Below are 107,694 nucleotides of genomic sequence, written 5' to 3'. Positions count from 1 at the left end.
AAATTCGGACAGCGCCAGACGCGGGCGAAACCCGGCGCCGCGCATCACGAGGCCGAGGCGCGCAGCCGTGTTGATCACGGCGAAATAGCTGCAACCGAAGGCATCGCCGATCTCGCGTGCGGCAACGCCGGCCTTCCACATCAGCCGGAATTCAGCTTCATGATGCGGCCTGATCACCTCGCGCCGCCCGGTGCGGCGCGCAGGCAGGCCAAGCAGGGCCGCCCGCGCCTGCAGTGCGTCCTTGGACATGCCGACACTCTCGGCGGCCTGACACAGGGTAAGTTCCGGATCCAGCCAGGCGGCGCGGACATCACTGGCGCTGGCACGGATCGATCGCATGACCATCAGCGCACACCGCCAGCCTGGGCGGCGCCGCGCGCTTCCATCTTCTTCAGCGCCTCGATGATCGGGCTGGCCTGATCGTAGGACAGCATGTCGGGATCCACGACCACGCCGTCATGCCCATGGGCAACGAAGCGCTTGCAGAAGGCGCGCAGGGCTGGCGCAGATCTATCCTCGATCACGCCCAACTGGTGGCATTTCTTCCAAAGGGCATGGATCATCCGCGACCATGGTTTGAAGGACTGTGGCAGCTGCTTGCCCGCGACCCGCACCTTGAAACCCAGCCGGGTCATTTCCTTGACGACCGCGGCGCGCTGCGCCTCGGACATGGCCCGCAGCGATTCCGTGCCCGTGACCCGCAGAAGAAGCGCGCGGTAGGTATCTTCGTCCAGCCCAAGCTCCTTCCGGGCGACGTGGATGATTTTCAGGAGGGCGGTCATTTCGCACCGCCTTTCAGCGCCTGGCCATCCGCCTGAAGCGGGGCGATGAATGTCCCCCAGACAAATCCATCGCGCCACTGGACCTCACGCACCCCAAAAACCGAAACCGACAAGGCCTCCGCTTCCTCCGGCGCGAGAAACGACGCGTTGACATTGACCTGCACGATCTCCCACGTGTTGGAGGGGGTCAGTTCATCGCCTTCCAAGGTCTGCGTTGTGGCTATGCGCCACTTTGCCCAGTAATAGCCGGGCAGAAGGGGGATACGCTCCATCACACGACCTCCAGATGCAGGATCGAATGGCCGCCCGTGCGGCCGTCCAGGGCGATGACGATGCTGCCATCCCCCACAGCCCAGGGCTTGGAGCGGATCGTGGTTTCGAAGGAATCCGACCGGCCGAGGACGGGGAAGTAACGGACACGGCGGCCAATCGGGAAATCCCGCTCTGCGGCCTTCAGGGTGCTTTCCAGGTCAGTCACGGCTGCACCTCGCGCAGGTGTGCGGGTTCGAGATCGAGGGCAGGAAGGGCCGCTGACAGTTGGCGCAGGGCTGCTGACCACCTTCGGCCAGGTGCTTTTGCAGGTGGCGCTTCTGGTTGGCCCACATGCCGCGCAATTGGCCCATGGACAGGCCGAATTCCGGCGCAACGGCTGCCAGCTTCTCCCCGGCCGAGAGCCGACGGAATGCCGCGTCCTTCTGGTCTTCCGTCAGGTTGCTCGGCGCGGGTGTCAGGAACGGCGGAGGCAGAGGCCGTTCCGAAACAACAGCGGGCAAATTCCTGACAGGGGGGGGCGGCGGCGCGGCGCAGGAGCGACAACTTCGGCCAGGGCGTCCAGATCTTCGGCCTCGGCTTCGGCCGCATCAGAGGCGGCCGTGGCAAATCCGGCTGGCTGATCCTCTGGCCAGTCGACGGCCTCATCCTGCAGGAAGGCGCAAACCCGGAGCGCGACATCCCGTTCAGGAAAGATGCCAACCAGGACTGGCCGTGAAAGTACGATTTCGACCTGCCCATCCGGACGGTCGCGCAACATGTAGGTCATGGGGCACCTCTGGGCTGCTCATCAGGGCCGGGCCACCATGGCCGGCCGACCATGCCCCGGCCGAAGCCGGGACAGGTTTCGCTTCAGGTGGTTTCCGCGGGTTCGGGGGTGAGGGCCGCCAGATCGATCAGCCCCTCGCCGGCAAGGGCAGCGAGCGTTTCGATGATCTTGCGGATCTCGCTGGACCGCACACGCGGCACGTCGGCCCGCGCGCGCACCTTTTCGACCAGCCTGGTGATTTCGTCGGTCACCTCACACCCCCTTCGCGGCCTTGAAGGTCAGGCGGCGCGTTTCCGGGATGTCGACCGGCTCTCCGGTGGCCGGGTTGCGCCCCATGCGGGCCGGGCGCGCCTTGACCTGGAAGGCCCCGAAGCCGTTCAGCCGGACGGTGTCGCCGGAATCGGCCCGTTTGCGGGTGACATCAAGGAAAGCCTCGATGGTCGCCTTGGTGGTGGCAGCGCTGGCCCCGGTCTGTTCGGCCACGGCCTTGATCAGCGCGTCTTTGGTAACAGTTCCCATGTGGTTCTCTCCTTCACGGGCGGGTTAGCCGGCCAGCACAGCGCTGGACGGATCGATCGGACTGGGCGGTGCAAGCCGCCCCGTCTTGGCAATGAGCTTGACGTTCGCGACCCAGTGATCGCGCACGGGCCGCCAGTCGCCCCAGGCGAGGTGCGGGTTCTCGCGCAGGAACTGGACGGCGCGGTCCAGCAGGTCGGCGTCGTGCGGGCTAAGGCGCCCGGGCTGTACCTGCATGAAGGTCCAGACCTCTGCCATGAAGGCGATCTGACAGGCCGAGAGCAGCGCCTCGCTCTTGGATCGCAGGGCAATGCCCCAGGCCGCCGCGATGGCCCGGTCGACCTTCGCCTCGGCATTGGCGATGGCATTCTCGACGGCCAACCGCGTGCCGGACTGGCAAATCAGTTCGACCGACGGATCCATCAAGTCGCCGAGAAAGACCTTGTGAGCATCATGCAGCAGCGCCCAGCCGCGCAGATCCGGCGGACACAGGGCCTCGACCAGCAGCGAATGCGCGGCGACAGACCATGGCTCCGGGGTGCGGCCACCGAAGCGGTTGATCTTGGCCATCGCCTCGCCCAGGGCTTCGGCTGTCAGATCCTGCGACCGAAGGCACCCGAGGTCGATGATCCCGGTGCGGGTGTGGAAAGGGATGTTCACGCCGCCATCCTCACCAGGTCAGGTGCCGGCGGGGCCCAGCTGATGATCACGCCGGAAGCGGGCGGACCGTCAAACCAGGTTGCAAGGTCAGCATCGAATTCGGCAAAGGAGGGGTAGCCCAGCGAGATTGCGAACTTCTCGAGATGGACGATCGGCATGCCGGCTTGCCGTACCGACGATAAGCTGCAGTAGTTTTCGGCAATGTCGCGGGTCCAGACCAGCTCGCACATCTCGACAGCCAAGCAGACGGGGTCGGGAATGATCGGGTCTTTGCTGCCGATCCTGGTCAGGCGGATACGATCCCCAACTCGGGCATGACCCGTTTGGGCTTGGCGAAAGGTCTGGCAAATCAACCCAGACTGGATGCGGGGAATGAGGTGGGGATCGAAGGAATAGCGGATCATGTCAGCCCCCCCCGCGACAGGTTCAGGCTGACGGAGACAAGCTCTTCGCCCGGCCCTGTGCGCATCCGGAATTCCGGCGTCGTGCGCGAGCCGGTGACACGGATCGCATCGCGCAGCGCATCCATGGCCGACAGCCATTGCGGATCCTGAATGTCGTGCCGCAGCAGCTTGAAAATCTCGGACTTGTTGATCAGCCCTTCCTTGTCGACGTTGAACGCGCCGTTCACGATGACACGCAGCGGCGCGGCGGCGTCTTCCGACCAATTGCGCAGACACTCGTCGATCAGCGCCTTGGCCTGTTGCAGCTCGGGCCCGAAATCCAGTGCGTCGCGCACCCGGATGCTGATGCGGAAGCAGTCATCGACGGTCGCATAGGTGCGGTTGCCCTTGGTCCCGCCCTTTTCGACGCCATACTTTTCGGCCAGCAGGGCGTCGAATTCACCCAGGTCGCCAAACAGGTGGCCGCGGAACCGATTGATCTGTTCGACCAGGGCGAGGAACCAACCGAACTGTTCGCGGACGAGCGCATCCTCGAGCTGGTGCTGGGCCTTGATCGTCTCGATCGGGATCAGGGCGCCACGGGCGTCGGTCATATAGGTCTTGCCATTGAAGACCACCTTGCCGTCCGGGATTTCCTTCGGTGTGAAAGCCGTTTCGTGTTGGGCCATTCGTCAAAACTCCTTCAGGCGGGCAGTTACGAGCTGCTCCGGGGGTTGCAGTTGAGTTGGGGGGATTGCGACCAGGCCGAGGATGACCAGGGCTATGGCCATGTCCTCGATGTCCCGGACGCTGAGGCTGGTGAGGGCGCGAAGGCCATGGGTATCGATCTTGCCAAGTGCGCGCCCGGCCGAGACCAGGATTTCGCGGTCGCTGCGGTCCTGGCGGATTTCACCTGCAGACATCGGTACCTCCAACAAGGCGGAGGCCGGCTGATCGTCCGGTTGGCCCTTGCATTTCTGCCCGGACGTTAAAGACCAGGTCGCCGAATTCCTCGGTCAGGCCCATCAGCGCGGCGCCATCCTTGGGCGTCTCGCCCGGGTGCTGGCGGGCCAGCAGCACGGCAGCGGCGACCAGCACGACGGCGCCGTTTTCGTCTGCGGCCGAGACACCGATAAGACTGTCGAAGAGCGCCTTTGCGGCCGGGCCGTACTCAATCGCCTCGAGCTGCTGGGAAAGGGGCGGGCGGCTCATTTCAGAACCTCATGGGCAATCGGGTTGACCGCACAGGCGCGGCAGGCGCGCCAGTGGCTGAGTTTGTCGGGATGTGACGTGGACATCGGCGCCTCGGCATGGGCGCGGCAGGCGGCCTTCGCGATCGCCGTGCGCAGATGAGGACACAGCACCCGATCCTGATAGATCTGGACCACCCGGGCAGCGTGCCGCGCGGTGCAGAGATCGAGGCTCTGGGCAGGATAGGTTCCTGACAGCAGCATCGAGACCGAGGGCCGCGCCATGCCGGTTTCACGGGCGATCTGGCTGACAGACTTGCCCTTGGCGCGTTCTGCGCGCAGCAGGCCAATCCACTCCGGCTCCGGAAGGTCGAGGTTCAACGCGGGGGGCACAGGACATCCTCCCCGAGGTTGAAGTCATGGATCCCTGTCGCGCAAAGCGCCGGCGCCACGGGCCCGGTGTCGCGCACCAGGGCAAAGAGCTTGTATCCGGGGCTGGTCGGTGCGGTGCCAGTGACGCGGCGGCGCGAAACCGAGACGTACCCGACGGCGGCGAGGCCCCGCAGATACCGCTGTAGATTGTCGCCCGGGTTCGTGTCGTCGCCGGTGGCGGCATCCACGACCAGATCTGGCACCGTAAACACGCGCCTGGTCTTCATGGATGTCCAGGCACGCTGACGCAGGCTGTTCCGATAGCGCCGTGGATTTCCGTTCGACCCTATGGGGCCGCTCGTGATCGTTTCGCCCGCGAACGCGGCTGCAAGGCCAGCGTCGGTCAGTTGGAAACACCCGATCGCCATGCGGTCGAGATAGCCGCGGCGCAGCAAGACCGCTGCCGCGTTCGAGACCTGGCGGTTTGTCAGGTCAAGATCGGCCGCCAACTGACCAATGGTCAGGCAAACGCCGCTGCCAAGGCGTTGCAGCAGGGCAGTCGGGGCCGCGCCGGGATGGTGCCGATCAACCATCACGCCGCCCCCGGAATGATGATCGGCTTTCCGCTGGTGCGGTCATTCATGATGACCTGGCCGGCCATGTCGGCGATCGTGATCCCTGCGGAGCCGGGATCGAAGCGCAGTCCAAACCGCTCGATATGGGCAATGGCCTCAAGGATTTCCCGGTTGAAGCCCTTGGAAACCCTCCAGACAAACTCGACCAGGTCAGATGCGACCGGCACCTCGCACCGGCCCGAGACGAGTGCTTTGGCGTCGTCAAGCGTCGCGGGCTGAAACGCCACCTTGTTGGGCGCGCGGCTTTCGATCTGGGGGAAGCGGCGCAGATTGTCACGCAGCGACCCCATGCCGACCAGAATCGTGGGCAGGAACCGCAGATCGGAAATACCCCGGATCGCTTCCATGATCTCGCCGCGGTTCGAAACCAGATCCGCCTCGTCGATCACCAGGCCGAAGGTCTTGTCCTCAAAGGCTGCCCGCTCTGCGCGGTTGGCCAGCTCGTCCAGGACACGGGCAAACCGCTCGCGCTTGCCGCGGATGCTTTTCGCGTCCACCGAAAGTTCCGTCAGGATTTCCTGAATGAACCAGCTGTAGTCCCAGCCCTTCTGTGCGCGCAGATAGATGCTGCCGGTCTGGGTCACCCAACGGCTCAGCGTCGTCGTCTTGCCCAAGCCGGGCTTGCCATCGACGACAACCATGCAGGCCTCGATGGCGCCGCGCTCGTTGACCCGTTTCAGTGCGCCGTAAAACTGTCGGACGTTGCTCGTCTCGACAAATGCGGGTTTCATGTTATGCTCTCCTCATTCCTGACGTTTCTGGTTTAGGCAGCGGCACGGAGGAGGATTCGAAGCGCCTCCGTGTCGATGCCGGCCATTTCGAGAACCTTTCTGGCCGTCGAATTCGCGATGCAGTCCCGCAACACGCGGATCTGGTTGGGGGTGAGTTCGCCCGGATGCTGCAGCGCCCAGGCAGCAAGCTCCTCGTCGGACCGGAAGACGCGCCGTTGCGCGGGCGCCGCCGATGGATCGGAGTTGTCGACGGCAAGCATCAACGGCTCGGCTGCACGGGGCGTGATGTCGACGAAGTCGGCGATCTCGACGGCCTGCTGTTCCAGGAGCGGGGCATCCAGTTCCGCGAGTTTGTCAGTGCGGCGGCGATCGAGGCGTTTCAGGGCCGCGCGGTTGCGGTCTTCGAGCGCCTTCTGTTCTGCGGTCAGCGGGATGTAGCGCTGTGCATTACCGCCGAACTCGGCCACGCAGATCAGCTTGCCTGGCTGACCTTCCTCGACATCAAATTCGCGCACCCAGACCCGGTCGGCCTGATGCAGGTCGTAGCCCACCGCGACCTTTTCGCCGTGATAGGCCTCGAGATCGGGGTGGTAATACTCGTTGGTGTTCCACTCGACGAGGGCACGGCGCGTCGTCCGGATTTCGTGGGGACGGAACAGATCGTCCATTTCCTCGGGATCGATCATCACCGGCTCAAACCCGTTCTGGACATGCAGCGCCCAGGCCTCATTCGGGGTCATGTGCCGCTGGCGGCCGGTTTCAGGGTCTTCGAAACGCGGCAGCCCGGTGTGCGGCCGTGCGTTGTAATCGTTGATCGTCTTCTCCACCGCGGCGATGAACTCTGCCCAACTGGGCAGGCGACGCGCCACCCTGAATTCCTTGATCTCGCGGCGGGTTTCCTGATGGATGGCCTTCTTGGCCTCCTTGTCCATGTCGCACCCCATGTAGGTGGGCATGCGCTTGGCAAGGTCGTTCCAGACGTGGTTGAACCGCTCGATGATACCCTTGGCCTGGGAATTGTAGGGCAGCGCGTGCATCTTCGTGATGCCCAGCCGCGCCATGAGGCCGCCGAAGCGATCATCATCGAAGCGCTTGTTTTTGTAGCCAGCACCCCGGTCAGTGTAGAAGATCGCGCAGATGCCGTGGGTCGAACAGGACCGGCGCAGGGCCTCGGTCACTGCAATGACGTTTTCCTTGCGGCTGACCGCATATCCCACACACCGCCTGGTGGCCACGTCCAGGACAGACGTGATCTCCGGGCGCATGGGCTTGCCAGATACCGGATCAGCGACTTCGGCATCGAACGTCTTGCCGTCGGCTGTGTAGACCGTGGTAGGCCACATGTCGTCGGTCGTCCGGGTGACGTATGACATCCGGGCCCGGAGCGTCAGGATTCCCTCGCGGCCGACGTTCTTTTCGATGTTGTTCAGTCGATCCCGCAGGATGCGCGTGACCTGACTCAGGGTCAGCGGCATCAACTGGACGCCCTGCCGCGCCTCGACATCGTCCAGCCATTTGCGATGCGCATTGGCGATCGATGGTTTGCTCGGGATGGCGTAATAGGCCATGAAGTCAAAGAAGGCCTGCGGGATCGGATCGGCCTGCTTCGGCGGGATCGGAGCCAGGGCGAGAATTCCGCGCTCATCGCGAGCCTGAAACCACCGCCACAGCGTCCGCTCTGACAATTCAGGTGATCGCGCGCGATCATTGGCGGCTTCCAGCAGATCGGGAGAGAGCTGGAAGCCATCATCCGAGGTCAGCACCAATCGCCGCGCCAGGGTGGCGATTTCACGGCCCGTCAGGGGCATCCCGGTATCACGACGACGCTCTGTCGCCTGCCGGGCAACCCAATCCGCCTGCGCCTCGAGGAATGAGGCAATTCCCCAAGCCCGAGTTTGCTGGTGCGCGATGGCATAGCCTTCGATCGACCGCAGGATTTCAGCGCGGGCCAACATGACCGCCCGTCGCGCCGCTGGAAGCGCCGCCGCGCGCAACGCATCGACCTTGCGCTGATCAAGCGCTTGCTCGGCCTGGTGCTGCCTGACGATGCTGGCCTGCATATCGGTAGCTGCCATTGCAGTCCGCAGATAGTCCGGCAGCAGTGAGATATGATACTCGCGGCTCGGGCGGCCCCCCTTGGCATCAGCATTGCGCCAGCGAGACAGATGCTCTGGCAGGCCGTTCCATCCACGCTTCTCAGCGTGGGTACGCACGCCCCGCTCGGTCGCGGGAAAGCCGTCGCCCCCGCGGCTGGCGGCAAGTTCGGCGATCTCTCGCGCTGTCAGGTATTCGCGAAACACGGATGGCGCGCCCTGAAACCTGACGGGAAGCATACCGTTCATCGGCGCGCCCTCCCTTGCGCGATCACCTCACGCTCAAGGGCCTGTTCGATGGCTTCGATCTCGCGCTTTCTCTCGCGGATCAGGTGCAGCTTGATCATCCCTGCGTATTCAGAGTCGATGACCGACATCCCGAATTCGCCCGGTATAAAGCCAAGCAGATCACGGGCGTCGGTTGCGTGGACAAGGGCGATGAACGCGTCGAGCGGGATGCGGTGATCTTCCGACCCCTCCGACGACCACTTGTTCAGCATCGCCTCAGAAATCGGCCGCCGCAGATAGCTGACCATCCGGCGCGCCACCTCTGACCGGCTCAGCCCGTCGTCGCGGGCATCCCTGAGCGCCTGGCCGATGATCCTGGCGATCCGGTTGTCCAGCGGACCACGACCCGTGACCTCGGCACCGTAGCCAACAGAAACCTTCGGGGGTTCCCAGGCAAACAGATCCTTGGTCAAGGGGTCGCGGTAGCGGGCCATCAGATGCGACCCCTGCGCTTCAGCGATGCGATAACGCGGGCCTCGTTCTCGACCAGCAGCAGGTCGAGGCTTTCGTCGGGCAGCGCCTTGATGCCATCTGACAGCGCCCTGAACTTGCGTTCCAGGGCGGTGGGCTGGATGCCGTTTTCCAGATAGGCCAGCGCCGCCGCCACGTTCTCGATGTCGGGCCTGGCGTCGCCCAGGATCAGATCAAGGATCTTCGCCTGACGCGGGGCAGGCTCCTCGGACAGCGCCTTCAGTTCGGTCTGCTTGGTCGCGAGCTTCGTACCAACAAGGCGCAGACGGGAGGCCGATGAGAGGTCGACCCAGATCTTGACGGCCATGTTAATGGCTTGCTTGGTCAGCCCCACCTTCTCTGCGACCGATCGCGCGAACCCGAAGACCTCAGGATGATTGTCAGAGGTGGAAAAAGTTTTTCCACCATCATTGATCAACACCTCGATCAGCGGCCGAGCTTTACCCGCCTCCCACGCCTGCTTCAGCTCATACAGGTGATGGCAGCGGTCCAGGGCGATCAGCTCCGACCGGCCGAGGTTCTCCATCACCTCTTCCAGCCGGGCAGCCTCGTCACTGTCGGCCTCCGACAGGCTGGCGGGGATAGTCTCGCGCTGCAGCAGTTCGAACGCCCGCAGGCGCATGAGCCCGCTGATCAGGCTGTAGCGTCCGCCGGTCCGACGCACCCGGATCGGGTGATGCAGACCCTGCGCGGCAATGATGCCGGCCAGCATCTGCGCACCGGCGTCGTCATAATCCCGCGCCCGGTCGGCGGGGACGTCGATGTCCCTGATCGATAGATCGAGGATAGGGAAAGAATTCATGGTGTGCCTGCAAGCAAAGGGTGGCCCGCGCGTTCGTCGCGCGGTGCATGTTCAGTCAGCGGGCGGGAACCGCCTGCAGAAGCTGGTCAGCGCCGGTGGGAAGGCCGATTCCGGCCGAAACCCAGAAGCCACCGATCAGCAGCAGGAAAAGGGCGATGACGCCGGCGACATCGTCGAAGCGAACGCCGCGCATCACGACACCCCGAACTGCGGACTGCCGTCACCATCAAACGGTACCGAAACCGCGCGGGCGATGACTTCGCGATAGGCCTGATCTTCCGCCTCTTGCAGCAGGAACCCCTGCAGCCCGCGCAAGGAAAGGTGCAGACGGGCAAGAGAGGCGCCCTCGGGGCGCACACCGCCGGCCAGATAGGCCAGCACCTCACCCAGGTCGCGGGCTGACCCGCGGAAACCAGCGCCGCTCTTGTCAAAGACCGGGGCAGTTCTGGACGAAATCTGCGTCATGCTGCCGCCCTCCTGTCAGGATCACGGGCCGCTTTTTGACTCGCAATCAGGTCTTCGTTTTCCTTAGAAAGGATCGAGGATCTCCTGATGGGATAGCGGTCAGGGAACAGTTCGGCGGCAGGCACACCGAGATACTCGGCGATGGCCTGTTCGGCGGACCGTACTTTCCGCGACCAGACGGCCCGGAAGTTGCGAGGATCGATCCCCTTGAGCTCGGCCAAACCCGTCAGGGTCATGCCGCGTTCCTCAAGGGCGCATTTGATCCTGGCCTTCGACCAGGTCTGTTTTGCCATTAGGCTTCCTCCGGCTTTGGCGGGCCGTTGGCGCGGCCCGCCTTTGTTTGGGACGACAAACGCAACCGCGATGCACTTCGGCGCATCGCACAAGCATGGGATAAATCACGATTGGGCCTTTGTAAAGCTCATTCGTGATTAATGGTGGAGCCTTGGCACGACCTGAGATCGAACCTCGCACCCCTCTTGCGCAAAGATTGCGCGATGTTCGATCTGCGACCGGGATCGAAGATAGGGAAGTGTTTGCAGAGCGTACCGGCGTGAGTAAAAGCACGATCGCGAACTACGAGCGCGGAGACAGAACCCCTGACGCAACAATGCTTGAGCGATATCGCGAGGCTTGGAGCATAGACTTGAACTGGCTGGTCACCGGAGAGGGCGAAATGTTCCTCACTCCCGACTACGCTCTTCCCGGACCAGTGCAGGGATTTCTTGATGCAAGGAGGAGGAAAGATCCGCGGAATAGGGCTGCCAAGTCGATATCGGTTCCTGGCTCGCCTTCCGGACATGACCAGCCGAGTTTTGTGCGGCTACCAGTGTTTTCCGAAGTGCAGGCGTCAGCGGGGCCTGGGGCCGTTCCAGCGTCGGAACAAGTAAACAACGTCATTGCATTTGACCGCAACTTCCTGCGCGACAGGGGCGGTAACCCGGATCGTTGCTCGATCATCTTCGCGCGCGGCACCAGTATGAAGCCGACGATTCCCGACGGAGCGATCCTCGTCGTCGATCACAGTCAGTGCGACGTTGCACATGGCTGCATCTACGTTTTCAATGTCAGCGATCAGTTGCTGGTGAAGCGCGCGCGGTGGCGCATGGATGGACGTCTTGAGCTGGTCTCTGACAACACAGCTGAAGGCTATCCAGTCGAAACATTCGGCCCCGACGACACGCACGAGCTGCGCGTCGTCGGTCGCGTGGTCTACCTTTGTCGAACACCTTAAGCAGAGAGGGTTACTATGAAGCCAGTTTTCACATTTTTGCTGGTGCTTTGTGCTTGTGCGACAACCGTTACAACGACTGTTCCTTTTGATCCCGCAGAAGTGTCTTTTATCAATAGGTCCGGGCCTGCCACCATTTCCGGGCAGTCATTCCTTCGCCAGGCAGGTGGCGGCGTTGTAACCTGTGCAGGCAACGAGATTGAACTTATCCCAGCCGGGACGTACGCGAAGCAGCGGATTTCGCAAGGATATGGCAACGTCAGCGGCGGAAAACTTGGCAGTCTTGTGGGTCTTTCGCGGGCCGGTATCGACCCCAGGTACTTGACTATGAAGCGTACTGCAGTCTGTGACGCTCAAGGGAACTTCGAGTTCGCAGGCGTGGCTGATGGCGAATACTATCTGCTCTCATCGGTGCGATGGGTAGTTCCTGGCCAAATGTTCCCAGAGGGCGGTACTACCGTGCGCCTGGTAAAGGTCATCGGCGGAAAGTCCCAGCGGGTTATCATTAGCTAGGTAGCACCACGGCAAAGCGCCCGGAAAGTCTGAGCTTCGCCTTGCGACCGGGCACTTTGCCGAATGTATATCTTGGGTCGATCAGCCTCTCCTCACGTCTCGATAGACCGTCAGGAACCATCTAGCGCCACCGATTCCTGACGCTGCCACTTCCGAAACCTCCCGTGCCGCCTGCAAAGGCCTCATGACAAGTTTCCCTTTGATATTTAAAGGTTTTCGCTTCCGTTCATCCATTGGCACAGGTTTCGGCACGGATTTCCGAAACCCACCCGTCAGCAAGCGCCCGGTAGCAACGGTTTGCGCAGGTTATCAACCAACAGCCGCTCCTTAACTCATTATTTCTCAAGATGTTATCTAGATGACAGGCGATGCGCGATCGATGCCTGCTCTTTGCGCGCCAGGTGCGCGATCAAAGCCCCACCACCACGCATTTTACCCCGCCAACTTGCGTACCTGCCTAACCGGCAACTTCCCGGTTTTCCCTTAATGCTCAATGCTATGCGGTGCCTTTGGGAGGTTTCGGAACTTCTGCCAATGCTACCATCCCCCTACAAAGAACTGCCGAGCCCCTTTACGAGAATGTCGAACCCGCCGCGAATCCGATGCGCCGCGTCCGCCAGCGTCTGGCGCCCTGCGCGGCGGGTCTGTCTGCTTCGACGAATCCCGTGCCGGAGAATTTGCCGGCGGTGGTCAGGACGCGGGCGCCAGGCCATGGAAGATGGCCACTGTCGCAGCGCCAGCCCCCGAAGTGCCATCGCGGATCAGGGCGCGATGATCCCGCAGGGCCAGGAAGGATGTCATACGGTGATCTCCAGTTCGGCGATCTTGTCGCCCGCAAGGATGAAGAAGTAGCGCAGGTCGATCGGGCTTCCCGGAAAGTCACCGACGGCGTGGCCGGTCACCTGGGTTTTCCCACCTTCGGTGCTGATCAGGAACGGCGTCACCGTGTAGCTGTATTGTTGTCCTTCTCCTGCGATCCAATCGCGAATGGCCTCGCGGCCCCGATGGATCTTGCCCTTGTCCTTTACCGTGCCCTTGTCGGTGAAAGCGGCTGCCACAGCCTCGGGGCTGCCGTCTCGGTCGGCGTCGAAATAGGCTTTGATGCTCTTCGGCAGGGTGATTGTCATTTTGGTCTCCATCCATGTTTTCTGCAGGTTCCGCATCGGCTGCGCCGGTGTCGGGGGCTGATGAAGGACAATCTAGAGATGGACGAACGACGCGATAATTGGGATAAATCGGCACGAGGAATTCCGATAACAGGGACAATGACCCGGCCGCTGTTCGCCGATCTGGATGCCGTTCTCAGCATCGCCCGCCAGGGGTCGTTCCGGGCCGCCGCGCTTGAACTTGGCATGTCGACAACGGCGCTGAGCAACGCCATCGCCAAGCTGGAGCAGCGGTTGGGTGTTCGCCTGTTCAACCGCACGACGCGAAGCGTCTCGCTGACCGATGCGGGACAGACCTTTGTCGCGCGGATCACGCCCGCGATGACGGACATCCATGACGCGATGCTGGCGGTGCAGGCGCTTCAGGAAACGCCGACCGGCACATTGCGCATCAACGCCTTCGCATCCGCCGCCCGCGAGGTGATGGCGCCACTCATCCTTCCGTTCCTGCGGCGCTATCCGCAGGTGAAGATTGATCTGGTCACGGAAGGGAAGCTGGTCGACATCGTGGCGGCCGGGTTTGATCTGGGGCTGAGACCCCTCGATCTTGTGCCCTCCGACATGATCGCCGTGTCGCTCGGCCTGCCGCGCGAAAATGCTGTCGTCGCGTCGCCCGAGTTCTTGCGTATGCACGGCGCACCGAATGTCCCGGCCGACCTGTACCGCTATCGCTGCATTCGCGCACGCCTTCCCAACAACGCCCTATTGCGCTGGCGGTTCGAGAAGGGCGGGGTGCCCGTCCACATTGACGTGCAGGGCGCCATCACCCTTGACGAGGCCAGCCTTGTCCGGATCGCCGCCCGCGAGGGTATGGGCCTTGGATACGTCCAGGAGGCGGATGTGCGCGATGACATTGCTGCGGGGCAGCTTGTGCGGGTTCTGAAGGACTGGACCCCCAGCTTGGCCCCGCTGGCACTTTACTACCCTGGCCGGAAGACGCCGCCAGCGGCTTTCAGCGCGTTCATTCATGCCGCAAGAGAGTTCGCTGGCGGGAAGGTGAGCTGACAATGAGGATCTGCAAGATTCCAGTTGGCAGTCAGCGCGTTCGCTTTGAAAGGCCTCTCACACCGGGCGGCGTATGCCTTGAGGTGATCCAGGTGTGAAGCATCCGCGCAAGTTTTCTGCGGCGCGGGTCGAACGTCTGCGCCACGGAGATTGACTACGGAGTACGGTGGTGAACTGACCGCCGTTTAGGGCCGTTTGCGCGGTGTCATATAGCCAAAGCAGCGAGGTGGAGGGTGGCGGGCGCCGCTTCAGATTCCCTCTGTGAGCGAAACAAAAAAGCCAGCAGAGCGATCTCTACCGGCTTCGGGTCTTTCGGGGACACAGGTTTCCCAGCTAAGTGGACAACCTGGTGTCATTAATGGAAGATCTGTCTGGCACTTGCCAGAGGAGATTTGGTGGAGCCGAGGGGAATCGAACCCCTGACCTCTTGAATGCCATTCAAGCGCTCTCCCAACTGAGCTACGGCCCCACCGGAGGTACCGCGGATATCCCGCCGCGGTGCCGGGTGTCTAGGCGAAGGCGCGGGGGGCTGCAAGGGGAAAAATGCAGCCCCGCGCGAAGTTGTCAGACGTCTTCCTCATCGGCCGCGACATCGGCCAGATCGTCGAGCGAGACGTTGTCGTCAGCGTCGTCTTCCAGCAGATCATCGTCGATCTCGGTGTCATCCGCGACGGCGGCGCCGAGCAGATCGTCATCGGCTTCCAGGTCTTCGACCAGCGTGTCGTCCTTGTCAGGCACGACCCGGCTGATCACCGCGGCGGCCATCTTGCGGCGCGCAGATTCGATATCCACCACCTCGCCCGTGTAGGGGCTGACAACGGGGGTGCGGTTCAGGTCGTAGAAGCGCTTGCCGGTCGTCGGGCAGATGCGCTTGGTGCCCCATTCTTGCTTGGGCATGGGTATCGTCCCTTCAGTTCGGGCCATTGGTTCGGGCAATCGGAAAGCCGCCCCTTGCCATAGCTGCGGGCGGCTGTCAAAGCCTTTGTCATGCCGGGCGAGATGCGCGCTGCGGCACGGTTTTGCAAGGGGAAAGAATGCCGGTTTTGCCGGGAAATCCGCCGGTCGAGGTTCATTTGCGCCGCTCCGCGCAGGCGCGGCGGTTTTCGCTGCGGGTGTCGCGGCTGGATGGCAAGGTCACGCTGACCCTGCCGCAGCGGGCGCGCGACTCCGATGCGATGGGATTCCTGACCGCACAGGAAGGCTGGCTGCGCGAGACGCTGGCCACCATGCCCGAGGCCGCCGGCGAGCGGGTGGGGCTTGGCAGTCTGGTACCTGTGGAAGGGGTGCCGCTGCGGCTGGTGCAGGCGGCCACAGGCCGGGCGGTGCGGGTTGAAGGCGGGGCGCTGCTGGTGCCGGGTGATCCGGCGCAGGCCGGGGTGCGGGCGGGGGCCTGGCTCAAGGCGCTGGCGCGTGACCGGCTGGCCGCGGCCTCAACACGCTATGCCGCGCAGGTGGGGCGCGGCTTCACCGGGCTGGCCCTGCGCGACACGCGGTCCCGCTGGGGATCATGCAGCCCGGACGGGCGGCTGATGTATTCTTGGCGGCTGATTCTCGCGCCGGCTTCGGTGCTGGACTATGTGGCCGCGCATGAGGTGGCGCATCTGGTCGAGATGAACCATTCCCCGGCCTATTGGGCGGTGGTGGGGCGCATCTTCCCCGGCTGGCAGCGCGAGCGGGCCTGGCTGCGCAGCCACGGGCAGGATCTGCACCGGCTGCGCTTCGGGGATTGACCCCCGGGCGGCGCTTTGCTTCCCTGCGTCATGCCTACGCCGCCCCGCCCCACCTTGCCCGATCTGGCCGCCCATGAGCGGCTGTATCGCACGCTGCGCCAGCAGGTGATGCACGGCGAGCTGACACCCGGCCTGTCGCTGACGCTGCGGGGGTTGGCGCGGCAGTTCGGCGTGTCGATGACGCCCGCGCGCGAAGCGGTGCGGCGGCTGGTGGCCGAAGGGGCGCTGACGCTGTCTTCGTCGGGCCGGATCTCGACGCCCGAGCTTTCGCCCGAGCGGATCGAGGAGCTGGCGGCGGTGCGGGCGCTGCTGGAGCCGGAGATGGCCTCTCGGGCGCTGCCGCGGGCGCATTTCGCCCTGATCGAGCGGTTGGCGGCAATCAACGCACAGAACACCGAGGCGGCGGTGCGGCAGGATGCGGTGGCCTATGTCCGCACCAACCTTGAGTTTCACCGCACCCTGTACCTGCGGGCGCAGACCCCGGCGATGCTGGCGCTGACCGAGACGGTTTGGCTGCAACTGGGCCCCACGATGCGCGCCGTCTATGCCCGGCTGAACCGGCGCGACCCGCCCACCCACCACCGGATGATCCTGGCCGCGTTGCGGGCGGGCGATGAGCCGGGGCTGCGTCTGGCGGTGCGGACCGATGTGATTCAGGGGCTGCGGCACCTGTCGGGCTAAGGGGAACCGGCGTTCCGGGGCAAGGCTGGCGGTGCCAGTTCTGCATTTCTGCACAGTCGGCTTGTGCGCCTGCGTATTGGCGAGACGCCGGAAACGCCCCATCTTGGCCGCAACGAAACCCCTTCCAAGGAGACCGGCCATGTCGTTCCGTCCCGTTCTGGAAACCCGCCGCGCCCAACCGCATATCGAGGGCGCGGGCGTTCATCTTCACCGTGCCTTCGGGTTCCAGGACCCGACCGAGGCCGATCCGTTCCTGTTGTTCGACGATTTCCGCGGCGATCATCCGCGCGATTACAGCGCGGGCTTCCCATGGCACCCGCACCGGGGGATCGAGACCATCACCTATGTTCTGGCCGGCACGGTGGAGCATGGTGATTCGCTGGGCAACCGGGGCATCCTGGGGCCGGGCAGCCTGCAACTGATGACGGCGGGCCGGGGGATTTTGCATCAGGAAATGCCCAAGGGCGATGCGCAGGGGCGGATGCACGGCTTTCAGCTTTGGGGCAACCTGCCCAAGGCGCTGAAGATGACCGACCCGCGCTATCAGGACATTCCCGGCGTGGAACTGCCCGAACGGCATGAGGATGACGGCAGCAGCCTTCGGGTGGTGATCGGGGATTATCGCGGCGTGAAAAGCCCGGTCGATGGCATCGCGGCCGATCCGCAGTATCTGGATGTCTTCGTGGCGCCGGGCAAGCGCAAGGAATTCCGCGTCGATACCCGCCGCCGGGCCTTTGCCTATGTCTTTGAAGGCGCGGGCCGGTTTGACGATGCGGCCGCCCCGCAAGGCGTGCGGCTGGAAAAGGAAGTGGCCGGCCGCGAGGTCAATATCCGCGATCTGTCGGGCAACCGTACGCTGGTGCGCTTTGGCGATGGCGATACGGTGACGGTGACGGCGGGGCCGGAAGGCGTGCGCTTCCTGCTGGTCAGCGGGGCGCCGATCGAAGAGCCGGTGGCCTGGGCCGGGCCGATCGTGATGAACACCGAGGCCGAACTGGGGCAGGCCTTTGCCGAATTGCGCAACGGCACCTTCATCCAGCCGGTGCACTGAATCAAAGGGCCGGGGGCGCTGCCCCCGGACCCCCGGGATATTTGAAGACAGATGAAAGCCCGCAAGGGCTTTCGCTGTTTTCAGGCGTGGATCGCGCCGTCGCCGCAGGCAAGGGCGGCTTCGCGCACCGCTTCCGAATAGGTCGGGTGGGCGTGGCAGGTCAGCGCTATGTCTTGCGCCGCGGCACCGAATTCCATGGCGACACAGATTTCATGGATCAGGTCGCCGGCACCCGGGCCGATGATATGACAGCCAAGGATGCGGTCGGTTTCCTTGTCGGCCAGCATCTTGACGAAGCCTTCGCCCTGGAACACGGCCTTCGCGCGGGCGTTGGCCATGAAGCTGAACTTGCCCACCTTGTAGGCGCGGCCCTGGTCCTTGAGCTGTTCTTCGGTCAGGCCCACGGCGGCCACTTCGGGGGTGGTGTAGACGACGCCGGGGATCACGCCGTAATTCACATGGCCGTACTTGCCGGCCATGATCTCGGCCACGGCCATGCCCTCATCCTCGGCCTTGTGGGCCAGCATCGGGCCGGCGATGGCGTCGCCGATGGCATAAAGGCCGGGAACGCTGGTGCGGAAGTGGTCGTCGGTCTTGACGGTGCCGCGCGGGCCCATCTCGACGCCAAGCGCCTCAAGCCCGAGGCCGGCGGTATAGGGCCGGCGGCCGGTTGCCACCAGAACGACATCGGCCTCGATCTCGCCGGCGCTGTCGTCCTTGCGCAGCTTCCAGGTGACCTTGGCGCCTTTCGCGGTTTTCTCGACCACCTGCACGGCGGCGCCCAGCACGAACTTCAGGCCCTGCTTCTGCAGGATGCGCTGGAAGGATTTGGCCACTTCGGCATCCATGCCGGGGGTGATGGCGTCCAGATATTCGACCACCGTCACCTCGGCGCCAAGCCGGGCATAGACGCTGCCCATTTCCAGCCCGATCACGCCGGCACCGATGACGACCATCGACTTCGGGATCTTCGGCAGGGCCAGCGCGCCGGTCGAGGTGACGATCACTTCTTCATCGACGGTGATGCCGGGCAGGACCGAGGCCTCGGAACCCGTTGCAATCACGATGTTTTTCGCGGTGTGAACCTCGTCACCAACCTTGACCTGGCCCGGCGCCGGGATCGAGCCCCAGCCTTTCAGCCAGGTTACCTTGTTCTTCTTGAACAGGAATTCGATGCCCTTGGTGTTGCCGGCGATCACATCGTCCTTGTAGCGCAGCATCCGGTCCCAATCGACCGTGGGCTTGGCGCCCATCAGGCCCATCTTTTCAAAGTTTTCATGCACTTCGTGCAACTGATGCGTCGCGTTCAGCAGCGCCTTCGACGGGATGCAGCCCACGTTCAGGCAGGTGCCGCCCAGGGTTTCGCGCGCCTCGACACAGGCGGTTTTCAGGCCCAGTTGGGCGGCGCGGATGGCGGCGACATAGCCGCCGGGGCCCGCGCCGATGATGATCACGTCAAACTCTGCCATGGGTCGGTTCCTTCGGATTCGGATGTCTTCTTTGCGTCTTCCGGGCGTCTTGCTTGCGTCTTGCGCTCAGGGCTGCCCGGTCGGGGGTTCAGGGAAAGGGCCGATCTCGGTCGAATAGCCGAAAGCGGCATAATCGGCGGCATAGATCTGGCGGATCAGTTCGGCCGCGCGGGGGGTGATCAGCTCGCGCCCGGTCTGGTCGGGGCTGGCGTTGCTGTGCGGCATGACGAAATCCTGCGGCAGGGGGGCCCCCAGCCGGTCAGCGATCTGATGCAGGAAGGGGTTGAGGTCTTCGACATGGGCGATCAGGTCGGGGCGGAACACCTGCGGCATGATGCTGTCAACCTGGCGCTGCCAGTGCGGATCAACCAGATCGGCGCGGTTGTCGGCATAGCAGGCGGCGATGAATTCAAGGAACTTCTCGAACCCCGAGGGGCGATAGCTTTCCTTGGCCCAGTTCAGGCCCGTCAGCGCCGAGATGTGCAGCCGGTCGGTGTAATAGGGAACGTGCTTCAGCACATGCGACCGGCAGATGTGCTTGAACCCCGAGATCGCCCGCAGTTCCGGGTCGCGCACCGCGGTGATGCGCAGCGCGCCCGACAGGGCGGCGGCGGGATCGTCCAGTTCCCACAGCGGGCAGATCAGCCGCGATGACAGGACGCGGGTCGCCGGGGCGTCGCCGTTGGGGTCTTCGGCATCGGTCACGTCACCGGGCAGGGGCAGGCCGAATTCCAGTTCGAACAGCAGCCGCTTGAGCGAGGACGACGCCGCCTTGGGCGTGGCGGCATAGGCCCAGCGGCCCGAGCGGGGCAGGAACACGCCCGACAGGAAGCCAAGCGCCGCGGCATCGCTGGCGAAGGCCGTGCCGGTGGCGGCGCGGAAGGCGGCGGCGCGGGCAAGGCGCTGCGCGGCATCGGACGCAGGGGCGGGAAAGAACAGGGTCGCGGGGCGGGGCATCGGACGGGCCTTTGCAGGTTACGGACAGGTCAGAACAGGGCGGCCAGCAGCAGCACAAGGGTGGCGAAGAACCCCGCCGCCCAGATGGCCGAACGCCACGGCCGCCAGCCATAGGCATAGGCGGGAACATAAAGGATGCGGGCGGCAAGGAACACCCAGGCAGCGGTTTGCGTCACCACCGAGGACTGGCCCGACAGGGTGACCACCACCACCGCAAGGGTGAACAGGATCAGCGCCTCGAAATGGTTGTTCATGGCGCGTTGCAGCCGCCCGGTGCGGGTGGACAGCCCGTGTTCGGGCGGCTTGTCGCGCGGGCTGGAGGTATAGCGCGTGCCCAGTTCAAGGTTCGCCGGAACGGCGAACAGCGCGAATTGGGCCATCTGCAGCAGGCCACACAGGGCAAGAACGGTGAGTTCGGGGGTCATTCGGGGCCTTTAGCAGAGGGGGATACCCATGTTTCTGACGTGAACTTGCCTGAGCGCCTGTCTGAGAACGATGAACGCTGCCGGTGAAGGTGTCTGGTGGGCCACCAGCATGACGATGGTGGCCCGAAACTGTCAATTCACCCCGATGGCCTGAGGGAGGACATTGCGTTTGTGGGCCCACCTGAACAGTTGCATCGTATCATGCGTGACAACCCTGCGATCAAGCCCGACGACCTGACAGCCGACCTGGGTGACGATCTGGGCGTTCGCGTCGCGGATCATGTCCCGCGTCTGATGCGAGTCTCCCATGAAGCTTTCATAAACCTGAGGCTGCGTGCGGTTGATGATCGCGGTGGCTTTCTTGAACCGGGCCGCCGCGGTGGTGCTTCCGGTGCCATTGAGGCAAGCCACCTGATATTTGTGGGTCTGGAGGGAAGGTTCGACATCAACGCTTCCTCCCCGCTTCACGCCACGGTGCAGCGCCTCGCGGGTAAACGAAAACGTCGTGGTGGATGCGCTGGCGTCAAGCGCAGGGGAGGGGGCTGTTGAGACACAGCCCATGACAAGCGCGGCAAGGGCAAGACCGAGGGTGAGCGGCTTGAGAGAGAATGACATCAGATTTCCAGTAACTGGTTAACAGAAGGTGACAGGGCGGTGGTGGCACGGTCGGGGGTCATGCGCGGATCTCGATCAGGGTGCCATCGGGGACTTGTGACCAGATAGCCTGCATTTCGGCATTGGTCACGCCGATGCAGCCATCGGTCCAGTCTGCCAGCAGGTGCAGGTTGCCAAGGAAGCCCCAGCCGTTCGGCAGGCCGTGGATCATGATGTTGCCGCCGGGGGCGACACCGGCCGCTTCGGCGCGGGCGGCATCTGCCGCGTCGGGGTAAGAGATATGCAGGCTGAGATGCGCGACCGAAGACGGATTGCGCCAGTCGATCCGGTAGCGGCCTTCGGGCGTGCGTTCATCGCCTTCTTGCGCCTTGGGGCCGGCATCGGCGGCTGCTCCCAGCGAAATGCGGTATTCGGCCAGCGGCTGGCCATTGCGCAGCAGCGTCAGGCGGCGGGCGGATTTTTCCACCAGCACCAGATCGGCCTGCCGGTCAGCCGGCGCCATGGCGGGCGGCGTGCCGGGCAAAAGGCGGGCGGCGGCCTTGGTATAGGCCACGGCCGTCAGGGGCAGGGCAACGGCGAGGGCGGCGGCGACAAGGGCTGTGCGTCCTGTCAGTCCGCGCCGCGCTGCGGAAGGGGCGGCGGTCATGGCGTGCCTCGCGCGGTGGGGCCGTCCCGCCCGGCGACCGAAGGTTCGGGTCGCGGGGCGGGACAGAGGGATTTGATCTTACAGATCCATCAGCAGGCGGCGCGGGTCTTCCAGGGCCTCTTTCACGCGGACGAGGAAGGTCACGGCGCCCTTGCCGTCAACGATGCGGTGATCGTAGCTGAGGGCAAGATACATCATCGGGCGGATGACGATCTGGCCATTCACCACCACCGGGCGATCCTGGATCTTGTGCATGCCCAGGATGCCCGATTGCGGCGGGTTCAGGATCGGCGAGGACATCAGCGAGCCATAGACCCCGCCGTTCGAGATGGTGAAGCTGCCGCCCTGCATTTCGGCCATCGACAGCTTGCCGTCGCGGGCTCGGACGCCCAGTTCGGCGATCTTCTTCTCGATGGCGGCAAAACCCATCTGGTCAGCGTCGCGCACCACCGGCACCACAAGGCCCGACGGCGTGCCGACGGCCACGCCCATGTGGACGTAGTTCTTGTAGACAACATCGGTGCCGTCGATTTCGGCGTTGACCTCGGGCACTTCCTTCAGCGCGTGGCAGCAGGCCTTCACAAAGAAGGACATGAAGCCCAGCTTGACGCCGTGCTTCTTCTCGAAGGCGTCCTTGTATTCGTTGCGCAGGCCCATGATGCCGGACATGTCCACCTCGTTATAGGTGGTCAGCATGGCGGCGGTGTTCTGCGCGTCCTTCAGGCGGCGGGCGATGGTCTGGCGCAGGCGGGTCATCTTGACCCGTTCCTCGCGCGCGGCATCGTCGGCCGGGACCGGGGCGCGCGGAATGGCGGCCGGGGCCGGGGCGGGCGCGGTGGCCGCAGCGGCAGCGCCGGCGGCGCCGGCCACGGTGCGGGCCACGTCTTCCTTCATCACGCGGCCGTCGCGGCCGGTGGCCTGCACCTGGTCCGGGGTCAGGCCGGCTTCGGCCATGGCCTTGCGGGCCGAGGGCGAGGCGGCGGTTTCCGCCACGGGGGCCACGGCAGGGGCCGGCGTCGGCGCGGCGGGCTTGGGCGCCTCGGCCTTGGCGGCGGGGGCGGGGGCTGCGGCGCCTTCGGTCACGATGGCCAGCCGGGCGTTGGCGGCCACAGTCGCGCCTTCGGGGGCCAGGATTTCGGCCAGCACGCCCGTCACGGGCGAGGGCACCTCGACGGAAACCTTGTCGGTTTCCAGTTCGCACAGCATTTCGTCCTGCTTCACGGCGTCACCCGGTTTCTTGAACCAGGTGGACACGGTGGCCTCGGACACGGATTCCCCAAGAGCGGGCACCATCACGTCAGTCATCGTTGTCTCTCTCCCGCGCCATGCGGCGCCACTTCGTTCCGGTCGGGCGCGTGGCCCGGGTGTTGGTCGGGGCTGCCCGGGGCGCGTGTCCCGGGCGGCGGTGCATCACAGGGTCAGCGCGGTGTTGACCAGCGCGGTCTGTTCGGCCTTGTGCCGGCTGGCAAGCCCGGTTGCCGGGGCGGCGGCGGCCACGCGACCCGCATAGCGGGCGCGGGTGGTGGTGCCGCGGACACGGGTCAGCAGGGTTTCCAGTTCCGGTTCGATGAAGGACCAGGCGCCCTGGTTGCGCGGCTCTTCCTGGCACCAGACGAATTCGGCCTTGGGGAAGCGCGCAAGTTCGGCCGTCAGCGAAATGGTCGGCACCGGGTAAAGCTGTTCGATGCGCAGAAGATAGATGTCGTCGATCCCGCGCGCGTCGCGTTCGGCCAGCAGGTCGTAATAGACCTTGCCCGAGCACAGCACGACGCGCTTGATCTTGTCATCCGCCTTCAGCTTGGTTTCCGAATGGCCCTTTTGCGCATCGTCCCACAGCACGCGATGGAAGGACGACGGCTTGAGGAAGTCTTCGGCATCCGAGACGCACATCGGGTGACGCAGCAGCGATTTCGGCGTCATCAGGATCAGCGGCTTGCGGAAATCGCGGTGCAACTGGCGGCGCAGGATGTGGAAGTAGTTGGCCGGCGTCGTGCAGTTGGCGACGATCCAGTTCTCTTCCGCGCTGTTCTGCAGGAAGCGTTCCAGACGGGCCGACGAATGTTCCGGCCCCTGGCCTTCCATGCCATGCGGCAGCAGCACCACAAGGCCCGACATCCGCAGCCATTTCGATTCCGACGAGTTGATGAACTGGTCGAACATGATCTGCGCGCCGTTGGCGAAGTCGCCGAACTGGGCTTCCCACAGGGTCAGGGCGTTCGGTTCGGCCAGCGAATAGCCGTATTCGAAGCCCAGAACCGCATATTCCGACAGGGCGCTGTCGATCACCTCATACCGGGCCTGACCGGCGCGGATGTGGTTCAGCGGGTAGTAGCGTTCCTCGGTGGTCTGATCGACCCAGCCCGAATGACGCTGGCTGAAGGTGCCGCGGGTACAGTCCTGCCCGGCCAGACGCACCGGGAAGCCCTCGGTCTGCAGCGACCCGAAGGCCATCGCCTCGGCCGTGGCCCAGTCGAAGCCCTTGCCCGAGCGGAACATTTCCTTCTTGGCCTCAAGCTGGCGGGCCACGGTCTTGTGCAGGTCAAAGCCTTCGGGCACGCGGGTCAGCCCGGTGGCCAGATCGTCCATCGTCTCGCGGGCGATGAAGGTTTCGCCGCGCTGATAGTTTTCCAGATCCTTCGGCTGCATGTTCTTCCAGCGCCCGTCCAGCCAGTCGGCCTTGTTGGGCTTGAAGTTCTTGCCGGCCTCGAATTCTTCATTCAGGCGGGCCTGGAAGGCCGCCTTCATGTCCTCGATCTCGCCTTCGGGGATCAGGCCGTCGGCCACCAGACGTTCGGTGTAAAGCTGCAGCGTGGTCTTCTGCTTGCGGATGCGGTTGTACATCGCCGGGTTGGTGAACATCGGCTCGTCGCCTTCGTTGTGACCGAAGCGGCGATAGCAGAACATGTCGATGACCACGTCCTTGTGGAACTGCTGGCGGAACTCGATCGCCACCTTGGCGGCGTGAACCACGGCTTCGGGATCATCGCCGTTGACGTGGAAAATCGGCGCCTCGACCATCAGCGCGATGTCGGTCGGATAGGGCGACGAGCGGCTGAACGACGGCGCGGTGGTAAAGCCGATCTGGTTGTTCACCACGATATGGATGGTGCCGCCGGTGCGGTGGCCCTTGATGCCCGAAAGCTGGAAGCATTCGGCCACGACGCCCTGGCCGGCAAAGGCCGCGTCGCCGTGCAGCAGGATGGGCAGGACGGTGATCCGCTCATCGGGGCTGTCGCCGTTCTGGTCCTGCTTGGCGCGGACCTTGCCCAGAACCACGGGGTTCACCGCCTCAAGGTGGCTGGGGTTGGCGGTCAGCGACAGGTGGACGGTGTTGCCGTCGAAGGTGCGGTCGCTTGAGGCGCCAAGGTGATACTTCACGTCACCCGAACCTTCCACATCCTCGGGCTTGTAGCTGCCGCCCTGGAATTCGTGGAAGATCGCCTTGTAGGGCTTTTGCAGCACGGTGGCGAGGATGTTCAGCCGGCCGCGGTGCGGCATCCCGAAGATGATTTCCTTCAGCCCAAGCTGGCCGCCGCGCTTGATGATCGCTTCCAGCGCGGGGATCAGCGCCTCGCCGCCATCAAGGCCAAAGCGCTTGGTGCCGGTGTATTTGACGTGGCAGAACTTCTCGAACCCTTCGGATTCGACCAGCTTGTTCAGGATGGCGCGGCGGCCTTCCCGGGTGAACTGGATCTCCTTGCCGTAGCCTTCGATCCGTTCCTTCAGCCAGCCGGCCTGTTCCGGGTCAGAGATGTGCATGTATTGCAGGGCAAAGGTGCCGCAATAGGTGCGCTTGAGGATGTCGATGATCTCGCGCATCGAGGCATGGGTCAGGCCCAGCACGTTGTCGATGAAGATCGGCCGGTCCATGTCGGCTTCGGTGAAGCCGTAGGAGGCGGGGTCCAGCTCGGGGTGGTTGCCGCGTTCGGTCATTCCCAGCGGATCAAGGTCGGCGGCCAGGTGGCCGCGAATCCGGTAGGCGCGGATGATCATCAGCGCGCGGATGCTGTCTACCACGGCGCGCTGAAGCTGTGCCTCGGTCAGGTTGACGCCCTGTTCGGCGGCCTTGGCGGCAATCTTCTGCGCGGCGGCCTTGCTGTCGGCCTTGGCCGGCGCGGAGGCCGCCCATTCGCCGGTCAGGGCGGCGGTCAGGTCATCGCTGGGTGCGGGCGGCCAGTCGGTGCGCGCCCAGGACGGGCCTTCGGCGGCCCGCTTGGCATCAAGCTCGCTGTCGCCCAGGGCGCGGAAGAACTCGGCCCATTGGGCATCGACGCTGTTCGGATCGGCGGCATAGCGCGCCTGAAGCTGGTCGACGTAATCCGCGTTCGCGCCATCCAGGAAACTGGAGGCGTGGAACTGGCTGTTGGGGATCTGTTCGGTCATCGGTCCTTGCCCTTTGCGGGAGTGGGCGTGTTGAGGAGAGGTGGCTTGGGCGCGGCCTCCCCTCCGCGCCCTTGCCTTCATTCTGTCTTGCCGCCCGCAAGGGGCGGGGCCTCGGGCGGCGGGGCCGCCCGAAGTGCGGGCCTCAGCCCTTGATCGCCTTCAGCACGGCTTCGCCCAGACCGGCGGGGCTGTCGGCCACGACGATGCCGGCGGATTTCATCGCCTCGATCTTCGAACCCGCGTCGCCCTTGCCGCCGGCCACGATGGCGCCGGCATGGCCCATGCGGCGGCCGGGGGGGGCGGTGCGGCCGGCGATGAAGCCGGCGGTGGGCTTCCAGCGGCCCTTCTTCTTTTCATCGGCCAGGAACTGCGCGGCCTCTTCCTCGGCGCTGCCGCCGATTTCGCCGATCATGATGATCGAGGTGGTCGCCGGGTCGGCCAGGAACATTTCCAGCACGTCGATATGTTCGGTGCCCTTGATCGGGTCGCCGCCGATGCCCACGGCGGTCGTCTGGCCCAGGCCCACGTCGGTGGTCTGTTTCACGGCCTCATAGGTCAGCGTGCCGGAGCGCGACACGACCCCGACCGACCCTTTCGAGAAGATGCTGCCCGGCATGATGCCGATCTTGCATTCGCCGGGGGTCAGCACGCCGGGGCAGTTCGGCCCGATCAGCCGCGAGTTGGAATTGATCAGCGCCCGCTTCACGCGCATCATGTCCAGCACCGGGATGCCTTCGGTGATGCAGATGATCAGCGGGATTTCGGCGTCGATCGCTTCCAGGATCGAATCCGCGGCAAAGGGCGGCGGCACATAGATCGCGGTGGCATCGGCGCCGGTGCGTTCGGCCGCCTCATGGACCGAGTCAAAGACCGGCAGGCCCAGGTGGGTGGTGCCGCCCTTGCCGGGCGTCACGCCGCCGACCATCTTGGTGCCATAGGCAATGGCCTGTTCGCTGTGGAAAGTGCCTTGCGAGCCGGTGAAGCCCTGGCAGATGACTTTGGTGTTCTTGTTGACGAGAACGGACATGCGCTTCAGCCTTTCACCGCTTTGACGATCTTCTTGGCCGCGTCGGACAGGTCGTCTGCCGCGATGACGTTCAGGCCGCTTTCGTTGATGATCTTCTTGCCAAGGTCCACGTTGGTGCCTTCCAGGCGCACCACCAGCGGCACCTTCAGGCCCACTTCCTTGACCGCGGCGATCACGCCTTCCGCGATGATGTCGCAGCGCATGATGCCGCCGAAGATGTTGACCAGGATGCCCTTCACGTTCGGGTCGCTGGTGATGATCTTGAACGCCTCGGTGACCTTTTCCTTGCTGGCACCGCCGCCCACGTCCAGGAAGTTGGCCGGTTCGGCGCCATAGAGCTTGATGATGTCCATGGTGGCCATCGCCAGACCGGCGCCGTTCACCATGCAGCCGATTTCGCCATCCAGCGCGATGTAGTTCAGGTCGAACTTCGAGGCGGCCAGTTCCTTCGGGTCTTCCTCGGTCTCGTCGCGCAGGGCGGCGATGTCGGGGTGACGGTAGATCGCGTTGCCGTCAAAGCCCATCTTGGCGTCCAGCAGCTTGAGATTGCCGTCCTTCAGCACGCAGAAGGGGTTGATCTCCAGCATGTCCATGTCTTTTTCGGTGAACAGCCGGTAGAGGTTCTTGACGATGCCGACGCATTGCTTGACCTGCGGCCCGGTCAGCCCCAGCGCAAAGGCCACGCGGCGGCCGTGGAAATCCTGCAACCCGGTGGCCGGATCGACGGTGATGGTCAGAATCTTTTCCGGCGTGTCATGGGCCACGTCCTCGATGCTCATCCCGCCTTCGGTCGAACAGACGATCGAGATGCGGCTGGATTTGCGGTCGATCAGCAGGGCAAGATACAGCTCGCGCTCGATGTCGGAACCGTCCTCGATGTAGATGCGGTTCACCTGCTTGCCCGCTTCGCCGGTCTGGATGGTGACAAGCGTGCGCCCCAGCATCTGGCGGGCGAATTCGGCGGCTTCGGCCACGCTTCGGGCCAGCCGGACCCCGCCCTTCTCGCCGGCTTCGGCTTCCTTGAAGTGACCCTTGCCGCGACCGCCGGCATGGATCTGCGCCTTGACCACCCAGAGCGGTCCGTCCAGCTCGCCCGCGGCGGTCTTGGCCTCTTCGGCCTTGAGCACGACGCGACCGTCCGAAACCGGAATGCCGTAGCTGCGCAGCAGCGCCTTGGCCTGATATTCGTGGATGTTCATCGCAGATGTCCCGTCCTTCGTTCGCTTTGGCGGCGTTCTGGCACGGAACCGCCCCGGCCACCAAACGCAAATATGTGTTCGGGCGGCTTTCGGGGCGGGAAAATGCCGTTTGTGATCACAGTTGGAAAACGTGTGATCACAAGGCGGAATCGCACCGCCGCAAGGGTGGCGATGGCAGCGCTAACGCGATTCGTGGATGTTCAGTTCAGGAACACGGCGAAGAGCATACTTTCGCCCATCACCAGATCTTCAAAGGCATTCCACGCCTCCATCGAGGCCTGCGGCCCCTTGCGGGCATAGGGCAGGAAGGCCTCGCCCTGGATCATGGCGATCAGATCCACCGGCGGCGGGGTTTCGAACAGCTTGGCGATGTCGATCCCGGCCTCTGCGCCATAGCGCCAGTGCGGCACCAGCACCTCGCCCTTCAGCATCCGCTCGGCCTCGGCCAGAACGGCCAGCCAGTGATCGCCGGTGCCGGGCGGGGTGTTCAGGCCCAAGGCCGAAACCTGCTTGTCATTCGGCACCCACTCGCCCTGATTGTCGGTCTCGGCCTTGACCAGCGCCCAGAAGCGGCGGTTTTCGGTGATCATGGCCAGCAGATGCGTATGCGCGGCGCGGGTCAGCGCCGGATCGGGCGTCTGCGCCAGCGCCTGCAGGATGATCGCCACGCGGTCCACCTGGCTGCCGAACATCATGTCATAGGCATTGGCGGGCGGCGTGGTGCCCCACAGATCCTTCATCGCCTTGGTCGAGGCGGCGATGCGGTCCACCACCGGGGCCACGTCATAGGCCTGCGCGACGCTGACAAAGGACGACAGGAAATGCGTATAGGCCGACAGCCAGGCGGCATCGGCGGTGTCGAAGCGGATCACCGGATCGGCCACATCCACCGCCACCGCGCGGCTGCCGCCGAAGGTCAGCCCGGCGACATCGCCCACGCCTTCGCCCTCATCGCGGGCGCCGTTCATGTTGATGTCGAACCACAGGTCCGACAGCGCGATTTCCAGCGCGAAATCGGCCTCGCCCAGCGTCTCCAGCGCGCTGCGGGCGCCGTCCATGTTGGTTGAAACCCCGTCAAGCAGCGCGGCAAGATCGGCCGAGGTGAAGGGCCGTGCCGCAGGGTTCTGCGGGATCGGCAGGCGCAGGATCGGCAGTTCCGACCAGTCGGCCTGCAACCCGGTCTGCCAGCGCAGTTGCAGCGCCTGTTCAACGCCCGACAGGAACCGCAGCCCGGCCAGCGCGAAAAGGTCGGGCGGGGTGGGATCGCTCAGCGCGGCAAGGCGCGCCTCGGTCGCGGCGATGCCGGTGCTGCCGATTTCGGCCGACAGGGGCGAACGTTCGGCGAAGGCCAATGTGGGGGCCAGCGCAAGGGCGGTGGCAAGAAGAACAGAACGCATGGGCCAAATCTCCGGTCATCACATTGGCCCGCAGGATGCGCCCGGGGGCAGGTGGGGGTCAAGGCAGGCCGGGGTGGGGAATTCCCCCGGCCTTTGCCCCTTCCTCTTGGTCCCAATACCCCGGGGGTGCGGGGGCAGCGCCCCCGCTTGCCCGGCCTCACACCGGGATGAGCGCCAGAAGCTGCTGGCCGCGCGGCAGGCGGCGGGGGCGCCATTCGGGTGCGAAGCCGGCGGCGCGGGCTTCGGCCTCGACCTCGGCCGCGTAGCGGTGCCAGGGCGGGCGGTCGGGGTGGGTGACCACGCCGTCCGGCTGGCGCAGCGGGCCGCTGTGCCCGTCCGGTGCCAGGAACAGAGTGACCAGCAGCCGGCGCAACCGGGGAAAGCGGGCGCGCAGGCTGTGCAGCGCCGGCGGCAGCGCGTCGGCGGGCAGGTGGGTGAAAACGGCGAAGGCCAGCGCCATGTCGATGCTGTCAGGCACGCCGGGAAAGGCGAAAGCCGCATCCTCGATCAGGTTCCCGATGGGCAGCCGGGCGCGGGTGGCCTCGTCCAGCTCCGCCTCATACCCCCGGCGCATCAGCGCGCCCGAGGCATCGGTGCCCCAGTAATGGCCGGGGTCCAGCCAGGCGGCGGCGCGGTGGCCCAGCCGCAGGCAGCCGCAGCCGATGTCAAGCAGCCGGTCGCCGGGCTGCAAGCCTTCGTCCCGCAGCAGCGCCATCTGCGCCGTGGCGGTCTCTGACCAGCGGCCGCCGACGATGTCGCGATGGCGGCCGGCGGCCAGCGCCTTGTCATAGAAATCCGGCGCGAGATAGGGCGAGGGCGGGCGGCCCATCAGCCTTGGGCGGCGCGGCGGGCGATGCCCTGCATCAGCTCGGTCGCGCGGGCCATGTCCTGCACCGAAATCCATTCCAGCGGGCCGTGCAGTTCCTGCATCCCGGTGAACAGGTTGGGGCAGGGCACGCCCATTTCCGTCAGGCGCGATCCGTCGGTGCCGCCCCGGATCGGCACCGAGACCGGCTCGATCCCCAGATCGCGGGCGGCGTCGCGGGCCAGATCGACCGGCGTCATGTCCTTTTCCAGCCAGTAGCGCATGTTGCGATACTGCGGGCGGATGGTGCAGGTGATTTCGGCGCGGGGTTCGCCCGCCTGCACGGCGGCGCAGGCGGCGCGCAGGATTTCACCCTTCTGCGCCAGACCATCCAGTTCAAAGTCGCGCAGGATGAACTTGATGGTCATGTCGGACGACCCGCCGGTCATCTCGGTGGCATGGATGAAGCCGTCGCGCCCGTCGGTCACTTCGGGCTGCATGGTGGCCTGCGGCAGGGCGGCGATGATCTTTGACGCCAGCGTGATGGCGTTGACCATCTTGCCCTTGGCGGTGCCGGGGTGGATCGAGACGCCCTTGACAGTGACGGTCGCCCCATCGGCCGAGAAACTTTCGTATTCGATCTCGCCCACCGCACCGCCGTCGAAGGTATAGGCGAAGTCGGCGCCCAGATCGGCGGGCAGGCGCTTGTCAACGCCGCGGCCGATTTCCTCGTCCGGGGTGAAGGCAAGGCGCAGCGTGGGGCGCGGGCTGTCCGAGGCCAGCAGCGTGCGGGCGGCGGTCAGGATCACGGCGATGCCGGCCTTGTCATCGGCGCCCAGCAGGGTGGTGCCGGAGGCGGTCACGATGTCATGGCCCACCTTTTCGGCCAGATAGGGCGAAACCTCGGGCGTCAGCACCAGCGCGGGATTGTCGGGGAAGGTGATGGCGCCGCCGTTGTAGCCCCGGATCACCCGCGGTTTCACGCCGGTGGCGTTGAACTGCGGCGCGGTGTCCATATGGGCCAGAAAGCCGATGACCGGCCCCGGCGCGGTGCCGGGGATCGTGGCCAGAACGGCGCCGTATTCGGTCAGCCGCACGTCCTGCGCGCCGATCTCCTGCAATTCCTGCACCAGAAGGCGGGCAAGGGTAAGCTGGATTTCGGTCGAAGGAGAGCTGGCGCTGTCTTCGTCGCTTTGCGTGTCGATGGCGCAATAACGGGTCAGACGGGCGCAAAGCTCTTCGTGCAGGGCAGACATCGGGTCAGGCTTTCTTGTTGGCTTCGGCGGCGGCCTTCATACGGGCCAGCAGGGCGGCCTTCTTCTCGGCCTCGGTCTGCTTGGCGTTGGGGGCACCGCGGCGGGGCAGGTCCAGCGCGTGATGGGTGTCCTTGGCGTTTTTCGGATTGCCGGATTTGGAGTAGTCCATGGCGGCCTCGGGGGTTGGGGGTTTCCCCCTGCTGTGACGCAATGCGGGCACGGGGGCAAGGGGGAGGGCCCGGTTGCCTGTTGACATTTCCTTGCGGCTGATTTCTGCCGGGCGGGCAAAATCGGAGGCATGTCATGGACTGGGGTTCGATCCTTTCGCAGCGGATGTCGCGGATGAAGGCATCCGAGATTCGCGAGCTGCTGAAACTTCTGGACCAGCCCGAGATCATTTCCTTTGCCGGCGGGATTCCCGACCCGGCGCTGTTCCCGGTCGAGGATTACCAGAAGGCGCTGGCCGGTGCCCTGACCGGCGAGGCTGCGGCGGTGTCGCTGCAATATTCGGTCAGCGAAGGGTATCTGCCGCTGCGCCGCTGGCTGGCGGCGGAAATGGGCCGGCTGGGTGTGGTCTGCGGGGTGGAAAACATCTTCATCACCTCGGGGTCGCAACAGGCGCTGGATTATCTGGGCAAGCTGCTGCTGAGCCCCGGCGACACGGCGCTGGTGAACTGGCCCACCTACATGGGCGCGCTGGGCGCGTTCAATGCCTATGAACCGGCCTATCTGCGGCTGAACGGCAACCTTGGCGCGGCCGAGGTGCGGGCCGAGGCGGCGGCCAGCGGCGGGCGGCCCAAGTTCGCCTATCTGTCGGCCGATTTCGGCAACCCCACCGGCGAGACGCTGGATCGCGCGGGGCGCGAGCAATTGCTGGATCTGGCGGCCGAGCTGGACATCGCGGTGATCGAGGACGGCGCCTATCAGCACCTGCGCTATGAAGGCGAGGCGATCCCGCCGATCCTGGCGCTGGAACAGGCGCGGGTCGGCAGCATCGAGAACTGCCGCACGCTCTATTGCGGATCGTTCTCCAAGACGCTGGCGCCGGGGCTGCGGGTGGGCTGGGTCTGTGGCGCTTCGGCGGCGATCCAGCGGCTGGTCCTGCTGAAACAGGCGGGCGATCTTCACTCCAGCACGATCAACCAGATCGCCACCGCGCAGGTGGCCGAAACCGTGTTCGCCGCCCATGTCGAACAACTGCGGCAGGTCTATGGCCGCCGTCGCAGCCTGGTGCTTGAGGCGCTGGCGCGGGAAATGCCCGAAGGCGTGACCTGGACCCGGCCCGAAGGCGGCATGTTCGTCTGGCTGACCCTGCCCGAAGCGATTGACGGCGCCGAACTGCTGGCCCATGCGCTGAAGCATCAGAAGGTGGCCTTCGTGCCGGGGCGGGCGTTCTTTGCCGATGGCAGCAACGGCAACACCATCCGTCTCAGCTTCTCGCTGCACGAAAAGCCCGCGGTGGATGAGGGCGTGCGCCGCATCGGCCAGGCGATCCGCGAGATGATGGCCCGCCCGGCGTAAGGGGCGGCGCCAGACCCGGACATGAAAACGGGCGCCCCTCGGGGCGCCCGTTTCAATTCTTGCGGTGTCAGGGATCAGGCCAGCGTCGGGTCGATCGTCTTGCAGGCGGCGACAAGGCCCTTCACGGCGTCGATCGACTTGTCCAGCATCGCCTGTTCGTCGGCGTTCAGCTTGATGTCCACGACACGCTCGATGCCGCCGGCGCCGATCACGGTGGGAACGCCGACATACATGCCGTCAAGCCCGTAGGCGCCCTTGACATAGGCGGCGCAGGGCAGAAGGCGCTTTTGATCCTTGAGATAGGCTTCGGCCATTTCGATGGCGCTGGTGGCCGGCGCATAGAAGGCCGAGCCGGTCTTCAGCAGGCCGACGATTTCGGCGCCGCCGTCACGGGTGCGCTGCACGATGGCATCCAGCTTTTCCTGCGTGGTCCAGCCCATCGCCACCAGATCGGGCAGCGGGATGCCGGCGACGGTGGAATAGCGGGTCAGCGGCACCATGGTATCGCCATGGCCGCCCAGAACGAAGGCGGTGACATCCTTCATCGAGACGTTGAATTCGACCGACAGGAAATGGCGGAAGCGGGCGCTGTCCAGCACGCCGGCCATGCCCACCACCTTGTTGTGCGGCAGGCCCGAGAATTCGCGCAGCGCCCAGACCATGGCATCCAGCGGGTTGGTGATGCAGATCACAAAGGCGTTCGGAGCGTGCTGCTTGATGCCTTCGCCGACCGACTTCATCACCTTGAGGTTGATGCCCAGCAGGTCATCGCGCGACATGCCCGGCTTGCGGGGCACGCCGGCGGTGACGATGCAGACATCCGCGCCGGCGATGTCGGCATAGGAATTGGTGCCCTTCATCACGGCATCAAACCCTTCGGACGGGCCGGATTGGGCGATGTCCAGCGACTTGCCCTGCGGGGTGCCTTCGGCGATGTCGAAAAGGATGACATCACCAAGTTCCTTGATGGCGGCGAGATGGGCGAGCGTGCCGCCGATCTGGCCGGCGCCGATAAGGGCGATCTTGGGACGGGCCATGCTGAAAATCTCCTGCAGGTTTGGGACGGACGGGATTGTGGATACGTCGAGTCGCGGCGAGGGGTAGCCGCTAATCCGGGCTGTGTCCAGCCGTGGCGATGTGAACGGTATACCATTGCATGCAGAAAATTCCGCCTTCCGGTTTCCTGTCCCCGGGGTTAGCGGTAACGCGCGGAGGCAGGCATGGACGGAACGGCTTTCTGGGTGGCGGCGGTGATCGCGTCGGTGCTGGTCGGCATGGGCAAGGGCGGAATTCCGCTGGTCGGCATGTTGGGCGTGCCGGTGCTGGCGCTGGTGATTTCGCCGGTGGCGGCGGCGGGTCTGCTGCTGCCGGTCTATGTGGTATCCGATATGTTCGGCCTCTGGGCCTATCGGCAGGCCTATGACCGGCGCGTGCTGGCGATCCTGTTGCCGGGCGCGGTGGCGGGCATCTGGGTGGGCTGGGCCACGGCGCGGCTGGTGCCCGAGGCGGCGGTGACGGCGCTGGTGGGGGCCATCGGGCTGGCCTTTGCGGCGAACCTGCTGCTGCGGCGCAAGGGCGGGCCGATGGCGCGGCCGGCGCGCGTGGTGCCGGGGCTGTTCTGGGGCGCGGTGACCGGCTTCACCAGCTTTGTCAGCCATTCCGGCGCGCCGCCCTATCAGGTGTATACCCTGCCGCTGGGAATGCCCAAGGCGGTGTTCGCCGGCACGGCGACCATTGCCTTTGCGGTGATCAACGCGGTCAAGCTGCTGCCTTACTGGCAGTTGGGCCAGTTGAACCCCGGCAATCTGAAGATTGCGGCGCTGCTGTCGGTGCCGGCGGCGCTGGCGGTCTTTGCCGGGGTGCGGCTGGTGCGCTGGCTGCCGGAACGGGCGTTCTTCGGCATCGTCACCTGGTCGCTGCTGCTGATCTCGGCCAAGCTGGTGTGGGACGGGCTGCGCGGCCTGACCGGCTGACCGGCAAAAGGAAGGGGCACCCCTTTCGGGGCGCCCCGGTGCGTGCGTTGACCTGCCTGACTGTCAGGCCCTGTCGGCTGTCAGACCTTGTCGACACCCTTCTTCACGGCGTCGGCCACGTTCTTGACGGCATCCTTGGCCTTGCCGACGGCCTGCTGCACCTCGCCCTTGCGTTCCTGCGCAAAGCCTTCGGCCTGCAGCTTATCGTTGCCGGTGGCCTTGCCCACGGCCTGTTTCACATTGCCGGCTGCCTCATTGGCGAGACCCTTGATCTTGTCGGTGGCGCTGCTCATCGCAGACTCCTTCCTTGAAGTGAGGGAACGGCACATTGCCGGCGGGCCACGCATCGGCGGCCCACGATGGGCATATGGGGCGCAATTCGCGCACGCCAAACCGGGTCGGCGGGAGACAGCCGATTGCCGGGGTCTGCGCTGCATCCGCAGCAGAAATTCTGCGATGCGGCGCGAAGGGGGTTGCCGAAAATGCCGCAGCTTGGCATCACGGCGCAATATTATTGCCCGGAGAAGAATCATGTCCCGCCCCTGCCGTTCCGTTCTGTATATTCCGGGGTCCAAGGAACGGGCGCTGGAAAAGGCCTGCACGCTGCCCTGCGACGCGATCATCTTCGATCTGGAAGATGCGGTGGCGCCAGATGAAAAGGCCCATGCGCGCGATCTGCTGGCGCGGGCCCTGCGCGATTTCGATTATGGCGGGCGGCTGCGGATCGTGCGGATCAACGGGTTCGATACCGAATGGGGCCGGGCCGATGCGGCGGCGATGTCCACCGCCATTGCCGGCGGCGCGCGGATCGACGCGGTGCTGGTGCCCAAGGTGAACCGGGCTGCGGATCTGGACACGGTGGCGGCGCTGCTGCCTGGCGCCGACCTCTGGGCGATGATGGAAACGGCGGCGGGGATGCTGAACGCGGCCGAGATTGCGGCGCATCCCCGGCTGAAGGGCATGGTGATGGGCACCAACGACCTTGCGCGCGAGTTGAACAGCCGCTTCCGCGCCGACCGCCTGCCGATGCAGGCCGGTCTGGGCCTGTGCCTGCTGGCCGCCAAGGCGCATGGCAAGCTGATCATCGACGGCGTCTACAATGCCTTCAAGGATGAAGAGGGGCTTTGGGCCGAATGTCATCAGGGCCGCGACATGGGCTTTGACGGCAAGACGCTGATCCACCCCGCGCAACTGGCCGTGGCCAACACCGCCTTTGCCCCCAGCGAGGCCGAGATCGACCTCGCCCGCCGCCAGATCGCCGCCTATCAGGCGGCCGTGGCCGAAGGCCGGGGCGTGGCGGTGCTGGACGGCCGGATCGTCGAGAACCTGCATGTGGCCACCGCCCGCGCCACGCTGGCGCGGGCCGAAGCGATTGCGGCGCTGGCCGATTGACGGCAGGGTGCGGCCAGGCAACCTGAAAGCGAGGCACCCGTGTCCTTCATCCTTCTGATCCTTGGCGTCGCGCTCTGGTGGGCGGCGCATCTGTTCAAGCGGCTGGCCCCGGCCGCCCGCGCCCGGCTGGGCGACCCCGGCAAGGGGCTGGTGGCGCTGCTGCTGCTGGCCTCGATCGCGCTGATGTATTTCGGCTATGACCCCGCCGCCGGCCCGGTCTGGTGGGGGCGCAATGGCGCGCTGGTGGGCATCAACAACCTGCTGATGTTCGGCGCGGTGTTCCTCTACGCCGCCGACGGGATGCGCGCGCCCATCGTCGGGGGGATGCGCCACCCGCAACTGACCGGCTTCAAGCTTTGGGCCACGGCGCACCTTCTGGTGAACGGCGATCTGGCCAGCTTCATCCTGTTCGGCGGCCTGCTGGCCTGGGCCGTGGTCGAGGTGATCGTGATCAACCGCAGCCAGCCCGGCTGGACGCCCAAGCCCACCAAGCCGGGCCGCAACCTGCCGGCCCTTGGGGCCGCGGTGGTGACGCTGGTCGTGATCATGCTGATCCACAACTGGCTGGGCTATACGCCCTGGGGCGCCTGAGATGCGGCTTTATCGCTTTCTCAGTGACGACGACACCAGCGCCTTCTGCCACAAGGTCAGCGCGGCGCTGGCCAAGGGGTGGGAGTTGCACGGATCGCCCAGCTATGCCTTCGACGCGGCGCGCGGGGTGATGCGCTGCGGGCAGGCCGTGGTGAAGGAAGTGCCGGGCACCTATGACCCGGACATCAAGCTGGGCGAGATGTAGGCCGCAGGCGGCCCCGGGCTTCACGCGAAGTCCGGAGCCGCCCGGCCGGACTGTTGTTGAGGGAAGAGACGCATGAAAACCAATCCGGGCCGGTTCTTCGAGGATTACCGTCTGGGCGAGACCATCGTCCATGCGGTGCCGCGCACCCTGTCGGGGGGCGAGCGGGCGCTGTATCACGCGCTGTATCCGGCCCGGGGCGCGCTGTATTCCAGCGACGATTTCGCCCGCGCCTGCGGCCTGCCCGCTGCGCCGCTGGATGACCTGATCGCCTTCCACACCGTCTTTGGCAAGACGGTGCCCGACATCAGCCTGAACGCGGTGGCGAACCTTGGCTATGCCGAGGGGCGCTGGCTGGCCCCGGTCTGGCCGGGCGACACGCTGCGGTCGGAATCGACGGTGATCGGGCTGAAGGAAAACTCGAACGGGAAATCCGGTGTGGTCTGGGTCCGCACCCGCGGCCTGAACCAGCGGGGCGAGGCGGTGCTGGAGTATGTCCGCTGGGTGATGGTGCGCAAGAACCGCGCCACCCCCGCGCCCGAGCCGGTTGTGCCGGATCTGCAATCCGTGGTGCCCGCAACGGCGCTGACGGTGCCCGCCGGGTTGGATTTCCGCAATTACGATTTCACGCTGGCGGGCGAACCGCACCGCTGGGGCGACTATGCGGTTGGCGAGAAGATCGATCATGTGGATGGCGTGACCGTGGAAGAGGCCGAGCATATGCTGGCCACCCGTCTGTGGCAGAACACCGCCAAGGTGCATTTCGACGCCACCTTCCGGGAAGACGGCAAGCGGCTGATCTATGGCGGCCATGTCATCAGCCTGGCGCGCGCGCTGTCGTTCAACGGGCTGGCCAATGCGCAGATGATCGTGGCGCTGAATGGCGGTGCCCATGCCAACCCCTGTTTCGCCGGCGATACGGTCAAGGCCTGGTCGGAAGTGCTGGACCGCGCCGAAACCGCCGCCCCCGGCGTGGGGGCGCTGCGGCTGCGGCTGGTTGCCGTCAAACAGGGGGCCGAGCCCTTTGCCCTGCGCGACGAGGCCGGCAAATACCGGCCCGAAGTGCTGCTGGATCTGGACTACTGGGCGCTTGTGCCGCGCTGACACGCGGCCCGGGCGACCGGCCGGCGGCTGAGTCGCCGGGAGGGCAAAAACTGTGATCACGCCCTTGAAAAATGTGATCACATTCAGGAAAAACCTTGGATGATAACGCCAACATCCGATTTCGGCCCCTTCTGAGGGCGTGACTTTGGAGAGAAAGCCGTTATTCAGGTCGTAATAACGAGCGCGCCAACCGGACACCGGGACGGCCAGCTACGAAGGGAACCGCGATGGCGAACGCAAAGCAGGTCGAAAGGCCCCTGTCCCCGCATCTGCAAATCTACCGTTGGCAGTTGCCCATGATCACCTCGATCCTGACACGGATCACCGGCCATGCGCTGATCTTCGGCGGGCTGATGGTCTATTGGTGGCTGTTCTGCGCCGCCGTCAGCGACGAATATTTCCAGATCGCCAATGCGGTCGCGACAAGCTGGTTCGGCGACATCGTGCTGACCGGCTCGCTCTGGGCGGTCTGGTATCACTATCTGGCCGGTCTGCGGCATCTGGTGTTCGACGCCGGCCACGGGCTTGACGTGCCCACCGCCACCAAGCTGGGCTGGGGCCTTATCATCGGTTCGGTCCTGCTGACCGTCATCACAATCCTGGTGGTCCAATGACACGCCCGAAACGCTATCTGACCCCCCGCAAGCGCGCCGAAGGCAAGGGCGCGGCCCATGTCGGCACCGAACACCACTGGTCGATGATGGTCAGCGCCGTGGGCCTGGCCTTCCTGGTGCCGGTCTGGCTGATCATCGTCGGCAAGGCGCTGGGCAGTTCGCGCGCCGATGTGCTGGACACTTTCTCGCAGCCCTTCCCGGCCATTCTGACCGGGCTGGTGCTGATCGTGGGCCTGCGCCATTTCGTGATGGGCGCCCAGATGATGAGCGAAGACTATTTTCGCGGCACCCGGCGCAAGCTGGCGCTGATCGGCGGGGTGGCCTTCGGCTGGACGGTCAGCGCCATCGGCCTCTACGCGCTGGTCAAGATCGCGCTCTGAAGGAATGACCATGACTGCTTATCCGTATGAAGTGCATGACTATGACGTGGTCGTGGTGGGGGCTGGTGGCGCGGGTCTGCGCGCCACGCTGGGCATGGCCGAACAGGGCCTGCGCACGGCCTGCGTGACCAAGGTCTTCCCGACCCGCAGCCACACCGTTGCGGCGCAGGGCGGCATCGCGGCCAGCCTTGGCAACATGGGCCCCGATAGCTGGCAGTGGCACATGTATGACACGGTGAAGGGCAGCGACTGGCTGGGCGACACCGACGCGATGGAATACCTTGCGCGCGAGGCGCCCAAGGCCGTGTACGAGCTTGAGCACTATGGCGTGCCCTTCAGCCGCACCGAGGAAGGCAAGATCTACCAGCGCCCCTTCGGCGGCCATACCACCGAATTCGGCGAAGGCCCGCCGGTGCAGCGCACCTGCGCCGCCGCCGACCGCACCGGCCACGCCATCCTGCACACGCTTTATGGCCAAAGCCTCAAGCAGCGGGCCGAGTTCTACATCGAATATTTCGCGCTGGACCTGATCATCACCGACGGGCGCTGCACCGGCGTGGTGGCCTGGAAGCTGGATGACGGCACCATTCACGTCTTCAACGCGAAGATGACGGTTCTGGCGACCGGCGGCTATGGCCGCGCATATTTCAGCGCCACGTCGGCCCATACCTGCACCGGCGACGGCGGCGGCATGGTGGCCCGCGCCGGCCTGCCGCTGCAGGACATGGAATTCGTGCAGTTCCACCCGACCGGCATCTACGGTTCGGGCTGTCTGATCACTGAAGGCGCGCGCGGCGAAGGCGGCTACCTGACCAACGCCAATGGCGAGCGGTTCATGGAACGCTACGCGCCGCACTACAAGGATCTGGCCCCGCGTGACTATGTTTCGCGCTGCATGACGCTGGAAATCCGCGAAGGCCGCGGTGTCGGTCCGAACAAGGACCACATCCACCTGAACCTTTCCCACCTGCCGCGCGAATCGCTGGAACTGCGGCTGCCCGGCATCACCGAAAGCGCCCGCATCTTCGCCGGCGTCGATCTGCACAAGGAGCCGATCCCGGTCCTGCCGACGGTTCATTACAACATGGGCGGCATCCCCACCAACTATTGGGGCGAGGTGCTGAACCCCACGAAGGACAACCCCGACGCCGTGTTCCCCGGCCTGATGGCCGTGGGCGAGGCGGGCTGCGCCAGCGTGCACGGGGCGAACCGCCTGGGTTCGAACAGCCTGATCGACCTGGTGGTCTTCGGCCGCGCCGCCGCGATCCGCGCCGGTTCGGTGGTGGACCGCAACGCCGACATCGGGCCGGTGAACAAGGTCGAGGTGGACAAGGCCCTGTCGCGCTTTGACGCGCTGCGCCATGCGAACGGCGCCATCCCCACCGCCGAGCTGCGCCTTGAGATGCAGAAGACGATGCAGGCCGATGCCGCCGTGTTCCGCACCGAAAAGACCCTGGCCGAAGGTGAGGTCAAGATGACCGCCATCGCCGGCAAGATGGGCGATCTCAAGGTGACCGACCGCAGCCTGGTCTGGAACAGCGACCTGATGGAAACGCTGGAACTGACCAACCTGATGCCGAACGCGCTGGCCACGATCTATGGCGCCCATGCCCGCACCGAAAGCCGCGGCGCCCATGCGCATGAAGATTACCCCGCGCGCGACGATGCCAACTGGCGCAAACATTCGCTGGCCTGGGTTGATGGCAACAAGGTCACGCTGGACTATCGCGCCGTCCACACCGACCCGCTGACGACCGAGGACGAGGGCGGCATCAGCCTGAAGAAGATCGCCCCGGCGGAGCGCAAGTTCTGATGCGCGCCGTTGCGGCCCTTGCCCTGGCTCTGGTGCTGCCGGCCTGCGTGGCCGGCCAGTCGATGATGCAGGAAACCACTCGCGGGCTGGCCCGCAACGCGGTTGATTCCGCGGCGGGCAAGTATCTGCCGGGCGTTCCGGTCAAACCCTATACCGATTGCATCATCAACAATTCCACCACGGACGAGTTGATGAAACTGGCCGGCGCGGCCGGGGCCGGTGATGCGCAGGCGGCGGCCACCAAGGCCTGGCCGGTGGTGCAGGGCGTGGCCAGCCGGCCCGACACGCGGAATTGTCTGGTGCAGGCGGTTTCGTCCGGCGATGCTCTGCTCAAGGCGCAAGGCCTTGCCGTAGGGGGGCTGGAATGACCAGGATGCTTCGCGTCGTGCTGCCGGTTCTGGCAATCGGCACGCTGGCCGCCTGCGATCCGCAGGCCGTGGCCGACAAGACCATGCGCCGCGTCGCCTATGACGTGGTGTTCCCGGTGGTCAACCGCGACATGCCGGCGGGTCCGGCGGCCTCGGCCACCAACTGCATCCTTGATGCGGCGACCATGCCGGAAATCCGTATGCTGGCCCGCGACACCGGCGTCGAGGCCGGCACGCAGACCAAGGAAAACATCCGCAACCTGGCCCTGCGCCCCGGCACACAGGCCTGTTTCGCCGCCGCCGGCGTGCCGCCGGTGAAATGATGCGGGCTGCGTTCGCCCTTGCCCCGGTTCTGGCGCTTCTGGCCGCCTGCGGCCCGATGACCGTGCAGCAGGCCGAACGCGCCTGTTACGACCGTGCCCGTCTTGCCCAGAAGCCGCGCGGCGAACTGGCCATCGGCACCAATTCGCGCGGCCGCACCTCGGGCGAGCTGGAGATTTCGGTCTCCAGCGACTGGCTGACCGGCAAAGACCCTTCGGCGGTTTACGAAACCTGCGTGATGTCCAAATCCGGCGAGCCGCCCCGGCGGCCGCTTTATGACCGACCTGACTGGAAAGGCTGACCTCATGGTCCAGTTGACCCTGCCCAAGAATTCCAAGATCCGCACCGGCAAGACCTGGCCCAAGCCGGCGGGGGCAAAGAACCTGCGCACCTTCCGCATCTACCGCTGGTCGCCGGATGATGGCGAAAACCCGCGGATCGACACCTATTTCGTCGATATGGATAGCTGCGGCCCGATGGTTCTGGACGCGCTGATCAAGATCAAGAACGAGATCGACCCGACGCTGACCTTCCGCCGGTCCTGCCGCGAAGGCATCTGCGGGTCTTGCGCGATGAACATCGACGGCATCAACACGCTGGCCTGCATCTATGGTCTGGACGAGATCAAGGGCGACGTGAAGATCTATCCGCTGCCGCATATGGAAGTGGTCAAGGATCTGATCCCCGACCTGACCCATTTCTATGCCCAGCACGCCAGCATCATGCCCTGGTTGGAAACCAAGACCAACCGCCCCGGCAAGGAATGGAAACAGTCCATCGCCGACCGCAAGAAGCTGGACGGTCTTTATGAATGTGTGATGTGCGCCTCGTGCAGCACATCCTGCCCCAGCTACTGGTGGAACAGCGACCGCTACCTTGGCCCGGCGGCCCTGCTGCACGCCTATCGCTGGATCATCGACAGCCGGGATGAGGCGACCGGGCGGCGTCTGGATGCGCTGGAAGACCCGTTCAAGGTTTACCGCTGCCACACCATCATGAACTGCACCAAGACCTGCCCCAAGGGGCTGAACCCGGCCAAGGCGATTGCCGAGATCAAGAAGATGATGCTGGACCGGGTGATCTGATCCCCGGCCCGGTTCTGAGGGAGGAAGGCCGCACCCGCAGGGGCGCGGCCTTTTTCATTGCTGGGCAAGGTCGGGGAACATCGCCCGCAGCGCGTTAGGGTTGGCCGCGCAGACGCCGCGTTCGGTGATCAGCCCGGTTACCAGCGTGGCGGGCGTCACGTCGAAGGCGGGGTTCACCGCGCCTGTGCCAGTGGGAGAGATGCGGACCTGAACGATCCGCCCTTCCGGGTCCAGCCCCTGCACATGCGTCACCTCGGCGGGGCTGCGTTCCTCGATCGGGATTTCCGCCACCCCGTCTTTCACCCGCCAGTCGATGGTGGGCGAGGGCAGGGCAACATAGAACGGCACGCCATTCGCCCGCGCCGCCAGCGCCTTGAGATAGGTGCCGATCTTGTTGCAGACATCGCCGTTTGCGGTGGTGCGGTCGGTGCCGACGATCACCATGTCCACCTGCCCGTGCTGCATCAGATGGCCGCCGGCATTGTCCACGATCAGGCTGTGTGGCACGCCATGGGCGTTCAGTTCCCATGCGGTGATCTGCGCGCCCTGATTGCGGGGGCGGGTTTCATCCACCCAGACATGCACGTCGATCCCGTCATTATGGGCGTGGTAGATGGGCGAGGTGGCGGTGCCCCAGTCCACCGTGGCGGGCCAGCCGGCGTTGCAATGGGTCAGGATGTTCACCCGCCCGCCCTTGCGCGCGGCGATGGCCTTGATCAGCGCCAGCCCGTGCAGGCCGATCTGGCGGTTCAGCTCCACATCCTCATCGGCAATCGCATCGGCCAGCGCCAGCGCGGCGGCGGCGCGATCGGCGGCGGGCAGGGGGGCCAACGCCGCGCGCATCCGGTCCAGCGCCCAGCGAAGGTTGATCGCGGTGGGGCGGGTTTCGTGCAGCACCTGCCAGTGATCGTCCAGCGCGCTGTCTGACGCATCCGCCCGCAGCGCCACCGCCATGCCATAGGCCGCCGTCGCCCCGATCAGCGGCGCGCCGCGCACCCACATGTCGCGGATCGCGGTGGCAAAGGCCGCACGGTCGGGCAGGGCCACCACCCGCACCTCATGCGGCAGCCAGCGCTGGTCGATGATCCTGACCGTCTCGCCCTCGCGCCAGATGGAGCGGAAGGGGGTGCCGTCGATCTTCATGGGGGCCTCCGGGTCTGGGACGGGGCGATTTAGAGCCGCCCCTTGCCGGGCTGCAAGGGGTTCCGCCCGCGCGGGGGGCGTGGCAGAACCGCGCGATGCTGATCCTGCTGCCGGTTCTTCTGGTGGCGGTGCTGGTCTGGATGTGGATCACCCGCCGCAATTCCACCCTGACGCGCGCCTGCCGCTGGCGCCGCGACCGGCGCCGGGCCGAAGATGCCTGGCGCTGTGCCGCCTGCGGCGCAACGGCCCGCGGGCCCGAGCCGCGCGATTGCCTGCGCCCGCCGCGCGGCCCTGCGCCCGGTGCGGGGCCGGGCACGGGGGGCCTTCCGCCCCCCGGACCCCCCCGAGGGTATTTGGGCCAAGGGGAAACGGATCAGCAGTAGCGTTCGACGGTGGCCGCCTGCGCATCGTCATAACGGTCACCCCAGGCCCAGCCGACGGGCAGCAGGCGGTCAATCTCGGTCAGGTCCGCTTCGGTCAGCGCGATGTCGGGCGCGGCGGCCCAGGCCTGCAGGTGGGCGGCGCTGCGGGTGCCCGGGATGGGGATCAGGTGGTCGCCTCGCGACAGAACCCAGGCCAGCGCCAGGGCTGCGGGCGGCCAGCCGCGGGCATGGGCAAAGGCGTGGAACCCCGCCAGCCGGTCGCGGTTGTGCGGCCAGTTCCCGGCCTGAAACCGGGGGATGCGGGCGCGGAAATCGTCCGGCGCAAAGCGGGCCGGATCGGCCATCGGCGTGCCGAAGGCGCCACGGGCCAGCGGCGAGAACGGGACGAAGGCCACGCCCAGGCTGGCGCAGCGCTGGATCATCCCCAGCTCTGGCTGGCGGGTCCAGAGCGAGTATTCGTTCTGCACCGCCGTCACCGGATGCACGGCATGGGCGCGTTCCAGCGTATGCGGCGCGATTTCCGACAGGCCGTAGCCGCCGATCTTCCCCTCGTCCACCAGCCGGGACATGGTGCCGGCAACGTCCTCGATCGGGATCAGCGGGTCGTGGCGGTGGGCATAGAACAGCGCGACATGATCCATCCCCAGCCGTTTCAGCGACGCTTCCAGCTCGCGGCGCAGGTGTTCGGGCTGGTTGTCCACCCGGCGGTTCGGGTCATCGGTAAAGGCCGCCTTGGTGGCGATGGCGGGGCGGTGCGGGCGGCTGGCCAGCCAGCGCCCGATCACCGTTTCGCTGACGCCCCTGCCGTAGATATTGGCGGTGTCCAGGAAGGTGATCCCCGCCTCCCACGCGGCATCCAGCGCGGCCAGGCTGTCGGCTTCGGTCGTGGGGCCGAAGATGCCGCCGAAGGACAGGCAGCCGAACCCCAGCGCCGAGACGGTCGGGCCACCGGCCCCGAGACGGCGCTGTTTCATGCGGTCACATAATGCAGGCCCTGGAACCGGGCGCGCAGGGCGCGGGTGCGCGGGGCAACGGTTTCCGGGGCGTTCGAGCGCAGCCCTTCCGCGATCAGGGCGGCAAGGGCGGGGGCATCGGCGGGCGTCACGCCACGGCGCACCAGTTCCGGCGTGCCGATCCGCAGCCCGTTCATGTCACCCGGCACGGCGGCGATGGGCAGGCCGATGCCGCAGGCCAGGAACCCCGCCTTGCGCAGCGTCTTCGATGCCGCCTGCCCGCCGCCGAAGGCCGCCGCCTCGACCGCGAACTGGTGGCTTTGCGTGGCGCCACGGTCACCTGCGAACACCGGCAGGCCAAGTGCGGCCAACTCACGCGCCAGCGCCTGCGCCAGATCGACCATCGCCTGCGCATAGGCCCGGCCATGATCGCGCCAGTCCAGCAGCGACAGCGCCAGCGCGGCGGACTTGGCCGCGTCGAAATTGGCGGTCAGGCCGGGGAAGGCGATGGCGTCCAGCCGTTCGGCAATGCCGGCGTCATTGCTGACGATCAGCCCGCCCGCCGGGCCGCCCAGCGATTTGTAGGTGCTCATCGTCATCAGATGCGCGCCTTGCGCCAGCGGATTGGCCCAGACCCCGCCCGCAATGATGCCGCATTGATGGGCCGCGTCGAACAGCACCTTCGCGCCCACCTCATCGGCAATCGCCCGCACCTCGGCCACGGGATGCGGAAACAGGTTCAGGCTGCCGCCGGCGGTGATGATCTTCGGCCGCACCTTGTGGGCCAGCGCGCGCAAGGCGGGGATGTCCAGCGTGTAGCCGTCGCTGTCGATGGGGGCGTCATGGGAGATCAGCCCGTAAAGCCCGGCGCAGCCGGGGGCGTGGTGGGTGACATGGCCGCCGATGCTGGCGGGCGGCGCGATGATCGCATCGCCGGGTTTCGCCAGCGCCATGAAGCCGTAAAGATTGGCCAAGGCGCCGCTGGCCACGCGAATCTCGGCATGAGTGGCGCCAAAGATCTCGGCGGCCAGTTCGGCGGCGATCACCTCGATTTCCTCGATCGCCTCCAGCCCCATTTCGTATTTGTCGCCCGGATAGCCCAGCGACGGGCGCGACCCCAGCCCGCGCGCCAGCGCCGCCTCGGCCCGCGGGTTCATCACATTGGTCGCGGGGTTCAGGTTGAAACAGTCGCGGTCGTGGATGTCGAGATTGCGCGCGATCAGCGCCTCGATCCGGTCAGCGACCTGTGCGGACGGCGCGGCCACCGCGGCGGCCAGCGTCTGGATGCGGGTTTCGCAAGGGGCGGGAACCCAGGGGCGGGGGGCAAGATGGGACATGCGACACTCCTTTTTCCCGCAGGCTAGGGGGGGCGGGGGCTTGCGTGCAACCAAGTTCTGCGAAAAATTAGGGTCAGGAAAACTAAGCCATGCCCGTTGCGCCGCCGCCCCCGAAAAGCCTGCCCCTGACCGCGCTGCGGGCCTTCGAGGCGGCGGCGCGGCTGGGCGGGTTCACGGCCGCCGCCGCCGAGCTGGGGGTGACGCCGGGGGCGGTGACGGCGCATGTGAAGGCGCTGGAAGAGGGGCTGGGGGCCGCCCTGTTCGAGCGGCAGTCCAAGGGGGTGCGGCTGACGGCCCTGGGCGCGGCCGCGGCGGGCGGTTTCACCGAAGCCTTCGATGCGCTTGCCCGGGCCGAGGCGGTGCTGCGGGCGCGGGCGGCGCCGCAGGTCGTGCATGTGGCCACGCTGCCGGCGATTGCGCAGTTGTGGCTGTCGCCGCGGCTGCCGGCGCTGCGGGCGGCGGCGCCCGAGATTTCGGTGTCGATCACGGCGCTAGAAGCCCCGCCGAACCTGAAGCGCGCGCCCTATGACCTGAGCCTGTTCCCCGCGGCCACGGGCGGGCGGCTGGTGGCGGTGGATGCGGTGTTTCCGGTCTGCGCGCCGGCGCTGGCCGACCGGCTGCGCCGCCCCGAGGATCTGGCGGCGGTGCCCTGCCTGTCGGATGCGGCCTGGGCCGGCGACTGGGATCTGTGGCTTGCGGCGGCCGGGGTTGCACTGCGGCCGCGCGGCCCGGTGTTTTCCCTGTATGCGCTGGCGGTGGAAGAGGCGGTCAACGGCGCCGGGGTGCTGATGGGCCATGCCGCGCTTGTCGCGGACCATCTGGCCCGCGGCAGGCTGATTGCGCCGTTTCCCCAACGGGTTGCGCTGCCGCAGGGGTTGCGGCTGTGGTCGGCCCGGCCCATGCCCCGGGGCAGCGCGGTTGCCCGTGTGGTTGAGGAACTGTCGCGCGGCGCGCCTTAGGCGAAGGCGGCCTCCAGCGCGATGTCCACCATGGCGCCGAAGCTGGTTTCGCGGTCGGCGGCGGGCAGGGCTTCGTCGGTCAGGATATGGTCGGAAATGGTCAGCACGGCCAGCGCCCGCGCACCGTAGCGGGCGGCCAGCGTGTAAAGCTCGGCCGCTTCCATTTCCACGGCAAGGCAGCCATGGCGCTGAAGCTGGTCGAACAGATCGTTGCGTTCATTGTAGAACGTATCCGAGGAATGGATCATCCCGACATGGGTTGTGGCCTTGCCCTGTGCCGCCTTGTGGGCCGCGGCCAGCAGGTCGAAACTGGCCGTGGGGGCGAACTGCATCTCGCGGAAGATCGTTGACGATGGCGTATGCGTGGTCGAGGACGCCATGGCCAGCACCACGTCGCGCACCTTGACATGCGGTTGCAGCGCGCCGGCCGATCCGATGCGGATCAGCGTCTTGGCCCCGTAATCGCGGATCAGCTCATTGGCATAGATCGACATCGACGGCATCCCCATGCCGGTGCCGTGGATGGTGACGCGATGCCCGCGCCAGGTGCCGGTATAGCCCAGCATCCCGCGCACCTCGTTCACCAGAACCGGGTTTTCCAGGAACTTCTGCGCGGCCCAGCGGGCGCGGTAGGGGTCGCCCGGCAACAGCACGGTTTCGGCAATATCGCCGGGTTTGGCACCGATATGAAAGGTCATCTCTTCTCCCTGCGGCCCGAAGGCCCTGACCCAAGGGCGGGCGAGGATTCCCCGGCCGCGCCCCTGGCTGTTGTCCCGCGCCCCCGGTCAGGGGCGCGATCCGGCGCATCAAAGCGGGACGCGGGCGCAGGTGCAAGGGGGGCCGGATCAGGCCGCGACGGCCTCGGCAAGTTCGTGGAAGCTGCGGGCGTTGCGGCAGAAGCTGCAATCGCCGGGGCGGCTCAGATCGCCCTTGGCCAGCGCCAGCTTGCAGGCGCCGCGGTCGCCGCAGGTGCAGCAGGTTTCCAGAAGTTCCAGATAAAGCGCATGGTCGCGCTGCACCTGATCTTCCGGGATGCCGAAAATCTCGGCCATGGCAAGCACGCGGTCGGGCACATCCTGCGGGATGCAGACAAAGGCGCGCATCTGTTCGCGGGTAACGCCAAGATCGTCGAGTTCATGGTCAGACATCGCCTCGACTTCGCTAAGCTCCTGCCAGCGTTCGATCATGGCCTTGATGCGTTCGAACATGGTCCTGCTCCTTGAGAGTTCTGTTCTGTGGGCAGGACCATGGCAGAGCCGGCTGCCGGCGGCCTTGATCTGGGGCAAGGGAAGGCGGGCTGCGGCGGCGGGTCGCGGTCAGGGGGCAGGCCCGGCCGGGACCAGCGATTCCGTCGCCCTGTCCCAGACCAGCCGGAAGGTGGTGTCTTCTGGCAGGTTCATCAGTTGCCCCGCCTTGGTGACCACCAGAGCCTGCCGGTCGTCATCGGGTTCAAGCGACCAGTCAAGCACAACCAGGCTGAGTTCGTTCTGGTCCACGAAGACGGTCAGTTCGCAGCCGATGCCGTCGGCACAGAACATGTGCGGGGCGGTTGAACAGGACAGTCTGGCGCTGTCGAGCAGAAGGTCGGGCGTGTCGCCGCCGGACAGATGGGCCTCTTGCACGGCATCGGGGCCGATGGTCAGCGTGCCGCCCTGCCCGGTGCAGGCGGACCAGTGATAGTCAAGCAGCCCCTGCAGGGCCGGCGGGTAGGGCGTTTCGGCCAGGGCCGGAGCGGCCAGCACGGCAAGGACCGGCGCGAAGCGGATCATTGCAGTTGCCAGTCGCGGCCGGTCCACAGGAAGCGCACCGTTTCCCCCTGGTCATTCGGTGCGGTCAGGTAGGTCTGCCCGCCTTCGGTCACGGTGCCCCAGTCGTGCAACAGAAGATCGCCGCGCTGCCCGTCTATCAGGGTGGTGACGCCACAGCCCGCGCTGCCGCAGTAAAGCGTCGCCGTGGTCGGGCAAGAGAAGGCGCCGGTGTCCACGACCCAGTCATCGGTGCCATCGCCGTTCAGGTCGGCCTGCGAAACCGCGCCTTCGCGCAACTCGACCGTGCCGTCGCAAAGGCCGGCGGCCTCATCGACCACGGCCTGCACATCGGCCGGCAGATCCCCCGCGGCGGCCGCAGTGGCAACAAGGGACAGGGCAAGCAGGGAAAACCGCAACATGGGCGCACCTTCAGGTTTGAACGCCCGCTCACGGTACCCCCCCGAACGCCGCCACGCGAGGGCAGGAATTCCCTATTCCGCCGCCACCGGCTGCGGATCGACCAGACCCACGATGTCCAGCATGATGCGGTTCAGCTCAAAGTCCTTGGGCGTGTAGACGGCCGCCACGCCCATGCCGCGCAGGGTTTCGGCGTCGTCCTCGGGGATGATGCCGCCCACGATCAGCGGCACGCTCAGCCCCGCCTTGCGCATACAGGCCAGCACTTCCGCCACCAGTGGCATATGCGACCCCGACAGGATGGACAGGCCGATGACATGCGCCTGTTCCTCGGCAGCCTTGTCCACGATCTCGGCCGGGGTCAGGCGGATGCCGTCATAGGTGATGTCCATGCCGCAATCGCGGGCGCGGGCGGCAATCTGTTCGGCGCCGTTGGAATGGCCATCCAGCCCCGGCTTGCCAACCAGGAACTTCAGCGGGCGGCCCAGCCGGGACGAGACGGCCTGCACCTGCTGGCGGATCTCGTCCAGCCCGTCGGTGCGGTTCGACGGCGCGCGGGCCACGCCGGTGGGGCCGCGGAATTCGCCGAAGGCGCGGCGCAGTTCGGCCGCCCATTCGCCGGTGGTCACCCCGGCCCGCGCGCAGGCAATCGACGCGGGCATGACATTCTCGCCCGTCGTCGCGGCCCGGCGCAGGCTGGCCAGCGCGGTGGTGACCGCCGCCGCATCGCGCCCCGCCCGCCAGTCGCGCAGCCGCGCGATCTGATCGGCCTCGGCCTGCGGGTCGGATTGCATGATGGCGCCATCGCCCGTGGTCAGCGGCGAAGGCGCGCCCTCTTTCCAGCGGTTCACGCCGACCACCGTGGTTTCCCCGGATTCGACGCGGGCGATGCGCTGGGCATTGCTCTCCACCAGACGGGCCTTCATGTAGTCGATGGCCTCGATGGCGCCGCCCATGGCGTCGATCCGGGCCAGTTCGTCCCGCGCGCCGGTTTTCAGCACCTCGACCTTGCGGTCGATGGCGGGGTTGCCGTCGAACAGGTCGTCATATTCCAGAAGGTCGGTCTCATAGGCCAGGATCTGCTGCATCCGCAGCGACCATTGCTGGTCCCAGGGCCGGGGCAGGCCAAGCGCCTCGTTCCAGGCGGGCAGTTGCACGGCGCGGGCGCGGGCCTTCTTCGACAGGGTGACGGCCAGCATTTCCAGCAGGATGCGATAGACGTTGTTTTCCGGCTGCTGCTCGGTCAGGCCCAGGCTGTTCACCTGCACACCATAGCGGAAGCGACGGGCCTTTTCATCGGTGATGCCGTAGCGGTCGCGCAGGATTTCATCCCACAGGTCCACGAAGGCGCGCATCTTGCACATTTCGGTGACGAAGCGGATGCCGGCATTCACGAAGAACGAGATGCGGCCAACCATATTGGGGAAATCGGCGGCGGGCACCTTGGTCCGCAGGTCGTCCAGCACGGCAACGGCGGTGGCCAGCGCGAAGGCCAGTTCCTGTTCCGGCGTCGCCCCGGCCTCTTGCAGATGGTAGGAACAGACGTTCATCGGGTTCCATTTCGGCAGGTGAACCCGGGTATAGGCGGCGACATCGGTGATCATGCGCAGGCTGGGCTTCGGCGGGCAGATATAGGTGCCGCGCGACAGGTATTCCTTCATCAGGTCGTTCTGGACGGTGCCCTGCAGTTTCGAGACATCGGCGCCCTGCTCCTCGGCCACGGCGATGTAAAGCGCCAGAAGCCAGGGTGCGGTGGCGTTGATCGTCATCGAGGTGTTCATCTGTTCCAGCGGGATATCGCGGAACAGCGCGCGCATGTCGCCCAGATGGCAGACCGGCACGCCGACCTTGCCCACCTCGCCCAGGGCGCGCGGATCGTCGCTGTCGTATCCGGTCTGGGTTGGCAGGTCGAAGGCGACCGACAGGCCGGTCTGCCCCTTGGCCAGATTGGTGCGGTAAAGCGCGTTCGAGGCGGCGGCGGTGGAATGGCCCGCATAGGTGCGGAAGAGCCAGGGCGCGTCTTTGGTCATGGGGGCCTCACGATTCTGCGGCGCAACATTCTTTCGTTGTGCTGGAAATAGGGGTTATTTCCTTCCAATGTCAATCGCTGCGCTGCGGCAAGCGGCGCCGGGGGTTTCACACCCCCGGACCCCCGTGGGGTATTTGGACCAAGCGGAATGAAGGATTGCCGCAAGGCGAAGATCGGATAGGCTGGGCCGATGTTCGGCTCGGTTGCGGTTCCGGTCTGGTTGCTGATCCTGATCCTTGGCTTTGCCGCGATCAGCTTTGCCACGCATTTCCTGTTTCCCTCGGTGCGCTGGTTCTTTCGCCGGCGCGCGGAGCGGGCGCTGTCGCGGCTGAATGCGCGGCTGGATCGCAAGATCGACCTGTTCAAGCTGGCGCGGCGGTCCGACATGATCGTGCGGCTGGCCTATGACGCGCGGGTGATTGCCGCAGCCCAGGCCCATGCGGCGGAAACCGGCGAGCCGGTCGAGGTGGCCTTCGAGGAAGCCCGGTCCTATGCGCGCGAAATCGTGCCGGCGTTCAGCGCCACGGTCTATTTCGGCTTTGCCACGCGGGCGGCGCGCTGGCTGTCGCGGCTGCTGTACCGGGTGCGCGTGGGCAAGCTGGCCGAGGAACTGCGCCAGATCGACCCAAGGGCGACCGTGGTCTTCGTGATGAACCACCGCTCGAACCTGGATTATGTGCTGGTGACCTGGCTGGTGTCGGAACGCAGCGCCATTTCCTATGCCGTGGGTGAATGGGCGCGGGTCTGGCCGCTGTCGGCGCTGATCCGGTCGATGGGGGCCTATTTCATTCGGCGCGGCAGCCGCAATGCGCTCTATCGCAAGGTGCTGGCCCGCTATGTGCAGATGGCCACCGAAGAGGGCATGACGCAGGCGATGTTCCCCGAAGGCGGCCTCAGTCTGGATGGCCGGGTGGGGCCGGCCAAGCTGGGGCTGATCTCCTATATCGTGGAAGGCTTCGATCCGGCGGGGCGCGATGTGGTCTTCGTGCCGGTCGGGCTGGGCTATGACCGGGTGCTGGAAGACCGCGTTCTGGTCGAGGCGGCGCAGGCCGGCGGGCGGCGGTTCCGCAACCGGCCGCTTTGGGTGGGGTTCCATGCGCTGCGCTTCCTTTGGGCGCGCTGGCGGGGCCGGACCATGGGCTTCGGCACCGCGGCGGCGGGGTTTGGGGCGCCGGTGTCGCTGCGCGACCATCTGGCGGGCGGCGGCACGGTGGAAACGCTGGGCACGGTGCTGATGCAGCGGATTGCCGGGGTGGTGCCGGTGCTGCCGGTGCCGCTGGTTGCCGCCGCGCTGGGCACGGGCGCGGCCAGCCGCGACGAACTGGCCGCCCGGGTGGCCAGCCTGACCGAGCGGTTGCAGGCGGCGGGGGCGGTGCTGAAACTGCCGCCGCAGGGCGGGCAGGCGGTGCTGGACGAAGGGCTGGTGCCGCTGATCGCGCGCGGCATCGTTACCCCCGGCTTGCAGGTCGCGCCGGGGCAGGCGGATCTGCTGGCCTTCTACGCCGCTGCGGTGCCGCAGCCGGTTTCGGTGGCGTGACCCCACGTTCTGCGCTGCGGCGGACATAAAATTTCAAAACATGCTTTGCAGCTATTGCAAAGTTGCGCGGCGAATCTTAATCCTTCGCCCAAAGCCCGCCGATTCTGCGGCGCGGCACGAATGCAGGAGATTTCCCGTGCCCTTGGATCGTCCGACCGAGATCGTGTCCTACGACGCGCCGAAAAAAGACCTGTACGAGATCGGCGAGATGCCGCCCCTCGGCCATGTGCCGGCAAACATGTATGCCTGGGCCATCCGCCGTGACCGGCACGGTCCGCCGGAAGAAGCGATGCAGCTTGAGGTCGTGCCGACCTGGAAGCTGGACAGCCATGAGGTGCTGGTTCTGGTGATGGCGGCGGGCGTCAACTACAACGGCGTCTGGGCCGGCCTGGGCGTGCCGATCAGCCCCTTCGACGGCCACAAGCAGGACTATCACATCGCCGGCTCCGATGCCTCGGGCATTGTCTGGGCGGTGGGTGACAAGGTCAAGCGCTGGAAGGTGGGCGACGAGGTCGTGATCCACTGCAACCAGGACGATGGCGATGATGAGGAATGCAACGGCGGCGACCCGATGTTTTCCCCCAGCCAGCGGATCTGGGGCTATGAAACCCATGACGGCAGCTTCAGCCAGTTCACCCGGGTGCAGGCGCAGCAACTGATGCCGCGCCCCAAGCACCTGACCTGGGAAGAAAGCGCCTGCTACACGCTGACGCTGGCCACCGCCTACCGGATGCTGTTCGGCCATGCGCCGCATGACCTGAAGCCCGGCCAGAACGTGCTGGTCTGGGGCGCTTCGGGCGGCCTTGGCTCCTATGCGATCCAGTTGGCGAATACCGCAGGCGCGAATGCCATCGGCGTCATCAGCGATGAATCCAAGCGCGACTTCGTGATGAGCCTGGGCGCCAAGGGCGTGGTCAACCGCAACGATTTCAAATGCTGGGGCCAACTGCCGAAAGTGAACAGCGAGGAATACAACACCTGGCTGAAAGAGGCGCGCCGCTTCGGCAAGGCGATCTGGGACATCACCGGCAAGGGCGTGAACGTCGACATGGTGTTCGAACACCCCGGCGAGGCGACCTTCCCGGTGTCCAGCCTGATCTGCAAGAAGGGCGGCATGGTCGTCATCTGTGCCGGTACCAGCGGCTTCAACTGCACTTTCGACGTGCGCTACATGTGGATGCACCAGAAGCGTCTGCAGGGCAGCCACTTCGCCCATCTGAAACAGGCGGCGGCGGCGAACAAGCTGATGTGTGAACGCCGGCTGGACCCCTGCATGTCGGAAGTGTTCCCCTGGGCTGAAATTCCGCGCGCACATACGCTGATGTGGAAGAACCAGCACAAGCCCGGCAACATGGCGGTGCTTGTGCAGGCCCCGCGCACCGGCCTGCGCACCTTTGAAGACACGCTGGAAGCCAGCCGCCACGACTGAGCCGGCGAAAGCCTGCCATCAACCGCCGTGGCCACCGGGCCGCGGCGGTTTTTGCTTGTGATTTCCGCAAAGTCAACGCTCAGTTGATAAATCGCGGCGGCCCTGCATTCAGAACGTGTGTTGCCCTGCCGCCAAAGGGACTTGCAGGCTCGGGGGCGCCATGCCGCATGACTGGGTGTTTGAGGTGTTGAAAGACCTGATGGTCTATGCGCAAAGAAACGACCTTCCGGCGCTGGCGGCGCGGGTGGAAGAGACGATGGCGGTGGCCGAGGCCGAGATTGCATCGCTGGGGGAAGAGGCCGCTCTGCCGCAGCGCCCGGGGCCGCACAACGGGCGCCCGCATTAGCGGCGGGCGCGGGGGGCAGGGCGGCTGCGGGGGTGGCTCTTGCCGGGCGGGTTGGCTAAGGTCGCCGCCATGGCGCGCAGCGAACTGATCCTTTCCGACGACCAGGCCGAAGCCTGGGACAGGCTGGCCGCCGAATTCGCGGGCCAGGGCATCGACATGGCCGAAGGCGCGCTATCGCCCGCGGTCGAAGGCAAGGCCATGGTGATGGCCGTGGTGGGCAAGGCCGGGTCGGGCAAGACCATGCTGCTGGGCAACCTGTACCGCGCGCTGCAAGAGGCCGGGGTTGATATCGTCTCGGCCGACTGGGAGGGGCGGCGGCGCAAGGACCGCCGGACGCTGGCCATTCTGGCCCCCACGAACAAGGCGGCATCGGTGCTGCGCCTGCGCGGCGTGCCCGCGACCACGATCCACCGCATCCTGTATACGCCGGTCTATGACCCGCAGTATGAAAAGATCGCCGAATGGCTGGCCGGGCAGGGCACGCGGCCCGTGATCGAAGGGCTGACCGATCAGGCGCTGGACCGCGCTTTTGCCTTTTATCAACAAGTGGCGTCGATTCCGGGCGCGCTGGCCGCCGCCGGCTTGAAGGGATCAGACTTCATCAAGGGATGGAAGCGCCGCGAGGAACCGCTGGACGTGGGCTTTGTCGATGAAGCCTCGATGCTGGACGAACGCCAGTTCGACGACCTGCGCGAGATCTTTCCCCGGCTGGTGCTGTTCGGTGATCCGGCCCAGTTGGCCCCTGTGGGCCAGTCGGGCGAGATGGTGTTCGACCGGATGGGCGAGACGCGCAAGCTGATCCTGCACCGCATCCACCGCCAGACGCAGGACAACCCGATCCTTGATCTGGCCCATGCGCTGGCCGATGACCGGCTGGGGTTCGAAGGCTTTGAGGAAATGATCCGTGACGCCGCGCGGCGCGACGATCGCGTTGTCTGGGCCGAACGGGTGGACGCCGACCTGATGGCGCGCAGCCCGGTGCTGGTCTGGCGCAACGTGACGCGGGTCAAGCTGATCACCGCCTTCCGCACCGCGCAGGGCGCCCCCGACTTCGACCTGATCCCCGGCGAGCCGCTGATCTGCGACGGGATCGAACTGCCGCTCAAGCACCGCAAGAAGCGCATCGACCTTGAGGCGCGCGGGCTGATCAAGGGCGCGCAGGTCATCTATCTGGGCGCCGGCAACCGCCCCGGCTTTGCCAAGCTGCATGTGCTGGGGGCCGAAGATCCGCAGCTTTCCGCCGCCTCGATCATCAAGATCGAGAAGCCGGACGAGGAAGAGCCCTTCATCCCCCATGCTGCCACCATGGGCGCGGCCTTCCTGCACGGCGCGGCGGTGACCATCCACAAGGCGCAAGGGTCGCAATGGCCCGAGGTGCAGGTCTTTGCGCCCGACCTCTGGGCCGCGGCGCAGACCGGCCGGTCCGAGGCGGGGGTGCCGCTGTGGAAGCGGCTGGCTTATGTGGCGATCACCCGCGCCGAATCGCGGCTGCACTGGGTGGTGCGCAACCGGCTGGGCCTGCCCCGGCGCCCGCTGGGGGTGGAGGATCTGCGCGGCCCGGCCCCGGCGCTGTCGCTTTCGGCCGATCAGGGCTGAGCGGGGGATTTTCCTTTCCGCGCCGGGCGGCTAGGCTGGCGCGAAGAAACGGGAGGCACTGATGGCGCTGGTCTTCGTCCAAATCCGCTGCACGCCGGGCCGGACCTATGAGGTCGCCGATGCGATCTGGGACCGCGAGGTGGTGAGCGAACTTTATTCGACATCCGGCGAATATGACCTGATCGCCAAGGTCTATATCCCCGAGGGCGAGGATGTGGGGCATTACCTGTCGTCGCGGCTGTTCGACATCGACGGCATCCAGCGCACGCTGACCACGATGACGTTCAAGGCGTTCTGACAGGGGGGCTGGCGCCGGGGCGCTGCGCCCCGGACCCCGGGGCATTTGGGCCAACTGGAAGCTGCAGGGGCCGGTCAGAGCCAGCGGGCGCGGTCGGTGCCGATGGCGCTGGCCAGCGTCTTGTGCCCGTCGCGGCGCAGCAGACCGTCCAGCCCGCGCGCGATGGCGGGGGCCAGGCTGAGGCCCTGATAGACCAGCGCGGTGTAAAGCTGCACCGCATGGGCACCGGCGCGGATCTTCGCATAGGCGTCCTCGGCGCTGGAAATGCCGCCGACGCCGATCAGGGGCATTTTTCCCCCAGTCAACTGCGACAGCCGGGCCAGCACGCGGGTCGATTTCTCGAACAGGGGCACGCCGGACAGGCCGCCGGTTTCCGAGGCATGGCGGCTGCGCAGCCCGTCGCGCGCCAGCGTGGTATTGGTGGCGATGATGCCGGACAGACCCGCCTCCTGCGCCACCCCGGCGATCTGGGCAAGCTCGTCATCGGTCAGGTCGGGGGCGATCTTCAGGAAGACCGGGATCGGCTGCGCCAGCCCGGCCCGCGCCTCCATCACGCCTTGCAGCAGGGCGGCCAGCGCGGCTGGGCCCTGCAGATCGCGCAGCTTTTCGGTGTTGGGGCTGGAGACATTGACCGTGGCGAAATCGACATGCGGGCCGCAGGTCGTCAGAACGCGGGCGAAATCGGCGGCGCGGTTTTCGCTGGTCTTGTTGGCGCCCAGGTTCAGGCCCACCGGCACCGCCGTGCGTTCGCGTTTTTCCAGCCGCGCGGCAATCGCCTCGGCCCCGTCATTGTTGAAGCCGAAGCGGTTGATGACGGCGCGGTCCTCGGCCAGCCGGAACAGGCGGGGCTGCGGGTTGCCGGGCTGCGGCAGCGGCGTGGCGGCGCCCACCTCGACAAAGCCGAAACCGGCGCGCGACAGCGGCGCCACCACCTGCGCGTTCTTGTCGAAACCGGCGGCAAGGCCGACCGGGTTCAGCAGCGGCATCCCCGCAAGCGTGCAGGCCAGCCGGGGCGAGGTGACATTGCCCGACAGCGGCGCCACGCCGATCTGCAGCGCCAGCAGCGCCAGGCGATGCGCCCGTTCCGGGTCGCGGCGTTGCAGATAGGCCAGGCCCAGACGTTCGAACAGGCTCATACCACGCCCTCGGGGAAGATATGGCCGGTGGCGCCCAGCGGCAGCGACTTGTCCCAGACCACTTCGTTGATCCGCAGCCGGCGGTAAAGATGCGGGAACAGCGCCCCCCCGCGCGAGGCTTCCCATTTCAGCGCCGCGCCAAGGGTTTCGGCGCGGAAGGCGACCAGCACAAGGTCGCTTTCGGTGGCGAACCACTTGGCGGCGGTTTCGGCCACCTGCGCGGCGGTCGAGAAATGGATGAACCCGTCGGCCAGATCGACGGGCGCACCCGCCGTTTCGCCGGCGGCGCGGAAGGCATCCCATTCGGGGCGGCGGAAGATCTTGAAGATCAGCATGGGCGGCTTTTGCCGCTTTGCCGGGGGCGGGTCAATGCTGCGCTTGGGCGCAGGCGGGGCACAGACGGGCGCGGCCCTGCCCGGGCAGGCGACCTTTGACTTGGGCGCCGGCAGCGGGCAGGCTGCTGCGGTGAACCAACACGGGAGTTTTGACGATGAAACGGTTTTGGCTTTCCACCGCGTCCCTGGCGCTGATGGCCGGGGCGGCGCAGGCGGATTACACGCTGAACATCCTTCACATCAACGATTTCCACAGCCGGGTCGAGGCGGTGAACAAGTATGATTCGACCTGTTCCGCCGAAGAGGCGGCGGCGAACGAATGTTTCGGCGGCATCGCGCGGGTGAAGGCCAAGGTCGATGAACTGCGCAGCGGCATCAAGGCCGCGGGCGGCAATGTCATCGTGCTGGATGCGGGCGACCAGTATCAGGGCAGCCTGTTCTACACCACCTACAAGGCCGATCTGGTGGCCGAACTGGTGGCCGATTACGCACCCGACGTGATGGCGCTGGGCAACCACGAATTCGACGACGGCCCCGAGGGGCTGGAGCCGTTTCTGGACAAGGTGGGCATCCCGGTCATTTCCGGCAACATCGACGTCAGCCAGTCGAACGTGCTGAAGGGCAAGGTGAAGAACCATGTCGTGCTTGAGGTGGGTGGCGAGAAGATCGGCATCATCTCGGCGCTGGCGACCGACACGCCGGAAACCGCCAGCCCGGGCCCCAGCGTGATCTTCCAGGATGACATCGACAGCCTGAAGGCCGATGTCGCCGCGCTTGAGGCCGAGGGCGTGACCAAGATCATCGCGCTGACCCATGTCGGCTATAACCGCGACAAGGAAATTGCCGCGGCGGTGCCGGGCATCGACGCGGTGGTCGGCGGGCACAGCCACACCTTCCTGTCGGCGCGTGATCCCAAGCGGGCCGGTCCTTACCCGACCTGGATCACCCGGGGCGAGGGCGATCTGGTGCCGGTGGTGCAGGCCTATGCCTATTCCAAGTATCTGGGCCATCTGGTCCTGACCTTTGATGACGCGGGCAAGCTGAAATTCGCGGAAGGCGACACGATCTTGCTGGATTCCAGCGTCACCCCCGATGCCAAGCTGGAAGCGCGGGTCAAGGAACTGGCCGGCCCGATCGAGGAGCTGAAGGCCAAGGTCGTGGCCGAAAGCACGGCCGCCATCGACGGCAGCCGCGACACCTGCCGCGCGGTGGAATGTGCCATGGGCAACCTGGTGGCCGATGCCATGCTGGACCGGGTCAAGGATCAGGGCGTGACCATCGCCATCGCCAATGGCGGCGGCCTGCGCGCCAGCATCGACGCCGGCCCCGTGACCATGGGCGAGGTGCTGACCGTGCTTCCGTTCCAGAACACCCTGTCCACCTTCGAGGTGGACGGGGCTGCGGTGATCGCCGCGCTGGAAAACGGCGTCAGCCAGCTTGAAGACGGCGCGGGCCGCTTTGCCCAGGTGGCCGGGCTGAAATACACCTTCGATCCGGCCGCCCCGGCGGGCGCGCGGGTGTCGGATGTGCTGGTTCAGGGCGCCGATGGCACCTGGGGCCCCATCGACCCGGCCGCAACCTACAAGCTGGTGTCGAACAACTATGTCCGGGGCGGTGGCGACGGCTTCAAGATGTTCGTCAACGCGGCCAACGCCTATGACTTCGGCCCCGATCTGGCGGATGTCACCGCCGAATATATGGCCAAGGTCGGCCCCTACACGCCCTATACCGACGGGCGCATCACCCGGAAGTAAGGGCTTCGGCTGAAAGCGAAGGGCCGTCCGCCAACGCGGGCGGCCCTTTGTATTGGGGCATGGCTTGGCCGGGCCGCCTCAACCCGCCACTGCCGCCAGGTGGCGGGCAAAACCGGGGCTGGCCATCAGGGCGCGGCAGCGGGCGAAGCGGGTGTCGGCATAGCTGCGGAAATCGTCGGCGGGGTTGCCGTTCGCAAGCTGGATCAGGCCCCACAGTGTCCAGAGCAGGTCGCACATCGCCTTGTAGATCACCATCCGCCCCATGTCGCGGGGGGAGGGCGGTGCGCCGAAATAGGCCTGCATCATCTCGGCCTCCTGTTCCGCATCGAAACCGGCCTCGACCGACAGGTCGCCCAGATCCCACATCGGATCGTTCATGCCGGAATATTCCCAGTCCACCACCCACATGGTTTCGCCGGTGTCCAGGAAGTTCTCGCAGAGCGGATCGCAATGGCAGGGCGCCTGCGGCAGCGGATGCGCGGCCAGCGCGGCGCGCACCGCCCCCGCTTCGGCCAGCACGTCATGATAGCCTTCGGGCAGCGCCACCTCCTTGCCAGACAGCAGGCGCAGGTAATCGTCGATCATGGCGAACAGCTCGAACCGCGCGGGGAAGACCGCGCCTGACGCGTGCAGCCGGGCAAAGGCGCGGGCGGCACGGGCGGGGCTGCCGGGGCGGGCACGGAACCCCTCGGGCGACATGGTGACGGTGCCGGGGATGAAGCGCGTGATCATCAGCCCGCTGGCCGGATCGGCATGAACCACCTCGGGGCTGACCCCGGCCGCGGCGGCGGCGCGGGCGGCGGCGGCCTCGTTCCTGCGGTCGATGTATTCCTCGGTCCCGTGGCCCGGCAGGCGCAGCACCAGATCGCCCAGCCGGTACACCCGGTTCGTCAGCCCGCCCATCCGTTCCGGCATGTCCGTTGCCCCGGCCAGCACGGGAAGTTCGCGGATCAGTCGGGCAATGTCTTCGGTGTCGCTCATGGGTGTCTCCGGGCCGGTTCGGGGGTGCGTTCCGTGCGAAAGGTTATACTCTTCGCCGCACTTGGCCATGCAGGAATCGGCAGAAGCGGGGTGCGACATGACGGGGCATGACGGACATCTGGGCGCGGTCTATGACGCGAAGGCGCCGGACGAGGTGGCGGCGGCCTATGACGCCTGGGCCGAAGGCTATGATGCCGAAATGGCCCGGGCCGGCTATCGCCATCCGACCATCGGGCTGGCCCTGCTGGCCCGCCACCTGCCGCGCGGGGCGGCGCCCATCCTGGATGCCGGCGTGGGCACGGGGCTGGCGGGGGCGTGGTATGGCATCCTGGGCTGGCCCGAGGTCTGGGGCGTGGACATCAGCGAAGGGATGCTGGGCGTTGCCGCGCGCAAGGGCACCTATGCCCGCCTGTCGCGCGCCGTGCTGGGCGAGCCGCTGGAGTTCGCCGATGGCCAGTTCGCCGCCGTGATCTCGACCGGGGTGTTCACCACCGGCCATGTCGGGGCCGAGGCGCTGCCCGAACTGATCCGCATCACCGCGCCGGGCGGCGTGATCGTGCTGACGGTCAAGGGCACGCTCTGGGACGGCGGCTTTGAAGCCGCGCTGATGGCGCAGCCGGTAGATCTGCTTGAGCTGACCGAACCCTATGTCTCGATGCCCGGCGACGCTGCCACCACGCCCAGCCGGGCCGTGGCGCTGCGCGTGCGCTGATCGGGGCGGGGCAAGGGCAGGCCGGGGGGCAGAACAGAAAAAGGCCCGCCGGACACGGGGTCGCGGCGGGCCGGATCGGCAAGAGATGCCGGGGCGCTTACTGGTTCGGGCGGATGATGATCTCGACCCGGCGGTTCTGCGCGCGGCCTTCCGGCGTCAGGTTCGAGGCCACGGGAACATCCTCGCCGCGGCCATAGGCCACCAGACGGCCCGAGGGGACGCCGCCGTCGCGCAGGATCGACGCCACCGAAGAGGCGCGGCGCTGCGACAGGTCCATGTTGTAGGCGGCGGTGCCGGTGTTGTCGGTATGGCCGATCACCTCGATCCGGCTGTTGGGGTATTTCAGCAGGCTTGCGGCAACCGCCTTGACATCGCGGGTCAGGTCGCCGCGCACCGTGGCGCTGTTGGTGGCGAACAGCAGGTCTTGCGGCATGTTCACGATCAGATAGCCACCGGCGTTGGTCACGGTGATGCCGGGCGACAACTGGCTGCGCAACTCGGCCGCCTGCTGGTCCAGCGTGGCGCCGATGGCCCCGCCCAGAACGCCGCCGATCACGGCGCCCACGGCCGCCTTGCCCAGCTTGTTGTCGCCGGACGAAGCCCCGACAGCCGCACCGGCCAGCGCCCCGATGGCCGCGCCGGTCTTGGTGCGGGCGTTCGGGTCGTTGGGATAGGCATTGGGGTCGACGCAGGCCGACAGGGCCAGGGTTCCGGCCAGTGCCAGCAGAACAGGAGATTTCATCATATGTATGCTCGTTGCCATTTGCTTCACTGCCCTGCCGGGTGGCCGGGCTTGGCAAAGATATAGCACGTTCGGCGGGATTACGGCCAGTGCCCTGCCCGGTTGCGCAAGGTTCCGCGCAAGGCGAGCTGGTCACATCCCCGTGCGTGCCGCTTCCCAGGCCAGCATGGCGCGTTTGCGCGGCAGGCCCCAGTGATAGCCGCCAAGCCCCCCGTCCCGGCGCAGCGCGCGGTGGCACGGGATCAGGAAGCTGATCGGGTTGCGCCCCACGGCGGTTCCGACCGCGCGCTGCGCGCTGGGATGGCCGACCCGGGTGGCGATTTCGGAATAGGTGGTGACATGGCCGGTGGGAATGGCCAGCAGCGCCTCCCACACCTTAATCTGGAACGGGGCGCCGATCAGATGCAGCGGCGTTTCGGCCCCGGCCGAGGGCGCGAAGGCCGACAGGGCCCAGGGGCGCAAGGCTTCGGGATTCTCGACATAGGTCGCGTGCGGCCAGCGGCTGGCCAGATCGACAAAGGCGGCCTCCTCTCCCACCTCGTCGGAAAATCCGATGCCGCAGATGCCGCGGTCGGTGCCCATGACCAGCGCCGGGCCGAAGGGGCTGTCGAACCAGCCCCAGAGAATGGTCAGCCCGGCGCCGCCGCGGGCATAGTCGCCCGGCGACATGGCTTCCCAGGTCAGGAACAGGTCATGCAGGCGGCCGCTGCCCGACAGGCCCACATCCTGCGCGGTAGCCAGTGTGGTGTGGCGTTCGGCCAGCAGACGGCGGGCGTGGTCCAGTGTCAGATATTGCTGATAGCGCTTCGGGCTGACGCCCACCCACTGGCTGAAGGTGCGCTGGAAATGCGCCGGGCTCATGCCCATGCGGGCGGCCAGACCGTCCAGCGTCAGCGCGGGGCCGGCCTCGTCGATGATCTTCAGCGCGCGGCCGATGACGGCATAGTGGTAGGCGGGGGATTGATCGGTCATGGCGGGCCTGTGAACAAGGAAACCTGTCTGGAAAGCGACGGTCCTTCTTACCCCGCCGCCCCGCGACCATGCGACCCGATTCCTGCGGCTTGTGGCAAGGCAGGGTTTGTGGTCTGAAACGGGGCCATGGTCCGCCAGCTTGATTATCCTGCCATGAAGGCCGTCTTCACCCGGTTCCGCGACCTAGAGGCGGAACCGAAGGGCGAGCTTGAGCATGTGAACGCCTATACCCTGCTGGTGGCCGTCGCCCTGTCGGCGCAGGCCACCGACAAGGGCGTGAACCGCGCCACGCGGGGGCTGTTCGCCCTTGCCGACACGCCGGAAAAGATGCTGGCGCTGGGGGAAGAGGGCCTGATCGAGCATATCAGGACCATCGGCCTTTACCGCACCAAGGCGAAGAACGTCATCAAGCTGTCGCAGCGCCTGATTGACGCCTACGGCGGCGAGGTGCCGTCCAGCCGGGCCGCGCTGATGACGCTGCCGGGGGTGGGCCGCAAGACGGCGAATGTGGTGCTGAACATGTGGTTCCGGCTGCCCGCGCAGGCGGTCGATACCCATATCTTCCGCGTCGGCAACCGCAGCGGCCTTGCCCCGGGCCGGGATGAGGCGGCGGTGGAACGCGCCATCGAGGACAATGTTCCCGCCGAATTCCAGCAGCACGCACACCACTGGCTCATCCTGCACGGCCGGTATATCTGCCTGGCGCGCAAACCGAAGTGCGGCATCTGCCCGATTTCGGACTGGTGCCTTTTCGAGGAGAAGACATGAAGACCTATCAGGTGGTGGGAATCGGGAACGCGATCGTGGACGTGTTCTCGACGGCGGATGACAGCTTTCTGGACCTGATGGGGATCGAGAAGGGCATCATGCAACTGGTCGAGCGCGAGCGCGGCGAGATGCTCTATGCCGCGATGAAGGATCGCCGGCAGGCGCCGGGCGGATCGGTGGCCAACACGCTGGCCGGCATCGGGGCGCTGGGCCTGTCCACCGCCTTCATCGGGCGGGTGCATGATGATGCGCTGGGGCGGTTCTACGCCCAGTCGATGGCGGCCGAAGGCACCGATTTCGTCAACCCGCCGGTCAAGGGTGGTGATCTGCCCACCTCGCGCAGCATGATCTTCGTCTCGCCCGATGGTGAGCGGTCGATGAACACCTATCTGGGCATCTCGTCCGAACTGGGGCCGGACGACGTGTCGGAAAGCGTGGCCGGCCGGGCCGAGATCCTGTTCCTTGAGGGCTATCTTTACGACAAGCCCGGCGGCAAGCAGGCGTTCGAACGCGCGGCGCGGCTGACGCGGGCGGCGGGCGGCAAGGCCGGCATCGCGCTGTCAGATCCGTTCTGCGTGGAACGCCACCGGGCCGACTTCCGCCGTCTGGTGAAGGAACTGGATTTCGTGATCGGCAACGAACACGAATGGTCGTCGCTGTATCAGACCGACCTGTCGGCGGCGCTGGAACGCGCGGCGCAGGATGCGGGTACCGTGGTCTGCACCCGGTCGGGGCATGATGTGGTGCTGGTGCGCGGCGATGAACAGGTGGTGGTGCCGGTGCGCCGCGTGGTGCCGGTCGATGCCACCGGCGCGGGCGACCAGTTCGCCGCCGGTTTCATCTACGGTCTGGCCACCGGCGCCTCGCTCGATGTGGCGGGGCGCATGGGCTGCGTTGCCGCGGCCGAGGTGATTGGCCATTTCGGCGCCCGCCCCGAAGCCGATGTCATGGCGCTGTTCCGCGCCGAAGGCCTGGCCTGACACGCGCCCGGCGGCGGCCCCTCGGGTGACGGGCCGCCGTTTCCTGCAGGGTCAGCCCTGCAGGCAATCGGCCAGCGTGCGGGCCAGTGTCGTCAGAAGCGCCGGATAGGCTGCGGGGCCCGTCTCGCCCGAGGCCGATCCTTCCGGGTCAAGCGCGGCCCCGACGCGGATGCCGGTGCCATCGGCCATCTGCGCCACCAGCGCGGGGTCGTGCTGCATCTCGGGGAAGATGCAGACCGCGCCGTCATGTTCGATCTTCTCGCGCAGCGCGGCCAGGCGCTTGGCCCCGGGCGTTGCGGCATCGCCAAGCGCAACGGTGCCGGCGGATGTCAGCCCGTAATGGCCCACGAAATAGCCATAGGCGTCGTGGAAGGCGACGAAGGGCCTGTCCTTGACCGGGGCCAGCAGGGCGGTGGCTTCGGCATCGGCGGCGTCAATGGCGGCAACCGCCTTGTCGGCATTGGCGGCATAGGCGGCGGCATTGTCCGGGTCGATCCGCGCCAGTTCGGCGGCAATCGCCCGCGCCCAGAGCTTGCCATTGGCCGGGTCCAGCCAGGCGTGCGGGTCCAGCCCGGTGTGGGAATGGCCGTGTTCGTCATGGCCGGCCTCGCCGTCATGGTCCGCGGCTTCGGCATGATCGTGATCCTCGCCCTCGGCGGGATCATGGTCTTCGGCGGGGGCGAAGTCCTGCCGGTATGTGCCTTCGGTCGTCAGCAGGGTCAGCAGGGCCGCGCCTTCGGGCCGGATCTCCAGCGCCTTGTCCAGCCAGGGCGTCAGTTGCGGACCTATCCAGATCACCAGATCGGCGTCCGACAGCGCGGCGGCCTGGCTGGGCTTCAGCTCATAGCTGTGCGGCGAGGCGCCCTTGCCCAGCAGCATCTGCGGGGTTCCCACGCCTTCCATCACCGCGGCGGTGATCGACTGCACCGGCGGAATGTCGGTGACCACGGTCGGCACCTCGGCCATTGCGGCGGTGCTGGTCAGAAGAAGTGCAATGATATAACGCATGGGTCAGGCCTTTCGGACTCGGGGTCCGAGGTCTATGTATGTAATATCATAACACGTCAAGGCCCCCGCCATGCCGCATGACCACGCCGAAGCCTGCCCCGGTTGCGCCGACCCCTCGGCCGCCTTCGCGCCGCATGACCACACCCATTGCGCCGCCGATGTGCTGGCGCGGGCCGAAGTCTTGGCCGGGGCTGCCGGTGCCCGGCTGACGCCGGTGCGGCGGCGGGTGCTGGAAATCCTGCTGGAAAGCCATCGCGCCATGGGCGCCTATGACGTGCTGAACCGGCTGTCGGCGGAAGGCTTCGGCAACCAGCCCCCGGTGGCCTATCGCGCGCTGGAATTCCTTGAAGAACAGGGCTTTGTCCATCGCATCCGCCGGCTGAACGCCTTTGCTGCCTGTATGCACCCGGGCGAAAGCCACGCGCCGGTGTTCCTGATCTGCCGCACCTGCCAGTCGGTCGCCGAAGCGGCCGGTGCCCCCGTGCGCGCCGCGGTCGAGGCGGCCGCCGCCGGCATGGGCTTTGCCGTCGAACGCACCACGGTCGAGGCGCTGGGCCTGTGCCCCGCCTGCGCGGGGGCCGCGGCATGAGCCTGATTTCCGCCGATCACATCTGCGTTCGCCTGGGCGGCGAAGAGGTGCTGCACGATGTCTCGCTGCGGCTGGAACCGGGCGAGATCGTCACCGTTGTCGGGCCGAACGGATCGGGCAAGTCCACGCTGCTGCGGGCGATGCTGGGCATCGTGCCGGTGGCGGGCGGGCGGGTGACGCGGGCCGCCGGGCTGCGGCTGGGCTATGTGCCGCAAAAGCTGATGATCGACCGCAGTATGCCGATCAGCGTGCGCCGCTTCCTGTCGCTGCCGCTGCGGGTGGGCGCGGCCGAAGTGGCGGCCGTGCTGGCGCGGGTCGGCATGGAGGCGCAGCAGGAGGCGCAACTGACCGCGCTGTCCGGCGGGCAGTTGCAGCGGGTGCTGCTGGCGCGCGCGCTTCTGGGCCGGCCGCAGGTGCTGATGCTGGATGAGCCGACCCAGGGCCTTGACCAGCCGGGCGAGGCCGCCTTCTACCGGCTGATCGAGGAAGTCCGCACGGAAACCGGCTGCGCGGTGCTGATGGTCAGCCATGACCTGCATGTGGTGATGGCCGCCAGCGACCGGGTGATCTGCCTGAACGGCCATGTCTGCTGCGAAGGGGCGCCGCATGTGGTGTCAACAGCGCCGGAATATCGCGCGCTGTTCGGGCTGGGCACCCGGGGGGCGCTGGCGCTCTATCGCCACGAACATGACCATGACCACAGCGCCGGGCCGGACCACGGCCACGACCACCACCATCATCCCCATACCCACGATCATCATCATGCTTGACGATTTCCTTGTCCGCGCCGCGCTGGCCGGCGTGGGCCTGTCGCTGGCCACAGGGCCGCTGGGCGCCTTTGTCGTCTGGCGGCGGATGGCCTATTTCGGCGATGCCACCGCCCATGCCGCCATTCTGGGCGTGGCGCTGGCGCTGGCAACGGGCCTGCCCATCGTGGCCGGCACGCTGGTGGTGGCCGCCGCCATGGCCGTCACCGTGGCGGGGCTGGCTGCACGGGGCTGGGCGATGGACACCACGCTGGGCGTGCTGGCCCATTCCGCGCTGGCCTTCGGTCTGGTCGCGGTCAGCTATTTCCCCTCGGTGCGGACCGATCTTTCGTCCTATCTGTTCGGCGACATCCTTGCCGTCACCCGGGGCGATCTGGGGCTGATCTGGGGCGGGGCGGCGGCGGTGGCGGTCCTGCTGCTGTGGCGCTGGCAGGCGCTGTTGACCAGCACCCTGAACGAAGACCTGGCCCATGCCAGCGGCCTGAACCCCGACCGCGAGCGGCTGGTGCTGGTGCTGGCCATGGCGCTGACGGTGGCGGTCTCGCTCAAGGTGGTGGGGGCGCTGCTGATCGCGGCCATGCTCATCATCCCGGCGGCCGCCGCGCGCGGTCTGGCGCGCAGCCCCGAAGGCATGGCGCTGGGCGCCACCCTGATCGGGGCGCTGGCCACGCTGGCCGGGTTGCGGCTGTCGCTCTGGCAGGACACGCCGGCGGGGCCGTCGATCATCGTGGCGGCGGCGGCCTGCTTTGTGGTCGCGGCGGTGCTGGGGCGGGTGCGCCGGGCCTGACCCGGCGCTGAAAAACTGCCCCGGACCTGCCCGAAGCCTGCCGCAATCACCGCCTATTCCGGCCCCACGGACGCGCCGCCCCCGGGCGCGGCCAGGGGGATTTCGCGGATGCGCGGCTTGAACTTCATCCTGTCGCTGGTGTTCTCGGTCTTTGGCCTGTGCGCCTATCTGGCCTTTGATTATGCCATGGTCGCCCGGCAGGCCAAGGCACGCGGCGAGGAACCGATGTCGGTGGTCACCTATGCCTCGGGCCTGCTGCAACTGGCGGGGGCGCTGTCGGGCAATGACGGCGATCCCGCCCGGTCGGATGCGCCGCAGACGCTGGTCGCCATGCTGCCCGCCCCGCCCGAAGGCTGGACCGTCCGCCCCGCCGAACCCGCCGATGTCGAGGCCTTCCTTCCCCCCGGCGCGCGCGGCAAGCAGGCCGACAGGGTGCGCGCCATCGGGGTGCCGCGCGAAGGCAAGGGCCTGACCGGGGCCAGGGTGATTTACGAAAAAGGGCCGCGCAAGGTGGTGGCGGAAGTGATCCGCTACCCGGATTTCATCTTCACCAGCTTCATGGCCATGGCGCAGAAGTTCGAACTGCAGATGCTGACGGCCGAATATGGCGGCCGCGATTTCGCCACCGTCCGGGGTCTGGAAATCCGCGAAGCGCCGCTTCCCGAGGATTTCGGCGCCCGTCTGTTCGTGGCCGAGGTGGGCGCGCAGATTCACCTGCGGATGCTGGCATCGAAGGCCATGTCGGACGAAGACCTGCTCCCCTTCCTGTCCACGCTGAACGTGCCCGCGATGAACGCCAATGTGGTGGAACGCACCACCGGGCTGGGCGAGGTGCCGGTGATCGTGCTGGCCTCGGTTCTGGATGCCGAAACCCGCAAGACATTCGAGGCCGAGCGTGACGCCGAACGCCAGCGCCGGGCCGAAGAACAGGCCGCCCGCGAGGCCGAGCTTGAGGCTGAGCGCAAGGCGGCGGAAGACGCCGAGCGGGGCCTGACAACGGACGAAAAGACCGGGGTCAAGGTGCGCAAGGGCACCGGCAGCGGCGACGGCAGCCGGTTTGAAACCAGCGGCGGAACGCTGGATGATTCCGATTGCGTCGCCATCGCCGGCGGCAAGACCTGCGGCGCACCGCCCCCGCCCGGCGACGACTGATCGCCGGATGCAGCCCGCCCCCGCGCAAGGGGGGCGGGCCGCGATGGGTTACGACAGCGCGCGTTTCAGCGCCGGGATCGGCGTCAGCACCAGCAGATCAACCGCGATCACCGCCAGCAGGGTCAGCCCCAGCATGGGAAAGGCCAGCGACAGCGCCAGCGTGATCAGGATCGCGCCCTTGGCATAGGGCAGTTCGGCCGGCATCGGCGGGGCGGCCAGACGCGCCGCCCCCGAGGGCCGCCGCTTCCACCACATCACGATGCCCGACAGGCCAAGGAACATCACCGACAGGCAGAACAGCGTGTTCAGCGCCACGTTCCACAGGCCAAGGTCGCCCTCGTGGAAGGCGATGCCCCAGGCCATCGCCTTGGCATAGGCCGAATAATCGGCATAGCGCACATCGGCCAGCACATTGCCGGTGTATTGGTCGATATGGATCGTGCGGTCCGCCGCCGGGTTCGGCCCGTCGTTCGACATGCTGTCATGGCTGATCGTCCAGACCCCGGCGCCATCGCCCGGCAGGTTCACCTGATAGCGGTTCACGAAGCCCAGCGATTGCGCGAAGCCGGTGACCGAGTCGATGGTCACCGGCCCGCGGATCGCCGCCGTGCCCGCCAGCGACCCGGATTCCGGCAGCGGCGTCTGTTCCAGGTTCCACGGCACTTCCTTGGCCGGGGCATGGTTCATGTCGGCATGGGTCTTGTCCGACAGGGGCACGTTGTCCCATTTCTCGGCCGGAAAGGTGGACCAGGCCTGCACGAACTTGGTGCCCCAGACCCCGGCCCAGCTTAGGCCCGAGATCAGGAACAGGATCAACACCACCGAAACCCACAGCCCCACCGTGGCATGAAGCGATTTCCACAGCGTCCGGCCCCGGGCCCCGGTCTGCACCGTCAGCGCCTTGCCCCAGCTGGTGCCGTTGCGCGGCCAGTGCATGTAAAGCCCGGTCACGCACAGCAGCAGGCCAAGGCTGGCCGCCGCCTCGATCAGCCAGTCGCCGGTGTTGCCGATCAGCAGGGTGCCGTGAATGTCGGTGGCAAAGTCATACCAGCCGGCCCGCCAGGGAAAGGTGTTCAGCACCTCGCCGGTATAGGGGTTCAGCGTGACGCCGGTCTTGCCGGCGTCCGACGCCACGGCGAAGGTGGCCACATGGTCCGGCCCAAGCGGGGCCACATATTGCGTGGCGGCGCCGCCCGGCACGGCGGCCTCGGCCATGGCCTGCAGGGCGCTGACGGCCAGCGGCGCGCCGCCGGGGGCGATGGTCATCTTCTCGTCGCCGATCCCCGACAGGAAGGCGATCCACAGCATGATCATGCCGGTGGTCGCCAGCATCAGCAGGAAGGGAGTGACGTAAAGCCCGGCGTAGAAATGCCAGCGCCAGGCGGCGAAATACAGTTTGTTGGCGGCAGGCGCCGCCGCCGGGGCCTCGGCCCCGCGGAAGGTGTCAGTCATGGATGTCTCCGGTTGTCTGGGTTCTGGAAAACGAAACGTCAGACGGCGGAGGGGGGCCCCGTGGCGGGCGGCAGGCCGGTGGCTTCGGCCCGGGCAAGGGTAATGGTGGCCGGCGGCGGATCGGCCCGGCGCAGCGCCAGATGCGGCAGCGCCACCCCGGCACAGCCGCCGGGACAGGCGCCCGCACATTGCGCGCAGGCCCAGGCGCAACGGTCGGGGCTGCCATCGGGCGCCTTCTTCGCCGGGGCGCCGGTGGCAAGGTCGATGGTCATCTCGACCGGCCCGTCGCCGGTGCACAGCACCAGCGTCAGCGTGCCGTCATCGGCCCGCGCCGGCATGACCGCGGGCGAGATCAGCGACATGAGAAGGAAGGGCACCAACAGCACCCATGCCACCCCCTGCCGTTTCTGGCCCCGCGTCCTTGCCTTCATGGCAAAAGGCGTAGGCCGGAGTCCGCTATCTCGTCAACCCGCTGCCGGACCTTCGGCCCTTCGGCCTTGCGGCAGCGTCGCCCCGGTGGCCTGATCGCGACATGTCGTTTTCTGACGCGAAGGGTCGGGCGGGCTTGCCCGGCAAACCCGAGGTCTGTCACATATGGCCCAAACCACATTCGGAGTCGGGTCCATGAAAACGCATGTCAAAGCCCTTGTCGTTGGTGGCGGGGCCGTCGGCACCGGCATCGCCTATCACCTGGCCAAGGCCGGCTGGGACACCCTGCTGGTCGAGCGCGACGAACTGACCTCGGGGTCCACCTGGCACGCGGCGGGGCTGCTGCCGCTGTTCAACATGGGCTACGCGACGACCCATATCCACAAGTACAGCGTTGATTTCTACAAGGGGCTTGAGGCCGAAACCGGGCTGAACCCGGGCTTCTATGTCGTGGGCAACCTGCGGATGGCCCAGACCCAGGACCGGATGGACGAATACATGCTGTATTCCAGCGTGGCCGAAACCGCCGGGGTCTACCATGAATTCCTGACGCCCGCGCAGATCAAGGAACGCTGGCCGCTGGTTCGCACCGATGACCTGAAGGGGGCGCTGTTCCACCCGCAGGACGGCTATATCAACCCCGCCGACGTGACCCAGGCCATGGCCAAGGGCGCGCGCCAGCTTGGCGCCACGATCGAACGGAAGATCCAGGTCGATGCCTACCGCTGGACCGGCAGCGAATGGATCGTTTCCGTCACCCGCATGGTGGAACAGGGCGGCCGTCTGGTGCCCGGCGACGAGAAATACGAAATCCACGCCGAACATGTGGTCACCGCCACCGGCAACCACGCACAGCGCACCGCGCGGCTGCTGGGCATCAAGATCCCGGCGATCCCGGTCGAACACCAGTATATCGTGACCGAACCCGACCCCGCGCTGGTGGAATGGCGCAAGACCAACCCGCAGCACCCCGTCCTGCGCGATGCCGATGCCAAATGGTATGTGCGCGAGGAACGCGGCGGCTGGATTCTGGGCCCCTATGAAAAGAACGCCCCCGCGCGGTTCCTGTATGACGTGCCGGAAACCTTCCGCGCCGACCTGTTCCCGCTGGATCTGGAACGGATCGAGGCGGAATACATGTCGATGATCCACCGCCTGCCGTCCTCGGAAACCGTGGGGCTGAAGGACGATTTCAACGGTCCGATCTGCTATACCCCCGACGGCAACCCGCTGGTCGGCCCGGCGCCGGGCCTGCGCAACATGTGGCTGGCCGAAGGCTTCAGCTTCGGCATCACCGCCGCCGGCGGCACCGGCTATTACCTTGCCCAGTTGATGACGCAGGGCGAGGCCGAGATCGACATGGCCAGCCTTGACCCCAAGCGCTACGGCAACTGGATGACCACGGAATATGCCGCGCGCAAGAACGAGGAATGTTACGACCACGTTTTCATCCTGCATCACCCCGATGAGGAACGCGAAGCCTGCCGTCCGCTGCGCACCGCCCCGGCCTATGACCGGCAGAAAGACCTGGGCGCGCAGTTCGGCCAGGTGAACGGCTGGGAACGGCCCAACTACTATGGCCCGGTCGGGGCACCCGCCGATTACGACCACCACGCCCGCAGCTTCCGCCGCGCCTCCTGGTGGCCCTTTGCCGAGGCCGAGGCGAAAGCCGTCCGTGAAACCTGCGGCATCATCGACGCCAGCGCCTTCACCAAGCATCTGGTGCGCGGCCCCGGCGCGACGGCCTTCCTGGACCACTTCACCTGCAACAAGCTGCCGAACGTGGGCCGGATCAACCTGACCTATGCCCTGACCGAAGCCGGCACCACGCGGACGGAATACACCATCGTCCGGCTGGCGCAGGATGAATATTACATCATCTCGGCCGGCGCCTGGACGGCCTATGACTATGACTTCCTGCAAAAGGCGGCGGATGATTTCACCGCGGCGGGTGGCGGCCACATCGACATTCACGATGTCACCACGCAATGGGGCGTCTATGCGCTGGCCGGCCCCACCGCCCGCGCCATTCTCAAGGAGATCGTCAAGGACCGTGATCCCGAAACGGTGCTGTCGAACAAGCGGTTCCCCTGGCTGTCGATGCGCAACATCGAACTGGGCATGTGCCCGGTCCGCGCCATCCGCGTGGCCTATACGGGCGAGCTGGGCTGGGAACTGCACTATCCCATCGAATTCGGCCGCTACCTCTGGGATCTGCTGCTGAAGGCGGGCGAAAAGCACGGGCTGAAGCCGGTTGGCGCGCGGGCGCAGAACTGGCTGCGGCAGGAAAAATCCTACCGCGCCTTCGGCACCGAACTGGGCCGCGATGCCACCCCGCCTGAGGCCGGGCTGGACCGTTTCGTCGATCTGACCAAGGACTTCCGCGGCAAGGACGCCATGCTGAAGACCGGCATCCGCGCCAAATGCGTGACCCTGCTGATCGACGGCCCCTCGGACACCGATCCCTGGGGCAAGGAAGCCCTGCTTTTGAACGGCGAAAAGATCGGGCGCCTCACCTCGGGCGGCTGGTCGGTGGCCTTCGGCAAGCAGATCGGCATGGGCTATGTCCGCCCCGATCTGGCCGAGGTGGGCACGAAGCTGAAGGTCAAGATCCAGTTGAAGGAATGGGATGCCGTGGTGGTGGAAGACAGCCCCCACGACCCGACCAACGCCCGCATCCGGGTGGATGGCTGAGGGCGATTTCGTCCGGGCACGGGCACCGGAGTCTTCGAAGGCTCCGGTCCGAAATCTTTGAAGATTTCGGTCAGGAAACGAACGGGCCGCATCCTTCCGGGGGGCGGCTTTTTTCGTTCAGGCGCGGGGAGGCCGGGTCAGATCCGCCCGGTCACCTTGGCCCACCACCAGCGGGTGCCCACCAGCAGGAAGCGCCAGTCCTTGAAGAATTCGGGCGGCTTGCCTTCGATGGCATGGCCCACGAACTGCAACGCCCAGCCCAGGATGAACAGCGCCACCGCCCAGCCCCACAGCCCCGGCACAAGGATCGACAGCACCGCCAGCGCCAACGACACCACGATCATCGGAATCCCGAAGGCATGGGTCAACTGGTTCCACCTGTTCTGATGGCTTTGCTGATACTGCGCGATCCACTCGCTCCAGCTTCGGCCTCCCAACATCGCAGCCTCCCCTTTTTCCGGCCCGCATCCCCGGGCCGGAAAAGGTTAGGGGGCGATGCCGGTTTCCGGCAAGCCTGACGCGACGTTCACCGCGTCCGCGCGGCCAGCCAGGCCGCCCATTGCGCGCCCGACCCTTCGAAGACGTTGATGTCAACCCGGCCGTTCACGCCCGGCACCAGCCCGGTCGAGGTGTATTGCCAGAACGTCCAGGGGTGGCCGTCATACAGATCCTTCGGATGCTTCGCCACGGCGCGCAGCCAGAAGTCGGCGCCGTTCACCTTCCACATCTCGTTGTCCTGGAAGAAGTCGATCGAGGTGTAAAGGATCGGCCGCTGTCCGTAATGGTTGGCCACCGCGCGGATGAAGATGTCGGCGTCGCGACGAATTTCCTCGGGCGTGCGGCGGATGGTGCAGGTGGGCGAAAACGGCGTCCACTCCATGTCCAGCACCGGGGGCAGGGCGCCGGCGGTGCGCGGCACATTGCGGATGAACCAGCGCGCCTGTTCGATGGCCGGGCGGCAGTGGTAGAAGAAGTGATAGGCCCCGCGCGCCACCCCGGCCCGGCCGGCGCCGCGCCAATGGTCGTGGAACATCTCGTCCACCCGGTCGCCGCCTTCGGTCGCCTTGACGAAGACGAAGTTCACGCCGTTGCTGCGCGCGGTTTCCCAGTCGATGGTCCCCTGATACTTCGCCACATCCAGCCCGTGCACGGGGAATGATTGCGGCGGCTTTCCACCCCAATCCGTCACCGGCTTGGCATCCGAGAAATTGGCAGAGGTGACCTGACCCGCCGGCACAGCGGCGGCGGGGCGGGCGTTGGGTGCATGGGCCGAAGGCGTGCGCGAGGCACCGCAGGCGGCCAGAACAAGGCAAAGGAACAGGGGAAGGATACGCATGATCCGGCCATGCTGGCCGAAGCGGGGGCGGATGTCACGCCCCCGCGCGGCAAAAAACGCCTTCAGCCGCCTGCCATTGGCGGCAATCCGCGGCCTATCTGCGGCCGAAATCCCCGGTCGTCAGGCTGCCGTCGCCGTTGCGGTCCATCCGGGCAAAGAAGGCGGTGGTCAGGCCGACAAATTCGTCCCGCGTCACCTGCCCGTCGCCATTGGCGTCCCGCAGGGCCGCGCCGCCGCCGCCCCCTTTGCCGTGCCCCATTCCCATGCCCATGCCCATTCCCATGCCTTTGCCCATCCCGGCCTCGCTCCGGGCGTCCTGCATCTGGGCGCGCATGTCGGTCCGGGCGTCATCCAGCGCCGCCAGTTCGTCGGGCGACAGGATGCCATCGGCATTGGCGTCAAAGGTGGTGAAGATCTCGTCCCGCCGTTCCCGCGCTTCGGGCAGCGTCACGGCGCCATCGCCGTTGCGGTCCCACATGGTCAGGAACTGTTGGCCCGGCGCAAAGGTCTCGGCCGTGGCAGCCATGGGGACAAGGCCCAAGGCAAGGGCCAGGGCAAGGGTCAGGGAAAGCGCGCGCGTGGTCATGATGGCCTCCATATTCCGCTGTGTGAATATGGAACGCGCGCGCCCCGGCTTTCCGTCGCGGCGATCAGGCCGCCGGTTGCGCCAGTTCATCCCAGCAGGCCAGCGCGTGCGCGGCATACATCACCGCCGGGCCGCCGCCCATCTGGATGCACATCGCCAGCACGTCGCCCAGCTCTTCCCGCGTCGCGCCGCATTTCATCAGCGCCTCGACGTGAAAGTTGATGCAGGGCTCGCAGCGCTGGCTGACCGCGATGGCCAGCGCGACATATTCCTTTTCCTTGACGGAAATCGCCGGGCTGTCCTTGGCCGCCTTCGACAACTGGCCGAACCCCGCCATCGTGTCGGGAATCAGCTTGTTCATCACCCGCAGCTCGCTGCGCATGTCGGCGATCTTGGCCTTGTAGCTCATCTCATGCTCCTTGAGGGGCGGCCCGTGGGGCCACGGCGTTTCGCCCTCAATTCACATTCAAATAAATGAATGTCAAGTGCCGACCTGCCGCACCCCGTCAGCCAAAGCGGGCGGGCGACAGTGCCGCCACCAGATCGGCGCGCAGGGCAGGGGGCCGGCCGGCGATCAGGTCGGCCACCAGCGCGCTGGCGCCCGGGCAGGACTGGAAGCCCTGTCCCCCCTGTCCGCCCAGCCAGAAGAAGGCCGGATCGCGCGCGTCGGGGCCGATCACCAGCACCCGGTCGGGGGCAAAGGTGCGCAGGCCCGCCCAGTTGGCCAGGATGCGGGTCACCGGCTCGGTCATGAAGGATTCATACCGCGCCAGCCCCTCGGCCAGCACCATGTCATCGGCCCAGGCGTCATGCGGTTCCATCGGGTCTTCGTCGGCGGGCGACACGATCAGCGCCCCGGCATCGGGCTTGGCATACCAGTCCTCTCCGGGGCCAAAGATCATGGGCCAGCGGCTGACATCCAGCCCGCCCGGCGCCGGTATCCGCGCCATCGACCGGCGGTGCGGCACAAAGCCCAAAGGCTGCACCCCGGCCAGCTTCGCCACCTCGTCCACCCAGGCCCCCGCCGCGTTGATCAGCAGCTTCGCCTCGGCCTCGCCCCCGGCCCATGCCACCCGCCAGCCCGATGCCGTGCGGGTGATCGCGGTCGCCCGGGCCCGGGTGACAATGGCCGCCCCATGGGCGCGCGCCTCCTTGGCAAAGCCCTGCAACAGCAGGTCGGTGTCGATGTCATCGGCATGGTCCGCCAGCCCGGCCAGCTTGACCACATCCAGATTCAGGATCGGCACGATCGCCTGCGCCTCGGCGGGCGAGATCGACTCAAACGCCATCGCCTTCACGTCATGGTCGAAATCCGCCCGCTGGTCTTCCCGCGCCACCAGCATCAGCCCGCGATGCGTCAGCAGGCCGGGGACCGACCGGAAATAGTCGCCCGAGGCCATCGACAGTTCCACCACGGCGGGCGTGCCATAGCGCGGCTCATAGAGCGCGGCCGACCGGCTTGAGGCGTGATGCGCCAGCGTGTCCTCGGCCTCAAGCAGCAGGACAGACCCAAGGGGCGCCAGCCGCGCCGCCGCCGAAACCCCGGCGATGCCGCCGCCGATGATCAGGAAATCATGTTGCATGTCGTGCCCTCGAACCCTGGCCGACAGAACCACCCCGCCCGGCGAAGCGCAAGCCGTCAGCCGCGCCGGACCGGCCGTGTCAGCCCTGCCGCGCCAGCCCGGCATAAAGCCGGGGCAGCCGCTCGGGCAGGCGGTCGATCCGGTCAAGGATCTGGTAGCCGCGCGCGCCGAAGATCTGCGCGACATAGGCATCGGCCTGCGGGTCCAGCGTCAGGCAGAAGGGCGAAACCCCCTGCCGCGCCACCTCTGCCACGGCGGCGCGGGCGTCGTGGCGCAGGTGGGCCGCGTCGCGCACGTCAATATCGGCGGGCGCGCCATCGGTCAGCACCAGAAGCAGCTTGCGCGCCGCGCGCTGCTGCGACAGGTGCCAGCCGGCATGGCGGATCGCCGCCCCCATGCGGGTGGACAGCCTCCCCTCCATCCCGGCCAGCCGCGCCTTGGGCAGCGGCCCCCAGTCTTCGCCGAATTCCTTGAAGCGCTGGTAGAACACGTTGTGCCGCCCGTCCGAGCTGAACCCGTGCAGCGCGAAGGGATCGCCCACCCGATGCACCGCCTCGGCCAGCAGGGTGGCGGCGGCGCGGGTCAGGTCGATCAGCCGTTCCCCGCCTTCGCCCACCACATCATTGGTCGATTGCGACAGGTCCATCAGCAGCAGCACTGCCACGTCGCGGGTGATCCGCACCTGCCGCATCATCACCCGCGGGTCGGGCTGCCGGCCCAGCCGCAGGTCAAGCCGGGCGGCAATCGCGGCGTTCAGGTCCAGATCGTCGCCATCCTCCAGCCGCCGCAGCCGCTGCACCCCCTGCGGCTGCATCGCCTCAAGCACGCGGCGCATCCGCTGCAACACCGGGCGGTGTTCGGTCAGGATCGCCTCCACCGCCTTGGGGTCGCCGGCCAGCGGGCGCATTTCCAGCACGGTCGCCCAGTCGGGCCGCTCAAGCTGGATGCGATAGTCGAATTCCGGGTAGCTGCGCGGCGGGGCCACCGGATCGCGCCCCTCGCGCGCGTTGAAACTGGTGCCGTCGTCATCGAAGAACTCGGTCGCGCAGACCAGAATCTCCTGCGCATCCTCGCCCGCCGTTTCCACCTCCACCTCGTTCACCATTTCCGAGACCGAGACATAGCGCCGCCGCTGCGCCGGGGCGGGGGCTTCGTCCCAGTCCACCTCTTCGGTTTCCCAAAGGTGGCGATTGTCGTCGCGATAGGGTGCGGCCACCGGCGCGGGCAACCGCCCCGTGCCCAGCCGTTCGGCCAGCGCCAGCCCGATCCGGCGCGACGCCGTGGTGCTTGCCAGATCGGCCCCGGCAAATTCGGCCCGCGCCCAGGCCACCAGCGGGTCGGTCGTGGCCGCCTCGGGCAGCAGCAGCCCGCGCGCCACCCGGTCCAGCGGCATTGCCTCGCCGTGGAACCGAGCCCAGAGGTCGCGCAGCCGGGGAAAGCGGGCAATGGCCAGCGCCTCGGCCCGGGCATCCTCGATCACGCCGATACAGGCCATCTGCCGGGGCGACAGGCCGTCGGCCGCCAGCGGCCCGCGCCAGGCCATCACATGCGCGGCCGCATGGGCAGCGGCGGCGCGGTAGATGTCGGCCCCCGCGATTCCCTGCCAGTCGTCCCAGGCGTCGGGCAGGTGCAGCAGCCCCGCCTCCAGAAACGGCCGCAGCCCTTCGCGCGCCTCGTAATCGCCCGAGGTGGGGCGCATCGCGAAATCGCGGCCCCACAGCGCGCGCAGATAGGCGCCGATCCGACGGTGGATGTCCACGAACAGCGTGCCCTTGCGTTCGCGCTGCAACACGGCCTTCGATTCGGCGCTGGCCAGCGCGAAGTAACGCATCTGTTCTTCCGGGTTGCTGCGGTGCGCCTCGGCCCCCCACAGCGCCCAGCGGCGCAGCCCGCCCAGCGTCAGCACGCCCAGCAGTTCGTCCAGATGGTCCAGCAGCGGGCGCAGCCCGCGCGGCGCCTGGGCCAGCAGCGTGTCCAGAAACGCCATCCAGCCCCGGAACAGCGCCGCATCCCCCAGCCGCCGCGCCGCCAGCGGTGCCGTCGCCAGCACCCGCGCGATCACCGCGCCCGAGGTGCGCGAGGCCAGCCGCAGACAATCGCGCACCAGATCGGGCAGCACGTCCTCGCCCAGTTCGCGCGCCAGCGGCGCCGCGGCCTCGATCCAGGCCCGCACCACCTCGGGCCCGCGGCCCATCCGGTGCAGCGCCAGCGCCCCTTCGGCCCACAGCACCAGCCCGCCGGGCGACAGGCTGCGCGCCGCCTCGGCCCGCAGGCTGGCGTACAGCGCCCGCTCGGCCGGTGGCAGCTCGGCCAGGGCCTCGGTCACGCGGGCGGCCGGGTCTGTCATGGCGCGGCTCAGAAGAACGTGGTCACGGCGGCGTCAAGCGCGTCGCGCATGTCGGGGTCGTCGGTGATCGGGCGCACCAGCGCCATCCGGCAGGCCGGCACCGGCGCCACGCCCTGCGCGATCAGCCCGCCCGCGTGCACCAGCATCCGGGTTGAAATGCCTTCGTCCAGCCCGTGCCCCTTCAGGTTGCGCGCCCGTTCGGCGATCGACACCAGCTTGTCGGCCAGGCCCCGGTCAATGCCCGTTTCATGCGCCACGATCTCCACCTCGACCGCATGATCGGGATAGGTGAAATCCAGCGCGCCGAAGCGTTGCTTGGTCGATTGCTTCAGGTCTTTCATCAGGCTCTGGTAGCCGGGGTTGTAGCTGATCACGAGGTGAAAGTCGGGGTGCGCCCGCAGCAGTTCGCCCTTCTTTTCCAGTGGCAGCACGCGGCGGTTGTCGGTCAGCGGGTGGATCACCACGGTCGTATCCTGCCGCGCCTCGACCACCTCATCCAGATAGCAGATCGCGCCATGCCGGGCGGCAAAGGTCAGCGGCCCGTCCTGCCAGCGCGTGCCCTCTGCATCCAGCAGGAACCGCCCCACCAGATCCGAGGCGGTCATGTCCTCGTTGCAGGAAACCGTGACCAGCGGCTTGCCCAGCCGCCAGGCCATGTGTTCCACGAACCGCGTCTTGCCGCAGCCGGTGGGGCCTTTCAGCATGACCGGCATCTTCGCCGCATAGGCCGCCTCATACAGCGCAACCTCGTCGGCCACCGGGCGATACCAGGGGTCGGCGGCAATGCGGAAGGGGGCAGTGATCTGGTCCATGGCGGCCTCGGGGCATCGGGAAAGCGCCCGCCGCAGGGCTGCGGCGGGCAGGGCGGTCAGACGGGTGTTCCGCGATAGACCACCATGTTCGCGCCCTGGCTCTGGGTGAAATTGTTGTAGCCGATCAGCCGGACGTGATTGTCGGGGTTGGCCTCATGGCAGGCTTTCAGCTCGGCCAGAATGGCATCGACATCGGTTTCCCCGAACATGGGCAGCTTCCACATGTACCAGAAGTTCGATTTGGCGAACTGCGGCTCGGTGTGTTCGATGGCCGGGTTCCAGCCGTGTTTCACGATCCATTCCACCTGCTTGCGGATCTGCGCCTCGTCCATCGGCGGCAGGTAGGAAAACGTGCCCATCTTGCGGCTCGCCGGGTCGGACAGCCGCGAGGTATAGTCCTGAACTTTGCTCATCATCTCTCTCCCTTTGGCGGCTCAGCGGTGCTGGGTGTCCAGCTTGTCCACGGTGTCGAACTCGAACTTGATCTCTTTCCAGGTCTCCATGGCGATCTTCAGCTCGGGGCTGTGCTGCGCGGCGGCGGTCAGGATGGCCTTGCCTTCCTTCTCCAGCTCGCGGCCTTCGTTGCGGGCCTGAACGCAGGCCTCCAGCGCCACCCGGTTTGCCGCGGCGCCCGCCGCATTGCCCCAGGGGTGGCCCAGCGTGCCGCCGCCGAATTGCAGGACCGAGTCATTGCCGAAGATCGAAACCAGCGCCGGCATGTGCCAGACGTGAATCCCGCCCGAGGCCACCGGGAACACCCCCGGCATCGGCCCCCAGTCCTGATCGAAGAAGATCCCGCGCGAACGGTCTTCCTTGATGTGGCGGTCGCGCAGCAGGTCGATCCAGCCCAGCGTCGCCGCCCGGTCGCCCTCCAGCTTGCCCACCACGGTGCCGGAATGAAGGTGGTCGCCGCCCAGCAGGCGCAGCAGCTTCGCCAGAACGCGGAAGTTGATGCCGTGGTTCGGGTTGCGGTCCATCACCGCGTGCATGGCCCGGTGAACGTGCAGCAGCATCCCGTTGTCGCGGCACCATTTCGACAGCGAGTTGTGCGCCGCCCAACCCAGCGTCAGGTAATCCGACATGATGATCGGCGTGCCGATCTCCTTGGCGTATTCCGCGCGCTTGTAGACCTCTTCCATCGTGGCGGCGGTCACGTTCATGTAGTGGCCCTTGCGCTCGCCCGTCTCGGCCTCGGCCTTGACGATGGCCTCCTGGCAGAAATCGAACCTGTCGCGCCAGCGCATGAAGGGCTGCGAATTGACGTTCTCGTCGTCCTTGGTGAAATCCAGCCCGCCGCGCAGACATTCATAGACCGCCCGGCCATAGTTCTTGGCCGAAAGCCCCAGCTTCGGCTTGATGGTGCAGCCCAGCAGGGGGCGGCCGTATTTGTCCAGCTTGTCGCGCTCCACGTTGATGCCATGCGGCGGGCCGAAGCAGGTGGCCACGAACCACAGCGGAAAGCGCACGTCTTCCAGCCGCAGCGACCGCACCGCCTTGAAGCCGAAGACGTTGCCCACGATCGAGGTGAACACGTTGACGACCGAGCCTTCCTCGAACAGGTCCATCGGATAGGCGATGAAGGCATAGAAGGCGTCGTCAGACCCCGGCACGTCCTCAATCGCGTAGGCGCGGCCCTTGTAATAGTCGAGGTCGGTCAGCAGGTCGGTCCAGACCGTTGTCCAGGTGCCGGTCGAACTTTCGGCGGCCACGGCGGCGGCGGCTTCCTCGCGCGAAACGCCGGCCTGCGGCACCACCTTGAACACGGCAAGGATGTCGCTGTCCTTCACCGTGTAATGCGGTTCCCAATAGGTCGATCGGTATTCCTTCACACCGGCGTCATAGGTCTTCGCGGCCATCGGCTCTCTCCCGTTTGTCGTGCCCATATGTGCGGGTCGCAGCCGGTATCGCGTCTTGTATGACTAAACAAAACTGAATAGTTTTTAGTTTCAGAACAGGGAAAAGGTTATGATCAGGTACACCCTGCGCCAACTTCAGGTGTTTCGCGCGGTGGCCAGCCATGCCAGCTACACCCGCGCGGCCGAAGAACTGCACCTGACACAGCCCGCCGTGTTCGCGCAGGTGAAGCAGTTGGAAGACGCGCTTGGCCTGCCGCTGCTGGACCGGATCGGCAAGCGCCTGTTCCTGACCGAAGCCGGCCGCGCCGTGGTGGAAACCGCCCGCGAAACGCTGGAAGGCGTCGAACGGCTGGACATGCACCTGGCCGATCTGCAGGGGCTGCGGCGCGGGCGGCTGCGCATCGCCATCGTCTCGACGGTGCAGTATTTCCTGCCCCGCCTCCTGGGCACCTTCTGCACCGAAAATCCCGGCATCGAAATCGCACTGACCGTGACCAACCGCGAAACGGTGATCGCCCGGCTGGCCGCGAACGAAGACGATCTCTGCATCCTGGGCCAGCCGCCGGCGGGGCTGGACGTGGTGGCCACGCCCTTTGCCCGCAACCCCATCACCCTGCTGGCGCGCGGCGATCATCCGCTGGCGGGCCAGCCCGCGCTGCCCTTCGCCGGGCTGGCCGCCGAACCCTTCATCCTGCGCGAACAGGGGTCGGGCACCCGCGCCGCCGCCGAACGCTACTTTGCCGATTGCGGCCTGCGGCCCCGCGTGCGGATGGAGCTTGGCTCGAACGAAGCGATCAAGGAAGCGGTGGTCGCCGGCCTTGGGCTGGCGATCCTGTCACAGGATACCATTGCCGAAGACGTGGCGACCGGCCGGCTGGTGGCGCTGGACGTGCAGGGCTTCCCGCTGATGCGGGTCTGGAACGTGGCCTATCCGCGCGGCAAGCACCTGTCGGTTGCCGCCAGCGCCTTTCTGGACCACCTGATCGACCAGACCCGCGGCGCCCCCGCGCCCTAACCCTTGTGGGTTTCCTTCAGCTTGTCGATCCCCAGCACCTTGAGCGCGAGCGCCTCGTAGAACGGTTCGGCCGTGCCCTTGCGCAGCTTGCGCAGGAAGTACTTCTCGAACCCCACCTTGGCCAGATGCACCCATTTGCCGCTGGACGACCAGTTCACGTTGCGCGGCGGAATCTGCGGCTGCGCCACGAAGGCCACGCCCCCGTCGCCGAAATCGGCCAGGCAGACCGCGTTCCAGGTGCCCACCTGATCGGGTTCCTTGCCGCGCAGGATGTTGCCGATGTTATGCGCCGTGGCGCTGACCATGCTTTCGATCATGAAGCCGGTCTTCGGCACGCCGCAAGGCACCGGCGTCGGCCCCATCGGCGGGATGGCCACGCAGACGCCCACGGCAAACACATTGGGATAGGCCGGGTTCTGCTGGTGCTGGTCCACGATGGTAAACCCGCGCGGGTTCGACAGCCCTTCGATGCCGCGCACCGGCGCGATGCCGCGAAACGCGGGCAGCATCATCGAGAATGCAAAGGGCAGCACCTTTTCGGCCTTCACGCTGCCGTCGTCATTGATCTCCTCGACGGTCATCTTGCCGTCCTCGACCTGCTTCACCCGGGCCGAGGTGATCCATTTGATGTGCTTGCCGCGCATCTCGGATTCCAGCAGCCCCTTGGTGTCGCCCACCCCGTCCAGCCCCAGATGGCCGATATAGGGTTCGGCGGTGACAAAGGTCATCGGCACCTTGTCGCGGATCTTGGCCTTGCGCAGGGCGGATTCCAGAATGAACAGGAATTCATAGGCGGGGCCAAAGCAGCTTGCCCCCTGCGCCGCGCCGATGATCACCGGGCCGGGCGCCTTGAGCAGCTTCTGGAACACCTGTTCGGCCTGTTCGGCATGGTCGATATGGCAGACCGACTGGGTAAAGCCGCCATGCGGGCCAAAGCCCGGGATTTCGTCGAAGGCCAGTTCGGGCCCGGTGGCGATGATCAGGAAATCATAGGTCACGTCGCTGCCATCGACCAGGCGGATGCGGTTTTCCTGCGGGATCACCCGTTCCGCCGCGACAGGCCGGAAGGCAATGCCCTTGCGCGCCATGGTCGGCCCCAGATCCACCGTGATCTCCTCGCGCTTGCGCCAGCCCACCGCGATCCAGGGGTTCGACGGCACGAAATGGTAAACCGGGTCTTTCGTCACCACGGTGATCGTGTCTTCGGGGCGAAGCTGGTCCTTCATCTCATAGGCCATGATCGCCCCGCCCAAGCCTGCCCCCAGCACAACGACATGCGCCATTCTTCATCCTCCCTCTGAAATTCTGCCTCCCCGGCTTCACTATAATAAATTCGAATGTTTGAATTTCAAAACGTAATGTTTGCTGTGAAATCCGGTGCTTCGGAAAATGAAAAGGCCCGCCGAAGCGGGCCTTCTGTCGTCAGCTCCGAAGGGGGCTCACTTCGGGATGTCGCCCTTGATGCCTTCGACGAAGAAATCCATCCCCAGCAGGTCGCCGTCCGGCGCGGTCGCGCCTTCGGCCAGCCAGTCCGAACCGTCCTGCTTCTTGATCGGGCCGGTGAACGGGTGGAAGGTGCCGGCGGCAATGTCGTCGCGCACCTTTTCGGCGGCGGCCTTCACCTCGGCCGGAACGGCATCGGTGATTTCGCCGATCAGCACTTCGCCCCCGGCGATGCCGGCCCAGATGTCGGACTGTTCATAGGTGCCGTCCAGCAGCGCGCCGACGCGCTCCACATAGTAGGGCGCCCAGTTGTCGATGATCGAGCTGACCCGCGGGCTGGGCTTGTAGGCTTCCATGTCCGACGCCTGACCGAAGCCGATCACCGCGCCGCCGGCCTTGGCGGCCTCGGCCAGCGGGGCGGTCGAATCGGTATGCGCCGCGATCACGTCGACGCCCTGGTCGATCAGCGCCTTGGCGGCATCGGCCTCTTTCGCCGGATCGAACCAGGTGAAGGCCCAGACGACCGACAGTTCGACGTTCGGGTTCACCTTCTTGGCGGCCAGGTAATACGAGTTGATGCCGTTCATCACCTCGGGGATCGGGAACGACCCGATGTAGCCGATCTTGTTCGATTTGGTCATCATGCCGGCAATCGTGCCCTGCACCGCGCGGCCTTCATAGAAGCGCGCGTTGTAGGTGCTGACATTCGGATGCTCGCGCTTGAAGCCGGTGGCATGTTCGAACTTCACGTCGGGGAACTTGGCGGCCACCGCATTGGTCGCGTCCATGTAGCCGAACGAGGTGGTGAAGATGATGTTGCAGCCGCCCAGCGCCATCTGGGTCAGCACCCGCTCGGCATCGGCGCCTTCCGGCACGCTTTCCTGATACTGGATCTCGACCTTGTCGCCGAACTTCTCTTTCACGGCCAGGGCACCCTGATGGTGCTGGAACGTCCAGCCGCCGTCGCCGATCGGGCCGACGTAAACGAAACAGGCCTTCACCTTGTCCATGCCGGCAGCCTGGGCACCGCCTCCGAAAGCCAGGCTCAGGCCCAGCGCGGCGGTTGCAAGCAGCGTTCTGCGGTTCATGTAGCGTCTCCCCGTTGTGGCAGGGCCTTGATCGGCCCCGCGAAGTAAGTCCCCGCCCTGATGTCAGCGCGAGGCGTGAAAGTTCTGTCCCAGGCTGGCCGGCGCGCCCGTCGCCGCCTTGCCGCGCCCCGAGGACATGATGACCAGCACCACGATGGTTAGCACAAAGGGGGCCATGGACAAGTATTCGACCGGCACCTTGATCTGCGTCAGCCCCATGGCAAGCCCCACCACCCAGGCCAGCGGCGGTACTGCCAGCACCGCCACGGCGGCGGGGTGCATCTGCGGCCGTTCCGGCGTGGAACGCCGCAGCAGCCCCACCGCCAGGATGGCACCGCAGACCAGCGCGATCAGGCCCAGGATGCCAAGCGGAATCCCGCCAGACACCTGCACATTCAACTGAAGTGCCCCGATTCCGCCAAAGAAATAGGCACCGGCCAGCACGCGCCAGGGCCGCCAGCTTGCAAAGACCACGATCGCCAGCGCGATCCAGCCCGCGCCGGCGGTGATGCCGTCCACCCATTGCGGCACCCTTGCCAGGCTGACATAGGCGCCGCCGATGCCCGCCATCGCCCCGCCGAACAGGATGCACAGCAGGCGGATGCGGTTCACCTTGTAGCCCAGCGCATGGGCCGAGTCGTGGCTTTCGCCCACCGCGCGGATGATCAGCCCGATCCGGGTCGCCTTCAGCACCCACCACACCAGCGCCGTCATCGCGATCGAGAAATACACCACCCAGTCATGGCCAAACAGGATGGGCCCGGCCACCGGGATACCCGCCAGCGCCTCGGGCAGCAGGCCCGGCGTATGCGGCGGCTTGATGCCGTTGTAACCCTGTCCGCCCAGCGAACTGACCCCCAGCCCGAACAGCGTCAGCGCCAGCCCGGTTGCCACCTGATTGGCCAGGAACACCTGCGTCAGCGCGGCAAAGATCAGGCTCAGCAGCGCGCCCGCGACCGCCCCGCCCAGAAAGCCCAGCGCCGGGCTGCCGGTGTGGACGGCGGTCACAAAGCCGCCCAGTGCGCCGATCACCATCATCCCCTCGACGCCCAGGTTCAGCACACCCGACCGCTCGACCACCGTTTCGCCCAGCGCCGCCAGCAGGATCGGCACCGCCGTGGCCATCAGCCCCGCGATTAGGATGACCGGATTGATACCGCCGAAATCCATCACTTCGCTCCTGCGCTTGCGGCACCCGCGCCCAGGCGGAAGCGGTAGTTGGTCAGCACGTCCACGGCCAGCAGGAAGAACAGCAGCATCCCCTGGAACACCTGGATCGCCGCCGCCGGCAGGCCCAGGTTGGTCGAGGCCATCTCGCCGCCCACATAGGTCAGCGCCATCAGGAACCCCGCCAGCACGATGCCCAGCGGGTTCAGCCGGCCCAGGAAGGCCACGATGATCGCCGTGAACCCGTAGCCCGTGTTGAAGTCGATGCTGATCTGACCCGCCGGACCCGTCACCTCGAACAGGCCCGCCAGCCCGGCCAGCGCGCCCGACAGGCCCATGCACAGCATGACCAGCCGCGTCGGGCTGACCCCGTGGAACCGCGCCGCGCGCGGCGCCTGTCCGGCCAGCTTGATCTGGTATCCGGCAATGTGCCGGCTCAGCAGGATATAGGCCAGCACCGCCGTCACCAGCGCGGTCACGCCGCCCCAGTGCAGCCCGCTGCCCGCGATCAGTTCAGGGTTTGCCGCCGCCGGATAGCTGCTGAAATTGCGGCTGCCCGGAAAACCCATCCCTTCGGGATTCTTCAGGAACCCGGTCGCCGCCTTGGCCAGAATGGTCTGCGCCACATAGACCAGCATCAGCGACACAAGGATTTCGTTGGTGTTGAACCGCGTCTTCAGGATGGCCGGGATCATCGCCCAGGCCCAGCCGCCAAAGGCCCCCGCCAGCACCATCACCGGAAAGATCAGCCGGTTTTCGGTGGGAAACACCGCCAGCCCGACCGAGGCCCCGATCACGGCGCCCATGATGTATTGCCCCTCGGCCCCGATGTTCCAGATGCCCGCCCGGAACCCCAGCGCCAGCCCGATGGCAATCAGGATCAGCGGCCCCGCCTTCACCAGAAGCTGGCCGCGCAGGTAAAAGGCGAACTCGCCGAACACCGGGTCCCAGAAGATGGTTCGGATCACCTCGAACGGGTTCTTGCCCATCAGCGCGAACAGGATGCCGCCGACGATCATCGTCAGCACCACGGCCACCACCGGCGTTGCGTAAAGCCAGAACCGGCTGGGCGTCGGGCGCTTCTCAAGCCTCAGCATGATGCGCCACCTCCATGCCATGCGCGCCGCCCATCATCAGGCCGATCTCCTCCATGGTCAGCCCTTCGGTGCTGCGGGGCCGGGTCAGCCGCCCTTCGTTCAGCACGGCAAAGCTGTCGGCCACCTCCAGCAGCTCGTCCAGATCCTGGCTGATCACCACCACCGCCGCCCCTTCCGCCGCGCGGTCCAGGATCGACTGCCGGATCGCCGCGGCCGCTGCCGCATCCACGCCCCAGGTCGGCTGGTTGATCACGATCACGCTGGCGCCCTGCATCAGCTCGCGCCCCATCAGGAATTTCTGCAGGTTGCCGCCCGACAGCGCCCGCGCCGCCACATCCGGCCCCGGCGTGCGCACGTCATAGGCGGTGATGATCTCTTCCGCAAAAGCCCTGGTCGCGGCCCAGTCGATGAAACCCGCCCGCGTCAGCCCCTTGCGCACCGCCCCCGACAGAAGCGCGTTTTCCACCAGGCTCATGTCCGGCGCCGCGGCATGGCCGTAGCGGTCCTCGGGCGCGGCCACCAGCCCGGCCTTGCGCCGTTCGGACGGGCCCAGATGGCCCGCCGCGTGGCTGTCGATCCGCACCCGGTCGGCGTCGGATTTCAGCTCGCCCGACAGCGCCAGCAGCAATTCGTCCTGCCCGTTGCCCGCCACCCCGGCAATGCCCAGCACCTCGCCGCGCGCCACCGTGAAGGACACGGCCTTCAGCGAGGTGCCGAACGGAATGGGCGAGGCGACCGACAGGTCGCTGACCCCCAGCGCCACCGGCCCCTTTTCGCCGCGGCTGCGTTCGGGCGCCTGCAGGCTGCTGCCCACCATCAGTTCCGCCATTTCGCGCGCCGTGCGGTCGCGCGGGGTGCAGGTCGCCACCACGCGGCCCCGCCGCAGGATGGTGGCCGTGTCGCACAGCGACCGGATCTCTTCCAGCTTGTGGCTGATGTACAGGATCGCCGTCCCCTCGCGCGACAACTGGCGCAGCGTCTTGAACAGGATCTCCACCTCCTGCGGCGTCAGTACGCTGGTCGGTTCGTCCATGATCAGAAGTTTCGGGTCTTGCAGCAGGCACCGGATGATCTCGACCCGCTGGCGTTCCCCCGCCGACAGGTCGCCCACCATGCGGGCGGGGTCCAGCGGCAGGCCGTATTCCTCGCTCACGGCGCGGATGCGGGCGGCCAGTTCGCGCATCGGCGGCGGGTTTTCCATGCCCAGCGCCACGTTCTCGGCCACATTCAGCGCCTCGAACAGGCTGAAATGCTGGAACACCATGCCCACGCCCAGCCGCCGCGCCTCGGCCGGCTTGGCCGGGGCATAGGGCTTGCCGCGCAGGGTCATCCGTCCGCTGTCGGGGCGCACCAGACCGAAGATCATCTTGACCATGGTCGACTTGCCGGCGCCATTCTCGCCCAGCAGCGCATGGACCTCGCCCTCGCGGATCGTGAAGGACACATCGCTGTTGGCCACCACGCCCGGATAGGCCTTGGTGATCCCCTCCACCCGCAAAAGCTCGGGTCTTGCGGTCGTCTCCGCGCTGTCAGCCGGCTGCGTCCCTGTCATTCCCCCGTCCCGTCCCCCAGGTTTCTTTTCGTTGTCCCGCCCTGATCATCGCCACCGCGACGCCAATCGCAATGGCCTGCGGATGCTTGCCAAGGCCGGTATCGCCGATCGGGCAGTCGATGCGCGCGATTTGGGCAGCCGAATGGCCCAACCCCGCAAGCCGCGACCGGAACCGCGCCCATTTGGTGGCCGACCCGATCACCCCCGCCCGGGCAAAGCCATGGCCCAGCAAGCGATGGCACAGTTCCAGATCCAGCGCATGTGAAAAGGTCACGATCAGATGCTCGGCCCCCTGCGGCGCATAGGCCACCAGCGACTCGGGCGCCGGCGCGGGCAGCACCGTCACGCCGTCAGGCACCGTGTCGGGAAACCGCTCCGGCGCGATGTCCACCCAGGTCAGCCGCAGGCCGGGCAGGGGGGCCAGCACCGCCACCAGCGCCCGGCCCACATGGCCCGCGCCCCAGACCCAGACCTCGCGGCCTGGGCGGGCCAGCGGTTCGATCATCCAGCCCTGAACCTGCTCGGTCCCCAGCGGCGCCTCGCCGTTGCGCGCCCGGCGCAGCCGGTTGGCCACCTTCAGCGGCATCTCCCCCGCCGTGCCCGGCATCGGGCGCACGACCGCATCCCCCGTCACGCCGGCCAGCCGCGCGCTGTCCCAGACCTCGGTCAGCAGCAGCACCGCGCCGCCGCAGCACTGCCCCAGCGCCGGCCCCAGCGGCACCTTGTCCAGCCGGTCCTGCCCGTCCAGCGCCGCCCGGGCACGCTGCACCGCTTCCCATTCCAGCGCCCCGCCGCCGATGGTTCCCGACTGCCCGCCCCGCCAGACCAGCATCGCCGCCCCCACCTCGCGCGGGGAAGATCCGTCATGCGCTGCGATCACCACGCGGGCCACCCGCCCTTCGGCGGCCACCGCCGCCTGCAGGGCGCCCAGGTCAAACATCGCGCTCGACCCGCCGCACCGCCGCCAGCACCGCCTCGGCCGTGGCCGGGGCGCGCAGGTCGGGGTAGATGGTTCCGTCGCCGCAGGCCGCCACCGCATCGGACAGCGCATAAAAGGCCGAAATGCCCAGCATGAAGGGCGGCTCGCCCACCGCCTTCGACCTGCCGACCGCGTCTTCGCGGTTCGGCCGGTTCCACAGCGCCACGTTGAAGATGCGCGGCCGGTCCGAACAGGCCGGGATCTTGTAGGTGCTGGGGGCATGGGTCGCCAGCCGCCCCTTGCCATCCCAGACCAGCTCTTCCGTGGTCAGCCAGCCCGCACCCTGCACATAGGCGCCCTCGATCTGGCCGATGTCCAGCGCCGGGTTTAGCGGATTGCCGGTGTCATGCAGCAGGTCCGCCCGCAGGATGCGGTTCTCGCCCGTCAGCCGGTCGATCACCACCTCGGTCACCGCCGCGCCATAGGCGAAATAGAAGAACGGCCGCCCCTCGCCCTTCACCCGGTCCCAGGTGATCTTGGGCGTCGCGTAATAGCCGGTGGATGACAGCGAGATGCGCGCCTGATAGGCGGCCTGCGCCACCTCGGCAAAGCTGTAATCGGCGCCCGCCACCTGCACCCGGCCCGCCTGGAACCGCACCGCTTCGGCCGTCGCCTGATGCCGGCCGGCCAGAAACGCGGCCATCCGCCCGCGGATCGTTTCGGCCGCCGCCTGCGCCGCCATGCCGTTCAGGTCGCTGCCCGAACTGGCCGCCGTGGCGCTGGTGTTCGGCACCTTCGATGTGTCGGTCGCGGTGATCTTCACCGCCCCCGTGTCAACCCCGAAGACTGCGGCCACCACCTGCGCCACCTTCTGGTTCAGGCCCTGGCCCATCTCGGTGCCGCCGTGGTTCAGGTGGATGCTGCCATCCTGATAGACATGCACCAGCGCCCCCGCCTGGTTCAGCCAGGTCAGGGTGAAGGAAATCCCGAACTTCACCGGCGTCAGCGCGATCCCGCGCTTCAGGATCGGATTTGTCCGGTTCCAATCGGCAATTTCCGCCTTCCGCGCCTGATAATTGCTCGATTTCTCCAACTCGGCCACCAGCGCATGTCCGATGAAATCTTCCACCGGCATCAGATAGGGCGTTGTCTGAACCCCTTTCATCTGTCCGGAAATATCCTCGGGGGGGCCGGGGGGCGAAGCGCCACCGGCGCTGTCCCCGGCGGCATCCGCATCGCGATAGAAATTGGCCCGGCGCACCTCCAGCGGGTCACGGCCCAGCGCAAAGGCCACATGGTCCATCACCCGCTCGATGCCGATCATCCCCTGCGGCCCGCCAAAGCCGCGATAGGCGGTGGCGCTTTGCGTATGGGTGCGCAGCCGGTGGCTCTCGATGCGGATCGCGGGCAGCCAATAGCAGTTGTCGGCGTGCAGCATGGCGCGGTCGGCCACCGGCAGGCTCAGGTCCTGGCTCCAGCCGCAGCGGAACAGATGGGTGAACTCGATCCCCGTCACCCGGCCCGCGTCATCGAAACCGGCCCGGTATCTGATCTTCAGGTCATGGCGCTTGCCGGTGATCACCATGTCGTCGTCGCGGTCATAGCGCATCTTGCAGGGCCGGCCCAGGCGCCGCGCCGCCACCGCGCAGGCAATGGCCAGCGCATTGCCCTGGCTTTCCTTGCCGCCGAACCCGCCGCCCATCCGCCGGGTTTCCACCCGCACCGCCGCCATCGGCAGATGCAGCGCATGGGCAACCTTGTGCTGGATCTCGCTCGGATGCTGGGTCGAGGACAGGATGTGAACGCCATCCTCCTGCGGGATCGCCGCGGCGATCTGGCCTTCCAGATAGAAATGCTCCTGCCCGCCAACCGGGAACTCGCCCTCCACCACATGCGCGGCGCCGGCGATTGCGGCCCCCGCATCGCCGCGTGCCCAGATGATGGGGCCGGTCTCGAACCGGCTGTTCGCCGCCAGCGCGTCTTCCACCGTCAGCAGGGCGGGCAGCTCAGCATAGCTCACCTTGCCCAGCCGCGCCGCCTTGCGCGCCGCCAGATGGCTGGTTGCCACCACCAGAAACACCGGCTGGCCAACATAATGCACCCGCCCCACCGCCAGCAGCGGTTCATCATGGACCGAGGGGCTGCAATCCGGCATCTCGGGCAGGTCGTCCGCCGACAGCACGGCCACCACGCCCGGCGCCGCCCGCACCGCCGACAGGTCCAGCGCGGTGATCGTGCCATGCGCCACCGTTGACAGGCCAAAGGCCAGATGCAGCGTGCCCGCCGGCAGCGGAATATCGTCCAGATAGCGCGCCTGCCCGGTTACATGCAGGGGGGCGCTGTCATGGGGCAGGGGGTTGCCAAGGCTCATGCGCCCACCTCCAGCACCGAGACCGGCCGCCCGGCCAGATCATGGAAATAGCGCAGCAGCATCGCCTGCGCCGTGCGTCGGCGATAGTCGGCACTGGCGCGCATGTCGCTCAGCGGCGTGAAGTCGGCGTCCATCGCCGCCATGGCCGCGCGCACCGTGTCCTCGGTCCAGGCCTGCCCGGCCAGCGCCGCCTCGGCCGCAGTGGCGCGTTTCGGAATCCCCGCCATGCCGCCAAAGGCGATGCGGGCCCCGGTCACGCGCCCGTCCTGCACCGTCACGTTGAACCCGCCGCAGACGGCGCTGATGTCCTGATCAAAGCGTTTCGACAGCTTGTAGATCCGCAGCGCCGGCGCATGGGCCGGGATCGTCACCGCCTCGACGAATTCGCCGGGCTGCCGGTCCTGCTTGCGATAGTCCAGGAAGAAGGCCTCCAGCGGCAGGCTGCGGCGGGCCTCGCCCCGGCGCAGGTGCAGCGTGGCGCCCAGCGCGATCAGCGCGGGCGGCCCGTCGCCGATGGGGCTGCCATTGGCGATATTGCCGCCGATGGTGGCGGCATTGCGCACCTGAAGGCTGGCAAAGCGGCGCAGCATTTCGGCCAGCGCCGGATGCGGCCCGGCCATCGCCTGCCGCAGCGCCTCGATCGTGACGCCCGCGCCGATGCGGATGGTGTCGCCCTGCGGCGTGATCCGCTTCAACTCGTCGATCCCACCCAGAAAGGCCACCGGCGACAGGTCGCGCAACTGCTTGGTCACCCACAGGCCCACATCGGTTGCCCCGGCGATCAGCGTCGCCTCGGGGTGGGCGATGTACCAATCGGCCAGTTCATCCGTGGTCGCGGGGCGGCACAGGCCGGGGGCGCTGCCCCCGGACCCCCGGGGTATTTCGGCCAAGAGGAAGCCCGCATCGGTTTTCATCCAGTCGGGCACCGGGGCGGCTTCGGCGGCCTCGGCCGCGCGGATGATGGGGGCATAGCCGGTGCAGCGGCACAGGTTCCCCGCCAGCACGTCATCATGCGCCCGGTCGCCGTTCAGATGCGCCGTGGCCATCGAGACCACGAAGCCCGGCGTGCAGAAGCCGCATTGCGACCCGTGATGCGTGACCATCGCCTCTTGCACCGGATGCAGCGCGCCGTCCGGCCCGGCGATGCCTTCCACCGTGCGCACCGCCTTGCCGTGCAGTTGCGGCAGGAACAGGATGCAGGCGTTCAGCGCATGGCTACCCGAGGCATCGGTGACCATCACCGTGCAGGCGCCGCAGTCGCCCTCGTTGCATCCTTCCTTGGTGCCGCACAGGCCGCGCTCTTCGCGCAGCCAGTCCAGCAGCGTCTGCGTCGGGCTGGCACCCGACAGCTCGACCGGCGTTCCGTTCAGCAGAAACGCGATCCCAGACCCGTGTCCGGTCATTCCGTTCGTCCGCCGCCTTCTCCCCGTTTGGGGCCCCGTGCGCGACCGCCCGATGCGGCGTAAAGCGGGACGCGCGCCCCTGTTCTGATTGCTTTCATCAAGCCGGGGGGCGGTGGTCAAGGCAAGCGGAAACTTTCCGCCCCTTGCGAAAGCACCTTCAGGTTTCGCGCGACAATCCCGGCCTCAACAAGCTCTGGGCGAACCGATTGACCGGCTTTGAGACAGTGACTACCGTACATGCCGGAAGTAGCGGGGCAGTGATGGCCGGACAGGTTGATCACGAGGCCGAGCTTGCGTGTGCTACCACGGCTGCGCAAACGGGGCCAACGCGGCGGCGGCAGATTGTCGCCGCGCTGCTAAGTTCGCTTATTGCTGTGGCGTGCCTTTTGAAAATAACGATATCGGGACGCTATCTTCCCTCGCACGAGTGGCTGCGTGTCTCGAATCTTCCCGCCTATGGTTTGGGTGCTGTTTGGTGTTTTTCCACCGTTTATCTCATGTTTCAGGCCAATTATGGGGAAGACAGGAAAAGCGCGGAAGCCGCATCTCCGGCAAAATTCGCTTTCATGGTGTTCGGCACAGCTCTTTTTTCCATAATTGTCGTAGACCTCGTCCGCTGCGAGTTTCCCGCGCTTATTGCCGCTGTCATTGGCGGCAGTGTCGAGCATAGCTATGTCGTTGTTCGAGCCGACGAGCGAAGCGATAAATTCTGTCGCCATCCAATTAAGCTGAAAGGCATGCCCCTTATGAAGAAACTCTGCGGAATGCCTCCCGAGTTTCGCAATCAACTTTCAGCACGAATGGAGGTTACCTTTATCGGAAAAGGAACATGGATGGGGCTCTATGTGAGAGATATGCGTCCGTCGTCATCGGTTGACTGACCACCTTCCTCTTGGCTACCTGCCGGGCTACCCTGGGTTATGGCCACATCCCCCCGATTCATCCACCTCCGCACCCATACCGAGCACAGCCTTCTGGAAGGGGCGGTGCCCGTGAAGAAGCTGGTCAAGCTGGCGGCGGCGGCGCAGATGCCCGCCATCGCGGTGACCGATACCAACAACATGTTCTGCGCGCTGGAGTTTTCCAGCCACGCCAAGGATGCCGGGCTGCAACCCATTGTCGGTTGTCAGATCAGTCTGGCGCATGATCCGGCCGCGCCCGGAGAACGGCCGCGCCTGCCCGCGCCGCTGGTGCTGCTGGCGCAGTCCGAAGCGGGCTACATGAACCTGATGAAGCTGAACTCCTGCCTTTACCTGCGGGGCGACGGGCAGTTGCCGCATGTCACGGCCGAAGAGCTGGAGCGTCATTCCGCCGGCCTGATCTGCCTGACCGGCGGCCCCGACGGCCCCTTGGGCCGCTTCCTGCAGGCCGGCCAGGTGCCCAAGGCGCGCGCCCTGCTGGCGCGGCTGGCCGCGGCCTTTCCGCAGCGCCTGTATGTCGAATTGCAGCGCCACCCCGGCGAGGGCGGGCGTCTGCCCGCCGCCGAGGCCACGTCCGAACGCGGGCTGGTCGAGCTGGCCTATGAGCTGGGCCTGCCGCTGGTTGCGACAAACGATGTCTATTTCCCCGAAGCGAAGATGTATCAGGCGCATGATGCGCTGATCTGCATCGCCGAAGGCGCCTATGTTGACCAGATGGAGCCGCGCCGCAAGCTGACGCCGCAGCACTACTTCAAGTCCGAAGCCGAGATGTGCGCCCTGTTCGCCGATCTGCCCGAGGCGCTGGAAAACACGGTCGAGATCGCCCGCCGCTGTGCCTTCATGGCGTCAAAGCGCAAGCCGATCCTGCCGCGCTTCGCCGAGGATGAGGTCGAGGAGCTGCGCCGCCAGGCCTGGGAAGGGCTGGACCGCCGCCTTGCCGTCATTCCGATGGCCGCGCCGCGCGAAGAGTATGAAGCCCGCCTGAAGTTCGAAATCGACATTATCGAGAAGATGGGCTTCCCCGGATACTTCCTGATCGTGTCCGATTTCATCAAATGGGCCAAGGCACAGGGCATCCCGGTCGGCCCGGGCCGGGGGTCGGGGGCGGGCTCGCTGGTGGCCTATGCGCTGACCATCACCGACCTTGATCCCCTGCGCTATGCGCTGCTTTTCGAACGCTTCCTGAACCCCGAGCGGGTCTCGATGCCCGACTTCGACATCGACTTCTGCATGGATCGCCGCGAAGAGGTGATCCGCTATGTGCAGGAACGCTATGGCCGCGAGAAGGTGGCGCAGATCATCACCTTCGGCGCGCTTCTGTCCAAGGCCGCCGTGCGCGACGTGGGCCGCGTGCTGCAATTGCCCTATGGCCAGGTGGACCGCCTGTCCAAGATGATTCCGGTGGAAGGGGTGAAGCCCGTCTCCATCACCAAGGCGCTGGCCGACGAACCCCGCCTGCGCGAGGCGGCGAAGGAGGAAGTGGTCGGCCGGCTGCTGGACTATGCCGAAAAGATCGAAGGGCTTTACCGCAACGCCAGCACCCACGCCGCCGGCGTGGTGATCGGCGACCGCCCGCTGGATGAGCTGGTCCCGCTCTATCAGGACCCGCGCTCCGACATGCCGGCCACCCAGTTCAACATGAAATGGGTCGAGGCCGCCGGTCTGGTCAAGTTCGACTTCCTCGGTCTGAAAACCCTGACCGTGATCCAGAACGCCATCGCGCTGATCCTGAAATCGGGCCGGCCGCTGCATGTGGCGCAGGATGGCCGCACGCTTTACGAACCGAAACCGGGGGCCGAGAACGACATCGGCCATATCCCGCTGGACGACAAGGCCACCTACGACCTTTACGCCGCCGCCCGCACCGTGGCCGTGTTCCAGGTGGAATCCAGCGGCATGATGGATGCGCTGCGCCGGATGAAGCCCACCTGCATCGAGGACATCGTGGCGCTGGTGGCGCTGTATCGTCCCGGCCCGATGGAGAACATCCCGGTCTATTGCGAGGTCAAGAACGGCCTGCGCGAAATCGAACCGCTGCACCCCACGATCGACCATATCCTCAAGGAAACGCAGGGCATCATCGTCTATCAGGAACAGGTGATGCAGATCGCTCAGGTCATGGCCGGCTACAGCCTGGGCGGCGCCGACCTGCTGCGCCGCGCCATGGGCAAGAAGATCGCCGAGGAAATGGCCAAGGAACGGCCCAAGTTCATTGAGGGCTGCACGAAAACCCACGGCATCGACCCCAAGAAATCGGGCGAGGTGTTCGACCTTCTGGAAAAGTTCGCCAACTACGGTTTCAACAAGTCGCACGCCGCCGCCTATGCCGTGGTCAGCTACCAAACCGGCTGGCTCAAGGCGAACCACCCGGTCGAATTCATGGCCGGGGTGATGAATTGCGATATTCACCTCACCGACAAGCTGGCCGTCTACAAGCGCGAACTCGACAAGCTGGGGATCGAGGTGGTTCCGCCCTGCGTCAACCGCAGCCTTGCCACTTTCGACACGGGGCAGGGCCGGGTGATCTATGCCCTTGGCGCGCTCAAGAACGTCGGCGTCGACGCGATGCGCCTCATCGTCGAGGCGCGCAGGACCGAAGCCGGCGACAAGCCCTTCGCCACGCTGTTCGACTTTGCCCGCCGCTGCGATCTGAAACGCATCGGCAAGCGGCCGCTGGAAATGCTGGCCCGCGCCGGGGCCTTCGACCAGCTTGATCCGAACCGCGCCCGCGTGTTCGAGGCGCTTGATCCGCTGGTCGCCTTTTCCGCCGCCATCCATGAGGCGCAGGCGTCGAACCAGGTCAGCCTGTTCGGCGATTCCGGGTCCGACATCCCCGAACCGCGCCTGCCCTGGCGCGATGACTGGCTGCCGGTCGAACGGCTGTCGAACGAACACCTTGCCATCGGCTTCTATCTGTCGGGCCATCCGCTGGATGACTACATGTCCGCCCTGAAGCGCAAGGATGTGAAAACCCTTGCGGAACTGACGCAAACCGTCATGGCGCGCGGGGCGCCCATGGTGGCCAAGCTGGCCGGATCGGTGGCCGCGCGGCAGGAACGCAAATCCGCCAAGGGCAACCGCTTCGCCTTCGTCTCGCTCTCCGATCCGACCGGGCTTTACGAGGTGACGGTGTTCTCGGACGTGCTGGAAGTGGCGCGCGATCTGCTGGAACCGGGGCGGAACGTCGTTCTGACCGTCCGCGCCGACCCCGATGGCGAAGGGGTGAAGCTGCTGGCCAATTCCGTCGCGCCCATCGACGCGGTGGCCGATCAGGCCGGTGCCCGTCCGATCCGCATCCACCTCAACCGGCCCGAGGCGGTGACATCGGTCGCCAATCTGCTGGGCCAGGTCGAGGGCAAGACCCGAGCCCAGATCACCCTTTGCGTCGCAGATGCGCAGGGGCGCGAGATCGACCTGACGCTGCCGCAGGCCTATCCGGTTACCCCGCAGATCCGCGGGGCGATCAAGGCCATGCAGGGCGTGGTTCTGGTGGAAGAGATCTGACCCCGGGCGTCCGGCCGCTAGCCTTGCCGCCGGGCCATCCCCTGCAGCACCACCACCGCCAGCACGATCCGCACCACATGATGCGCGGTGACATAGATCACGCTCATCTGCAGGCTCAGCGCGATCAGGCTCATCTCGGCCAGCCCGCCGGGGGCAAAGGCCAGGAACACTGCCGCCACCGGCTCTCCGGTAAGGCCGTGCAGGGCCGTGGCGAAGCCGAAGGCGATGGCCAGCGATGCCGCCGCATTGGCCAGCGCCGCCTTGCCCGCCCGCAACAGCAGATCGCGCCCGATCCCGGCGAAGCGCGCGCCCAGGCCGGTGCCCAGCACCACCTGCGTCGCCGCGATCATCCAGCCCGGCGGCACCCCCTGCACCCAGCCCGCCCCATGCACCGCCGCCGAAGCCAGCAGCGGCCCCGTCATGATCCAGCCGGGCAGCCGCAGCGCCCGCGCGCCCGCCACCCCCGCCGCGCCCGCCAGCACCAACAGCGCGGCATCCCGCGCGGTCAGCGGCACACCCCCCGCCAGCGACACGCCCGAGGCCGATCCGACCGCGTGGCCTGTCAGCACCAGAAAGATCAGCGGCACCGTCAGGATGGTCAGGATCAGCCGCAGGAACTGCATCACCATCACCACCCGCACATCGGCGCCCGCCGTCTCGGCCATGGTGACGCTTTCGATCAGCCCGCCCGGCACCGCGCCGAACAGCGCCTCTTTCCGGCCGATCCCCAGCCGCCGGCTGATGGTGAAGCTGGACGCCATGACCAGCGGCACGAAGGCCGCCACCGCCAGTAGCGAAGGCGCCCAGCCCGGCATCTGCGCCAGAACCTGCGGCGTGAAGGCCCCGCCGATGGCCACCCCGATCACCGGCACGAAGGAAAACCGGAACCGCGCCGGCAGCGTGACCGGCTTGCCGAAGGGCCGCGCCCCGGCAATCGCCAGCCCCGCCGTCACCACCAGCGACCCCAGCAGAAACCCCAGCGGCAGAGCCGCCGCCCAGGCCAGCGCCCCCGCCACGGCGCCAATCGCCAGCGTCACCGCCAGCGCGGCCAGATCCACCCCGAACATCCGCATCCCGCGCCGGCCGGCTTACCAGTGCGGCGGGCGCACGTTGGCCGCGGGCGCCTCGCCGGCCATCGCCTCGCGTTCGGCCTCGCGCTCCAGCAGCATCTGCGCCCGGCGCGACAGCACCTCGATCTCGCGCGCCTGCCGGGCCACCACGTCCGAAAGGTCGTCCACGCTCCGCATCAGATGCGCAACCCGTTCTTCCAGCGCCTCGATCCGGTCCATTGCCGCCCCCGCTTGCCGCCCCGTTCCCCATCCGCTACAGCAAGCGCCGACCGATGCAAGGGGGCTCGCCCATGTCCGAAGGCAAGATCCGCCGTCCCCGGGCCGAAACGCCCAAGGGATTCCGTGATTATTTTGGCGCCGAGGTGACCGAGCGCAAGGCAATGCTGGATGCCATCGCGGCGGTCTATCATCGCTACGGCTTCGATCCGCTGGAAACCAGCGCGGTCGAAACGGTCGAGGCGCTGGGCAAGTTCCTGCCCGACGTGGACCGCCCGAACGAAGGCGTCTTCGCCTGGCAGGATGAGGACAAGGACTGGCTGGCGCTGCGCTATGACCTGACCGCGCCGCTGGCCCGCGTTGCCGCGCAATACCGCAACGATCTGCCCAGCCCCTACCGCCGCTATGCGATGGGGCCGGTCTGGCGCAACGAAAAGCCCGGTCCGGGCCGATTCCGCCAGTTCTATCAATGCGATGCCGATACGGTGGGCAGCGGCAGCGTCGCCGCCGATGCCGAAATCTGCGCCATGCTGTCGGACATCTTCGAAAGCCTCGGGCTGGCCGGCGACTATGTGATCAAGGTCAACAACCGCAAGGTTCTGAACGGCGTGATGGAAGTGGCGGGCCTGTCGGGCGACGACAAGGAAGCCGAACGCGGCATCGTGCTGCGCGCCATCGACAAGATCGACCGCCTTGGCGAAGAGGGCGTCCGCGCCCTGCTGGGCGCCGGCCGCAAGGACGAAAGCGGCGACTTCACCAAGGGCGCGGGGCTGTCGGCAGAACAGGCCGAGGTGGTCATTGGCTTCACGACCGCCAAGCGCGAGACCGGCGCTGCCACCATCGCCCGGTTGCGCGAACTGGTCGGGAACTCCGCCATCGGCGCCGAGGGTGTAGCCGAACTTGAGAGCATCGCCGCACTTCTTCAGGCGCAGGGCTATGGCTCCGACCGCATCCAGCTAGACCCCGGTGTCGTGCGCGGCCTTGGCTATTACACCGGCCCGGTGTTCGAGGCGGAACTGACCTTCCAGATCACCGACGAGAAGGGGCGTCCGCGCAACTTCGGCTCGGTCGCGGGGGGCGGGCGCTATGATGGGCTTGTGAAACGGTTCACCGGGCAGGACGTGCCGGCCACCGGCATCTCCATCGGGGTTGACCGTCTGCTTGCCGCGCTGCGGGCCAAGGGGCGGGCTGGCGGGGCCACCGAAGGCCCGGTCGTCGTCACCGTGATGGACCGCGACCGGATGGCCGATTACATGGCCATGGTGGGGGCGCTGCGGCAGGCCGGCATCCGGGCCGAGGTTTACCTGGGCAACCCCAAGAACTTTGGCAACCAGTTGAAATACGCCGACAAACGCGCCTCGCCCGTTGCCGTCATCCAGGGCGGCAACGAAAAGGCGGCGGGAACCGTCATCCTCAAGGATCTGATGCTGGGGGCGAAGATCGCCGAAAGCGCCACGCTTGAGGAATGGAAGGACCGCCCCGCGCAGGTCGAGGTGCCGCAGGCCAATCTGGTGGCGGAAGTGCAGCGGATGCTGGCGAAATGACCGGCAGTCCGGGCAGGGGCCGCGCATGATCGCCAAGGCCGCCATCCGCGCCGAGGCCGAGCGCCTTCATGCCGCCTTCGTGGCCGCCGGCGCCGTGCCGGTCGAGGCCGACATCCTGCTGCCCGCCGAAACCCTGCTGGATCTTTATGGCGAGGACATCCGCGCCCGCGCCTATGTGACCGCCGATCCGATGGCCGGCGAAATGATGCTGCGCCCCGATTTCACCGTGCCGGTGGTGCAGGCCCATATGGCCGGCGGGGCCGACCCCGCGCGCTATGCCTATCTGGGCGAGGTGTTCCGCCGGCAGGAACATCTTGATGGCCGGGCGCGCGAATACCTTCAGGTCGGGTATGAGGTGTTCGACCGCGCCGCGCCGCAGGCCGATGCCGAGGTGTTTGCGCTGTTCGCCGGCCTGCTGGCCGATCTGGACCTGCGCCCCGCCACCGGCGACATCGGCATCCTGATGGCCGCCGTGAAGGGCCTGTCCACCACCGACCGCCGCCGTCAGGCGCTGTTGCGCCACATCTGGCGCCCGCGCCGGTTCCGCGCCCTGCTGGACCGTTTCGCCGGCCGCGCGCCCATGCCGCCCGCCCGCGCCCAGTTGCTGGACCGGCTGGCCGCCGATGCGCCCGCCGCGCTGATCGCCGCGGCGGGGCCGCTGGTCGGCCTGCGCTCGGCCGAAGACATTGCCGCCCGCGCCGAGGCGCTGATCGAGGACGCCCGCGCCCCCGCCATCGCCGCGCCCGAAGCGGCGCTGCTTTATGATCTTCTGTCGCTGGAAGCGCCGTCGCGCGCCGCGCTGGCCCACCTGCGCGGCATCGCGCCGCTGCTGCCTGCCATCGGCCCGGCGGTCGAAACCTTCGCCGCCCGGCTGGACGCGCTGGCCGCGCGCGGGGTGGATGTGGACCGGCTGCCGTTCGAGGCCAGCCACGGCCGCACCACGCTGGAATATTATGACGGCTTCGTCTTCACCTTCGCCGCCGCCGATCCGGCGCTGCCCCCGGTGGCCAGCGGCGGGCGCTATGACGCGCTGACGGCGGTGCTGGGGCAGGGGCGGTCCATCCCGGCGGTGGGGGGCATCATCCGCCCCTCGCTGGTGGCCCGGCTCAGGGGGGCGGTCTGATGCTCAAGATCGGTGTGCCGTCCAAGGGCCGGCTGATGGAAAAGACCTTCGACTGGTTCGGCGCCCGCGGCGTGACCATGGCCCGCACCGGCAACGAACGGGAATATTCCGGCGCCGTTGACGGGGTGGACGGGGTGGAACTGGTGCTGCTTTCGGCGGGCGAGATCCCGCGCGAACTGGCCGCCGGGCGCATCCACCTGGGCGTGACCGGCAGCGACCTGATCCGCGACAAGCTGGCCGACTGGGACCGTCAGGTCGTCGACTGGGCCGCCATGGGCTTTGGCCATGCCGATCTGGTGATCGCGGTGCCCGCCGGCTGGATTGACGTGGACACGCTGGACGATCTGGATGCCGCCGCCGCGGCCTTCCGCGCCGCGCATGGCCACCGGCTGCGGATCGCCACCAAGTATCACCGGCTGGTGCGCGATTTCCTGACCGCCAACGGCGTGGCCGATTATCAACTGGTTGACAGCCAGGGCGCGACCGAAGGCACCGTCAAGAACCTGACCGCCGAAGCCATCGCCGACATCACCTCGACCGGCGAAACGCTGCGCGCGAACCACCTCAAGATCCTGTCCGACGGGCTGATCCACGCCTCGCAGGCCACGCTGTTTGCCGCCCGCGCGGCAGACTGGCCCGCGGCCAGCCTCAGCGCGCTGTCGGTTCTGGCGGCGCGGCTGGGGCTGCCGGTGCCGCAGGTCTCCGGCTGACCAGCGCCACGCCCACCGCCGCCAGCGCCATGCCGGCCCAGGTCAGCGGCGGCACCGTCTCGCCCAGCAGGGGCCAGGCGAACAGCGCCGACAGGGCCGGCACAAGGTAGAACAGCGACGACACGCGCGACACCGCGCCCGCCCGGATCATGGCCAGCAGCAGCGACATCGCCAGAAGCGAATTGCCCAGCACCAGATAGGCCATCGACCAGACGAAACCGGGCGTCCAGTCGATGGCGGTGTTTTCCGTCAGCAGGGCGGCGGGCACGCAGAAGGCCGCGCCCACGGCATACTGGATCAGGTTCGCCGCAACCGGGTGATGCGCTGCCCCGAACCGCTTTTCATACAGTGTGCCGGCGGTGATGCCGATCAGCGCCAGAACGGTGCAGATCAGACCGAAAAGGTTTTCCGCCTGCACCGCCGACCGTCCAAGGATCGCCAGCGCCGCCCCCGCAAGGCCCAACCCCAGCCCCAGCCAGCCCAGGGCGCTGACCCGTTCCCCCACCAGACGCGGTGCGATCAGCGCCACAAGAATGGGTTGCAGACAGACCACGATGGCCACGCCCCCGGCCGAAACGCCGGATTTGAACGCCAGGTAGCACAGGCCGAAATACATCACCTGGATCAGGAACCCGACCACCGCCACATCGGCCATGCCGCGCGCGCCCGGAAAGCGCGGCCGCATCACCAGCGCCACCGGCAGCAGCAGCACAAGGACAAGCACATAGCGCAGCGCCAGCACGGTCAGCGGCGCGGCATGGGCCACCGCCAGCTTGGCCACGGCAAAGCCGGCCGACCACAGGATCAGAAAGACCACGGGCGCGGTCCGCAGCCAAAGGGGGCGGGGCGGTGTCAGCTTTCCAGCGCCGTGATCATGTCGACCCGCGTCGCATGGCGGCCGCCCTCGAACTCGGCCCCCAGGAAGGCATCGACGATCTCCAGCGCCAGCCCTTCGCCCACCACCCGCGCACCCAGCGACAGCATGTTGGCATCGTTGTGCTGGCGGATCATCCGGGCCGAGAACGGCTCGCAGCAGACGCCGCAGCGGATGCCCCGCACCTTGTTGGCGGCCATCATGATGCCCTGCCCGGTGCCGCACAGGATGATGCCCAGCCGGCAATCGCCCGAGGCGACCAGCCGCGCCGCCGCCTCGCCATGGGCGGGGTAATGCGTGCTTTCCGGCGTGGTCGGGCCGATGTCGACCACCTCCCACCCCTTGGCCGCGATGTGGCGGGCGATGGCCTGCCGCAAGGCAATGGCGGCGTGATCGCTGGAAAGGGCGATGCGGTTGGTGGTGGTCATGGAATTGGTCCCGTCTTCCGAAGCGTTCCGGCGGCTTGCCGTTCGCGGCAAGATTGCCGCGTCGGCCGGGTGGCGGCAAGCCCGAAGGCGGCAGGCGGTTCGGTTCGGGGGGGGGCGGTTCGGGGGCGCGTGGTCCCCCGGACCGCCCGCCCGGATCAGCCGCCAGTCCCCCGCAGGGCCAGATGGCGGATCAGCGCGCGCGCCTCGGGCGGCGGGCGCTGCTCAAGCCGGGCATAGTCGGTGCCATCGGGCGCGCGGCGGATCAGGCCCAGCATCACCATGTCGCGCCGCAACAGCGCGGCATCGCCAAAGCTGTGCAGCCCGTTCAGCAGCGCGCTGAACTGCCGCTCGGTCCGGCTGCCGCCGACCGGCAGCCGCGCCCACAGCGCCCAGAGGCACAGCACCTGCACATTGCGCCGCGCGGGCCAGCCCACCAGCCTGCCGGTGGCATCAAACTGGTTCAGCGCGCGGGCAACCAGCGTGTGATCCACCGCCTCGGGCGGTGGCGGCGGACTGTCCAGCCGGGCAGCGGCGGCCTGCGCGGCCCCAAGGTGCTGCAGGTTGCGAAACCCCGCCGCGCGGGCCAGCATATTCATCAGCGTCTGATGCGAGGGCGGGCTTTCGGCCGCCGTCAACTGGCGGGCCAGCGCGCGGGTAAAGGCCGAAAGATCGGCCACGAGAAGCGGAACAAGGGTTCGGGTCATCTCAGGTCATCCGTTGCCGTGCCACAGCAGGGGTCGCGGGTCGCTGTCCTGGCGACGGGCACGGGGGGAAAACCGGGTGCTGTCCGTCTGATCTCTGGCAGGTTCAGCTTGCCCTTGCGGGGCCCAGCGACGCCTTGGTGAACTGCCGACCGGGCATAGTCATAGCATGGCGGCGCCGGGGCGGCAATTTCCTTCGCAGGCAACGGCCGCCCGGCCCTCAGCGCAGCCCGATCTCGGCCAGCGCGCGGGCCAGCTCGGGTGGAAGCGTATCGTCCGCCGCCCGGCCTTGCGGCAGGTCGCGCGGGGCTTCGTCGGCGGCCAGATAGCGCCAGCCCTGAAAGGGGCGGCGCGGCGCGGGTTCGGTGCGGATGATTTCGGCATCCAGCACCAGCGCACAGCGCGAAATCCCGTCGCTGCCCTGCACCGCCTCAAGCCCGACAATCCGCTGGCGGCACAGGATCACGCCTTTAATTACCCAATACAGCGACCCGCCCGCCAGCACCTCGTCCTCGCGCTTGGGCCACATGCGGGTGATGTGCAGCGCACGCCCCTGCGGCCACTGGCCGCGGTGGCTGTCCTGCCATTGGGCAAGGTCTTCCACGCTTTCGGCGCCGACGCAGAGCTTGAGGATGTTGAGATGAGTCATGCCCGCAAGAATAGCCCTGCCGGTGGCCGTGGCAAGATTGACCGGGCGGGGGCCGGGGCGTATCTTGGGCCTTCCGCCCGTTTATCCACAACTTGAAGGACGATTCGCCCCATGTCGCGATTCCATGCGCCCATTGCCGAAGCCATCTGGGACATGAAGTATCGCTTCAAGGAAGCGGACGGCACGCCCATCGACGGCTCGGTCGAGGATAGCTGGCGGCGCATCGCCCGGTCGCTGGCCGAGGTCGAGAAGGAACCCGAGGTCTGGGAACCCCAGTTCTATGAGGCGCTTGAGGATTTCCGCTTCCTGCCCGCCGGGCGCATCACCGCCGGGGCGGGCACCGGCCGGCAGGTCACGCTGTTCAACTGCTTTGTCATGGGCACGATTCCCGACACCATGGCGGGCATCTTCGAAAGCCTGAAAGAGGCCGCGCTGACCATGCAGCAGGGCGGCGGCATCGGCTATGATTTCAGCACGATCCGCCCGCGCGGCGCGCCCGTGGCGGGCGTGGCGGCCGATGCCAGCGGCCCCCTGTCCTTCATGGACGTGTGGGATGCGATGTGCCGCACCATAATGTCGGCGGGCAGCCGGCGCGGCGCC

The 107,694-nt window shown here is 66.9% G+C and carries 116 protein-coding genes, 1 tRNA gene, 1 other RNA gene and 2 pseudogenes (2 of these 120 running past the window's edge); 41 read left to right on the top strand and 79 right to left on the bottom strand.

Going from position 1 to position 107,694, the window contains the following annotated elements:
* The 22 genes from B6K69_RS07860 to B6K69_RS07765 form a co-directional block, all read right to left on the bottom strand.
* Positions 1-345, bottom strand: partial view of a hypothetical protein gene (locus B6K69_RS07860; protein WP_108643388.1) — the 5' portion only. Its footprint begins 69 nt before the window's first position; the window shows 345 of its 414 coding nt (coding positions 1-345); it begins with the start codon at positions 343-345; the stop codon falls past the left edge of the window.
* Positions 345-782 (bottom strand): regulatory protein GemA, encoded by a 438-nt coding sequence (locus B6K69_RS07855; protein WP_108643387.1) that lies wholly within the window; start codon positions 780-782, stop codon positions 345-347. Before B6K69_RS07855 ends, B6K69_RS07860 begins: the two co-directional genes overlap by 1 nt.
* Positions 779-1,054, bottom strand: a complete 276-nt coding sequence (locus B6K69_RS07850; protein WP_108643386.1) for a hypothetical protein — start codon at positions 1,052-1,054, stop codon at positions 779-781. Before B6K69_RS07850 ends, B6K69_RS07855 begins: the two co-directional genes overlap by 4 nt.
* The gene (locus tag B6K69_RS07845; protein WP_108643385.1) at positions 1,054-1,260 is read right to left on the bottom strand and encodes a hypothetical protein; all 207 of its coding nucleotides are present in this window, start codon (positions 1,258-1,260) and stop codon (positions 1,054-1,056) included. The genes B6K69_RS07850 and B6K69_RS07845 overlap by 1 nt, the downstream gene beginning before the upstream one ends.
* A 249-nt stretch (positions 1,261-1,509) precedes the next feature.
* Positions 1,510-1,821 (bottom strand): hypothetical protein, encoded by a 312-nt coding sequence (locus B6K69_RS07840; RefSeq protein ID WP_108643384.1) that lies wholly within the window; start codon positions 1,819-1,821, stop codon positions 1,510-1,512.
* Positions 1,822-1,829: 8 nt separating this feature from the next.
* An RNA gene (locus B6K69_RS07835) (hammerhead ribozyme type II) lies at positions 1,830-1,905 on the bottom strand.
* Complete coding sequence (locus B6K69_RS18155) at positions 1,905-2,072, bottom strand: hypothetical protein (RefSeq protein ID WP_164681911.1); 168 nt, start codon at positions 2,070-2,072, stop codon at positions 1,905-1,907. The genes B6K69_RS07835 and B6K69_RS18155 overlap by 1 nt, the downstream gene beginning before the upstream one ends.
* 1 nt (position 2,073) lies before the next feature.
* Entirely contained in the window at positions 2,074-2,340 is a 267-nt protein-coding gene (locus B6K69_RS07830) for an HU family DNA-binding protein (RefSeq protein WP_108643383.1), read from the bottom strand.
* Positions 2,341-2,364: 24 nt separating this feature from the next.
* Positions 2,365-2,997: a hypothetical protein gene (locus B6K69_RS07825; RefSeq protein ID WP_108643382.1), complete on the bottom strand. Its 633-nt coding sequence runs from the start codon at positions 2,995-2,997 to the stop codon at positions 2,365-2,367.
* Positions 2,994-3,401: a hypothetical protein gene (locus B6K69_RS07820; RefSeq protein ID WP_108643381.1), complete on the bottom strand. Its 408-nt coding sequence runs from the start codon at positions 3,399-3,401 to the stop codon at positions 2,994-2,996. Before B6K69_RS07820 ends, B6K69_RS07825 begins: the two co-directional genes overlap by 4 nt.
* Positions 3,398-4,069 carry a DUF3164 family protein gene (locus B6K69_RS07815; protein ID WP_108643380.1) on the bottom strand — a complete coding sequence of 224 codons (672 nt, stop codon included), beginning with the start codon at positions 4,067-4,069 and terminating at the stop codon, positions 3,398-3,400. Before B6K69_RS07815 ends, B6K69_RS07820 begins: the two co-directional genes overlap by 4 nt.
* Positions 4,070-4,072: 3 nt before the next feature.
* Positions 4,073-4,303, bottom strand: coding sequence for a hypothetical protein (locus B6K69_RS07810; RefSeq protein ID WP_108643379.1), 231 nt, complete (start codon positions 4,301-4,303; stop codon positions 4,073-4,075).
* A complete protein-coding gene (locus B6K69_RS07805) occupies positions 4,290-4,592 on the bottom strand; it encodes a hypothetical protein (protein ID WP_108643378.1) in 303 nt (100 codons plus the stop codon). The genes B6K69_RS07810 and B6K69_RS07805 overlap by 14 nt, the downstream gene beginning before the upstream one ends.
* Positions 4,589-4,951, bottom strand: a complete 363-nt coding sequence (locus B6K69_RS07800) for a hypothetical protein (RefSeq protein ID WP_108643377.1) — start codon at positions 4,949-4,951, stop codon at positions 4,589-4,591. The genes B6K69_RS07805 and B6K69_RS07800 overlap by 4 nt, the downstream gene beginning before the upstream one ends.
* Complete coding sequence (locus B6K69_RS07795; protein WP_108643376.1) at positions 4,948-5,535, bottom strand: hypothetical protein; 588 nt, start codon at positions 5,533-5,535, stop codon at positions 4,948-4,950. Before B6K69_RS07795 ends, B6K69_RS07800 begins: the two co-directional genes overlap by 4 nt.
* Positions 5,535-6,308 (bottom strand): AAA family ATPase, encoded by a 774-nt coding sequence (locus tag B6K69_RS07790; RefSeq protein ID WP_108643375.1) that lies wholly within the window; start codon positions 6,306-6,308, stop codon positions 5,535-5,537. Before B6K69_RS07790 ends, B6K69_RS07795 begins: the two co-directional genes overlap by 1 nt.
* 32 nt (positions 6,309-6,340) lie before the next feature.
* Positions 6,341-8,650: a Mu transposase C-terminal domain-containing protein gene (locus B6K69_RS07785; RefSeq protein WP_228156838.1), complete on the bottom strand. Its 2,310-nt coding sequence runs from the start codon at positions 8,648-8,650 to the stop codon at positions 6,341-6,343.
* Positions 8,647-9,123 (bottom strand): hypothetical protein, encoded by a 477-nt coding sequence (locus B6K69_RS07780; protein WP_164681910.1) that lies wholly within the window; start codon positions 9,121-9,123, stop codon positions 8,647-8,649. Before B6K69_RS07780 ends, B6K69_RS07785 begins: the two co-directional genes overlap by 4 nt.
* Positions 9,123-9,962: a ParB N-terminal domain-containing protein gene (locus B6K69_RS07775; RefSeq protein WP_108643373.1), complete on the bottom strand. Its 840-nt coding sequence runs from the start codon at positions 9,960-9,962 to the stop codon at positions 9,123-9,125. Before B6K69_RS07775 ends, B6K69_RS07780 begins: the two co-directional genes overlap by 1 nt.
* Before the next feature lie 55 nt (positions 9,963-10,017).
* Complete coding sequence (locus tag B6K69_RS18150) at positions 10,018-10,155, bottom strand: hypothetical protein (protein ID WP_164681909.1); 138 nt, start codon at positions 10,153-10,155, stop codon at positions 10,018-10,020.
* On the bottom strand, positions 10,155-10,427 hold the full coding sequence (locus B6K69_RS07770; RefSeq protein WP_108643372.1) for a hypothetical protein: 273 nt from the start codon (positions 10,425-10,427) through the stop codon (positions 10,155-10,157). The genes B6K69_RS18150 and B6K69_RS07770 overlap by 1 nt, the downstream gene beginning before the upstream one ends.
* Complete coding sequence (locus B6K69_RS07765; RefSeq protein ID WP_108643371.1) at positions 10,424-10,720, bottom strand: helix-turn-helix domain-containing protein; 297 nt, start codon at positions 10,718-10,720, stop codon at positions 10,424-10,426. The genes B6K69_RS07770 and B6K69_RS07765 overlap by 4 nt, the downstream gene beginning before the upstream one ends.
* 134 nt (positions 10,721-10,854) lie before the next feature.
* Here B6K69_RS07765 and B6K69_RS18650 point away from each other — a divergent pair.
* Positions 10,855-11,049 (top strand): annotated as a pseudogene (locus tag B6K69_RS18650) (helix-turn-helix domain-containing protein); the annotation flags it as partial.
* A 24-nt stretch (positions 11,050-11,073) separates the two neighbouring features.
* A complete protein-coding gene (locus tag B6K69_RS07760) occupies positions 11,074-11,661 on the top strand; it encodes a S24 family peptidase (protein WP_418260538.1) in 588 nt (195 codons plus the stop codon).
* 1,307 nt (positions 11,662-12,968) lie between these two features.
* Here B6K69_RS07760 and B6K69_RS07750 read toward each other — a convergent pair.
* Complete coding sequence (locus B6K69_RS07750; RefSeq protein ID WP_108644839.1) at positions 12,969-13,298, bottom strand: nuclear transport factor 2 family protein; 330 nt, start codon at positions 13,296-13,298, stop codon at positions 12,969-12,971.
* 138 nt (positions 13,299-13,436) lie between these two features.
* Here B6K69_RS07750 and B6K69_RS07745 point away from each other — a divergent pair, with 138 nt between their 5' ends.
* Positions 13,437-14,342, top strand: coding sequence for a LysR substrate-binding domain-containing protein (locus B6K69_RS07745; RefSeq protein ID WP_108643370.1), 906 nt, complete (start codon positions 13,437-13,439; stop codon positions 14,340-14,342).
* A 393-nt stretch (positions 14,343-14,735) separates the two neighbouring features.
* Here B6K69_RS07745 and B6K69_RS07740 read toward each other — a convergent pair.
* Together B6K69_RS07740 and B6K69_RS07735 are read right to left on the bottom strand one after the other, a co-directional pair.
* A tRNA-Ala gene (locus tag B6K69_RS07740) sits at positions 14,736-14,811 on the bottom strand.
* 95 nt (positions 14,812-14,906) lie between these two features.
* Complete coding sequence (locus tag B6K69_RS07735; protein WP_107673889.1) at positions 14,907-15,239, bottom strand: TIGR02300 family protein; 333 nt, start codon at positions 15,237-15,239, stop codon at positions 14,907-14,909.
* A 137-nt stretch (positions 15,240-15,376) separates the two neighbouring features.
* Between B6K69_RS07735 and B6K69_RS07730 the strand changes: the two genes are divergently transcribed.
* From B6K69_RS07730 to B6K69_RS07720, 3 genes are all read left to right on the top strand, one after another.
* The gene (locus B6K69_RS07730; protein ID WP_108643369.1) at positions 15,377-16,072 is read left to right on the top strand and encodes a M48 family metallopeptidase; all 696 of its coding nucleotides are present in this window, start codon (positions 15,377-15,379) and stop codon (positions 16,070-16,072) included.
* A 30-nt stretch (positions 16,073-16,102) separates the two neighbouring features.
* Positions 16,103-16,753 carry a GntR family transcriptional regulator gene (locus B6K69_RS07725; RefSeq protein ID WP_107673887.1) on the top strand — a complete coding sequence of 217 codons (651 nt, stop codon included), beginning with the start codon at positions 16,103-16,105 and terminating at the stop codon, positions 16,751-16,753.
* Between the two features lie 139 nt (positions 16,754-16,892).
* A complete protein-coding gene (locus B6K69_RS07720) occupies positions 16,893-17,804 on the top strand; it encodes a pirin family protein (protein WP_108643368.1) in 912 nt (303 codons plus the stop codon).
* An 80-nt stretch (positions 17,805-17,884) separates the two neighbouring features.
* Here B6K69_RS07720 and lpdA read toward each other — a convergent pair whose 3' ends face one another.
* The 13 genes and pseudogenes from lpdA to B6K69_RS18145 all read right to left on the bottom strand — a co-directional run bounded on the left by lpdA (position 17,885) and on the right by B6K69_RS18145 (position 32,152).
* Entirely contained in the window at positions 17,885-19,273 is a 1,389-nt protein-coding gene (gene lpdA / locus B6K69_RS07715) for a dihydrolipoyl dehydrogenase (protein WP_108643367.1), read from the bottom strand.
* A gap of 66 nt (positions 19,274-19,339) precedes the next feature.
* Positions 19,340-20,230: a sulfotransferase family 2 domain-containing protein gene (locus B6K69_RS07710; RefSeq protein ID WP_108643366.1), complete on the bottom strand. Its 891-nt coding sequence runs from the start codon at positions 20,228-20,230 to the stop codon at positions 19,340-19,342.
* A 29-nt stretch (positions 20,231-20,259) separates the two neighbouring features.
* Positions 20,260-20,655, bottom strand: a complete 396-nt coding sequence (locus B6K69_RS07705) for an MAPEG family protein (protein ID WP_108643365.1) — start codon at positions 20,653-20,655, stop codon at positions 20,260-20,262.
* Between the two features lie 132 nt (positions 20,656-20,787).
* On the bottom strand, positions 20,788-21,270 hold the full coding sequence (locus B6K69_RS07700; RefSeq protein ID WP_108643364.1) for a hypothetical protein: 483 nt from the start codon (positions 21,268-21,270) through the stop codon (positions 20,788-20,790).
* 58 nt (positions 21,271-21,328) lie between these two features.
* The gene (locus B6K69_RS07695; RefSeq protein WP_108643363.1) at positions 21,329-21,916 is read right to left on the bottom strand and encodes a L,D-transpeptidase family protein; all 588 of its coding nucleotides are present in this window, start codon (positions 21,914-21,916) and stop codon (positions 21,329-21,331) included.
* A 78-nt stretch (positions 21,917-21,994) separates the two neighbouring features.
* Positions 21,995-23,278 (bottom strand): annotated as a pseudogene (gene odhB / locus B6K69_RS07690) (2-oxoglutarate dehydrogenase complex dihydrolipoyllysine-residue succinyltransferase); the annotation flags it as partial.
* Positions 23,279-23,326: 48 nt separating this feature from the next.
* Positions 23,327-26,299, bottom strand: a complete 2,973-nt coding sequence (locus B6K69_RS07685) for a 2-oxoglutarate dehydrogenase E1 component (RefSeq protein ID WP_108643362.1) — start codon at positions 26,297-26,299, stop codon at positions 23,327-23,329.
* A gap of 142 nt (positions 26,300-26,441) precedes the next feature.
* A complete protein-coding gene (gene sucD, locus B6K69_RS07680) occupies positions 26,442-27,326 on the bottom strand; it encodes a succinate--CoA ligase subunit alpha (protein WP_107674668.1) in 885 nt (294 codons plus the stop codon).
* Positions 27,327-27,331: 5 nt separating this feature from the next.
* A complete protein-coding gene (sucC, locus tag B6K69_RS07675; RefSeq protein WP_108643361.1) occupies positions 27,332-28,525 on the bottom strand; it encodes an ADP-forming succinate--CoA ligase subunit beta in 1,194 nt (397 codons plus the stop codon).
* A gap of 200 nt (positions 28,526-28,725) precedes the next feature.
* Positions 28,726-29,922: a hypothetical protein gene (locus B6K69_RS07670; RefSeq protein ID WP_108643360.1), complete on the bottom strand. Its 1,197-nt coding sequence runs from the start codon at positions 29,920-29,922 to the stop codon at positions 28,726-28,728.
* A 157-nt stretch (positions 29,923-30,079) separates the two neighbouring features.
* On the bottom strand, positions 30,080-30,751 hold the full coding sequence (locus B6K69_RS07665; RefSeq protein WP_228156835.1) for a class I SAM-dependent methyltransferase: 672 nt from the start codon (positions 30,749-30,751) through the stop codon (positions 30,080-30,082).
* On the bottom strand, positions 30,751-31,983 hold the full coding sequence (gene pepT, locus B6K69_RS07660) for a peptidase T (protein WP_108643359.1): 1,233 nt from the start codon (positions 31,981-31,983) through the stop codon (positions 30,751-30,753). Before pepT ends, B6K69_RS07665 begins: the two co-directional genes overlap by 1 nt.
* A gap of 4 nt (positions 31,984-31,987) precedes the next feature.
* The gene (locus tag B6K69_RS18145; RefSeq protein ID WP_164681908.1) at positions 31,988-32,152 is read right to left on the bottom strand and encodes a hypothetical protein; all 165 of its coding nucleotides are present in this window, start codon (positions 32,150-32,152) and stop codon (positions 31,988-31,990) included.
* 134 nt (positions 32,153-32,286) lie between these two features.
* Between B6K69_RS18145 and B6K69_RS07655 the strand changes: the two genes are divergently transcribed.
* Complete coding sequence (locus B6K69_RS07655) at positions 32,287-33,504, top strand: aminotransferase-like domain-containing protein (RefSeq protein ID WP_108643358.1); 1,218 nt, start codon at positions 32,287-32,289, stop codon at positions 33,502-33,504.
* Between the two features lie 74 nt (positions 33,505-33,578).
* On the opposite strand, the gene mdh is transcribed toward B6K69_RS07655, so the two are convergent.
* Positions 33,579-34,541: a malate dehydrogenase gene (mdh, locus tag B6K69_RS07650; RefSeq protein ID WP_108643357.1), complete on the bottom strand. Its 963-nt coding sequence runs from the start codon at positions 34,539-34,541 to the stop codon at positions 33,579-33,581.
* Between the two features lie 183 nt (positions 34,542-34,724).
* Here mdh and B6K69_RS07645 point away from each other — a divergent pair, with 183 nt between their 5' ends.
* Positions 34,725-35,477 carry a sulfite exporter TauE/SafE family protein gene (locus B6K69_RS07645; protein WP_108643356.1) on the top strand — a complete coding sequence of 251 codons (753 nt, stop codon included), beginning with the start codon at positions 34,725-34,727 and terminating at the stop codon, positions 35,475-35,477.
* Positions 35,478-35,557: 80 nt separating this feature from the next.
* Here the strand turns inward: B6K69_RS07645 and B6K69_RS07640 are convergent, their stop codons facing one another.
* On the bottom strand, positions 35,558-35,770 hold the full coding sequence (locus tag B6K69_RS07640) for a CsbD family protein (protein WP_108643355.1): 213 nt from the start codon (positions 35,768-35,770) through the stop codon (positions 35,558-35,560).
* Between the two features lie 238 nt (positions 35,771-36,008).
* Here B6K69_RS07640 and B6K69_RS07635 point away from each other — a divergent pair, with 238 nt between their 5' ends.
* The 11 genes from B6K69_RS07635 to B6K69_RS07585 all read left to right on the top strand — a co-directional run bounded on the left by B6K69_RS07635 (position 36,009) and on the right by B6K69_RS07585 (position 43,347).
* Positions 36,009-36,869 carry an HpcH/HpaI aldolase/citrate lyase family protein gene (locus tag B6K69_RS07635; RefSeq protein WP_108643354.1) on the top strand — a complete coding sequence of 287 codons (861 nt, stop codon included), beginning with the start codon at positions 36,009-36,011 and terminating at the stop codon, positions 36,867-36,869.
* Between the two features lie 39 nt (positions 36,870-36,908).
* Positions 36,909-37,460, top strand: coding sequence for an NnrU family protein (locus B6K69_RS07630; RefSeq protein ID WP_228156834.1), 552 nt, complete (start codon positions 36,909-36,911; stop codon positions 37,458-37,460).
* Between the two features lies 1 nt (position 37,461).
* The gene (locus tag B6K69_RS07625; RefSeq protein ID WP_108643353.1) at positions 37,462-37,665 is read left to right on the top strand and encodes a DUF1737 domain-containing protein; all 204 of its coding nucleotides are present in this window, start codon (positions 37,462-37,464) and stop codon (positions 37,663-37,665) included.
* A 72-nt stretch (positions 37,666-37,737) separates the two neighbouring features.
* Positions 37,738-38,766: a MaoC family dehydratase gene (locus B6K69_RS07620; RefSeq protein WP_108643352.1), complete on the top strand. Its 1,029-nt coding sequence runs from the start codon at positions 37,738-37,740 to the stop codon at positions 38,764-38,766.
* A gap of 227 nt (positions 38,767-38,993) precedes the next feature.
* Positions 38,994-39,380 carry a succinate dehydrogenase, cytochrome b556 subunit gene (gene sdhC / locus B6K69_RS07615; protein ID WP_108643351.1) on the top strand — a complete coding sequence of 129 codons (387 nt, stop codon included), beginning with the start codon at positions 38,994-38,996 and terminating at the stop codon, positions 39,378-39,380.
* Positions 39,377-39,760 carry a succinate dehydrogenase, hydrophobic membrane anchor protein gene (locus B6K69_RS07610; protein ID WP_107674656.1) on the top strand — a complete coding sequence of 128 codons (384 nt, stop codon included), beginning with the start codon at positions 39,377-39,379 and terminating at the stop codon, positions 39,758-39,760. Before sdhC ends, B6K69_RS07610 begins: the two co-directional genes overlap by 4 nt.
* Before the next feature lie 10 nt (positions 39,761-39,770).
* A complete protein-coding gene (gene sdhA / locus B6K69_RS07605) occupies positions 39,771-41,573 on the top strand; it encodes a succinate dehydrogenase flavoprotein subunit (protein WP_108644836.1) in 1,803 nt (600 codons plus the stop codon).
* Positions 41,573-41,941, top strand: a complete 369-nt coding sequence (locus B6K69_RS07600) for a hypothetical protein (RefSeq protein WP_107674655.1) — start codon at positions 41,573-41,575, stop codon at positions 41,939-41,941. The genes sdhA and B6K69_RS07600 overlap by 1 nt, the downstream gene beginning before the upstream one ends.
* A complete protein-coding gene (locus B6K69_RS07595; protein ID WP_164681907.1) occupies positions 41,938-42,264 on the top strand; it encodes a hypothetical protein in 327 nt (108 codons plus the stop codon). The genes B6K69_RS07600 and B6K69_RS07595 overlap by 4 nt, the downstream gene beginning before the upstream one ends.
* On the top strand, positions 42,264-42,563 hold the full coding sequence (locus B6K69_RS07590) for a hypothetical protein (RefSeq protein ID WP_107674670.1): 300 nt from the start codon (positions 42,264-42,266) through the stop codon (positions 42,561-42,563). Before B6K69_RS07595 ends, B6K69_RS07590 begins: the two co-directional genes overlap by 1 nt.
* Positions 42,564-42,567: 4 nt before the next feature.
* A complete protein-coding gene (locus tag B6K69_RS07585) occupies positions 42,568-43,347 on the top strand; it encodes a succinate dehydrogenase iron-sulfur subunit (protein WP_107674654.1) in 780 nt (259 codons plus the stop codon).
* A gap of 54 nt (positions 43,348-43,401) precedes the next feature.
* Here the strand turns inward: B6K69_RS07585 and mtnA are convergent, their stop codons facing one another.
* The 3 genes from mtnA to B6K69_RS07565 all read right to left on the bottom strand — a co-directional run bounded on the left by mtnA (position 43,402) and on the right by B6K69_RS07565 (position 47,163).
* The gene (gene mtnA / locus B6K69_RS07580; RefSeq protein ID WP_108643350.1) at positions 43,402-44,490 is read right to left on the bottom strand and encodes an S-methyl-5-thioribose-1-phosphate isomerase; all 1,089 of its coding nucleotides are present in this window, start codon (positions 44,488-44,490) and stop codon (positions 43,402-43,404) included.
* A gap of 373 nt (positions 44,491-44,863) precedes the next feature.
* A complete protein-coding gene (locus B6K69_RS07570) occupies positions 44,864-45,847 on the bottom strand; it encodes an aldo/keto reductase (protein ID WP_108643348.1) in 984 nt (327 codons plus the stop codon).
* Positions 45,844-47,163, bottom strand: coding sequence for a serine hydroxymethyltransferase (locus B6K69_RS07565; RefSeq protein ID WP_108643347.1), 1,320 nt, complete (start codon positions 47,161-47,163; stop codon positions 45,844-45,846). The genes B6K69_RS07570 and B6K69_RS07565 overlap by 4 nt, the downstream gene beginning before the upstream one ends.
* An 89-nt stretch (positions 47,164-47,252) precedes the next feature.
* Here B6K69_RS07565 and B6K69_RS07560 point away from each other — a divergent pair, with 89 nt between their 5' ends.
* A complete protein-coding gene (locus tag B6K69_RS07560) occupies positions 47,253-48,122 on the top strand; it encodes a LysR family transcriptional regulator (RefSeq protein ID WP_108643346.1) in 870 nt (289 codons plus the stop codon).
* Here B6K69_RS07560 and deoD read toward each other — a convergent pair.
* The 5 genes from deoD to B6K69_RS07535 all read right to left on the bottom strand — a co-directional run bounded on the left by deoD (position 48,119) and on the right by B6K69_RS07535 (position 52,317).
* Complete coding sequence (gene deoD, locus B6K69_RS07555) at positions 48,119-48,820, bottom strand: purine-nucleoside phosphorylase (RefSeq protein WP_107672197.1); 702 nt, start codon at positions 48,818-48,820, stop codon at positions 48,119-48,121. The two genes, B6K69_RS07560 and deoD, sit on opposite strands and share 4 nt — an antisense overlap.
* Positions 48,821-48,967: 147 nt before the next feature.
* The gene (locus B6K69_RS07550; protein WP_107672198.1) at positions 48,968-49,330 is read right to left on the bottom strand and encodes a DUF1127 domain-containing protein; all 363 of its coding nucleotides are present in this window, start codon (positions 49,328-49,330) and stop codon (positions 48,968-48,970) included.
* Positions 49,331-49,438: 108 nt separating this feature from the next.
* Positions 49,439-49,891 (bottom strand): hypothetical protein, encoded by a 453-nt coding sequence (locus B6K69_RS07545; RefSeq protein WP_108643345.1) that lies wholly within the window; start codon positions 49,889-49,891, stop codon positions 49,439-49,441.
* Positions 49,888-50,289, bottom strand: a complete 402-nt coding sequence (locus B6K69_RS07540) for a hypothetical protein (protein WP_108643344.1) — start codon at positions 50,287-50,289, stop codon at positions 49,888-49,890. The genes B6K69_RS07545 and B6K69_RS07540 overlap by 4 nt, the downstream gene beginning before the upstream one ends.
* A 72-nt stretch (positions 50,290-50,361) precedes the next feature.
* The gene (locus B6K69_RS07535) at positions 50,362-52,317 is read right to left on the bottom strand and encodes a protein meaA (protein ID WP_108643343.1); all 1,956 of its coding nucleotides are present in this window, start codon (positions 52,315-52,317) and stop codon (positions 50,362-50,364) included.
* A 189-nt stretch (positions 52,318-52,506) separates the two neighbouring features.
* On the opposite strand from B6K69_RS07535, the gene B6K69_RS07530 reads away from it, so the two are divergent.
* The 5 genes from B6K69_RS07530 (at position 52,507) to B6K69_RS07510 (ending at position 57,522) form a co-directional block, all read left to right on the top strand.
* Complete coding sequence (locus B6K69_RS07530) at positions 52,507-53,853, top strand: 1-acyl-sn-glycerol-3-phosphate acyltransferase (protein ID WP_108643342.1); 1,347 nt, start codon at positions 52,507-52,509, stop codon at positions 53,851-53,853.
* Positions 53,854-53,989: 136 nt separating this feature from the next.
* Positions 53,990-55,282: a crotonyl-CoA carboxylase/reductase gene (gene ccrA, locus B6K69_RS07525; protein ID WP_108643341.1), complete on the top strand. Its 1,293-nt coding sequence runs from the start codon at positions 53,990-53,992 to the stop codon at positions 55,280-55,282.
* Positions 55,283-55,442: 160 nt separating this feature from the next.
* Positions 55,443-55,628 carry a hypothetical protein gene (locus B6K69_RS07520; RefSeq protein ID WP_108643340.1) on the top strand — a complete coding sequence of 62 codons (186 nt, stop codon included), beginning with the start codon at positions 55,443-55,445 and terminating at the stop codon, positions 55,626-55,628.
* Positions 55,629-55,697: 69 nt separating this feature from the next.
* Positions 55,698-57,224, top strand: coding sequence for an ATP-dependent DNA helicase (locus B6K69_RS07515; protein ID WP_108643339.1), 1,527 nt, complete (start codon positions 55,698-55,700; stop codon positions 57,222-57,224).
* 61 nt (positions 57,225-57,285) lie between these two features.
* Positions 57,286-57,522 (top strand): Lrp/AsnC ligand binding domain-containing protein, encoded by a 237-nt coding sequence (locus B6K69_RS07510; RefSeq protein WP_107672206.1) that lies wholly within the window; start codon positions 57,286-57,288, stop codon positions 57,520-57,522.
* A gap of 74 nt (positions 57,523-57,596) precedes the next feature.
* Here B6K69_RS07510 and B6K69_RS07505 read toward each other — a convergent pair whose 3' ends face one another.
* Positions 57,597-58,658 (bottom strand): quinone-dependent dihydroorotate dehydrogenase, encoded by a 1,062-nt coding sequence (locus B6K69_RS07505; protein WP_108643338.1) that lies wholly within the window; start codon positions 58,656-58,658, stop codon positions 57,597-57,599.
* Complete coding sequence (locus B6K69_RS07500; RefSeq protein WP_107672422.1) at positions 58,655-58,993, bottom strand: DUF952 domain-containing protein; 339 nt, start codon at positions 58,991-58,993, stop codon at positions 58,655-58,657. The genes B6K69_RS07505 and B6K69_RS07500 overlap by 4 nt, the downstream gene beginning before the upstream one ends.
* Positions 58,994-59,148: 155 nt before the next feature.
* Between B6K69_RS07500 and B6K69_RS07495 the strand changes: the two genes are divergently transcribed.
* On the top strand, positions 59,149-60,747 hold the full coding sequence (locus tag B6K69_RS07495) for a bifunctional metallophosphatase/5'-nucleotidase (protein ID WP_108643337.1): 1,599 nt from the start codon (positions 59,149-59,151) through the stop codon (positions 60,745-60,747).
* 78 nt (positions 60,748-60,825) lie between these two features.
* Here the strand turns inward: B6K69_RS07495 and B6K69_RS07490 are convergent, their stop codons facing one another.
* Entirely contained in the window at positions 60,826-61,728 is a 903-nt protein-coding gene (locus B6K69_RS07490; protein ID WP_108644834.1) for a choline/ethanolamine kinase family protein, read from the bottom strand.
* A gap of 97 nt (positions 61,729-61,825) precedes the next feature.
* Here B6K69_RS07490 and B6K69_RS07485 point away from each other — a divergent pair, with 97 nt between their 5' ends.
* On the top strand, positions 61,826-62,440 hold the full coding sequence (locus B6K69_RS07485) for a class I SAM-dependent DNA methyltransferase (RefSeq protein ID WP_108644833.1): 615 nt from the start codon (positions 61,826-61,828) through the stop codon (positions 62,438-62,440).
* A gap of 97 nt (positions 62,441-62,537) precedes the next feature.
* Here the strand turns inward: B6K69_RS07485 and B6K69_RS07480 are convergent, their stop codons facing one another.
* Positions 62,538-63,182, bottom strand: a complete 645-nt coding sequence (locus tag B6K69_RS07480; protein ID WP_472527392.1) for a YiaD family glycine zipper/OmpA-like lipoprotein — start codon at positions 63,180-63,182, stop codon at positions 62,538-62,540.
* 132 nt (positions 63,183-63,314) lie between these two features.
* Positions 63,315-64,154, bottom strand: a complete 840-nt coding sequence (locus B6K69_RS07475) for a methylated-DNA--[protein]-cysteine S-methyltransferase (RefSeq protein ID WP_108643336.1) — start codon at positions 64,152-64,154, stop codon at positions 63,315-63,317.
* A 126-nt stretch (positions 64,155-64,280) separates the two neighbouring features.
* On the opposite strand from B6K69_RS07475, the gene nth reads away from it, so the two are divergent.
* Both nth and B6K69_RS07465 read left to right on the top strand, forming a co-directional pair.
* A complete protein-coding gene (gene nth, locus B6K69_RS07470; RefSeq protein ID WP_107672211.1) occupies positions 64,281-64,922 on the top strand; it encodes an endonuclease III in 642 nt (213 codons plus the stop codon).
* Entirely contained in the window at positions 64,919-65,902 is a 984-nt protein-coding gene (locus B6K69_RS07465; protein WP_107672212.1) for an adenosine kinase, read from the top strand. Before nth ends, B6K69_RS07465 begins: the two co-directional genes overlap by 4 nt.
* A gap of 51 nt (positions 65,903-65,953) precedes the next feature.
* Here the strand turns inward: B6K69_RS07465 and B6K69_RS07460 are convergent, their stop codons facing one another.
* The gene (locus B6K69_RS07460) at positions 65,954-66,910 is read right to left on the bottom strand and encodes a zinc ABC transporter substrate-binding protein (protein WP_108643335.1); all 957 of its coding nucleotides are present in this window, start codon (positions 66,908-66,910) and stop codon (positions 65,954-65,956) included.
* A 70-nt stretch (positions 66,911-66,980) separates the two neighbouring features.
* Between B6K69_RS07460 and B6K69_RS07455 the strand changes: the two genes are divergently transcribed.
* The 4 genes from B6K69_RS07455 to B6K69_RS07440 all read left to right on the top strand — a co-directional run bounded on the left by B6K69_RS07455 (position 66,981) and on the right by B6K69_RS07440 (position 70,205).
* Positions 66,981-67,499, top strand: coding sequence for a transcriptional repressor (locus B6K69_RS07455; protein ID WP_107672214.1), 519 nt, complete (start codon positions 66,981-66,983; stop codon positions 67,497-67,499).
* Positions 67,496-68,269 carry an ATP-binding cassette domain-containing protein gene (locus tag B6K69_RS07450; protein ID WP_108644832.1) on the top strand — a complete coding sequence of 258 codons (774 nt, stop codon included), beginning with the start codon at positions 67,496-67,498 and terminating at the stop codon, positions 68,267-68,269. The genes B6K69_RS07455 and B6K69_RS07450 overlap by 4 nt, the downstream gene beginning before the upstream one ends.
* Entirely contained in the window at positions 68,262-69,053 is a 792-nt protein-coding gene (locus B6K69_RS07445) for a metal ABC transporter permease (protein WP_108643334.1), read from the top strand. Before B6K69_RS07450 ends, B6K69_RS07445 begins: the two co-directional genes overlap by 8 nt.
* A 108-nt stretch (positions 69,054-69,161) precedes the next feature.
* A complete protein-coding gene (locus tag B6K69_RS07440) occupies positions 69,162-70,205 on the top strand; it encodes a hypothetical protein (protein WP_108643333.1) in 1,044 nt (347 codons plus the stop codon).
* A 48-nt stretch (positions 70,206-70,253) separates the two neighbouring features.
* On the opposite strand, the gene B6K69_RS07435 is transcribed toward B6K69_RS07440, so the two are convergent.
* Together B6K69_RS07435 and B6K69_RS07430 are read right to left on the bottom strand one after the other, a co-directional pair.
* Positions 70,254-71,657 (bottom strand): PepSY-associated TM helix domain-containing protein, encoded by a 1,404-nt coding sequence (locus B6K69_RS07435; RefSeq protein ID WP_108643332.1) that lies wholly within the window; start codon positions 71,655-71,657, stop codon positions 70,254-70,256.
* A gap of 38 nt (positions 71,658-71,695) precedes the next feature.
* The gene (locus tag B6K69_RS07430) at positions 71,696-72,034 is read right to left on the bottom strand and encodes a hypothetical protein (protein ID WP_123876547.1); all 339 of its coding nucleotides are present in this window, start codon (positions 72,032-72,034) and stop codon (positions 71,696-71,698) included.
* A gap of 247 nt (positions 72,035-72,281) precedes the next feature.
* On the opposite strand from B6K69_RS07430, the gene B6K69_RS07425 reads away from it, so the two are divergent.
* On the top strand, positions 72,282-74,780 hold the full coding sequence (locus tag B6K69_RS07425) for a GcvT family protein (protein WP_108643330.1): 2,499 nt from the start codon (positions 72,282-72,284) through the stop codon (positions 74,778-74,780).
* A gap of 137 nt (positions 74,781-74,917) precedes the next feature.
* Here B6K69_RS07425 and B6K69_RS07420 read toward each other — a convergent pair whose 3' ends face one another.
* From B6K69_RS07420 to B6K69_RS07380, 9 genes are all read right to left on the bottom strand, one after another.
* Positions 74,918-75,220, bottom strand: a complete 303-nt coding sequence (locus B6K69_RS07420) for an Mpo1-like protein (RefSeq protein ID WP_108643329.1) — start codon at positions 75,218-75,220, stop codon at positions 74,918-74,920.
* Between the two features lie 86 nt (positions 75,221-75,306).
* Positions 75,307-76,116 carry a glycoside hydrolase family 25 protein gene (locus B6K69_RS07415; protein WP_108643328.1) on the bottom strand — a complete coding sequence of 270 codons (810 nt, stop codon included), beginning with the start codon at positions 76,114-76,116 and terminating at the stop codon, positions 75,307-75,309.
* 94 nt (positions 76,117-76,210) lie between these two features.
* A complete protein-coding gene (locus tag B6K69_RS07410) occupies positions 76,211-76,702 on the bottom strand; it encodes an EF-hand domain-containing protein (protein WP_228156833.1) in 492 nt (163 codons plus the stop codon).
* 64 nt (positions 76,703-76,766) lie between these two features.
* The gene (locus B6K69_RS07405; protein WP_107672222.1) at positions 76,767-77,111 is read right to left on the bottom strand and encodes a carboxymuconolactone decarboxylase family protein; all 345 of its coding nucleotides are present in this window, start codon (positions 77,109-77,111) and stop codon (positions 76,767-76,769) included.
* A gap of 97 nt (positions 77,112-77,208) precedes the next feature.
* Complete coding sequence (locus tag B6K69_RS07400) at positions 77,209-78,285, bottom strand: NAD(P)/FAD-dependent oxidoreductase (RefSeq protein ID WP_108643327.1); 1,077 nt, start codon at positions 78,283-78,285, stop codon at positions 77,209-77,211.
* A gap of 79 nt (positions 78,286-78,364) precedes the next feature.
* Positions 78,365-80,632: a VWA domain-containing protein gene (locus B6K69_RS07395; RefSeq protein WP_108643326.1), complete on the bottom strand. Its 2,268-nt coding sequence runs from the start codon at positions 80,630-80,632 to the stop codon at positions 78,365-78,367.
* Between the two features lie 8 nt (positions 80,633-80,640).
* Entirely contained in the window at positions 80,641-81,444 is an 804-nt protein-coding gene (locus B6K69_RS07390) for a CbbQ/NirQ/NorQ/GpvN family protein (RefSeq protein WP_107672224.1), read from the bottom strand.
* Positions 81,445-81,500: 56 nt separating this feature from the next.
* Positions 81,501-81,857: a ribulose bisphosphate carboxylase small subunit gene (locus B6K69_RS07385; protein ID WP_107672430.1), complete on the bottom strand. Its 357-nt coding sequence runs from the start codon at positions 81,855-81,857 to the stop codon at positions 81,501-81,503.
* A gap of 21 nt (positions 81,858-81,878) precedes the next feature.
* On the bottom strand, positions 81,879-83,300 hold the full coding sequence (locus B6K69_RS07380; RefSeq protein ID WP_107672225.1) for a form I ribulose bisphosphate carboxylase large subunit: 1,422 nt from the start codon (positions 83,298-83,300) through the stop codon (positions 81,879-81,881).
* Positions 83,301-83,409: 109 nt separating this feature from the next.
* Between B6K69_RS07380 and B6K69_RS07375 the strand changes: the two genes are divergently transcribed.
* On the top strand, positions 83,410-84,315 hold the full coding sequence (locus B6K69_RS07375) for a LysR family transcriptional regulator (protein ID WP_228156832.1): 906 nt from the start codon (positions 83,410-83,412) through the stop codon (positions 84,313-84,315).
* On the opposite strand, the gene B6K69_RS07370 is transcribed toward B6K69_RS07375, so the two are convergent.
* The 8 genes from B6K69_RS07370 to xdhA all read right to left on the bottom strand — a co-directional run bounded on the left by B6K69_RS07370 (position 84,312) and on the right by xdhA (position 95,355).
* A complete protein-coding gene (locus B6K69_RS07370; protein ID WP_108643325.1) occupies positions 84,312-85,598 on the bottom strand; it encodes an NAD(P)/FAD-dependent oxidoreductase in 1,287 nt (428 codons plus the stop codon). The genes B6K69_RS07375 and B6K69_RS07370 overlap by 4 nt on opposite strands.
* 156 nt (positions 85,599-85,754) lie before the next feature.
* Positions 85,755-86,846 (bottom strand): BMP family ABC transporter substrate-binding protein, encoded by a 1,092-nt coding sequence (locus B6K69_RS07365; protein ID WP_108643324.1) that lies wholly within the window; start codon positions 86,844-86,846, stop codon positions 85,755-85,757.
* A 63-nt stretch (positions 86,847-86,909) separates the two neighbouring features.
* Complete coding sequence (locus tag B6K69_RS07360) at positions 86,910-88,016, bottom strand: ABC transporter permease (RefSeq protein WP_108644829.1); 1,107 nt, start codon at positions 88,014-88,016, stop codon at positions 86,910-86,912.
* A complete protein-coding gene (locus tag B6K69_RS07355) occupies positions 88,016-89,110 on the bottom strand; it encodes an ABC transporter permease (RefSeq protein WP_108643323.1) in 1,095 nt (364 codons plus the stop codon). The genes B6K69_RS07360 and B6K69_RS07355 overlap by 1 nt, the downstream gene beginning before the upstream one ends.
* On the bottom strand, positions 89,097-90,662 hold the full coding sequence (locus B6K69_RS07350) for an ABC transporter ATP-binding protein (RefSeq protein ID WP_108643322.1): 1,566 nt from the start codon (positions 90,660-90,662) through the stop codon (positions 89,097-89,099). Before B6K69_RS07350 ends, B6K69_RS07355 begins: the two co-directional genes overlap by 14 nt.
* On the bottom strand, positions 90,640-91,602 hold the full coding sequence (gene xdhC / locus B6K69_RS07345; protein WP_108643321.1) for a xanthine dehydrogenase accessory protein XdhC: 963 nt from the start codon (positions 91,600-91,602) through the stop codon (positions 90,640-90,642). Before xdhC ends, B6K69_RS07350 begins: the two co-directional genes overlap by 23 nt.
* Positions 91,595-93,952, bottom strand: a complete 2,358-nt coding sequence (gene xdhB / locus B6K69_RS07340) for a xanthine dehydrogenase molybdopterin binding subunit (RefSeq protein WP_108643320.1) — start codon at positions 93,950-93,952, stop codon at positions 91,595-91,597. The genes xdhC and xdhB overlap by 8 nt, the downstream gene beginning before the upstream one ends.
* Complete coding sequence (gene xdhA / locus B6K69_RS07335) at positions 93,949-95,355, bottom strand: xanthine dehydrogenase small subunit (RefSeq protein WP_108643319.1); 1,407 nt, start codon at positions 95,353-95,355, stop codon at positions 93,949-93,951. The genes xdhB and xdhA overlap by 4 nt, the downstream gene beginning before the upstream one ends.
* A 260-nt stretch (positions 95,356-95,615) precedes the next feature.
* Here xdhA and B6K69_RS18005 point away from each other — a divergent pair, with 260 nt between their 5' ends.
* Positions 95,616-96,236 (top strand): hypothetical protein, encoded by a 621-nt coding sequence (locus B6K69_RS18005; protein WP_123876546.1) that lies wholly within the window; start codon positions 95,616-95,618, stop codon positions 96,234-96,236.
* Between the two features lie 39 nt (positions 96,237-96,275).
* Complete coding sequence (dnaE, locus tag B6K69_RS07330; protein WP_108643318.1) at positions 96,276-99,779, top strand: DNA polymerase III subunit alpha; 3,504 nt, start codon at positions 96,276-96,278, stop codon at positions 99,777-99,779.
* A gap of 17 nt (positions 99,780-99,796) precedes the next feature.
* On the opposite strand, the gene B6K69_RS07325 is transcribed toward dnaE, so the two are convergent.
* The gene (locus B6K69_RS07325; protein WP_164681906.1) at positions 99,797-100,846 is read right to left on the bottom strand and encodes an AbrB family transcriptional regulator; all 1,050 of its coding nucleotides are present in this window, start codon (positions 100,844-100,846) and stop codon (positions 99,797-99,799) included.
* Positions 100,847-100,867: 21 nt separating this feature from the next.
* Positions 100,868-101,068 (bottom strand): SlyX family protein, encoded by a 201-nt coding sequence (locus B6K69_RS07320; RefSeq protein ID WP_107672235.1) that lies wholly within the window; start codon positions 101,066-101,068, stop codon positions 100,868-100,870.
* A gap of 71 nt (positions 101,069-101,139) precedes the next feature.
* Here B6K69_RS07320 and hisS point away from each other — a divergent pair, with 71 nt between their 5' ends.
* The 3 genes from hisS to hisG are packed head-to-tail and all read left to right on the top strand — an operon-like array spanning position 101,140 to position 104,442.
* Positions 101,140-102,609 (top strand): histidine--tRNA ligase, encoded by a 1,470-nt coding sequence (hisS, locus tag B6K69_RS07315; RefSeq protein ID WP_108644828.1) that lies wholly within the window; start codon positions 101,140-101,142, stop codon positions 102,607-102,609.
* A gap of 25 nt (positions 102,610-102,634) precedes the next feature.
* Positions 102,635-103,732: an ATP phosphoribosyltransferase regulatory subunit gene (locus tag B6K69_RS07310; RefSeq protein ID WP_107672236.1), complete on the top strand. Its 1,098-nt coding sequence runs from the start codon at positions 102,635-102,637 to the stop codon at positions 103,730-103,732.
* Positions 103,729-104,442 carry an ATP phosphoribosyltransferase gene (gene hisG, locus B6K69_RS07305; RefSeq protein ID WP_108643316.1) on the top strand — a complete coding sequence of 238 codons (714 nt, stop codon included), beginning with the start codon at positions 103,729-103,731 and terminating at the stop codon, positions 104,440-104,442. The genes B6K69_RS07310 and hisG overlap by 4 nt, the downstream gene beginning before the upstream one ends.
* Here hisG and B6K69_RS18600 read toward each other — a convergent pair.
* The 4 genes from B6K69_RS18600 to B6K69_RS07285 all read right to left on the bottom strand — a co-directional run bounded on the left by B6K69_RS18600 (position 104,381) and on the right by B6K69_RS07285 (position 107,094).
* Positions 104,381-105,259 (bottom strand): DMT family transporter, encoded by an 879-nt coding sequence (locus B6K69_RS18600; protein ID WP_261341461.1) that lies wholly within the window; start codon positions 105,257-105,259, stop codon positions 104,381-104,383. The two genes, hisG and B6K69_RS18600, sit on opposite strands and share 62 nt — an antisense overlap.
* A 35-nt stretch (positions 105,260-105,294) precedes the next feature.
* Entirely contained in the window at positions 105,295-105,744 is a 450-nt protein-coding gene (rpiB, locus tag B6K69_RS07295; RefSeq protein ID WP_107672239.1) for a ribose 5-phosphate isomerase B, read from the bottom strand.
* Between the two features lie 155 nt (positions 105,745-105,899).
* Positions 105,900-106,448: a DUF2087 domain-containing protein gene (locus B6K69_RS07290; protein WP_108643315.1), complete on the bottom strand. Its 549-nt coding sequence runs from the start codon at positions 106,446-106,448 to the stop codon at positions 105,900-105,902.
* A gap of 217 nt (positions 106,449-106,665) precedes the next feature.
* Positions 106,666-107,094 carry a DUF1489 family protein gene (locus B6K69_RS07285; RefSeq protein WP_108643314.1) on the bottom strand — a complete coding sequence of 143 codons (429 nt, stop codon included), beginning with the start codon at positions 107,092-107,094 and terminating at the stop codon, positions 106,666-106,668.
* 111 nt (positions 107,095-107,205) lie between these two features.
* On the opposite strand from B6K69_RS07285, the gene B6K69_RS07280 reads away from it, so the two are divergent.
* Positions 107,206-107,694 carry the 5' end (the start) of an adenosylcobalamin-dependent ribonucleoside-diphosphate reductase gene (locus B6K69_RS07280; RefSeq protein ID WP_108643313.1) on the top strand. Its footprint extends 1,788 nt past the window's final position, so 489 of the gene's 2,277 nt are visible here — the first part of the coding sequence; the start codon lies at positions 107,206-107,208; the stop codon falls past the right edge of the window.

Source organism: Pseudogemmobacter blasticus (assembly GCF_003071405.1).
In the GTDB taxonomy this organism is placed as follows: domain Bacteria; phylum Pseudomonadota; class Alphaproteobacteria; order Rhodobacterales; family Rhodobacteraceae; genus Pseudogemmobacter; species Pseudogemmobacter blasticus.
Note: the sequence above shows the minus strand (reverse complement) of the source record. Positions and strands in the feature narration are given on the sequence as shown.

What these genes read in the sequence shown, in the direction of transcription:
- B6K69_RS07855 (WP_108643387.1), bottom strand. Translation starts at nt 782, where the DNA reads ATGACCGCCCTCCTGAAAATCATCCACGTCGCCCGGAAGGAGCTTGGG.
- B6K69_RS07850 (WP_108643386.1), bottom strand. Translation starts at nt 1,054, where the DNA reads ATGGAGCGTATCCCCCTTCTGCCCGGCTATTACTGGGCAAAGTGGCGC.
- B6K69_RS07840 (WP_108643384.1), bottom strand. Translation starts at nt 1,821, where the DNA reads ATGACCTACATGTTGCGCGACCGTCCGGATGGGCAGGTCGAAATCGTA.
- B6K69_RS07830 (WP_108643383.1), bottom strand. Translation starts at nt 2,340, where the DNA reads ATGGGAACTGTTACCAAAGACGCGCTGATCAAGGCCGTGGCCGAACAG.
- B6K69_RS07820 (WP_108643381.1), bottom strand. Translation starts at nt 3,401, where the DNA reads ATGATCCGCTATTCCTTCGATCCCCACCTCATTCCCCGCATCCAGTCT.
- B6K69_RS07815 (WP_108643380.1), bottom strand. Translation starts at nt 4,069, where the DNA reads ATGGCCCAACACGAAACGGCTTTCACACCGAAGGAAATCCCGGACGGC.
- B6K69_RS07810 (WP_108643379.1), bottom strand. Translation starts at nt 4,303, where the DNA reads ATGTCTGCAGGTGAAATCCGCCAGGACCGCAGCGACCGCGAAATCCTG.
- B6K69_RS07805 (WP_108643378.1), bottom strand. Translation starts at nt 4,592, where the DNA reads ATGAGCCGCCCGCCCCTTTCCCAGCAGCTCGAGGCGATTGAGTACGGC.
- B6K69_RS07795 (WP_108643376.1), bottom strand. Translation starts at nt 5,535, where the DNA reads ATGGTTGATCGGCACCATCCCGGCGCGGCCCCGACTGCCCTGCTGCAA.
- B6K69_RS07790 (WP_108643375.1), bottom strand. Translation starts at nt 6,308, where the DNA reads ATGAAACCCGCATTTGTCGAGACGAGCAACGTCCGACAGTTTTACGGC.
- B6K69_RS07785 (WP_228156838.1), bottom strand. Translation starts at nt 8,650, where the DNA reads ATGAACGGTATGCTTCCCGTCAGGTTTCAGGGCGCGCCATCCGTGTTT.
- B6K69_RS07780 (WP_164681910.1), bottom strand. Translation starts at nt 9,123, where the DNA reads ATGGCCCGCTACCGCGACCCCTTGACCAAGGATCTGTTTGCCTGGGAA.
- B6K69_RS07775 (WP_108643373.1), bottom strand. Translation starts at nt 9,962, where the DNA reads ATGAATTCTTTCCCTATCCTCGATCTATCGATCAGGGACATCGACGTC.
- B6K69_RS18150 (WP_164681909.1), bottom strand. Translation starts at nt 10,155, where the DNA reads ATGCGCGGCGTTCGCTTCGACGATGTCGCCGGCGTCATCGCCCTTTTC.
- B6K69_RS07770 (WP_108643372.1), bottom strand. Translation starts at nt 10,427, where the DNA reads ATGACGCAGATTTCGTCCAGAACTGCCCCGGTCTTTGACAAGAGCGGC.
- B6K69_RS07765 (WP_108643371.1), bottom strand. Translation starts at nt 10,720, where the DNA reads ATGGCAAAACAGACCTGGTCGAAGGCCAGGATCAAATGCGCCCTTGAG.
- B6K69_RS07750 (WP_108644839.1), bottom strand. Translation starts at nt 13,298, where the DNA reads ATGACAATCACCCTGCCGAAGAGCATCAAAGCCTATTTCGACGCCGAC.
- B6K69_RS07745 (WP_108643370.1), top strand. Translation starts at nt 13,437, where the DNA reads ATGACCCGGCCGCTGTTCGCCGATCTGGATGCCGTTCTCAGCATCGCC.
- B6K69_RS07735 (WP_107673889.1), bottom strand. Translation starts at nt 15,239, where the DNA reads ATGCCCAAGCAAGAATGGGGCACCAAGCGCATCTGCCCGACGACCGGC.
- B6K69_RS07730 (WP_108643369.1), top strand. Translation starts at nt 15,377, where the DNA reads ATGCCGGTTTTGCCGGGAAATCCGCCGGTCGAGGTTCATTTGCGCCGC.
- B6K69_RS07725 (WP_107673887.1), top strand. Translation starts at nt 16,103, where the DNA reads ATGCCTACGCCGCCCCGCCCCACCTTGCCCGATCTGGCCGCCCATGAG.
- B6K69_RS07720 (WP_108643368.1), top strand. Translation starts at nt 16,893, where the DNA reads ATGTCGTTCCGTCCCGTTCTGGAAACCCGCCGCGCCCAACCGCATATC.
- lpdA (WP_108643367.1), bottom strand. Translation starts at nt 19,273, where the DNA reads ATGGCAGAGTTTGACGTGATCATCATCGGCGCGGGCCCCGGCGGCTAT.
- B6K69_RS07710 (WP_108643366.1), bottom strand. Translation starts at nt 20,230, where the DNA reads ATGCCCCGCCCCGCGACCCTGTTCTTTCCCGCCCCTGCGTCCGATGCC.
- B6K69_RS07705 (WP_108643365.1), bottom strand. Translation starts at nt 20,655, where the DNA reads ATGACCCCCGAACTCACCGTTCTTGCCCTGTGTGGCCTGCTGCAGATG.
- B6K69_RS07700 (WP_108643364.1), bottom strand. Translation starts at nt 21,270, where the DNA reads ATGTCATTCTCTCTCAAGCCGCTCACCCTCGGTCTTGCCCTTGCCGCG.
- B6K69_RS07695 (WP_108643363.1), bottom strand. Translation starts at nt 21,916, where the DNA reads ATGACCGCCGCCCCTTCCGCAGCGCGGCGCGGACTGACAGGACGCACA.
- B6K69_RS07685 (WP_108643362.1), bottom strand. Translation starts at nt 26,299, where the DNA reads ATGACCGAACAGATCCCCAACAGCCAGTTCCACGCCTCCAGTTTCCTG.
- sucD (WP_107674668.1), bottom strand. Translation starts at nt 27,326, where the DNA reads ATGTCCGTTCTCGTCAACAAGAACACCAAAGTCATCTGCCAGGGCTTC.
- sucC (WP_108643361.1), bottom strand. Translation starts at nt 28,525, where the DNA reads ATGAACATCCACGAATATCAGGCCAAGGCGCTGCTGCGCAGCTACGGC.
- B6K69_RS07670 (WP_108643360.1), bottom strand. Translation starts at nt 29,922, where the DNA reads ATGCGTTCTGTTCTTCTTGCCACCGCCCTTGCGCTGGCCCCCACATTG.
- B6K69_RS07665 (WP_228156835.1), bottom strand. Translation starts at nt 30,751, where the DNA reads ATGGGCCGCCCGCCCTCGCCCTATCTCGCGCCGGATTTCTATGACAAG.
- pepT (WP_108643359.1), bottom strand. Translation starts at nt 31,983, where the DNA reads ATGTCTGCCCTGCACGAAGAGCTTTGCGCCCGTCTGACCCGTTATTGC.
- B6K69_RS18145 (WP_164681908.1), bottom strand. Translation starts at nt 32,152, where the DNA reads ATGGACTACTCCAAATCCGGCAATCCGAAAAACGCCAAGGACACCCAT.
- B6K69_RS07655 (WP_108643358.1), top strand. Translation starts at nt 32,287, where the DNA reads ATGGACTGGGGTTCGATCCTTTCGCAGCGGATGTCGCGGATGAAGGCA.
- mdh (WP_108643357.1), bottom strand. Translation starts at nt 34,541, where the DNA reads ATGGCCCGTCCCAAGATCGCCCTTATCGGCGCCGGCCAGATCGGCGGC.
- B6K69_RS07645 (WP_108643356.1), top strand. Translation starts at nt 34,725, where the DNA reads ATGGACGGAACGGCTTTCTGGGTGGCGGCGGTGATCGCGTCGGTGCTG.
- B6K69_RS07640 (WP_108643355.1), bottom strand. Translation starts at nt 35,770, where the DNA reads ATGAGCAGCGCCACCGACAAGATCAAGGGTCTCGCCAATGAGGCAGCC.
- B6K69_RS07635 (WP_108643354.1), top strand. Translation starts at nt 36,009, where the DNA reads ATGTCCCGCCCCTGCCGTTCCGTTCTGTATATTCCGGGGTCCAAGGAA.
- B6K69_RS07625 (WP_108643353.1), top strand. Translation starts at nt 37,462, where the DNA reads ATGCGGCTTTATCGCTTTCTCAGTGACGACGACACCAGCGCCTTCTGC.
- B6K69_RS07620 (WP_108643352.1), top strand. Translation starts at nt 37,738, where the DNA reads ATGAAAACCAATCCGGGCCGGTTCTTCGAGGATTACCGTCTGGGCGAG.
- sdhC (WP_108643351.1), top strand. Translation starts at nt 38,994, where the DNA reads ATGGCGAACGCAAAGCAGGTCGAAAGGCCCCTGTCCCCGCATCTGCAA.
- B6K69_RS07610 (WP_107674656.1), top strand. Translation starts at nt 39,377, where the DNA reads ATGACACGCCCGAAACGCTATCTGACCCCCCGCAAGCGCGCCGAAGGC.
- sdhA (WP_108644836.1), top strand. Translation starts at nt 39,771, where the DNA reads ATGACTGCTTATCCGTATGAAGTGCATGACTATGACGTGGTCGTGGTG.
- B6K69_RS07600 (WP_107674655.1), top strand. Translation starts at nt 41,573, where the DNA reads ATGCGCGCCGTTGCGGCCCTTGCCCTGGCTCTGGTGCTGCCGGCCTGC.
- B6K69_RS07595 (WP_164681907.1), top strand. Translation starts at nt 41,938, where the DNA reads ATGACCAGGATGCTTCGCGTCGTGCTGCCGGTTCTGGCAATCGGCACG.
- B6K69_RS07590 (WP_107674670.1), top strand. Translation starts at nt 42,264, where the DNA reads ATGCGGGCTGCGTTCGCCCTTGCCCCGGTTCTGGCGCTTCTGGCCGCC.
- B6K69_RS07585 (WP_107674654.1), top strand. Translation starts at nt 42,568, where the DNA reads ATGGTCCAGTTGACCCTGCCCAAGAATTCCAAGATCCGCACCGGCAAG.
- mtnA (WP_108643350.1), bottom strand. Translation starts at nt 44,490, where the DNA reads ATGAAGATCGACGGCACCCCCTTCCGCTCCATCTGGCGCGAGGGCGAG.
- B6K69_RS07570 (WP_108643348.1), bottom strand. Translation starts at nt 45,847, where the DNA reads ATGAAACAGCGCCGTCTCGGGGCCGGTGGCCCGACCGTCTCGGCGCTG.
- B6K69_RS07565 (WP_108643347.1), bottom strand. Translation starts at nt 47,163, where the DNA reads ATGTCCCATCTTGCCCCCCGCCCCTGGGTTCCCGCCCCTTGCGAAACC.
- B6K69_RS07560 (WP_108643346.1), top strand. Translation starts at nt 47,253, where the DNA reads ATGCCCGTTGCGCCGCCGCCCCCGAAAAGCCTGCCCCTGACCGCGCTG.
- deoD (WP_107672197.1), bottom strand. Translation starts at nt 48,820, where the DNA reads ATGACCTTTCATATCGGTGCCAAACCCGGCGATATTGCCGAAACCGTG.
- B6K69_RS07550 (WP_107672198.1), bottom strand. Translation starts at nt 49,330, where the DNA reads ATGTTCGAACGCATCAAGGCCATGATCGAACGCTGGCAGGAGCTTAGC.
- B6K69_RS07545 (WP_108643345.1), bottom strand. Translation starts at nt 49,891, where the DNA reads ATGATCCGCTTCGCGCCGGTCCTTGCCGTGCTGGCCGCTCCGGCCCTG.
- B6K69_RS07540 (WP_108643344.1), bottom strand. Translation starts at nt 50,289, where the DNA reads ATGTTGCGGTTTTCCCTGCTTGCCCTGTCCCTTGTTGCCACTGCGGCC.
- B6K69_RS07535 (WP_108643343.1), bottom strand. Translation starts at nt 52,317, where the DNA reads ATGACCAAAGACGCGCCCTGGCTCTTCCGCACCTATGCGGGCCATTCC.
- B6K69_RS07530 (WP_108643342.1), top strand. Translation starts at nt 52,507, where the DNA reads ATGTTCGGCTCGGTTGCGGTTCCGGTCTGGTTGCTGATCCTGATCCTT.
- B6K69_RS07520 (WP_108643340.1), top strand. Translation starts at nt 55,443, where the DNA reads ATGCCGCATGACTGGGTGTTTGAGGTGTTGAAAGACCTGATGGTCTAT.
- B6K69_RS07515 (WP_108643339.1), top strand. Translation starts at nt 55,698, where the DNA reads ATGGCGCGCAGCGAACTGATCCTTTCCGACGACCAGGCCGAAGCCTGG.
- B6K69_RS07510 (WP_107672206.1), top strand. Translation starts at nt 57,286, where the DNA reads ATGGCGCTGGTCTTCGTCCAAATCCGCTGCACGCCGGGCCGGACCTAT.
- B6K69_RS07505 (WP_108643338.1), bottom strand. Translation starts at nt 58,658, where the DNA reads ATGAGCCTGTTCGAACGTCTGGGCCTGGCCTATCTGCAACGCCGCGAC.
- B6K69_RS07500 (WP_107672422.1), bottom strand. Translation starts at nt 58,993, where the DNA reads ATGCTGATCTTCAAGATCTTCCGCCGCCCCGAATGGGATGCCTTCCGC.
- B6K69_RS07495 (WP_108643337.1), top strand. Translation starts at nt 59,149, where the DNA reads ATGAAACGGTTTTGGCTTTCCACCGCGTCCCTGGCGCTGATGGCCGGG.
- B6K69_RS07490 (WP_108644834.1), bottom strand. Translation starts at nt 61,728, where the DNA reads ATGAGCGACACCGAAGACATTGCCCGACTGATCCGCGAACTTCCCGTG.
- B6K69_RS07485 (WP_108644833.1), top strand. Translation starts at nt 61,826, where the DNA reads ATGACGGGGCATGACGGACATCTGGGCGCGGTCTATGACGCGAAGGCG.
- B6K69_RS07480 (WP_472527392.1), bottom strand. Translation starts at nt 63,182, where the DNA reads ATGAAATCTCCTGTTCTGCTGGCACTGGCCGGAACCCTGGCCCTGTCG.
- B6K69_RS07475 (WP_108643336.1), bottom strand. Translation starts at nt 64,154, where the DNA reads ATGACCGATCAATCCCCCGCCTACCACTATGCCGTCATCGGCCGCGCG.
- nth (WP_107672211.1), top strand. Translation starts at nt 64,281, where the DNA reads ATGGTCCGCCAGCTTGATTATCCTGCCATGAAGGCCGTCTTCACCCGG.
- B6K69_RS07465 (WP_107672212.1), top strand. Translation starts at nt 64,919, where the DNA reads ATGAAGACCTATCAGGTGGTGGGAATCGGGAACGCGATCGTGGACGTG.
- B6K69_RS07460 (WP_108643335.1), bottom strand. Translation starts at nt 66,910, where the DNA reads ATGCGTTATATCATTGCACTTCTTCTGACCAGCACCGCCGCAATGGCC.
- B6K69_RS07455 (WP_107672214.1), top strand. Translation starts at nt 66,981, where the DNA reads ATGCCGCATGACCACGCCGAAGCCTGCCCCGGTTGCGCCGACCCCTCG.
- B6K69_RS07450 (WP_108644832.1), top strand. Translation starts at nt 67,496, where the DNA reads ATGAGCCTGATTTCCGCCGATCACATCTGCGTTCGCCTGGGCGGCGAA.
- B6K69_RS07445 (WP_108643334.1), top strand. Translation starts at nt 68,262, where the DNA reads ATGCTTGACGATTTCCTTGTCCGCGCCGCGCTGGCCGGCGTGGGCCTG.
- B6K69_RS07440 (WP_108643333.1), top strand. Translation starts at nt 69,162, where the DNA reads ATGCGCGGCTTGAACTTCATCCTGTCGCTGGTGTTCTCGGTCTTTGGC.
- B6K69_RS07435 (WP_108643332.1), bottom strand. Translation starts at nt 71,657, where the DNA reads ATGACTGACACCTTCCGCGGGGCCGAGGCCCCGGCGGCGGCGCCTGCC.
- B6K69_RS07425 (WP_108643330.1), top strand. Translation starts at nt 72,282, where the DNA reads ATGAAAACGCATGTCAAAGCCCTTGTCGTTGGTGGCGGGGCCGTCGGC.
- B6K69_RS07420 (WP_108643329.1), bottom strand. Translation starts at nt 75,220, where the DNA reads ATGTTGGGAGGCCGAAGCTGGAGCGAGTGGATCGCGCAGTATCAGCAA.
- B6K69_RS07415 (WP_108643328.1), bottom strand. Translation starts at nt 76,116, where the DNA reads ATGCGTATCCTTCCCCTGTTCCTTTGCCTTGTTCTGGCCGCCTGCGGT.
- B6K69_RS07410 (WP_228156833.1), bottom strand. Translation starts at nt 76,702, where the DNA reads ATGACCACGCGCGCGCTTTCCCTGACCCTTGCCCTGGCCCTTGCCTTG.
- B6K69_RS07405 (WP_107672222.1), bottom strand. Translation starts at nt 77,111, where the DNA reads ATGAGCTACAAGGCCAAGATCGCCGACATGCGCAGCGAGCTGCGGGTG.
- B6K69_RS07400 (WP_108643327.1), bottom strand. Translation starts at nt 78,285, where the DNA reads ATGCAACATGATTTCCTGATCATCGGCGGCGGCATCGCCGGGGTTTCG.
- B6K69_RS07395 (WP_108643326.1), bottom strand. Translation starts at nt 80,632, where the DNA reads ATGACAGACCCGGCCGCCCGCGTGACCGAGGCCCTGGCCGAGCTGCCA.
- B6K69_RS07390 (WP_107672224.1), bottom strand. Translation starts at nt 81,444, where the DNA reads ATGGACCAGATCACTGCCCCCTTCCGCATTGCCGCCGACCCCTGGTAT.
- B6K69_RS07385 (WP_107672430.1), bottom strand. Translation starts at nt 81,857, where the DNA reads ATGAGCAAAGTTCAGGACTATACCTCGCGGCTGTCCGACCCGGCGAGC.
- B6K69_RS07380 (WP_107672225.1), bottom strand. Translation starts at nt 83,300, where the DNA reads ATGGCCGCGAAGACCTATGACGCCGGTGTGAAGGAATACCGATCGACC.
- B6K69_RS07375 (WP_228156832.1), top strand. Translation starts at nt 83,410, where the DNA reads ATGATCAGGTACACCCTGCGCCAACTTCAGGTGTTTCGCGCGGTGGCC.
- B6K69_RS07370 (WP_108643325.1), bottom strand. Translation starts at nt 85,598, where the DNA reads ATGGCGCATGTCGTTGTGCTGGGGGCAGGCTTGGGCGGGGCGATCATG.
- B6K69_RS07365 (WP_108643324.1), bottom strand. Translation starts at nt 86,846, where the DNA reads ATGAACCGCAGAACGCTGCTTGCAACCGCCGCGCTGGGCCTGAGCCTG.
- B6K69_RS07360 (WP_108644829.1), bottom strand. Translation starts at nt 88,016, where the DNA reads ATGGATTTCGGCGGTATCAATCCGGTCATCCTAATCGCGGGGCTGATG.
- B6K69_RS07355 (WP_108643323.1), bottom strand. Translation starts at nt 89,110, where the DNA reads ATGCTGAGGCTTGAGAAGCGCCCGACGCCCAGCCGGTTCTGGCTTTAC.
- B6K69_RS07350 (WP_108643322.1), bottom strand. Translation starts at nt 90,662, where the DNA reads ATGACAGGGACGCAGCCGGCTGACAGCGCGGAGACGACCGCAAGACCC.
- xdhC (WP_108643321.1), bottom strand. Translation starts at nt 91,602, where the DNA reads ATGTTTGACCTGGGCGCCCTGCAGGCGGCGGTGGCCGCCGAAGGGCGG.
- xdhB (WP_108643320.1), bottom strand. Translation starts at nt 93,952, where the DNA reads ATGAGCCTTGGCAACCCCCTGCCCCATGACAGCGCCCCCCTGCATGTA.
- xdhA (WP_108643319.1), bottom strand. Translation starts at nt 95,355, where the DNA reads ATGACCGGACACGGGTCTGGGATCGCGTTTCTGCTGAACGGAACGCCG.
- B6K69_RS18005 (WP_123876546.1), top strand. Translation starts at nt 95,616, where the DNA reads ATGGCCGGACAGGTTGATCACGAGGCCGAGCTTGCGTGTGCTACCACG.
- dnaE (WP_108643318.1), top strand. Translation starts at nt 96,276, where the DNA reads ATGGCCACATCCCCCCGATTCATCCACCTCCGCACCCATACCGAGCAC.
- B6K69_RS07325 (WP_164681906.1), bottom strand. Translation starts at nt 100,846, where the DNA reads ATGTTCGGGGTGGATCTGGCCGCGCTGGCGGTGACGCTGGCGATTGGC.
- B6K69_RS07320 (WP_107672235.1), bottom strand. Translation starts at nt 101,068, where the DNA reads ATGGACCGGATCGAGGCGCTGGAAGAACGGGTTGCGCATCTGATGCGG.
- hisS (WP_108644828.1), top strand. Translation starts at nt 101,140, where the DNA reads ATGTCCGAAGGCAAGATCCGCCGTCCCCGGGCCGAAACGCCCAAGGGA.
- B6K69_RS07310 (WP_107672236.1), top strand. Translation starts at nt 102,635, where the DNA reads ATGATCGCCAAGGCCGCCATCCGCGCCGAGGCCGAGCGCCTTCATGCC.
- rpiB (WP_107672239.1), bottom strand. Translation starts at nt 105,744, where the DNA reads ATGACCACCACCAACCGCATCGCCCTTTCCAGCGATCACGCCGCCATT.
- B6K69_RS07290 (WP_108643315.1), bottom strand. Translation starts at nt 106,448, where the DNA reads ATGACCCGAACCCTTGTTCCGCTTCTCGTGGCCGATCTTTCGGCCTTT.
- B6K69_RS07285 (WP_108643314.1), bottom strand. Translation starts at nt 107,094, where the DNA reads ATGACTCATCTCAACATCCTCAAGCTCTGCGTCGGCGCCGAAAGCGTG.